Origin of the sequence: Streptomyces sp. NPDC101181 (genome assembly GCF_044767975.1) — a bacterium.
GTDB lineage: Bacteria > Actinomycetota > Actinomycetes > Streptomycetales > Streptomycetaceae > Streptomyces.
The window spans coordinates 1-113,470 of record NZ_JBIWOX010000013.1; the positions used below are offsets into that span (position 1 = coordinate 1).

Below are 113,470 nucleotides of genomic sequence, written 5' to 3' on the forward strand. Positions count from 1 at the left end.
CGCCCACGGGCCCGGGGGCGCGCGCGCCGGGGCCCCCCCCCCCCCCCCCCCCCCGGGGGGCGCCCCCCCGGGCCGGGGGGGGGCCCCGCGCCCGGGGGCCCCCCCCCCGGGGCCCGGCGCGCTCAGCGCGTTCCGACCAGCCGGGCGAAGACGACGACGTTCCCGTCGTAGCCGCCCGCCTTCGAGTAGGACCCGCCGCAGGTGATGACCCGCAGCTCCGCGTGGCCGGTGTCGCCGTAGACCCGGGGGCCGGGGAAGTCGTTCTTGGAGAAAACCTCCACCCCGTACACCTCGAAGATCCCGACCCGGCCGTCGTAACGCGTCACCTCGACGCGGTGCCCCTTCTGGACCGACCCCAGGCCGTAGAAGACCGCGGGGCCCGAGTTGTTGTCGACGTGGCCGGTGATCACGGAGGTGCCCCGCTGGCCGGGGGCGATGCCGTTCTGGTACCACCCGGCGAGGTTGGGGTCCTCGGCGGGCGGGGCGTCGATCCAGCCGCCCGCGTCCAGGTGCACGTCCACGATCGGGGCGTCCACGTCGATCGACGAGATCTTCACGCGCGAGGCCGGGGCGTACGGCAGGGGCCGCACCGGTTCGCCCTGCGCCCGCGGTCCGGCGGCGTCCTCGCCCAGGCCCAGCGAGGCCGCCGCGGCGGGCTGCGGCGGACCCGACTCCCCGAACTCCGCGCCGTTGCGCATGAGGGCGAGGCCGGTGAGCATCACCAGGGCGACCGCACCCCAGGGCACACGTCTGGTCCGCTCGCCACCGGCGTAGTCCCGGCCCATGGTTCTCCCTTCGTCGCGACGCTGTGAACGTTAGGGGCGCGGCGGCGGGGCGGCGATCAGAGAGGGGCGAACGGGTGGCCCCCCGGCCGGCCCCGCCCCCGATGCCTGCCCATCGGAGTAATCAGCAGATAAAAGTTCTGACGGTCTGTGACCTGCGGCTCCGTCAGTTCCACGGGCTCGCGCACGGCGTGTCGCGTCACCGGGGTGGAGCAGTGCCGAAGTGCGAGCCACCGGTCCGCTGGTGAGTGTTCGTCATGGGAGGCGTTCTCGTCTATCCAGCCCGGAGGAAAAGCCTCCGGGGGCGTTTCCCGCAGGAGGTTCACACGATGCGTGCTTCACGCGTTCTCGCGGTCACCGCGACGGCCTTCGCGGCCGTCGGCCTCGCGGCCCCCATGGCCGCGGCGACCAACGGTCCGAGCAACATCACCGTCAACCCGTACTCGGTCCACCAGGGCGCCACCATGAAGGTCACGGCGCAGGGCTGCGGCCACGGCGGCAAGGTCTGGTCGAACGCGTTCCCGACGACCGAACTCTCCGCGGGCGGCACCGGGTACGCCACGGCCCACATCCGGCACAACACCACGCCGGGGCACTACAACCTCTCGGTGAAGTGCAACGACAACAGCCGGGTCGAGACGCACAAGTTCACCGTGCTCGCCGGTCAGGGCGCGCAGGGCGGCCTCGGCGGCTCGATGGGCCCCAGCTCCGTCGAGATGCAGGTCGGCGGCGGCCTCGTGGCCGCGGCGGCCGTCGGCGGCGCGGTCTTCCTGGTCCGTCGTCGGCGGACGAGCCATGCGGCGTTCTGAGGTCCTGGACCTCCCGCCCGGCCCGATACGCCCGTCGCCCCGCGTCCTGGAACAGGACCCGGGGCGACTGTCGTGCGACGCACGGTGGGGCTTCAGTGACGGCGGGCGGTGGTGCGGCGGCGGGCGAAGTACACGGCGCCCGAGGCCGCGGCGAGGACCAGGCCCGCCCCGGCGGCGATCTCCACCGTGCCGGTGGTGCCGGAGCTGCCGCCGAGACCGCCGCGCACCCCGCCCGGCACGAGGGCCGTGGAGCTGGCCGTCGGGACGGAGGTCGGGGCGGTGGGGGTCGGGGTGGGGGAGCTGGTGGCCCCGCCGGTGATCGTCAGGTTCACGTTGCGGGAGGTGCCCGTGGAGCCGCAGGAGAAGGTCACCGCGTAGACGGCGCCCCGGCGGGCTTCCGTGTCGACGGTGGCGGTGGCCGTCGTGCTGCCGCTCGGGATCGCGGTCGTGTCGAAGATGCCCGAGCTGACGGTCGTCTCGCCCGTGCATCCGCCGGAGCCGAGGGTGACCCGGCCGCCCGGCGCGATGACCGAGGGGGTGATCGTCGGGTTGAACGTGCTGGCGGCCCCGTCCGGTGCGGCGAGGGCGGTGGACGGGGCGATCAGCGTCAGAGCACTGGCGCCGAGCAGGGCGAGCGGTGCGACACGTATCGCGCGCATGGTCGATCCTCCGGGTTCCCCGAGGGGCAGCTGCGGAACGAATTTCCACATAGCAGGAAAAATGCACCTCGATGCCCGACACGCTAGGAGGGGTCACCGCCGCGCGCGATCGGGGTCCGGCGAATGGGTCAGTCGCCTCCCCCGGCCGGCGCACCGACCCGGGGAGCCGCCTCAGCGGCGAACCTCCGGGAAGAGGTCGAAGAAGGGGGCGGCGGTGGCCGAGATACCCCGGCCGAAGGGCGCGTCGAAGTCCCAGATGAGGAAGAGCAGGAAGGCGATCAGTGCGCTGAAGAGGCCCGCGAGCAGCAGCTCACGGGAGGTTCTGCGGATCTGGAGGGTGAAGATCAGCCCGACGGTCACCAGCGCTCCGATGATCAGGCCGAACCAGACCACCCCCGGCATCGTCGCGCCCGCGTTCTGTCCGCGTGAGCTGCGGGCGTCGTCGGCCGCCGCCACCTGGTCGACCAGCGGCTGGTAGGCCTGCCCCTCGTGGTCGGTCCGCGGTTCGTAGTCGGTGACCCCGGCCCGGACCCGCCCCAGCAACCGCGCCCCGCGTTCGGTCAGTTCGCCGCGCTCGGCCATCACCTTCCACTCGTCGTCGACGACATGGGCGACGTAGGCCTCCACGTCCGCCCGGACCCGGTCGCGGACCGCGGGCGGGTAGACGGAGACGCGCGTGCGCACCTCGTGCAGCGCCTGCGCCTCCAGACGTACGGACTCCTGCGCGGCGCCGCGGCCCTCCCACACCCCGGCGATGGCCAGGCCGAGGACGATCGCGTAGACCACGCCGATCATCATCGTCATGTACTCGATGACGTCGGGCGTCTGGGACGGGTCGTCGTCATCGGCGATCCGCCGGTTGTTCAGTACGGCGATGGTGAGGACGACCGCGCAGGCCGACGCCATGGCCATGCTCAGGACCAGCCAGTTGGACATACGTATCTCCCGGTCAGCGCGACGACCGCGGCCGCAGCACGGCGACGGCGAACACCGCGGGGGCGGTGATCAGCAGGGTCAGGGACACCAGCGACGGCCCGCCGCGGGGCGTCTCGCGGGTCGGTCTGCGGTACGAGGGCAGCGCGACGGGCCGCGGCTCCGGCGGCTCGACGCGGACGGGGGGCTCCGGCGAAGAACGCGCGGGCGACGGCGACGCCCGGGGCGGAGGCGGAGGCGTGGGTGGGGGCTTCGGTGAAAGCCGGGGCGGGGGCTCGGGAACGGGCGGTGGCGGAGGGGGCGGCGCCGGAGCGGGGGCAGGCGGCGGTGGCACCTCGGCAGGCGGAGGCGGCGGGGGAGGGGGTGCGGGCGGAGGTGGCGGCGGGGGCGCGGGAGGCGGTTTCGGAGGGGGCGGTGGAGGCGGCGGGTCCGGCGTGGTGACCGCCGCGCAGGCCCCGTCGCCCGCCACGGCGACCGAGGAACCGCCGCCACCCTGCCCGATCGAGGCCACCGCGCAGTCGGCGGCGCTCGCGGGCGGCGGCAGCGCTGTCAGCCAGAGGAGTGCGGCGGCTGCCGAGAGCCGCCCGATGCGTGATCCGTACACGACGGGGAGCATGATCCGCGCCGCCGCCGGACACGCGGTACCCCCGGGTGATTCGCCTGATCGGGCGGTTGGGCCGCCCCGCGTGTTTCAGCCGCTCCGGCGCCCCGCCACCCGCCCCGCCGGATTTTCCGTGCGGAAGGCCCCGGAACTCGGGGGCATCGTGGTGGACCGGCGCGGGAGGACGGTTTACCGGTTCACCGGGGACTCCGCATGGCCGATGAAGACGGCGTACACCGGCGACTGCCTCGAAAAGTGGCCGGTAGTCGTTCTTGTGGCCAAAAACAATGTAAAGGGCGGGACGGCGAAGGGATTCGTGACCTTCGAACGCACCGACGGGATCAAACGCGGACCGTCAACTGCCGGTCTCTCCCGGCCTCGCCGGTGACTCCGAACCCGCGGACACCGGCGGCCATGGTGGCGGCGGCACCCGGTATGCCGTTTCCCCCGATTCCCGGCTTGTCGGTGCTCCCTGGTGGTCGCGGCACCGGCGAACAATCGCCCAGGAACCCCAAGTGGCCCCGAAACACCGGGAAACGGCACGTGGAGTGCCGGTCCGTCGCGGCCCGTATACGCGCAGCGACGGACCGGCCGTGCGGGTCACCGGAGTGTGACCAATAACGGACCGCGAATTTCCGTTTCCACTCGCTCTCCTGGCGGTCGATCAGTAGCCTCTGGTCAACACTGACCATGAACATGGCCGGATCGCCGTGGCGAACTTGTTGGAGACATCGATGGAGCGTCCCGCCTGGGCACCGCAGGGCATAGATATATCGGTGCCGAGCGTGTCCCGCATGTACGACTTCTATCTGGGCGGATCGCACAATTTCGAGGTGGACCGGGAAGCCGCGCGGAAGGCCATGGAGTTCCTGCCGGGTCTCCCCAAGATCATGCAGGCGAATCGCGCCTTTATGCGCCGGGCGGTCCGCCACGCCGTCGCCGCGGGCATCGACCAGTTCCTGGACATCGGCTCCGGCATTCCGACCTTCGGCAACGTCCACGAGGTCGCCCAGGCCGCCGACCCGGCCGCCAAGGTCGCCTACGTCGACCACGACCCGGTCGCCGTCGCCCACAGCCAGGCCGTACTGGAGGGCAACGACCGCGCGGTCGCCGTCGCCGCCGACCTGCGCGGCCCCAAGGACATCCTGACGAACCCGGAGATCACCGGGCTGCTGGACCTGGAGCGCCCGGTGGCCCTCCTGCTGGTCGCGGTGCTCCACTTCCTGGAGGACGCCGACGAGCCGTACGCGGCGGTCGCCGAGCTGCGCGACGCGCTGGCCCCCGGAAGCCTCCTCGTCCTGACCCACGCCTCGTACGAGGGCATCCCGCTGCCCCGGGAGCAGGCCGCCGGGACCATCGGCGTCTACCGCACCATCCGCAATCCGCTGATCATGCGCTCGCACGAGGAGATCGGCCGGTTCTTCGACGGGTACGAACTCCTCGAGCCGGGGCTCGTGCCGATGCCGGAGTGGCGGCCGGAGGATCCGCAGGCCCCGGGCCAGGAAGACCCGTACGCCTTCTCGGGCTTCGCAGGGGTTGGGCGCACGGCGTGAGCATCCCCGCCCAGGCGTCCGGAGAGCCGGACGCGGAACCGGACGGTCCGGAAGGCCGCCTCCGCAGATTCGCCAGGATCTGGAGCCGGGCCATCTTCCCGCTGACGGCCACCTCCCTGACCCGGCCCGAGTTCGAAGAGCATCTGCTGCCCCTGGCCCGCCGGCTCAACGGCATCCTGCACGCCCGCCCCTTCGACGCCTCGCCCGCCCACCGGATCGGCGCGGCCCTGGTCGACGCGCACTGCACCGACCCGGACGCGCTCAGCTCCACGCTCGGCGTCGTCGACTCCTACCTCGTCCTCTACTGCGGCGACAACGGCCTGAGCCCCCTGTCCACCGAGGACGGCCGGGCCCGCTGCGCCCGTATCCAGCACACGATGGCCGCCGGGTTCTCCCAGGCGCTGCGGGAGCGCACGCTCGCCGAGCAGGAGTCCATCGCCCGCTCCGCGCTGACGGCCCGTTCGCACGCCGAGGAGGCCCTGCACGCCACGGAGGCCCGCTTCCGGGCGGTCTTCAAGGACGCGGCGATCGGCATCGGCATCGCCGACCTGGACGGCAACATCCTGGAGATCAACGACACCCTCACCAAGATGTTCGGCGGCCTGGAGCACCACGTCCGCAGCCACAAGGTGAACGAGTGGGTCCACCCCGAGGACTCGCCCCAGGTGTGGAAGTTCTACAACGAGCTGGTACGCGGCGAACGCGACCACTACCGGGTCGAGAAGGCCTACTACCGCAACGACGGCACCGTCCTGTGGACCAACCTCACCGTCTCGCTGCTGCGCGACCCCGAGGGTCGCCCCCAGTACCAGCTCGCGCTGATGGAGGACACCACCGAGCGCAGGCTGCTCAACCTCCGGCTGCGCTACGAGGCCACTCACGACGCCCTCACCGGACTGCCCAACCGGACGCTGTTCTTCGAGCGGCTGGAGAAGGCCCTCACCGCCCAGGACGGCACCCGCTTCGGCCTCTGCTACCTCGATCTCGACGGTTTCAAGGCGATCAACGACAGCCTCGGCCACGCGGCGGGCGACCGGCTCCTGGTCGAGGTCGCCGACCGGCTCCAGAGCTGCGCCACCGCCCCCGGCGAGATGGTCGCCCGGCTCGGCGGCGACGAGTTCGTCGCCCTCACCACGGGCCCCGACACCGCCCAGGAGGTAGACGAACTCGCGGGCCGCATCCTGAACGTTCTCGCCGCGCCCATCCGCATCGACGGCCGTGAGCTGACCGTCCGCGGCTCCATCGGGGTCGTCGAGGGCCCCTCCGGGGAGCGCGGCGCCGCCGAGGTGCTGCGCAGCGCCGACATCACCATGTACCGGGCGAAGGCGGCGGGCGGCAACCGCTTCCAGCTGGCGGACGCCGAGGCCGACGCCCGCGCGATCACCCGGCACGGGCTGACCACGGCGCTCCCGGCCGCGCTGGACCGGGGCGAGTTCTTCATCGAGTACCAGCCGCTCGTCCACCTCGGCGACGGCTCGGTGCACGGCGCGGAGGCGCTCGTACGGTGGTGCCACCCGCAGCACGGGGTGCTCGGCCCCGACCGGTTCATCCCGCTCGCCGAGCACACCGGGCTCATCGTGCCGCTGGGGCGGTGGGTGCTGGAGGAGTCGGTCCGGCAGGCGAACGTCTGGCAGGAGCGCCACAGCGACGGTGGCCCCCTGCGGATCAACGTCAACCTCTCGCCGACCCAGCTGCACCACCCCCGCCTGGTCGCCGAGACGGTCGACGTGCTGGAGCGCTCCGGTCTGGAGCCGGGCGCGTTGTGTCTGGAGGTCACCGAGTCCGCCCTGATCGGCGCCGACGACGACCTGCTCAAGCCGCTGCGGCAGCTCGCCGAGATGGGCGTCGACATCGCGCTCGACGACTTCGGCACCGGCTACTCGAACCTGGCCAACCTGCGCCGTCTGCCGGTGAGCATCCTCAAGCTGGATCGTTCCTTCACCCGGGGGATGCAGCAGCACCCGGCCGATCCGGTCGACCTGAAGATCGTGGAGGGCATCGTCTCGCTGGCCCACAGCCTGGAGCTGGCCGTGACGGTGGAGGGTGTGGAGACCGGCGCCCAGGCGGAGCAGCTGCGCCGGCTCGGCTGCGACACCGCCCAGGGCTGGTACTACGCCCGCCCGGGGGCCCCGGACCGCATCCACTCGCTGCTGCTGGCCGACGCGGTCTGAGCGGGGAGCGCGGCCCGTCCGCCGCGCCCCCGCCCGGCCCGCCTTTCCCCGCGCCCCGTCCGGCCCGGACTTCCCACGCCCCGCTCGGCCCGTACTTCCCGCGCCCCCGCTCGGACCGCCTTTCCCCGCGCCCCGTCCGGCCCGGACTTCTCACGCCCCGCTCGGCCCGTCCCTCCCCGCGCCCCCCGCCCGGACCGCCTTTCCCCGCGCCCCGCCCGGCCCGGACTTCCCGCGCCCCCGCTCGGCCCGCCCTTTGGCGCGTCCGCTCAGCCCGCCGCCGGTCCGAGCTCCAGCAGCATCCGCTGGAGTTCGCGCGCCGCCCGGGGCGGGGCCACGTCGCTGCGGTGCGCCAGGGCGATCACCCGCCGCATGCCGTGGCCCGCCAGCGGGGTCCGCCGCAGATCGTGACCCGCCCGGTGCGCGGCCATGCTCGGCACCACCGCGATGCCGAGCCCCGCCCGGACGAATCCGAGCACCGCGTCCATCTCGCCGCCCTCCACCGTGAACGAGGGCTCGAACCCCTCCGCGCGGCAGGCGGCGAGCGTCAGCTCCCGCAGGTTGTAGCCGTGCCGGAACATCACCAGCGGGGCGTCCCGCAGATCGGCGATCCGCACCCGGCCTCCCCGCCCCGGAGCGGGCTCCGCCGCCGAGGACACCACCACCAGGTCCTCGCGCAGCAGCTCCACCGTGCTGAGGGCGGGGGAGCCGGGCGGCAGCGGCAGCACCACCAGCGCGAGGTCGAGCGCACCGCGCGCCAGCTGCCGTACGAGATCGTGGGAGCCGCCCTCCTCCAGCAGCAGCCGCACCCCCGGATGCCGGTCGTGGAAGGCGCGCAGCACGTCCGGCAGCAGGCCCGTGCACAGACTCGGCGTCGCCCCGAGCCGCACCCGTCCGCTGCGCAGCTGCACCAGCTCCTGCACCTCCAGCCGGGCGGTCTCCGCGTCGGCGAGGATGCGGCGGGCCAGGGGCAGCAGCGCCTCACCCGCGTCGGTGAGGGTGATGTTGCCCCGGGCCCGGCTGAACAGCTCGGCGCCCAGCTCCGTCTCCAGCGCCCGGATCTGCTGGGACAGCGAGGGCTGCGACACGTGCACCGCCTCGGCGGCCCGGGTGAAGTGCCGGGTCTCGGCCACGGCCACGAAATAGGTGAGCTGCTGGAAGTGCACAGGGCGACCCTAACGTCCGCCGATAGGGGGTGCCTATCGAGATCAGCCGGGTCATGACTTGGACCGATCGGGCCTTTCGGCCCTACCGTCAGGTGTATGGCACTGGCATCGCGGACGGACCGACGGCCGTCGATGACGCGAACGCTCTGGGACTCGACCGTCGGCAAGAAGACCATCATGGCCGTGACCGGTCTGATCATGCTCGGGTATCTCGTCGCCCATATGGCGGGGAACCTGAAGATCTTCTTCGGGCCCGGTGAGTTCGACGGTTACGCCCACTGGCTGCGCACCATGGGCGAGCCGGTCCTGCACTACGAGTGGGCGCTGTGGATCGTCCGCGTGGGGCTGGTCGCCGCCGTCGTGCTGCACGGCGTGTCCGCGTACCAGCTGAGCCGCCGGGACATCCGGGCGCGCCCCGCCAAGTACGTCCACAAGCGGCCCCGCGCGAGCTACGCCACCCGGACCATGCGGTGGGGCGGGGTCATCCTCGCCCTCTTCATCGTGTGGCACATCCTCGACCTGACGACCGGCACCGTCCACCCCGGCTTCGAGGCCGGACACCCGTACCAGAACGTCATCGACACCTTCTCCACCTGGTACGGCAACGTCATCTACATCGTCGCGGTGCTCGCCCTCGGCCTCCACGTCCAGCACGGCTTCTGGAGCGCCGCGCAGACCCTCGGCGTCGGCAACGCGACCCGCGACCGCGTCCTGAAGACCCTCGCCAACCTCCTCGCGGCGGTGCTGACGCTGGGCTTCGTCTCCGTACCCGTCGCCGTCATGACCGGAGTGGTGAGCTGACATGCCCGACTACACGCAGTACCGCACGGGCGAGCCCGTCACCGACACCAAGGCCCCCGAGGGGCCCGTCGCCGAACGCTGGGACACCCGCCGCTTCCAGGCCAAGCTCGTGAACCCCGCCAACCGGCGCAAACACACCGTCATCGTCGTCGGCACCGGGCTGGCCGGCGGTTCGGCCGGGGCCACCCTCGCCGAACAGGGCTACCACGTCGTCCAGTTCTGCTTCCAGGACTCGCCCCGCCGGGCCCACTCGGTCGCCGCCCAGGGCGGTATCAACGCGGCGAAGAACTACCGCAACGACGGCGACTCCATCCACCGGCTCTTCTACGACACCGTCAAGGGCGGCGACTTCCGCGCCCGGGAGTCCAACGTCCACCGGCTCGCCCAGATCTCGGTGGAGATCATCGACCAGTGCGTGGCCCAGGGCGTGCCCTTCGCCCGCGAGTACGGCGGCCTCCTCGACAACCGCTCCTTCGGCGGCGTCCAGGTCTCCCGTACGTTCTACGCGCGCGGCCAGACCGGACAGCAGCTCCTCCTCGGCGCCTACCAGGCGCTCTCCCGGCAGATCGCCACCGGCGGCGTCGAACTCCACGCCCGTACCGAGATGCTGGACCTCATCGTGGTGGACGGCAAGGCGCGCGGCATCGTCGCCCGCGACCTCGTCACCGGGAAGATCGACACCTATTTCGCCGACGCGGTCGTCCTGGCCACCGGCGGCTACGGCAACGTCTTCTACCTGTCGACCAACGCCATGAACTCCAACGCCACCGCCATCTGGCGGGCCCACCGGCGCGGCGCGTACATGGCCAACCCCTGCTTCACCCAGATCCACCCGACCTGCATCCCGCGCACCGGCGACCACCAGTCGAAGCTGACCCTGATGAGCGAGTCGCTGCGCAACGACGGCCGGATCTGGGTCCCCAAGGCCAAGGGCGACGACCGGCCGGCCGGTCAGATCCCCGAGGACGAGCGCGACTACTACCTGGAGCGGATCTACCCGTCCTTCGGCAACCTGGTGCCCCGCGACATCGCCTCCCGCGCCGCCAAGAACGTCTGCGACGAGGGGCGCGGCGTCGGCCCCGGCGGGCAGGGCGTCTACCTGGACTTCGCCGAGGCCGTCGAACGCATGGGCCGCAAGGCGGTGGAGGCGAAGTACGGCAACCTCTTCGACATGTACCAGCGGATCACCGACGAGGACCCGTACACGGTCCCGATGCGGATCTACCCCGCCGTGCACTACACGATGGGCGGCCTGTGGGTCGACTACGACCTGTCGACCACCATTCCCGGCCTCTTCGCGATCGGGGAGGCGAACTTCTCCGACCACGGGGCCAACCGGCTCGGCGCCTCCGCCCTGATGCAGGGCCTCGCCGACGGCTACTTCGTCCTGCCGTCCACCATCAACGACTACCTCGCCCGCAACCCGCACTCCGAGAGCGTCGACGCCGAACACCCCGCCGTCGCCGAGGCGCTGGCGGAGACCGAGGACCGGATCAACCTGCTGCTGTCCGTCGACGGCGACCGCACCCCCGACTCCTTCCACCGCGAGATCGGTGAACTCATGTGGGAGTACTGCGGGATGGCCCGTACCGAGGACGGACTGCGTAAGGCACTCGCCAAGATCCCCGAGATCCGCGAGGAGTTCTGGCGGCGCATCAAGGTCCCCGGCACCGGCGAGCAGTTCAACCAGTCGCTGGAGAAGGCGAACCGCGTCGTCGACTACCTGGAGCTGGCCGAGCTGATGTGCCTCGACGCGCTGCACCGCGCCGAGTCCTGCGGCGGTCACTTCCGCGCGGAGTCCCAGACCCCGGACGGGGAGGCGGAGCGGCGCGACGAGGAGTTCTCCTACGCCGCCGCCTGGGAGTTCACCGTCACCGGCGGCGCCCCCGTCCTGCACAAGGAAGACCTCGTCTTCGAGTACGTCCACCCCACCCAGCGGAGCTACGCATGAAGCTCACCCTGCGCGTCTGGCGCCAGCAGAACGCCGAGACGCCCGGCGCCATGGCCACCTACGAAGTCGACGGCATCTCCGAGGACATGTCGTTCCTGGAGATGCTCGACACCCTCAACGAGGAACTCATCCTCGCCGGGGACGAGCCGGTCGCCTTCGACCACGACTGCCGCGAGGGCATCTGCGGCGCGTGCAGCCTCGTCATCAACGGCGACGCCCACGGCCCGGAGCGCACCACCACCTGCCAGCTCCACATGCGGTCCTTCGCCGACGGAGACACGATCGACATCGAGCCGTGGCGCGCCTCCGCGTTCCCGGTCATCAAGGACCTGGTCGTGGACCGCTCCTCCTTCGACCGGATCATCCAGTCCGGCGGCTACATCTCCGCCCCGACCGGCACCGCCCCGGACGCCCACGCCACCCCGGTCCCCAAGCCGGACGCCGACTTCGCCTTCGAGCACGCCGAGTGCATCGGCTGCGGGGCGTGCGTCGCGGCCTGCCCCAACGGCTCGGCGATGCTGTTCACCTCGGCGAAGGTCAACCACCTGGGCGTCCTGCCGCAGGGCGCCCCGGAGCGCGAGACCCGGGTCCTGGACATGGTCGCGCAGATGGACGACGAGGGGTTCGGCGGCTGCACCCTGACCGGCGAGTGCGCCACCGCCTGCCCGAAGGGCATCCCGCTGCCCTCGATCGCCGCGATGAACAAGGAGTGGCTGCGCGCGACGCGCAAGGTCCGCCGCTGAGCGGGGCGGTGGTCCCGTACGGCTGCGAGCGGGCGGCAGCCGTACGGGATCACCGCCGCAGCGCCTTCGCGAGATACGGCGCCGTCCGGCTGTCCGCCGCGCGCGCCACCTGATCGGGCGTGCCCGTCGCCACGATCCGCCCGCCCCGGTCCCCGCCCCCGGGCCCCAGATCGATCACCTGGTCCGCGCCCGCCACGACGGCCATGTCGTGCTCCACGACCACGACCGTGCCGCCCGCGTCGACCAGCCCGTGCAACTGCCGCATCAGCACCTCCACGTCGGCCGGATGCAGCCCCGTCGTCGGCTCGTCCAGCAGATACAGCGTGTGACCGCGCCGGGTCCGCTGGAGCTCCGCCGCCAGCTTGATCCGCTGGGCCTCGCCGCCGGACAGCTCCGTGGCGGGCTGCCCCAGCCGCAGATAGCCGAGCCCGACGTCCAGAAGGGTGCTCAGGGCGCGTTCGGCGGCCGGGGTACCGGCGAAGAAGGAGGCCGCCGACTCCACGGTCAGATCCAGGACCTGAGCGATCGTCAGGCCCCGAAGCGTCACCTCCAGGGTCTCGGGGTTGTAGCGCGCGCCGTGGCAGTCCGGGCAGGGCGCGTACGTGCTCGGCAGGAAGAGCAGCTCAACCGAGACGAACCCCTCGCCCTGGCAGGTCTCGCACCGCCCGCCGCGCACGTTGAACGAGAACCGGCCCGCCGTGTAGCCCCGCTCCCGCGCCGCCTCGGTCCGCGCGAAGAGCGTGCGTACGGTGTCGAAGAGCCCGGTGTACGTCGCCAGGTTGGACCGGGGCGTCCGGCCGATGGGCTTCTGGTCGACCTGGACGAGACGGTCCACGGCTTCCAGACCGGTCGCCGCCGCGCAGTACCGCTCGCCCGCCCCGGGCGCCTCCTCCCCGGCCTGCCGGTCCGCCAGCACCCCGGCGAGCACCTGGCCGACCAGGGTCGACTTGCCCGAGCCCGACACCCCGGTGACCGCCGTGAACACCCCGAGCGGGAACGCCGCGTCGACGCCGCGCACGTTGTGCCGCTCGACGCCGGTGAGCCGCAGCCACCCGGAGGGGGTGCGCGGCGCGCGTACCGGCGCGGGGTCCTCGTCGAACAGGAACCGGCGCGTCGCGGATTCCGGCACCTCCGCGAGGCCTGCGGGCGGCCCGCTGTGCAGCACCCGCCCGCCGTGCTCCCCGGCCAGCGGCCCCACGTCCACCAGCCAGTCCGCGCGGCGCACCACGTCCATCTGGTGCTCCACCACGAACACGGAGTTCCCGGCCTCCTTGAGCCGCCCCAGCACCCCCAGCAGGGCCTCGGTGTCGGCGGGGTGCAGCCCGGCCGACGGCTCGTCCAGGACGTAGACGACCCCGAACAGCCCCGACCGCAACTGGGTGGCCAGCCGCAGCCGTTGCAGCTCGCCGGAGGAGAGCGTCGGGGCCGTCCGGTCCAGGCTCAGATAGCCGAGCCCCAGTTCGGTCACGGTCCTGATCCGGGCCAGCAGATCGCCGGTCAGCACCCGGGCGGTCTCCTCGCCGCCCGCGGCCGAGCCACCCCCCACGGCGCCCGACAGCACCTCGGCGAGATGGGACAGCGGCAGCGCGGCCAGCTCCGCGATGGTCCGCCCGGCGAACGTCACCGCCATCGCCTCCGGCCGCAGCCTGCTGCCCCCGCAGACCGGGCAGGGGGCGCTGGTCAGGAAGCGTTCCGCCTTGGCCCGCAGGGTGCGGCTCCTGGTGTCGGCGAAGGTGTGCAGCACATAGCGCCGGGCGCTCATGTACGTGCCCTGGTAGGGGCGTTGGATGCGCCCGGCGTCCCGCACCGGATGCACCGTCACCACCGGCTGCTCGTCGGTGAAGAGAATCCACTCCCGGTCCTTCGCGTCCAGCTCGCGCCACGGCCGGTCGACGTCGTACCCGAGGGCGTCCAGCACGTCCCGCAGATTCTTGCCTTGCCAGGCTCCCGGCCACGCGGCGATCGCCCCGTCCCGGATCGACAACGAGGGGTCCGGGACGAGCAGATGCTCGTCGGTCCCGTGGACACGGCCCAGCCCGTGGCACGTGGGACAGGCCCCGGCGGCGGTGTTGGGGGAGAAGGAGTCGGAGTCGAGCCGCTCGGCACCCGGCGGATAGTCCCCCGCCCGGGAGAACAGCATCCGCAACGAGTTGGAGAGCGTCGTCACCGTCCCCACGGACGAGCGGGCCCCGGGTACCGAGCGCCGCTGCTCCAGCGAGACGGCGGGCGGCAGCCCGGTGATCTCCTCGACGGCGGGCGCGCCCACCTGGTGGATCAGCCGGCGCGCGTACGGTGCGACGGACTCGAAGTAGCGGCGCTGCGCCTCGGCGTAGAGGGTGCCGAACGCCAGCGAGGACTTGCCGGACCCCGAGACCCCGGTGAAGACGGTGAGCGTGTCGCGGGGAATGTCGACCCGCACGTCCTTCAGGTTGTGCTCGCGGGCGCCGCGCACCCGGACGTAGGGATCGTGGGGGGAGTGCATGGGGCCTTCGCTCCGAACCGGTGGGGTGGCGGCTGAGGGGACAAACAGTTCGATTCTAGGCGCGGCGACCGGTCCGGGCCTGCGCGATCCGGGCCAGTCGCCGCAGTGAGTCCACCAGGGCCGCCCGGTCGTACGTACTCGTCGTCACGAGCACCTCGTCGGCCCCGGTCTCCTCGATCGCCGTCTCCAGCTGTCCGGTGACCTGGTCCGGTGTGCCGTGGATGTGCCCGTCGAGGCCGCGCTCATACAGATCCCGCTCCCGGTCCGTCATCGTGCGGCCCTCGATCTCCTCGGCGGGCGCCAGCGGGGGGAAGCTGCCGTGTGTACGGGCGTACGCCATGGCCCAGGCTTCCGGGACCAGCAGCCGCCGGGCGGCCTCCTCGGTGGCGGCGACGGCCACCGTGCCGGAGACGATGACCTCGGGGCGCGCGGCACGGGACGAGGGGCGGAAGCCGCCGCGGTAGACGTCGATCGCCCGCAGCACCTTCTCCCGGCCGCGCAGGTCGCCGATGACGAGGGGGAGCCCGGCGGCGGCCGCGACCGCCGCGCCTCCGCCGACCGCCAGGACGTACGCCGGGATGCGCAGGCCCTCCGCCGGGCGGGCGCGCACCTGCGGATAGGTCTGCTGGGTGCCGTCGATCCAGCCGAGCAGCTCGGCGAGGCGGCCGGGGAAGTCCTCCGCGTCCTCCTTGCCGTGGCCGAGCGCCCGCCGTACCCCGTCGGTGAAGCCCACGGAGCGGCCGAGCCCCATGTCGATCCGGCCGGGGAAGAGGGAGGCAAGCACCCCGAACTGTTCGGCCACGACCAGCGGTCGGTGGTTGGGGAGCATCACCCCGCCGGTCCCGACCCGGATGGTGGAGGTCGCGGCGGCGACGGCGGCGGCCAGGACCGTCGGCGCCGACCCGGCGACTCCCGGCACGCTGTGGTGCTCGGAGACCCAGAAGCGGTGGTACCCCAGCTCCTCCACCTCCCGCGCCAGCGCCACGGTGTCGCGCAGCGCCTGCGGGCCGTCGTGCCCCGCGCGGGTGCGGGAGCGGTCCAGGAAGGAGAACCGGGTGGAGGAGATCAGCGCGCTCACGTCTCCTTCAACGCTCCGGGCCGGTCAGGATTCCCTCCCGAAGCACGGCACGGAGTGTGCGGGTGTCCGTGGACGACGACGCGTTGGTGTGCGACGCCGCGGAGATGGCTGGATCCACCGTGGCGCGGGCTCGGTGGGCCCGTCCGTCGAAGGCGCTCAAGTCCGCCCAGGAGTGCGACGGGCGTACCCGGTCAGGGGTTCTCGTCGAGCCGGAAACCCACCTTCAGGCCGACTTGGTAGTGTGCGACCCGGCCATCCTCGATATGGCCGCGCACCTGGTTGATCTCGAACCAGTCGAGGTTGTGCAACGTTTCCGCGGCTCTTGCGATGCCGTTCCGGATCGCCGCGTCGATCCCCTCCTCGGAGGTTCCTACGATCTCGGTGACCCGATACGTATGATTCGCCATTTTTGTCTCCTCTCCTGTGACCACGTTGCCTTAATCCGGTATGCCCCGCGAGGGGAGGGCGGAGGAGAAGCCAGGTCCGGCACGCGCCTTGACCTACTCCTTGGTCCATACCAGGATTCGGCCAAAAGCCCGTGCGAGCGCCGCCCGCAATCCCCCCACACCGGGTCCTGATTTCGTCGTGCCGTTTCGCAGAAGGTGACCACGTGAAGAACCGCATACTCGCCGGAGCCGTCGCGCTCGTCTCGTCCGTCACGCTCGGTGGATGCGGCTACCTGCCGGGCTCCGGTGAAAGCGACCGCACGGTCACGGTCTGGCTGATGAAGGACAGCGTCTCGCCCGGCTTCCTGGACAAGTTCACGCGCGCGTACGAGGAGGAGAACTCCTCGGTCCAGCTGGAGTTCAAGATCCAGGAGTGGAGCGGCATCGGGCCCAAGGTCCTGGCGGCCCTGGACGGCGACGAGGCGCCCGACGTCATCGAGGTCGGCAACACCCAGGTCGCGCAGTACGCGGGCAGCGGCGGCCTGCGCGACCTCACCCTGGAGTCGATGCGGGACCTCGGCAGCGAGGAGTGGCTGCCCGGTCTCGCCCAGCCCGGCAGCATCGACGGAGTGCAGTACGGCATCCCCTGGTACGCGGCCAACCGCGTGGTGATCTACAACAAGGACATCTTCGAGCAGGCGGGGATCGACACGCCCCCCAAGACCCGCGCCGAGTGGATCACCGCCACCGAGAAGCTCAACTCCGAGGGCAACCAGGGCATTTACCTGGCCGGTCAGAACTGGTACGCACTGGCCGGGTTCATCTGGGACGAGGGCGGCGAACTCGCCGACGAGGACGGCGGCGACTGGACGGGGGCCCTGCACAGCAAGGAGGCGCTCGCGGGCATGGCGTTCTACAAGGAGCTCCAGGGGCTCGGCGACGGCCCGTCCGACTCCGACGAGGAGAAGCCGCCGCAGAACGACGTGTTCGCCGAGGGGGACGTCGCCCAGATCATCTCGATGCCCGGCAGCGCCGCCCTCATCGAGCAGAAGAACCCCGAACTCAAGGGGAAGCTGGGCTACTTCCCCATTCCGGGGAAGACCGCGAAGTCCCCCGGCTCCGTGTTCACCGGCGGCTCGGACCTGATCGTCCCGATGAACGCCGACGAGCGCGGCGCGGGCATCGCCGTCGTCAAGGCGCTGGCGAGCGAGAGATGGCAGACGGAGCTGGCCCGGAGCATGAGTTACGTCCCCAACAAGCCGAGCCTCGCCCACGTCATCGAGGGCGACGAGGGCACCGCGGCGATGGCCGAGGGGGCCACCGAGGGGCGCGCCACCCCCAACTCGCCGCAGTGGGCCCGGGTCGAGGCGGAGAACCCGATCAAGCCCTACATGACGGCGGTCCTCCAGGGCGGCGACCCCGAGCGGGAGGCGCGGGCGGCCTCCGAGCGGATCACCGCCATGCTGGCCGGCAGCTGACCCACGCCCCGCCCCTCCGAGAGGAGCGGGGCGGGGCGGATGGCGTGGGCCCGGTCCGGCACTCCGGGGATTCAGCCGTCGCACATGTCCGCTCCCAGCGGCGGTCATGTCGAATCCAGCCGACGGCGGGAGAAGTAAGGGGCCGGGCCGCCGCACGCATGGCGACCCGGCGGGCATCCCTCGCCGATCCGTCCCCGGAGACCGCCATGACCGTACTGCCCGCCGCTCCGCACGCCCCGCTCCCCACCGCCCCGGCCCCCGCCCCCGCCCTCGGCGGCCCGGCGGAACCCGCCTACCGGGTCTCTCTCGCCACCAGCCAGGACGACGTGCGCGCCGCCCAGCGCCTGCGCCACCTGGTGTTCGCCGGGGAGCTGGGCGCCCGCCTGGACGGACCCGAACCCGGCCTGGACATCGACGCCTTCGACGCCTACTGCGACCACCTGCTGGTCCGCGAGACAGCCACCGGAGACGTCGTCGCCACCTACCGGCTGCTGCCGCCGGACCGCGCGCGGATCGCCGGACGCCTGTACGCGGAGGGCGAGTTCGACCTCAGCAGGCTCGCCCCCATCCGCGACGACCTCGTCGAGGTCGGCCGCTCCTGCGTCCACCCGGCCCACCGCGACGGCGCGGTCATCGCCCTCATCTGGGCCGGACTCGCCCGCTACATGGAACGCACCGGCCACAACTGGATCGCGGGCTGCTGCTCGCTGCCCCTGGCCGACGGCGGGGCGCTCGCCGCCCGCAGCTGGAACACCGTACGCGCCGCGCACCTCGCCCCCGAGGACCACTGGGTCACCCCGCACCGCCTCTGGGACGCCTCGGCCCACGGCGAGGCCACCGGCTCCCGGGCCGATCTGCCGCCCCTGCTGCGCGGCTACCTCCGGCTCGGCGCCTGGGTCTGCGGCGCCCCCGCCCACGACCCCGACTTCAACGTCGCCGACCTGTACGTCCTGCTCTCGCTGCGCCGCACCGACCCCCGCTACCTCCGCCACTTCCGCTCACTGGCCCCGCTGCGATGAGCACCCACCCCGGACCGCCCAGCCCCTGGCTGCCGGCCGCCCCCTGCACCCCGGGCGGCTGCGCCCGGCACACCGGAGCCGTACGCGCGGCGCTGCCCGCGGTCCTGCGGCTGCTGACCGGCTGCGCACTGGTCCTGCTGGGCGTGGCGTGCACCCCGTCGGCCGCCCTGCTCCCGGCCGCGGCGCGGGAACGGCTGATCCGGTCCTGGGCGGCCGCCGTACCGCGTGCCTTCGGCGTACGGGTCACGGTGCGCGGCCGCCCGGGGAGCCGCCGGGCGGCGGGCGGCTCCGCGGCCCCCGGCGAGCTGGTGGTGGCCAACCACATCTCCTGGCTCGACATCCCGCTCGTCGCGTCCGTCCTGCCCGGCCGGATGCTCGCCAAGAGCGAGATCGGGCGCTGGCCCGTGCTCGGACCGCTCGCCGCGCGCGGCGGCACCCTGTTCATCGAGCGCGACCGGCTGCGCGCCCTGCCCACCGCCGTGCGGACCGTCGCCGGGGCGCTGCGCTCCGGCTCGCGGGTCGTCGTCTTCCCCGAGGGCAGCACCTGGTGCGGGCGGGGCGGCGGGGTGTTCCGGCCTGCCGTGTTCCAGGCGGCGATCGAGGCGGGAGCGGCGGTGCGGCCGGTCCGCATCGTCTACCGGTCCGCCGCCCCGCACCGCCCCGGACCGGCCGCGGGTGCCGCCGCCTTCGTGGGGGACGACCCGCTCGCCGCCTCCCTGTGGCGGGTGGTGCGGGCCGCCGGGCTCACCGCCGAGGTCGACGTCCTCGCACCGATCCCCGCGGAGCGCGAGAACGGCCGCCGCGCCCTGGCCCGCAGAGCGCAAGCGGCCGTCCTCGGCCCCGGGGAGGGGCCTCGCCGGTCCGGTCAGACGGCCGTGGCCAGGGACAGGGCGAACCGCCCCGCCGCGTCCGTCCACCACTGAGACAACTGGAGACCGGCCGAGGCCAGTTCCTCGCGCACGTCCTCCTGCCGGAACTTCGCCGACACCTCCGTACGCAGCTCCTCACCGGCCTCGAAGGGCACCACCAGGTCCAGCTCCCGGATCTTCACGCTCAGCGCCCGCCGGGCCCGCAGCCGCATCTCGATCCAGCGTTCCTCGGCGTTCCACACCGCGACGTGCTCGAACTCCTCCAGCGGGAAATCGGCCCCCAGCTCACGGTTGACGACGCTCAGCACGTTCTTGTTGAAGGCCGCCGTCACCCCCGCCGCGTCGTCGTAGGCGGCGACGAGCGTCTCCGGCTCCTTCACCAGGTCGGTGCCCAGCAGCAGCGCGTCACCGGGGGAGAGCAGCGTACGCACCGAGTGCAGGAACGTGGCCCGCTCCTCGGGGAGGAGGTTGCCGATCGTCCCGCCGAGGAACGCCACCAGCCGGGGGCCCGGTGTCCCCGGCAGGGCGAGGCCGCCGGTGAAGTCGGCGATGAGCGCGTGCACGGACAGGTCGGGACGCTCGGCCAGCAGCGACTCGGCCGCGCCGGTCAGCGCGCTCTCGCTCACATCCACCGGAACGTAGCTGTGCAACTCGGGCAGGGCGTCCAGGAGATGGCGGGTCTTCTCGGACGACCCCGAACCCAGCTCGATCACCGTCCGGGCCCCGGAGGCCGCCGCGATCTCCCCGGCGCGTTCCTCCAGGATCTCCCGCTCCGCACGGGTCGGGTAGTACTCGGGCAGCCGGGTGATCTCCTCGAACAGCTCGCTGCCGCGCGCGTCGTAGAACCACTTCGGCGGCAGTGTCCTCGGGCGCCGGGTCAGACCGCTGAGGACGTCGGCGCGCAGCGCCGCGTCCGTCGCGTCCTCCGGCAGGGTGCGGGTCAGCAGGAAAGGACTCACGCGGGGGGCTCCTTGAGCGGGGTGAGCAGGACGTCTGCGGAGGTCGCGACCAGCAGGGTGCGGTCGGGGACCTCGCGCCAGAGCGGATCGTCGTCGTAGGGCTCCGAGGCGACCACGGTGCGGCGGCCCGGATCCGACCGGTACCACAGGGTGTCGCCCCAGGCGGTCGCGGTGATGGTGACACCGTCGGTGAGCAGCAGGTTCAGCCGGGATCCGGGGGCGGCGGCGGCGATGTCCCGCACGGTCTCGACGACCGCGTGCGGCAGTTCGTCCCCGGCGTCGGTCCGGTGCCCGATGATCGCCCAGACCAGCGCCGAGTCGTTGCGGGCCGCGAGCGACAGCAGCCGCTCGGCGGGCAGCATGGCGGCCAGCGGGGCGAGCGAACCGGGCCAGCCCCGCACCGCCCCGTTGTGGCTGAACAGCAGCCGCCCGGCGGCGTAGGGCGCGGCCGCGGCCTCGCCGTCCGCACCGGCCTCGGTGGCGTCGCGCACAGCGGCGAGCAGCCCGGTGCTGCGCACCACCCGGGCCAGGTCGGTGAAGGTCTCGTCGCCCCAGACCGGCCCCTGGCGGCGGTAGCGTCCGGGCAGCGGGTCGCCGTCCGCGTACCAGCCGACGCCGAACCCGTCCGCGTTGACCGTGCCATGTCGCTGACGGCGCGGCTCCCAGGACTGGCGCACCAGGGAGTGCTCGGGTTTCAGCAGGACGTCTCCGAGCGCCACCGGCTCGCCAACATAGGCGATATGACGGCACATCAGGCGTCCCTCGCGGTGCGGAAACCGGAGAAGATCTGCCGCCGCACCGGAAGGTCCCAGTTGCGGAAGGTGCCCCGGCAGGCGACCTCGCCCACGGCGAAGGAGCCGCCGCGCAGCACCTTGTGCCCCGGGCCGAAGAACACGTCCGAGTACTCGCGGTAGGGGAACGCCACGAACCCCGGGTAGGGCAGGAAGTCGCTCGACGTCCACTCCCACACATCGCCGATCAACTGGCCCACGCCCAAGGGTGAGCGCCCTTGCGGATACGCGCCCGCGCGCGCCGGACGCAGATGGCGCTGCCCCAGGTTGGCCCGCTCCGGCGTCGGGTCCTCGTCGCCCCACGGGTAGCGCAGGGAGCGGCCGGAGACAGGGTCGTGCCGGGCGGCCTTCTCCCACTCGCTCTCCGTCGGCAGCCGCCGCCCCGCCCAGCGGGCGTACGCGTCCGCCTCGTACCAGCTGACGTGCAGCACCGGCTCGTCGTCCGGGACCTGCTCGGTCACCCCGAACCTGCGGCGCAGCCACTGGCCCGCGTCCCGGTGCCAGAACAGCGGGGCGGCCAGGTCGTGTTCGCGGACCATGGCCCAGCCCTCGGGGGCCCACCACCGCCCGTCGCGGTAGCCGCCGTCCTCGACGAAACGGCGGTACGCGCCACAGGTCACCGGCGCGGTGTCCAGGTGGAAGGCGGCCACATCGCGGCGGTGGGCGGGCCGCTCGTTGTCCAGGGCCCACGGCTCGGCCGAAGTGCCCATGGTGAACGGGCCCCCGGGGATCAGCACGTCGGCGGGGAGCGCCCCGGCACCGGACGGCTCGGGCGGTGGGGGAGCGGTCAAGGCGACCGGCCCCGAACGGAGCTGATGGGTGATCAGCATGGTTTCGTCGTGCTGCTGTTCGTGCTGGGCGATCATCCCGAAGGCGAACCCGGCCCGCTCCAGCGGACGGCCTCCCTCGTGCAGCGGGGTGCTCTCCAGCAGATCCAGTGCCCGGCCCCGGACGTCGGAGGCGTACGTCCGGGCTTCGGTGGGAGCCAGCAGCGGCAACGAGGGGCGCGAGGCGCGGGAGTGCTCGAAGGCGTTGTACAGCCCGTCGATCTCCGGGCGCAGCGCCTCCCGGCCGCCGACGGCCCGCAGCAGCCACTGCTCCTCCTGGTTGCCGATGTGCGCCAGGTCCCAGACCAGGGGCGACATCAACGGGGAGTGCTGAGCGGTCAGTTCCTTCTCGTCCACACTGTCGGTGAGCAGCGCGGTACGTTCTCGCGCGGTCAGCAGGGCGTCGAGAGCGCGTGCCCGCAGCGCCTCGGGGTCGGTGCCCGGCGCCACCGGGAAGCCGGTGGCGCCGGGCCCGGCGGACCGGGCCGGATCGAAGCCGTCGGAGGGGGCACGGCCCGTGCCGGGTGTGCCGGGGGTGTCCTGTGCACGGTGCTCGGTCATGCGGAGGCCGCCTTTCCGGGGCGCGGCGGAAGATCCGGGTGCGGGTCCGTCGCCGGAGTACCGGGGACGGAGCCGGACGCGGAACGGAGGGGGTGCGAGGTGCCCGGCGCGTCCGCACCGGCCAGCAGGGCCCACGCGGCGACGTCGCCCGGTTCGGGCAGGTCGTCGGCCGGACATCGGCCCCGGGCCACATAGCGGTCGGTGAAGGCCGCCACGGTGTCCCGGACCGCCTGACTCGCCCCCATCCGCTCCAGCGCCGGCAGCGCGGCGGCGAAGCAGCCGGTGGCCGCGGTCCGCAGTTCGGGGTCGGACAGGCCGTCGCGGGCGGCCCTCTCCCAGAGGGGATTGCGCGGGGCCGCGGCGGACCCCGCCGTCTCGGCCAGCGGCTTCACGAGCCGGTACACGGTCTCGGCGGCCTCCGGGTCGTCGAACAGGGCCGTGGCGACGGCGAGCGGCACCAGCCACCCGTCGGGCCCGCTCTGCGCGTCGATCATGCGCAGTTCCAGATGGCCCCGCGGCCGCACGGGCGGAAACAGGGTCGTGAGGTGGTAGTCGAGGTCGGCCCGGACCGGCGGACGCGGCGACCCGGTCCGGATCCACTCCCGGAAGGTGAGCCCCTCCGGCACCTCCCACGGGCCCGTGTCGCGCCGGATGCACATCACGGTGGAGTCCAGCACATGCGCGGCCCATGCCTCGCGTGGGAGACGCCCGCCCACCGGCGCCAGCGTCCGCCCCGGGTCCAGCTCGGCCCAGAGCGCCTGGCGGGTGGAGCGCCACCCGGTCCTGCGACCCTGCTGGAACGGGGAGTTGGCGAACGCCGCCACCAGCACCGCCCCGAGCAGGTGCGCGAGCTGCCAGCGCCGCCCGTACCCCAGCGGCCCCGGTTCCTCCTCGCCCGCGTCCAGACACACCTGGACCGACGCGGAGGTGCACATCATGGCCCGGCCCCCGGGGCCCGTACGGTCCAGAGCGGCCTCCATCGCCTCGTAACGCGGCTCCCGCAGCCTGCGGCGCGGCGCCTGCCACGGGTCGACGCCGAGCCCCACCGGAGCGAGTCCCGCCGCACCGAGACCGGCGCGGAGTGCCGCCACATCGGCGGCGGTGGTCTCGACGCACTCCATCAGCGACCCGGCGGGCTGCGAGCTGAGTTCCAGCTGCCCGCCCGGCTCGAACGTCAGAGCCGCGCTGAGGTCGAGCGCCCGGACCGCGCCGAAGGCGCTGTCCAGCCGCTCCTGGCCGACCGGGAGATCGGGACGTTCCCGGTCGTGAATGAGCCATTCGAGTTCCACGCCCACGGTGCGGGGCGGGCCCGTCTTGAAACATATGCCGCGCAGCAAATCCTCCGTCCCCGTCACATCGAGGGGATCCGCGGCCGGGCGCGAGCCGGTCGCACCGGGAATGTCCGGGGCCATGAGGGGCCTCCTTCTGAGCTGCCTGACTACCACCCAAACCCGTACCCCGAGATCGCACAAGGGTGCCCCCGAGCCACGGAAATCCGGTTGCCCCAGGTTCGGGGCCCCCACCAGGATGCCCCGCCCGCGCCGGCCAGGGGGGGATCGCCGGTGGGCACGGGGCCGCGCACGGGACGGAACACGGTCCCGCCGTCGCGATCGCAACGCACCAGGTCAAGGCATGCCGGACAGGCCGGACGGACCAGCCCGGAGGCCCTGCCCGCCGTACTCCCCGGACCCCCGGGCGCGATGGGCCCCCGCGGGCGTCGTGCGACGGCTCTCGCACCGCCGGTCAGCTCCAGCCGTAGCGCTCCCGCAGCCGCTCGACGACCCGGTCGAAGCGCGCCCGGTCCAGCGCGGCCGCCTCGCGGCGCATCCCGCCCTCGTGGACCCGCAGCACCCGGTCCAGATCCACCCAGGACGGCCGCCCCGAGCTGTCCCACGGCCCCGCGCCCAGCGCCACCCACTCGTGGTCCCGGTCGTGCTGCTTGCTGGAGAGCTGCACGGCGAGCACCGTGCCCGACGCCTCGCGGGCGACGACGAGCACCGGACGGTCCTTGCCGCGCCCGTCGTTCTCCTCGTACGGCACCCAGGTCCAGACGATCTCGCCCGGGTCCGGATCGCCGTCACGGTCGGGGGCGTACGAGGTGCGCACGGGACCGACGTCCTCGGGGTCGGCCTGCACCGTGGCGGTCGGCCCGCTGCTGCCGGGGACGTCGAGGGGGTTGTCGGGACGGTGGGCGCTGTCGTGGAACGTCATCACCACACCGTAGGACGTTCGGCGCCCGACACCGGGAACGGGGCCCCGAACCGCGACCGCGGGGCGTCGTTCCGGCCACCGGGACCGGCTGTGCGGCACCCGGACCGGGGCCCGGCCCCACGGGTCTGGAAGACTGCCGGACGCCATGAGCCAGTTACCCAAGCAGCCCACCGAAGTCTCCGTCCCGACCAGCGCCGATGTCGCGCGTCTCGCCGGAGTGTCCCGGGCCACCGTGTCGTACGTCCTGAACAACAACGCCACCGTCCGGATCAGCGAACCCACCCGACGCCGGGTCAGGGAGGCCGCCCTGCAGCTCGGTTACGTCCCGCACGCCGCCGCCCGCAGCCTGCGCGCCGGACACAGCCGTATGGTCCTGTTGCCTTCCGGCCATATACCGGCGGGACCGCTGCACCACTACCTCTTCGAGGAACTCCAGGCGGGACTGCGCCGCCTGGACTACACCGTCGTCCAGTACGGCAGTGTCGGCCTCACCGCCGACGAGGCCGCCACGGCCTGGGCCGAACTGCGGCCCGTCGCCGTCGTCGTCCCCCCGGGCATCACCCTCACCCCGCACGGTACGGCCATCCTCACCCGCTCCGGCGCCAAGGCCGTGATCACCCTCGGCCCCGAGCCGGTGCCCGGAGCGCACGGCCTGGTCATGGACCAACGGCGGGTCGGCTCCAGCGCGGTGGAGCACCTGCTGGCCCGCGGCCGCCGCCACATCGGCGTGGTCATGCCCCAGGAGCCGGGCCGCTCACCCTTCTCCGAACCCCGCCTCGCCGGGGCCCGGCGCGCCGCCGAACAGGCCGGGGCCCGGATCCGGCCGGTGCCGCTGCGCTTCGAGGAGGAGTCCGCGGCCCAGGTCGCCGCCGACTGGGAGCGGCTCGGCCTGGACGCCGTGTTCGCCTACAACGACGAGTACGCCATGCTGCTGATGCGGGCCCTCCAGGACGCGGGGATCGCCGTACCCGCCCACACGGCGGTCGTCGGGGCCGACGACTCCCTCATCGGGCGGCTGCTGCGGCCCCGGCTGAGCACGGTCCGGATGGACCTCGCCATGACCCGTCCGCTGGCCGAGACCATCGACCGGATGGTCCAGCACCCGGGCGCGCCGCCCGTCCGCCACGACCTGCTCCGCACTGTCGCCGTCCACCGCGAATCCAGCTGACCGGCGCCGGTACGACGACATGCGGGCCGCACGGCGGCTGTCTAGCGTCGGGGACATGAGCCATCCGCAGAGGTACGAGCTGCTCCTGATCCCCGACCACGGCACGACCCGGAGCGGGGCCCCGGGGCGGCCGGTCCGTTCCGCGGTGGTGTCCGCCACCGGCGAGACCGGGGCGTCGGGCTACCCGCGGTACGCGGGCGAGGGCATGGAGGCGGACATCGATCCGGCGACCCGGACGGTGGAGGCGGTCCTGATCGACGGCGAGGAGCTGGACTACGGCATGTCCGTACGCGTCTCCGGCGGCGAGGCCGACCGCCCGCGGCGCTGAACCCGGGAAACGCCCTCCCCGGAAGCCGGAACCCGCACCGGGACCCGCGCGGCCGGGGCCGCACGCCGCTGGAGCCCGGGTCCGGATACGCCTGGGGCCCCGCCCGCGCTCCGTCCGGTGTCGACGGGTGCGGGTCGGGGCCCCAGCGGCGGTCCGGCGCCGTACGCGGACCGGTGCGTTACGACGACTCCGGCTGTCCTTGCCCGGCCTCGGCGGCGCGCTTCTGCTCCTCGACGGACTTGTGGACCTCGGCCATGTCCAGATTCCGGGCCTGGCCGATGACGTCCTCCAGGGCCGCCTCCGGCAGCGCACCCGGCTGGGCGAACACCGCCACGTTGTCCCGGACGATCATCAGCGTCGGGATGGACTGGATGTCGAACGCCGCGGCCAGCTCCTGCTGCGCCTCCGTGTCGACCTTGGCGAAGACCAGATCCTGGTGGCGCTCGGAGGCCGCGTCGTAGACCGGGGCGAACTGGCGGCAGGGGCCGCACCAGGAAGCCCAGAAGTCGATCAGGACGAAGTCGTTGTCGCTCACGACCTGATCGAAGTTTTCCTTGGTGAGCTCGACGGTGCTCATACGGGGGATACCTCTTCCTGTGGCCGTGGGGGGCCTGTCGGGTCGTGTCAGGTGCTGTCCCGCACAACGGTGACTGCGTTTGCCCTATTCCGCCTGCCCATGTGGCCAGGGCGCACACCCGCGACGACACTGTTCCCATGACTGACGCGGGCAAGACCTCCGAACACTCCTCCACCACGTACGACCTCGTGGTCATCGGCGCGGGCCCGGTCGGCGAGAACGTCGCCGACCGGGCCCGCGCCGCCGGGCTCACCGTGGCGGTGGTGGAGTCCGAGCTGATCGGCGGCGAGTGCTCGTACTGGGCCTGCATGCCGAGCAAGGCCCTGCTGCGCCCCGTCCTGGCCCGCGCCGACGCCCGGCGCGTCCCCGGGCTGAGCGCCGCCGTGCGGGGACCGCTCGACGTGCCGGCGGTCCTCGCCACCCGGGACGGGATGACAAGCCACTGGAAGGACGACGGCCAGCTCGCCTGGCTGGAGGGCGTCGGAGCGGACGTCCACCGCGGTACGGGACGGCTCACCGGCCCCCGCGAGGTCACCGTCACCGCCCCCGACGGCACCGAGCACCGGCTCACCGCACGGCACGCCGTCGCCGTGTGCACCGGCACCCGGGCCGTCGTCCCCGCCCTCCCCGGGGTCGACGAGGCCCGTCCGTGGACGAGCCGCGAGGCCACCAGCGCCGCCGCGGCACCCGGCCGACTCGCGATCGTCGGCGGGGGAGTCGTGGGCGTGGAGATGGCGACCGCCTGGCAGGCGCTGGGCTCCGAGGTGACGCTGCTGATCCGTGGCGAGGGCCTGCTGCCGAAGATGGAGCCCTTCGCGGGCGAACTCGTCGCCGAGGCGCTGACCGAGGCCGGGGCGGTCATCCGCACGGGTGTCTCCGTCACCGCCGTCCACCGGCCCGCCCCCGACGGGCCGGTCACCGTGGAGCTGGACGACGGCGGCCGGATCGAGGCCGACGAGATCCTCTTCGCGACCGGACGCAAGCCCCGCACCGACGACCTGGGCCTGGAGACCGTCGGCCTGCAACCCGGCTCCTGGCTCCCCGTGGACGACAGCTGCCGCGTCGAGGGCACGGACTGGCTGTACGCGGTCGGGGACGTCAACCACCGGGCCCTGCTCACCCACCAGGGCAAGTACCAGGCCCGCGTCGCGGGGGCCGCCATCGCCGCCCGCGTCCAGGGGACGCCCCTGGACACCGCCGCCTGGGGCGCCCACGCGGCCACCGCCGACCACGCCGCCGTCCCCCAGGTCGTCTTCACCGACCCCGAGGCCGCGTCCGTCGGCCTCACCCTCGCCGAGGCCGAACGCGCGGGCCACCGCGTCCGCGCCGTCGACCACGACCTCGCCGCCGTCGCCGGCTCCTCCCTCTACGCCGAGGGCTACCGGGGCCGCGCCCGGATGGTGGTCGACCTGGACCGCGAGATCCTGCTCGGCGTCACCTTCGTCGGCCCCGGCACCGGCGAACTCCTGCACTCGGCGACGATCGCGGTCGCGGGCGAGGTCCCCATCGCCCGTCTGTGGCACGCGGTCCCGGCGTACCCGACGATCAGCGAGGTGTGGCTGCGGCTGCTGGAGACGTACCGGGGGTGAGGAGCCGCGCCGCGCCCGGAGCCTCGTGCCCGGTGCCGCGAGATAGCCCGGACCGGGCGCCCACCCGTGTGCGCCCGGTCCGTCGGCCTGTGCCTGTTCCCGCGTGAAGCGTGACCTCTGCCCGGTCCCGCGGGAAGGGTGATGCACTGTTCCCGCGGGAAGTGACTGGTCCCTCGCCTACGCCTTCAGCTCGGCCGTGAAGCTGATCTCCACGAGCTGCCCGGGCTGGGCGAGCCGGGGCGTCACCAGGATGGTGGACGCCACCTGCGGTGTCTCGGTGCCGAAGGCGGCCTTGCGCACGGAGCCCGCGACCGCGAACGCGCTGTCCATGTCGAGCACGTAGACGACCTCCTTGACCACGTCGTCGAGGGTCGCCCCGAACCGGGCCAGCAGCCTGGTGGTGTTCGCGTAGGTGGTGCGCAGCTGCTCTTCCATGGCGCCGAAGTCGGTGACCCGGCCCTGCTCGTCCACCGGGGCCGGCGCGACGAGCCCTTCGCTGTCGTGGGAGAACTGACCGGCCACATGGATGGTGTTCCCACGCCGCAGTGCCTGGACGTAACCGAACGCCTGCTCCCACGGGACGCCCCAGCTCTCGACCTGTTCCGCTGCCATGACCTGCTCCTTTGCGTGAGGAATGGGATGTATGTCCACGCTAGGAGCCGGTGCGTTCGGGCGGCCAGATCGGGCGGTGCCGTTCTCGGCAAGGATCGTGCCAGGAGGGGATCGTGTCAGGAAGAGGAGGCCGCGCCCCGGACGGACCGTGGCCCGACCGGACCCCGGCACCGGCGCGGCGGCGGGGCGCCGGGGCGCGGCGCTCAGTTCTTCGCGTCGGCCGGGACGCCGTGCTTGCGGCGGTAGTCGCTGGGGAGCGAGCCGGTCTCCCGGCGGAAGCTGATCCGGAAGTTGGCGGCGGTGCCCATGCCGGAAGCCGCCGCGATCCGTTCGACGGACCAGTCGGAGGTCTCCAGGAGCCGCCGGGCGACCAGCACCCGTTGCAGCGTCAGCCACCGCGCGGGCGGCATACCGGTCTCCTCGCCGAACCGGCGGATGAAGGTGCGCCGCGACATCGCCGCGTGCCGGGCCAACCGGTCGACGGACAGCGGCTCTTGCAGGCGCTGCATGGCCCAGGTCCGGGTCTCGGCCAGATCCGCGCGGGGCGGGCTGAGCACGTCCACGTACTGCGGCTGCTGTCCGGGGCGCGTCGGCTGTGAGATGAGCTCCCGGCCCACCTCCAGCTCGGCTCCGGCCCCGAACGTCGTACGGATCAGGTGCAGGCACACATCGATCCCGGCACCGGCTCCGGCGGACGTCAGCAGGTTGCCGTCCTCGACGTACAACACGTCCTCGACCACCGTGGTGCGCGGGTACAACTCCCTGAGCTGTTCGGTGTAACGCCAGTGCGCCGTCACCTTGCGGCCGTCCGCGGCGCCACTGGCGGCCACGGCGAACGTGCCGGTGCAGATGCCGACCACGGTGGCGCCGCGCCGCGCGGCCCGGCCGATCGCCTCCAGATAGGCGTCCGGCGGCGGCACGTGCGGGTCACCGAATCCCGGCACCACCACCACATCGGCGGCATCCACCGCGTCGAGCCCGTGGGTGGGCACGATGCTCACGCCGTCCTCCGGACCCGCGTCCCCCGCCCTGCCCGCCACGTGCAGGGCGAAGCCTGGGTGCCCTCCCAGCACGTGCGCGGCGATGCTGAAGTCCATCGCGATCACCCGCGGAAGCGCCAGCAGCGCCACCTTCTTCATGACTCGGGCCACCCCGATCACCTCCTGGCACGATCCTTGCCGAGAACGGCACCACCCGATCTGGTGACCGGGCCGCAGCCGCTCCTAACGTCTTAACACATCTGGTCGCCCCGCAAAGGCGCAGCTCATCGCGGTGCGACGGATCACCGGCCGGGTGTCCCGGCGGGGAGCGCCGGCCGGGCGCACGCCATGCGGCGCCGGCGGGATCAGCTCCGCGGGCCCGGCCCTCGCGGGCCGCTCCAGAACATCCTGAGGAGAGACACAGATGGCCACGATGCCCGTCGGCGGGATCACGCCGCGCGACTCCGTCGAGACGCCGGCGGACGTCGTCGTCCGCAACGCGAAGGTGTACACCGGCGATCCGGCGCGCCCGGCGGCCTCGGCGGTCGCGGTCACCGACGGCGTCATCACCGCCGTCGGCCACGACGCCGACATCCTGGAGCACGTCGGCCCCCGCACCCAGGTCGTCGACGCCCGGGGCCGCCGCGTCGTCCCGGGCCTCAACGACTCGCACCTGCACGTGATCCGCGGCGGCCTGAACTACGTGCTCGAACTGCGCTGGGACGGCGTTCCCTCCCTGAGGACCGGCCTGTCCATGCTGCGCGAGCAGGCCGCCCGTACGCCCAAGGACCAGTGGGTCCGGGTGGTCGGCGGCTTCACCAGGGAACAGTTCGCCGAGAAGCGCCTGCCCACCGTGCGCGAGCTGAACGCCGCCGCGCCCGACACCCCGGTCTTCGTCCTGAACCTGTACCAGTCGGCGATCCTGAACCGCGCGGCCGTCCGGGCGGCCGGCTTCACCAGGGACACGCCGAACCCGCCGGGCGGCCAGATCGTACGCGGCCGTGACGGCGAGCCGACCGGGATGCTGCTCGCCGCCCCCAGCGCCCTGATCCTGTACTCCACTCTGGCGAAGGCGCCGGTGCTCCCCCCGGACGAGCGCGCCGCCTCCACCCGGCACTACCTGCGCGAGCTGAACCGTTTCGGCCTCACCTCCGCGATCGACGCGGCCGGAGGCTTCCAGAACTTTCCCGACAACTACGGGACGGTCATGCGGCTGGCCGAACGCGGGGAGCTCACGGTCCGTATCGCCTACCACCTGTTTCCGCAGGTGGCGGGCCAGGAGATCGACGACCTCAAGCGGTGGACCGGCATGATCGGCCAGGGTGACGGGGACGCGTTCCTGCGCCTCAACGGCGCGGGGGAGAACCTCACCTGGGCGGCGGCGGACTTCGAGAACTTCTCGCAGCCGCGCCCCGAACTGGCCGCGGGCTACGAGGCCGAGTTCGAGAAGGCCGTACGTCTGCTCCTGGAGAACGGCTGGGGCTTCCGCCTGCACGCGACCTACGACGAGACGATCCGGCGCGACCTCGCCGTCTTCGAGAAGCTCGCCGCCGATGGCCTGTTCCCGGGGGAGAGCCGCTGGCTGTTCGACCACGCCGAGACGATGAGTCCCGAGAGCATCGAGCGGGTCGCGGCACTGGGCGGATCGGTCTCCGTGCAGAACCGGATGTCCTTCCAGGGCGAGGACTTCGTGTCCCGCTACGGCACCCACGCAGCGGAGGCCGCCCCGCCGGTGCGCGGCCTGCTCGACCGGGGCGTCACGGTGGCGGCCGGGACCGACGCCACCCGCGTCTCGTCCTACAACCCGTGGGTCGCGCTGCACTGGCTGGTCACCCGCACCACGCTCGGCGGCACCAGGCTCTCGTCGGCGGCGAACACCGTCGACCGGGAGACCGCTCTCGACATGTACACGATGGCGGGGGCCAGGCTGACGGGCGAGCAGGACGTCAAGGGGATGCTGCGCGAGGGCCGCTACGGCGACCTGTCCGTCCTCTCCGCCGACTACTTCACCGTCGACGCGGGGGACATCCCGCACATCGAGTCGCTGCTGACCCTCGTCGACGGACGCGTCGTCTACGCCGCCGGGGAGTACGAGGGCCTCGACGAGCCGCTGCCCGCGCTCTCGCCCGGCTGGAGCCCCGTCGCCCACTACGGCGGCTACCACGCCACGCCGGCCCCGTCGCGGGGCGGCGCGGCCCAGGCACGGCTCATCGGCGAGGCGGCGGCCGACTCCGACCTGCAACGCCGGTGGCGCGAGGCTCGCGACGGCACACCGGTGCCCGTGATCGGCGCCGACGCGTTCGAGACCCACACCCACTGAGCCGGGCTCTCCCTCCGAGCCGCATCCCCGGCTTTCCCGGACCCGGCTTCCCCGGCCTCCGGGCCTCCCGGGAGGGCGCCGTGCGTCCGCCCGGTCCGCCGATCGTCCGCCGTCGGGCGGCACCACCAGAAAGGTATGCAATGACCGAGTTCAACCTCGACAACGTCACCGCTGCTGCCAGCGAGGACCTGATCACCCCGGACAACAGCGTCTTCCTCTTCGTCGACCACCAGCCCCAGATGTTCTTTGGCGTCGGCAGCGACGACCGCGGTTCGATCATGAACGCGACCGTCGGACTGGCCAAGGCGGCCAAGGCGTTCGGCGTGCCGACCGTGCTGACCACGGTCGCCGCCCTGAGCTTCGCGGGCAACCTGCTGCCGTCGTTGCAGGCGGTCCACCCCGACCAGGCTCCGATCGACCGCACCACGATGAACGCGTGGGAGGACCAGAAGGTGGTCGACGCCGTCAAGGCGACGGGCCGCAAGAAGATCGTTCTCTCCGGGCTGTGGACCGAGGTCTGTCTCGTCCTCCCCGCGCTCTCCGCTCTCTCGCAGGGCTACGAGGTCTACGTGGTGACCGACGCGTCGGGCGGAGCCACCACCGCCGCCCACGAGCACGCCGTGACCCGCATGGGCCGGGCCGGCGCGGTGCCCGTGACCTGGATCCAGGTCCTCCTCGAACTCCAGCGTGACTGGGCCCGGGGCGAGACCTACGTCCCCGTCACGGACATCGTGAAGGAGCACGGCGGCAGCTACGGTCTCGGTCTGCACTACGCGGGCGACTTCATCGGCGGACACGCCGGCTGAGCCGCCCGGACGACGCGGGAGAGACAGTCATGGGAATCGACGTCGGTCTGCTGGTGCTGCGGCTCGCGCTCGGCTTCTTCCTGTTCGGCCATGGGACGCAGAAGGTGTCCCACTGGTTCGGGGGGCGAGGGGCTGCGGGGCGGGATCGAGGAGTTCCGGCGCGACGGCTTCCGCGGCGGCGCGCTCACGGCGCTGGCCGGCGGCGGCGGGCAGATTCTCGCGGGTGTCCTCTTCGTGTCCGGCGCCGCCACCCCGGTCGCGGCGATGACCGCGACCGGGGTGATGGTCGTCGCCCTCACCGTCAAGGCACGAAACGGCCTGTGGGTCCAGCACGACGGGATCGAGTACCCCCTGATGCTGGTCGTCACGGCGATCGCCCTGGGCTGCACCGGCCCCGGCGCCTATTCGCTCGACGCTCTCGCCGGAATCGACGCTCTCCCCGTCTGGACCGGCCTCGCCGCCGCGACAGCGGGAGTGCTCGCGGCGCTGACCGTACGCCTCGTGCTGCGCACCCCCACGACATCGGACCAGAGACCATGACCTTCTCCACGAGCGACGGCCGGCTCGGCCACCGCGCCTCCTTCCTCGCGATGGCGCTCAGCTTCGGGCTGCTCACCACCGGCGGCACCCTTCCCATCCCGCTCTACCGGCTGTGGGGCGACGAGATCGGTTTCGGTGTGGACACGACCACGTGGCTCTTCGCGGTCTACGTGGTCGGCACACTGCTGGCACTCGTCCTCGCCGGGGGCCTCTCCGACCAGATCGGGCGCAGACCGCTCGTCGTCTCGGCGCTGCTGATCACGGTCGTCTCCGCCGTCCTCTTCCTGACCGGCGGATCGGTCGCCGTCCTGCTGGCCGCCCGCTTCACCAGCGGCATCGGCGTCGGCCTCATCACCTCGGCCGTCACGGCGGGACTCAGCGAGGTCTACCAGGGACCCAGCCCCGCCACACCCCAGGTCGTCTCGACCATCGTGAACATGGGCGGTCTGGGCCTCGGTCCGCTGATGGCCGGGCTGTTCGCGGAGTATCTGGCCCGGCCCACCGAACTGGTCTTCCTGGTCTTCCTCGTACTGACCCTGGCGGCCACCGCCGTGGCGCTCCTGCTGCCCGAGACCAACGCCGACGCCGATCCGCGCCACTGGCGTCCACGCCTCACCATCGGGGTACCGCGCAGCGCGCTCGGCGTCTACGTGCGCGCCGCGTTCGCCGTGGTCCCGACGTTCACGCTGCTCGGGCTGTTCTCCAGCCTGACCCCACGGTTCATCGCGGACTCACTCCACATCCACAACCCCGCGATCGCGGGTCTGGCGACGTTCGTGCTGTTCGAGATCGGCGTGGTGGCACAGCTGCTGGGGCGCCGCCGCCGACCGGTCACGCTCGTCCGCGCGGGCCTGCCCGTGCTCATCGCCTCGCTGGTGCTGGTCCTGGTCGGATTCGAGAGCGAGAGCGTTCCGCTCTTCGCGGCGGGCACCGTGCTCGGCGGGTTCGGCGCCGGGTTCACCTTCTCGGGCGGGCTGCGCTGTGTGGGCACGGCCGTCACCCACGAACACCACGCGAAGGCGGTCGCGACCTACTTCGTCGCGGCGCAGGCCGCTCTCGCCGTCCCCGTCCTCACCATCGGCGCGCTCACCCACGTGACGTCGCTCCAGTCGGCGACGCGGCTGGTGGTCCTCGTGGCCGTCGTCCTCGCGGCGATCGCCCTGGCCGTCAATCTCCGGCCGCTCGACAAGGAGGCGCGCTCATGAGCGAACAGGACCAGAAGGCCGGGGCCGGGACCGCCGCCGGGGCCTGGGCGCCGTTCGCGCACCGCGTCTTCACCCTGCTCTTCATCGCGCAGTTCGTGTCGAACGTCGGCACCTGGATGCAGACGGTGGGCGCGCAGTGGTTCCTCGTCGAGGAGACCGACAGCCCGGCGCTCGTCGCGTGGATCAACACCGCCACCACGCTCCCCGTCCTGCTCCTCTCGCTCTTCGCCGGTGTCGCCGCCGACCTCTTCAACCGCAAGAGGCTGATCTTCTGGGTGAGCATCGCGTCCGCCGCGGTGGGAGCCACGCTGACCTGGCTCACCCTGACGGGCCTGCTGACCCCCGCACTCCTGCTGGCAGCCACGTTTCTGCTCGGCTGCGCGGCGGCGGTCATCGGTCCGGCCTGGCAGGCCATCCAGCCGGAGCTGGTGGCCCGCTCCGAGCTGCCGGCCGCCGCGTCCCTCGCCACCGTCACCGTCAACGGGGCACGCGCCGTCGGCCCGGCGATCGCCGGGATCATCGTCGCGGCGGGAGGGCCGGGGTTCGTCTTCGCGCTGAACGCCGTGTCGTTCCTCGCCGTCGCGATCGCCCTGCTGGCGTGGAAACGCCCACCGCAGCGACGCGGCTCCCAGGAACGCGTACTCGCCGGACTCGCCGCGGGTCTGCGGTACGTGCGGTCGGCCCCGAGCGTCCGCCGCATCCTCTGGCGCAGCTTGATCTTCACCTTCCCCGCGAGCGCTCTGTGGGCCCTCCTGCCGTCCGCGGCCAGCTCACTCATGAACGCGGGGGCCGGTGGCTACAGCCTGCTGCTCGCCCTGCTGGGGGTGGGCGCGGTGGCAGGCGTGGTGGTCATGCCGAAGGCCCGTGAGCTGCTGTCCGGCTCGGCGCTCCTCGCGGTCGCGTCGATCCTGTTCGCCGCGGGTACGGCGGGTGCCGCGCTGCTGCCGCTGTGGGGGGCCGCGATCGCGTCCCTGGTCGCGGGGCTCGGCTGGATCCTGTCGTTGACGACGGTGAACGCGGGGATGCAGCTCATCCTCCCGGCGTGGGTGAGAGCGCGCGGTCTGTCGGTCTACCTCCTCGTCTTCATGGGCTCGCAGGCCGTGGGGTCGTTCCTCTGGGGCTCGGTCTCCGAGTTCCTCGGTGTACGCGCGACCCTCGTCCTCGCCGCCGTGCTGCTGGTGGGCGCCGCGGCGTCCGTCCTGGTGCTGCCGATGCCGACGACCATCGGCAGGCTCGACCGCGGCGTGGTGCCGATGAGCGCGGACGGCCCGGTCCTGCTCCTGGAGGAGGGCGCGCCCGACGACCAGCCCGTGCTCGTCCACGTGGTCTACACGGTCCCGGAGGAGAACCGCGACGCCTTCCTCCGGGCGATGGACCCCGTCCGCCGGGCGCGCCGTCGCACCGGCGCGGTCAGGTGGAGCCTCGCCGAGGAGCGCGAGGCGGCCGAGCGGTGCCGGTTCGTCGAGGAGTTCCAGGTCGGCTCCTGGGCCGAGCATCAGCGCCAGCACGAGGAGCGCTGGACCGGCAGTGACGCCTCGCTCCTCGAAGAGGCGCGGGGCCTGGCGGAGGGAACGCCCGAGGTGCGTCACTACCTCGTACGCTCCGAAGGCTGATCCCCCCGGGCTCCCAATGCCACAACGGCGGCCGTCCGGCGGCCCGGCCGTGGGGGCGCCGGGCCGGTGGACCCCTCAGGCGAACGCGGCGATGACGACCTCCGCCCGACTGGTCCGGCTGCCCGCGGCCGCGACGGCGCTGCTCATGGGGCCCGGGGCCGCCCGCACGGCCTCGTCGCGCTGGAAGTGTTCGGCCGCACCGCGTTCATCGGCGTCCACCAGGAGGAGACCTTCCGCATGGAGACGCTCAATCCGCACGCGGACAGCCACGGGCGGCTCCGAGGCGATGCCGGACGGGGCGTCACGAAGCCGTGACGCCCCGCGGGCAGCCGGTCGTGCGGTCAGTGAGCACCGGCGCGTTCCTCGGGCCCGGCCTCCGGCGCCGCCGCGCCGCGCGCGGCCACCGGGCGCGGGGTGTTGCCCGGACCGCGCAGGACCACGTACACGAGCAGAACGGCCATGACGGCGGCACCGGCCCACATGGCCTGCTGCCAGCCCTCGACGAAGGACCGCTGCGCGGCGTGGACCAACGCCTGGGCCCGGCCGCCGGTCGAGGGGGCGACCTCGATCGCGTTGGCTACGCCCTCACGGGCCGTCGCCGCGGCCTCGCCGGGGACGCCGTCGAGCCTGCCGTCCATCGCACCGCGGTAGCCGCTCGCCAGGAGCGCGCCGAGCAGGGCGACACCGAGGGCGGTGCCGAACTCGCGGGTGACGTCGTTCAGCGCGGAGGCGACACCCTGCTCGGCGCGGGGGAGCGAACCGGTGATGGCCTCGGTGGAGGGGGTCATCGACAGGCCCATCCCGGCGCCCATGGCGAGCAGCCCGGCCAGGATCGAGAGGTAGCCCCCGTCGACCGAGACGAACAGGGCCATCAGGATCAGACCGAGAGCGGCGAGAGCGATCCCCGCGGTCATGGTGGAGCGGGCGCCGATCCTCGCGGCCGTCCCGGAGGCCAGAGTGGAGGCCGCCATCATCATGACGGCCATCGGCATCATCGCCAGGGTCGACAGCAGCCCGGACCAGCCGAGCACGGCCTGGAAGAACGGGAAGAGCACCACGGCGATCCCGGCCTGCACACCGAAGACGACCAGCAGCGTGACCGAACCACCGGCCAGGCCGCGCTCACGGAACAGGCGCACGTCCAGCAGCGAGGCGTCCCTGCGGCGCACCTCCCAGACGACGAAGGCGACGGCCGCGGTCGCCCCGACGGCCAGACCGGTCAGGGTGACGGGGTCGGCCCAGCCGCGTTCGGGGCCCTCCTGGAGCACGAAGATGAGACCGATGACGGCGATGGCGGAGAGCAGCGCGCCGACGGTGTCGAAGGAATGGGCGGAGCGTTCACGGGAGTCGGGCACCGATGCCAGCGTCATCGCCAGCGCGACCACGGCCAGGGCCACGGGCAGCACGAACAGATAGCGCCAGTCGGCGACGTCCACCAGGAGGGCGGAGAGGAACATCCCCAGGATGCCGCCGCCACCGGCGACCCCGGTCCACACCCCGATCGCCTTGCTCCGCTGCTCCTCGGGGAAGGTGGACGTGATGACGGCCAGCGTGACCGGCATGATCATCGCGGCGCTGATCCCGGCGGCGACCCGGGCGCCGATCATCACGCCCGCCGTCGGGGCCAGCGCGGCGGCGACACTCGCGGCGGCGAAGACGGTCAGCCCGGCGACCAGCATGGGCCTGCGGCCCAGCCGGTCGCCGATCGCGCCGAGCGGCAGCAGTAGCGCGGCCAGCGCGAGCGTGTAGATGTTGATGATCCACAGGACGGTGCTCTGCGAGGCGCCCCACTCGACGGCCATGTGCGTCTGGGCGACGTTGAGTCCGGACACCGAGGCGATGACCGCCATCAGGGCGATCGATACGGTGATCAGGATCGCGCGCAGCTGACGGGGATCCGGTGCGTCCGGGCCGGGGACCGGCGCGGACGCCGACGGGGGAGACGGGTCGGTGGTCATGTCGTCCTTATCTTCCTTCCGGGAAGGGCATGCGGAAGCAGCGCCGGGACAGGCCGGTCGCCACATCGGTGGGTGTTGGCGTTCGTCGCCGGGATGGGGGTGACCCGCCCACCGCGCGGGCAGCCGGGGCCCGCTTCGCCGGAGGACGGACCGCCGGGAGCTCGGACCGCCGCGGGCGTGCGGTTACGCCATCGCGTGCTGCGTCAGGGCAGGGGTGTCAGCGGTGGTCCCGCCGACTCAGCGGGTGGTACCGCGCGCCGCGGCGAGAGCGGCGTCGGTGTCCGCCGTGGCCAGCTGGGCGTTGATGTGGGCACCGGCCAGGGCTCCGGCCGCCGCCGCGGCGCCGACCTGCGCGGTGGGGTCGGTGGCGTTACCCGCCACCCACACGCCCGGGACCTCGGTGGCGCCCGCCATGGCGGACGCGAAGCGGCGGCCCAGGGCGTCGGGCAGCTCCTCGACCGGCAGGTTCAGTCCGTCGAGGCCCTCGGTGCGGACCTCCATCCGGGTGGCCACGGCCAGAACGCGCCGCTCCACGACGGTGCCGTCGTCCAGGCGTACGCCGGTCAGCGCGCCGCTCTCGTCGTCGACGACCGCGCTGACCGCGGCCTCCACGACACGGATGCCGCGGGCGGCGAAGCGGGCGCGGGTCTCTCGGTCCAGCTCGGACCCCCGGGTGAAGTACACCAGATCGTCGGTCAGTTGGCGGAAGAGCCAGGCGTGGTGGACCGAGGCTGGCCCGGTGGCGAGGACGCCGATCGGCTCGTCGCGCACCTCCCAGCCGTGGCAGTACGGGCAGTGCACCACACTGCCGCCCCAGTGCCGGGCCAGGCCGGGCACCTCGGGCAGTTCGTCGCGCAGGCCGGTGGCCACCAGCACCCGGCGCGCCGTCACCGTACGACCGTCGGCCAGGGCGACCGTGAACCGCGGGTCACCCCCGGCCTGAACCGCGTCCGGGGCGGCGGAGACCACCTCGCCGAAGACGATGCGGCCACCGTACGCGCGTACCTGCTCCCGGCCGCGCCGGAGGATCTCCCGGGGCGGGGTGCCGTCCAGGACGATGAAGCCGTGCATGGCCGCGGCGGGCGCGTTGCGCGGCGCGCCGCTGTCGATCACGACGACCGAGCGGCGCGAGCGCGCCAGCATCAGCGCGCCGTTCAGCCCGGCGGCGCCACCGCCGATCACCACCACGTCCACGGTGGTGCCGGTCAGTGCGTCGCTCTCGTCGGGAGAAGTCTGCGCAGCCATCTCGCGCCCTTTCGTCGTGCGTGGCCCGCTGGGCCGGGCCATCTGGCTGCGACGTTAGCCCCGACTTGCACCAAGGGCATACTCTGTTGCGTATGACGCAAGAAGATGAGCAGCTGGACAGCCTCGTACGCAAACGCATCCGCGCCCTGCGGGTCGCGCAGGGCTGGTCCCTGGAGGAGCTGGCGGGCCGGGCCAACCTCAGTCAGTCGTCGCTGAGCCGCATCGAGAACGGTCAGCGGCGCCTCGCCCTGGACCAGCTCGTGACCCTCGCCCGCGCCCTGGACACCACCTTGGACCAGCTCGTGGAGACCGCCGCGGACGACGTCGTCGTCAGCCCGATGATCGACGGTGCCCTCGGCCGGATGCGGTGGCCCGTGAAGGGCGACCCCGGCATGACCGTGATGCGTCAGCGGATGACCGATCCGCCACCCGACAATCCGGCGCGTATGCGCGCGCACCCCGGCCGCGAATGGCTGGTCGTGCTCTCCGGCACCGCCGTCCTGATGCTCGGCCACCGGCGCTTGCGTATCGAGACCAACCAGGCGGCGGAGTTCCCCACGATGATGCCGCACGCCATCGGCGCCGAGGGGGGACCGTGCGAGATCCTCGGCATCTTCGACCGGGACGCCCGCCGGGGCCATCAGAGGGACGCCGAAGGAGCCGTGCCGGACGGGGAGGACGCCGACCGGCCCCGGTGAAACCCGCCCGTCGCCGCGTAGTCCGGGACGTGGGAGAACGCGCCGCTCCGGCCGACGACCGCCCCGGTCCCCCCGCCGGGACGTCGTCCCGCCCAATCCCCGTGCCGCACCGCTCCGAATCACTGGTGGCGGTCCGTCCGGACCTCCCTCGTCAGCAGGTGGGACCCATGGCTCAGCGACCACTCCTCACTCCCGACCTTCCGCCTCGTTTCGCGACTCCCGATCTCCCGGGGGCGCGGACCGCGGGCGACGCCCCCGCACGTCCGACGGAGGGAGACCGCCATGCTCACACTGGCCCTGATCGGGTTGCTGGGAGGGCTGATCACCGCGGTGTCGCCCTGCATCCTGCCCGTCCTGCCCGTGGTGTTCCTGGCGGGCGGCACCGGCGGCAAGGGGGCTGAGCGCACGGACCCCGGTCCCGGGACCGGGGTTCCGGACGGGCCCCGGCCGACGGGCGGCGCGACCGCCTCCCCCGCGGTGCTCACCGCCCCCGAACCGGAGGCGGCCCGACGCCCGCCGCGCAACCGTCGCCCCTACGCCGTCGTCGCGGGGCTCGTCGTCAGCTTCGCCTTCTTCACCCTGCTCGGCGTGACGGTCATCTCCGCGCTCGGACTGCCGCAGGACATCCTGCGCTACATAGGGCTCGGCCTGCTCGTCCTCATCGGTCTCGGGCTGATCTTCCCGCCGGTCGAACGGATCCTGGAGAAGCCCTTCGCCCGTATCCCGCAACGGCAGGTGAACAAGGAGGGCAGCGCCTTCGCCCTCGGTCTCGGACTGGGCCTGCTGTACGTGCCGTGCGCCGGGCCGGTCCTCGCCGCGATCACCGTCGCCGGAGCGCGAGGCGAGATCAGCGCCGACATCGTCGTACTGACCCTGTCCTTCGCCCTCGGCACCGCCGTGCCCCTGCTGGTGTTCGCCCTGGCCGGGCGCCGGGTCGCCGAACGGGTCGCCGCGTTCCGCAGGCGTGCCCGCGGCCTTCGCGTCGTCGCCGGTTCCGTGATGATCGTCCTCGCCCTGGGGCTCGCCTTCGACGTCACCGCGGCGATCCAGCGCTCGCTGCCGGACTACACCTCCGGCGTACAGAAGAGGATCGAGGACAGCGGCGCCGCCCGGCAGCAGCTCTCCGGCCTCTACGACGACTCCAACAAGGAGCTGTCCCGCTGCGAGGACGGCGCCGACGCGCTCCGCTCATGCGGGCAGGCCCCGCCGCTGGAAGGGATCGACGGCTGGCTCAACACCCCCGGCGACAAGCCCGTGGACCTCAGGAGCCTGCGCGGCAAGGTCACCCTGATCGACTTCTGGACCTACTCCTGCATCAACTGCCAGCGCGCGATCCCGCACCTCCAGGACTGGGAGCGCGCCTACAAGGACGCCGGGCTGCGCATCATCGGCGTCCACTCACCCGAGTTCGCCTTCGAGAAGAAGCGTTCCAACGTCGTCTCCGGGGCGAAGAAGCTCGGCGTCACCTGGCCCGTCGCCCTCGACAACGACCTCACCACCTGGGACAACTACCGCAACCGCTTCTGGCCCGCCAAATACCTCATCGACGCCCGGGGCACCGTCCGCTACTTCAAGTTCGGCGAAGGCCAGTACGACCAGACCGAGAAGATGATCCGCGAACTGCTCCGGCAGGCGGACCCCACCGTGGCCCTCCCCGAGCCCACCGGCCGCGCCATGGACGACCTGACGGCCGGCCGCACGCCCGAGACCTACCTCAGCAACCTGCGTATCCGCGGCTACGTCGGCACTCCTCTGGTGGACGACAAGCCGTCCCTCTACCGCTTCCCCAAGGGCCCGCTGCCGGTGAACAAGCTCTCCCTGGACGGCACCTGGACGGCCGGGTACGAACACTTCACCGCGGGATCCGACGCCCGCCTCGCCATCACCTACCGCGCCAGGAACGCCAACCTCGTCCTCGCCGGTACCGGAAAGGTCACCGTGATCGTGGACGGCAAGGTCACCAGAACGGTCGACGTGTCCGGACCGCCCACCCTCCACCGCCTGACGGACGACCGGGACCCGCGCACCGCCCGCCTCGAACTCCGCCTCGACAAGGGCCTTGAGGCCTACGCCTTCACCTTCGGCTAGGAACCCGAGCAGTCGGGGGAGGGGGAGAGGGCGGCGCCGGGCGGCCGGTTGCGGATCCGGTACGGCGCCGGGCGTGCGGGGTCAGATCCAGTACGGGGCCGGGGGTACCGGGCCGCCCGCGGAGAACGTCAGCCGCGCCCCGGACGCCCGGCCGGTGAGCCAGCCGAGCAGTTCGGCCTGGGTGCCGGACACGGTCGGGCCTCCGGCGGCCAGGTCGAGGACCAGACCGGTGTCCGTCGCCTCGATCCGCAGGGCAGGAGTGTCGGGCCGCCCTCGCTGGGCTTCGACGAGATCCTCGATGATCCAGCGTGCCGCCTCCCCGGGGACGTCGGCGCAGGTGTAACCGCGCGCCAGGTCCACGTGGTGGACCTCCAGTTCACGCAGGCGGATCGAGACCAGTGAGGCCGGTGTGCGCAGTTCGCCGGTGCGCGTCCGGACCTCCTGGTGCCACGCCGGGGCGGCCAGGCCGCGTACGGCGGTGTCGAAGCGTTCGGCGCTCTGCACGACATCGTCGGCCAGTTCGTCCACCGGACGGATCGCCCCCGCCTCGATCTCCGCCGCGCGGGCGTCCATGCTGGCGTACTGGGGCGTCTCGAAGCCGCTGCCCGCCCAGAAGAGCAGGCGGCAGAGGCTGTCGGCGGCGCGGGCCACGTGTGTGATCACGTGGCCGCGCGTCCACGGCGGCACGAGGCTCTCCCCGGTCACGTCCGTTCGGGACAGTCCTCTGACGGTGTCCACGAACCGCTGTGTGGAAGCCGTGACCGGATCGAGCAGCGTCTGTTCCCGCGGATAGGTCATCACCTGTTGTTCCACTCCCCCCGTTGTCCGGCATGTGAGATCGCGTATCCGTATGCCGGTATCCGGGGGGACTCTAGGAGCAGGCGCCGCGGGACGTCAACAGCGTCCGCCCGGGAAGGGGTCCGCCGCGGTGGATCAGGGCGCGTGGCGCAGCTCCAGGGTGCAGCACTTGACGCTGCCGCCCGCCTTGAGGAGCTCCGAGAGGTCCACGCCGATCGGCTCGAACCCGCGGGCGCGCAACTGTCCCGCCAGACCGGTCGCGTTCTGCGGGAGCACCACGTGGTGACCGTCCGACGTCGCGTTCAGCCCGAACACGGCGGCGTCGGCGGGGGAGGCGATGACGGCGTCCGGGAACAGCCGCTCCAGGACGGCACGGCTGCCGGGGGAGAAGGCCGGGGGGTAGTACGCGATGGTCGTCCCGTCGAGGACGGTGAGCGCGGTGTCCAGGTGGTAGTAGTCGGGATCGACGAGGGTCAGCCCGATCACCGGATGCCCGAAGAACTCCTGCGCCTCGTCGTGCGAGCGGGGGTCGCTGCGGAAGCCGGTGCCCGCCAACAGCCAGTCCCCGGCCAGGAGATAGTCGCCCTCTCCCTCGTTGACGAAAGCGGCCGTCCGCGGCTCGGGGAAGCCGTTGTCGCGCAGCCAGTCACGGTAGGCCGGGCCCTCCGCGATGCGTTCGGCGTCGCGGAACCGGGCCACGAGGGCCCGCCCCCCGATGACGGTCGCGCCGTTGGCCGCGAAGACCATGTCGGGGAGACCGGGGACGGGGTCGATCGTGTCGACGGTGTGCCCGAGGCTCAGGTAGACCTCACGCAGTCGCTCCCACTGGGCTATGGCCAGCGGGGTGTCGACGGGCTTCGCCGGGTCCATCCAGGGGTTGATGGAGTAGACCACGTCGAAATGGGTGGGCCGGCACATGAGGTAGTGCCGGGGACGGGCGGTACGCATGGGTGTGGATCCCGATCGTCAGGGGCGGCCGGTGAGATGGTCGCCGGTCGAGGTGAGGTGCCCGCTCGCGGGCGGATCGCAGCCGATTCCGGTCCGTACGAGGGTGACCGCCGCCGGACCGCGATCGCGGGGCGAGAGGCCCGCGCCCGGTCCCGCGGAGCGATCCGGGTCTGCCCGGAGATGATCGGCGCCGGCGGCCCGGTCGTGCCCGGGACCCTGGAGGTCGCGGCCCGGTGGGGCGAGTCGGCGGGGGCCTCTCGGGCCCGTGTGTGTCGCCCGGGGGCCCTCGGACCGCCCGCGTCCTCCTCGCGTCCGGAGTCCAGGAGGGCCGGTGAAACGCGGGGCCTCCGGGTCCGGAGCCCGAACGTGACGACCCGCATGGAGGCGCCTTCCTGGATGGGGGATCGGCTGGCGGTTCAGTTAAGCAAGGCATACCTAACAAATCAACGGCCACTGGTGGCCACGACGGTCGGCACCGCTGGTCCGGGGGCTGCCGCCCCGGCCGGCCGACGGGTCGGCCGCGCGGCTGCGGCGCTGGTCGGTGGGGCCGGGTCTGACGGTCCGTCCGGGCGGGCGCTGGGACCTCGGGCCGTCAGGCGGTCGGGCGGCGACGACCGCCAACCCCCGTTTCTGTCCCGGCGCTTGGGGTCGAAGGAGAGCTCACCCCCAGTCCGAGGCCGCCCGCGCGAGGCCACCGGGCGCCAGAACAATGGTCATCCCTTTTCGTGTTATTTGGGATGTATGCGGACATTGGCCCGTAAGTTGGGGAGAAACGCCACCCGAGTGGCGTCCTGTGTCCCCGACGAGGAAAGGCAGGGCAGGTGAACGTGCTGGGGATCATCGCCTCCGGTGTGGCCGCGCTGTTCGTCACGGTCGTACTCGCCAGGGCCGCCCGCCGCGCGGCGCTCCGGCCCTCCGTCCCGCACGACCCCGCCGGGCGGGCGCCACGGACCCGCGGCCGGGCCCGGCTGCTGCGCGGGGCGGGCGGTGCGACGGTCGTCCTCGGCGTGGGGGCCGCCGTCGGCGGGGGCCTGGTGCTCGGCGTCGCGGACGACGCGGCGGGGCCGGTCGCGGGAACGCTCGCCGGGGCCGCCATCGTGGCCGCCCTCGGGCTGCTCCACGATCTCCGTCCGCTGTGGCCCGTCCTGCGGCTCGCCGTCCAGTCGGGTGCCGCGGTCCTCGTCGTCTGCCTGGCCGGGCTGTCACCGGCGGCGGGCGTCCTCGCCGCGCTCTGGATCGTCCTCGTCGCAGGCGCCTTCGCCCTGCTGGACCAGTCCGACGGTGCCCTCGTCGCCGTCGGACTGGTCACCTCCGCCGGGCTGCTCGCCTGCGCGGTCCTCGACGGCGGCTCCGGCGCGGCCCTCCTCCCGGCCGCCCTGATCGCGGGGCTCCTCGGTTTCCTGCCGCACAACTGGCGCCCCGCCCGCCTCCATCTCGGCGGATGCGGCGCCCAGTTCACCGGCTTCGTCCTGGCGTCCTGCGGCGCGCTGACGCAGAGCGCCGCCCCGTCCGGGCGCACCGCGTGGGCCGCGTTGCCGGTCCTGGCCACGGTGGCCCTCGCCGACCTCGCACTCGTCGTCATCTCGCGCCGCCGCGCCCGGCGTTCCCCGCTGCGGGACACGGGCGACCACATCACGCACCGGCTGCGCCGTCTGCGCGTGACCGTGCCGGGCGCGGCGATCCTGCTGGCCCTGTGGGCGGGGGTGCCGGTGGTCACCGGAACGCTGGTGTACGCGCGGGTGCTGCACCCCGCCCTCCTGCTCGTACCGCTGGCCGGGACCGTGGCCGCCGTGCTCGCCCTGCTGCGGATTCCGGTGTACGCCGCCCCCTCGCGCCCCAAGGCCCGGCGCGCCCCGGTCGGCCGGACGCAGGCAGCCCCGGCTCCGGTGCCCCTACCCGGCGGCACCAGGCGTGCGCCCGCGGCCCCGGCCCCCGTCCCCTCGGCGGGAACCGTGCCCGTCGTGGCGGGCCCCGTCCGGCCCGCGGCCCCCGCGCTGGTCCCGGGCGCCACCGCTCCCGCCGACGCCGCGCCTCCCGCGTCCGGCGGGACCGGCACCGCCAGGACCGCCGAGGGCCGCCCCACCGTCCCGCCGCCCCCGACCGACCGCTCCGGCGCCCCGGTCGCCGCCGACCGGAGCTGAGCCGTCCCGGCCCGCGCTCACCCGCGCCACCGGCCCAGGGCGGCGCGGACCGCCGTACGCGCGTAGGGGGAGACCATCAGCAAGGGCGCCCACGGCCAGGTGTGCCGCAGGCAGTACACCCACCACTGACGGGGCGGCAGCTCCCGGGCGGACACCAGCCGGCGCAGCGCCTCCCGGGCGCCGATGCCGGGCTCCCGCGAGCCGGGCCGGTCCGGCCCCTCGGCGCACACACCGAGATGGCCGGGCGCGACGAACGCGGGCACTCCGGTCCGCCGGACGCGGCGCCCGTGGTCGTAGTCGGCCATCCGGTGGCGGAAGATTTTGTCGGGATCCCCGACCAGGTCGTAGACCCCCCGGGACAGCAGCACCAGCCGCCCGTCGTACGTGTCGCAGGGCTCGGGCCGGTGCTCGCCGGGCTCGACGAGCGTCAGGGACCTGCCTCGCCGGCCGGAGTGCACCGTGTTCCCGTCCGGGTCGCGGACCGCGCCGACGACGACCGCGTCCGGACCGACCGCGTCGGCCGTCTCCAGCAGCGTCGCGAGGGCGTCCGGGGCCAGTTCGACACCGTCGTCCAGCCACAGCTGGTGCGTCCAGGCGTGGCTCGGCCCGTCCGGCGGGCCGATCGGGCCCCCGCCGCCGCCCCCGCTGCGACTGTTGCGGCTCGCGATGCGCAGCGCCTGGTTGCGCGGGACCTCCGGGCCCACCGCCATGACCTCCACGGCCGGGAAACGCCGCCGCACCGCCTGCGGCGTACCGTCGGTGCTTCCGGTGTCGACCAGGTGCACGCCGAGCGTCGTCCCGGCCGGAAGCCCGCGCTGCTCCGCCAGCGCCCGGAGCGCGGACAGCGTCCTGGCGCGGCGGTCATGACTCGTCATCAGCACGGCCAGGTGAGCGGAGTACGCGGTGGGCTCCTCCATGGAAGCGATCTCATCACCCAGGCATGGAATCTGATATTCCGCATAGGCTCAGTGGGTGAGTGCCGAACCGATCGCGAACCCGCTCCGGCCGGAGCCACGGAATGCCCACCTCCGCTCCGGCCGTCTCGTCCCGGTGCTCGCCTTCCTGCTCGCCGCGGTGTGCGTGACGACCATCGCGCTGACCGCGACCGTCCGCGGCACCGTCGCCTCCCCGGGCTTCTACGGGTCCGTGCTGGACGAGGAGTCGGCGTACGACCGGCTCTACAGCGAGGTGCTCGTCGACCCGGAACTGTCGCCCGTCACCCGCGACCTGCTGGCCCGCCTGCCCGTGCCCGAGGCGCTGGTGACGTCCAACATCAAGGTCGTGCTGCCGCCCGAGACCGTTCGCTCCCTCACCGACCAGCAGATCCGTGCCGTCACCGGCCATCTGCGCGGCGAGAGCGACGAACTGCGGCTGCGGGTGGACATCACCCCGGTGCTGGAGAACCTCGGCGACCTCGCCCGGATCTACTTCGGCGACCTGGTGGCCAACCTCCAGGGCCGCGACCAGCCGGACTTCGCACGCTTCACCGCCGACCTCGACTCCGCGCTCGGCGAGCTCAAGCAGGGCCGGGCCCCCGCCCTGCCCGACCTGCCGCTCACCGCCGGCCAGGCGGAGCGGGCCGCCACCGCTCTGCTCGCGGCCGCGCCCCGGGCGGAACGGGCCGCCCTGCGACCGGAGGTGGAGGTGGCCCTGGCGCAGGGCGATGTGGGGACCGCCCTGGCGGCCACCGTCGCCGCCGTCCTCTCCGACAGCTCCCGCGACGCCGTGGCCGGACTCCGTACGACGCTCCGGAACGGTACGTGGGACCTCACCGGTACCCTGACCGCCGCCGGGAACGACCTCACCGCCCTGGAGGAGGCGCGCGACGCGATCCGGCTGCTGACCCTGATCCAGACCCTCGCCGTCGTCCTCGCCCTGGCCGCGCTCACGACGCTCTGGTTCACCTCTCCTGCGGCCCCGCCCCGACGGCTGATGCGGCTGGGGCAGGCCCTGGCCTGCGGCGGCGTCCTGACCGCCGGGCTCGTCGCCCTGGCCCGCCTGCTCACCGGGGGCCGCTTCCTCACCATCCCCTCCTCCTGGGCCCCGAGCGTCGCCGCGCTCGTCGACGACCTCCAGCGCACCGCCGCCGACCAGGTGGTGAGCACCGGGCTCGGCGCCGCCCTCACCGCCCTCGTCGGCGGTGCGCTCCTCACCGGCACGGGCTGGGCGCTGCTGGTCCGCCCGAACCGGATGCCGACCCCCACCCCGGCCGCGCTGCGCGGTACGGCGGCGGGCGTCGCCTGCGCGGCACTGGCCGGAGTCCTGGCGGGACCGCCGGTGTTCGGGCCGTCCGCGCCCCGGCACTGCCAGGGCAGCAGCCGCCTCTGCGAGCTGCGCTACGACGAGATCGCCCACCTCACCGCCCACAACGCCATGTCCACCACCGCCGACCGGTTCATCGGGCCCCTCCAGGACCCCGACATCACCACCCAGCTCAACACCGGCGTCCGGGCCCTCCAGCTGGACACCTACCGCTGGGAGCGGCCGCAGGACATCGCCGCCCGGCTCGACGACGCGGAGTTCACCCCGGAACAGCGGCGGCTCGTCGCCGGCGCGATCGACCGGGCCAACCCGCCGCGCGAGGGGCTCTGGCTCTGCCACAGCGTGTGCCGGGCCGGTGCGATCGAACTGGTCCCGACGCTGAAGGAGATCGGGGACTGGCTCCGCGCCCACCCCACCGAGATCGTCACCCTGATCGTCCAGGACGACATCAGCGCGCAGGACACCGAGGGGGCGTTCCACCAGGCGGGACTCGACAGCCTCCTGCACACCCCGTCGAAGGACCCGGACGAGGAGTGGCCCACGCTGGAGGAGATGATCGACGCCGGGCGGCGCCTGGTGGTCTTCGCCGAGAAGGCCGACGGACCCGCGCCCTGGTACCGCAACTTCTACCGGTACGGCATGGAGACCCCGTTCGCCTTCCGCAGCCCCTCCGAGATGACCTGCGAGCCCCACCGCGGCGGCACCGGCAAGCGCCTCTTCCTGCTCAACCACTTCATCACCGACGGGGGCGGCAGCCGCCTGGACGCCGGACAGGTCAACACCCGCGACTGGATCCTGGAACGCGCCCGCGCCTGCGAGGCGCGACGCGGCAGCCCGGTGAACTTCGTCGCCGTCGACTACACGACGATCGGCGACGCCCTGGGGGCGGTGGACGAACTCAACGCCCGCCGTGCGGACCGGTGACGGACCGCAGCCCCCGGGAGGATGGTCATACCGGCGTGAGAGGCTACGTTCCAGGCGGCCCGCACCGCGCGGGCGGGGCCTGACGAGTTGCCGACAAACGGGGGGAAGCAGCGCCCATGACCGCTCCGAGCGACCCGGCACCGCACGGTGCCCCCACCGCCGTCCCCGCCACCGCGGAGGGACCCCCGGGGCAGGCCGCGGGACGCCTGCTGGCCGTGAGCGACCTGCACGCGGCGGTCGCCGACAACCGGCCCATCGTGGAGTCCCTGCACCCCACGACCGACGCGGACTGGCTGATCGTCGCGGGCGACGTCGCCGAGACCCCGCAGGACATCCGCTGGGCGCTCGAACTCCTCGCGGAACGTTTCGCCCACGTCATCTGGACCCCCGGCAACCACGAGCTGTGGACCCTGGGGAAGGACCCGGTCCAACTGCGCGGCCAGGACCGCTACACGCACCTGGTCGAGCTGTGCCGGAGCCTCGGGGTGACCACCCCCGAGGACCCCTTCCCGCTCTGGCCGGGACCGGACGGACCGGTGGCGGTGGCCCCGCTCTTCCTGCTGTACGACTACACCTTCCGCGCCCCGGGCACGCACACCAAGGAGGAGTCGCTGGCCGTCGCCCACGAGGCCGGGATCGTGTGCAACGACGAGTACCTCCTGCACCCGGACCCCTACGCCACCCGGGACGACTGGTGCCGCGACCGCGTCGCCCGCACCGAGCGCCGCCTCGCGGAGCACGACCCCGCGATCCCCCTGGTCCTCGCCGGGCACTGGCCCCTCGTTCGGGAGCCCACCTCGGTGATGTGGTACCCGGAGTTCGCCCAGTGGTGCGGCACCGAACTCACCGCCGACTGGCACCGCCGCTTCAACGTCGCGGCCGTCGTCTACGGCCATCTCCACATCCCGCGCACCACCTGGTACGACGGAGTCCGCTTCGAGGAGGTCTCCATCGGCTACCCCCGGGAGTGGCGGGAGCGGGGGCACCCGCGCGGACTGCTGCGCCAGATCCTCCCGTACGAGGGCGACGGCGCCCCGGCCGACGCCGGGCCCGCCGCTTCCCAGCACCGCACGCCCGGAGGTCCCGCGTGATCGAGCGCCTGTTCCCCGCCGAGGTCTCCTGCGCCGCCACCCGCGCGGAGACCGTCCCGGACGGGAGCCTCTTCCCCGAGGAGGAGGCCCTGGTGGTCAAGGCCGTCCCCAAGCGCCGCAACGACTTCGCGACGGCACGCGCCTGCGCCCGGCGGGCCATGGCGCAGCTCGGTCTGCCTCCGGCCCCCGTGCTCCACGGACACCGGGGGAGACCGCTGTGGCCCGAGGGCGTCGTCGGCAGCCTCACCCACTGCGGCGGTTACCGGGCGGCCGCGCTGGCCCGGTCCACGGACGTGCTGTCCCTGGGGATCGACGCCGAGCCGCACGCCCCGCTTCCCGTCGACGTCCGGGCGCTGGTGGCCCTGCCCGAGGAGCGTGAGCGGATCGGCCCTCCCGAGGCGGAGGGGACGGACGCCGTCCACTGGGACCGCGTCCTGTTCAGCGCCAAGGAGAGCGTCTTCAAGGTCTGGTATCCGGTCACCCGCGTCGAACTCGACTTCAAAGAAGCGGACCTGACGTTCTCTCAGGAGCACGGCGAGGAGAGCGGACGTACCAAGGACGGGGTGGCCGGGGGTTCCTTCGCCGCCCGGCTGCTGCGGACCGATCCGGCCCTGCCGACGACCCTGGAGGGGCGCTGGCGGATCGAGGACGGCGTCGTCGCCACGGCGGTGCTGGTACGCCCCGACTGGCGGACGGGCCGGACCGGCTGACGGGACATCAGCGGCCGGGGTCTCCCAACGGCCGCCCCAGCCGTACGTTCCACCGGCCCGACCGCCCGCTGAGTTCGGTGAGGGAGAGCGGGGCGACGTCCAGCCGCCAGAACGCTGCCAGTGGCAGACGCAGACCGTGGACGACCGCCCCCCGGAGCAGCGAGGGTTCGACGACCGCGCAGACGCCGTCCGGAGCGTCGAGGCTCTCCAGCCACGCTCCGGCCCGGTCCACCAGATCCCGCAGGGACTCCCCGCCGTGCGGGGCCGCCGAGGGGTCGCCGAGCCAGGACGCCACCTGCGCCGGCTCGGCCGCGCCCACCTCGTCGAGCCTGCGGCCGGTCCAGCGGCCCAGGTCCCAGCCGGTCAGGGCCGGTTCGGTCCGGGCGGCCGTCAGTCCCAGCGCGGCCGCCGTCCCGAGGCACCGCTCGGAGGGGCCGCTCAGGTGCGTCCCGGCCCCTGGCACCGCGCCGGCCGCCGCCTCCGCCCGCTCCCGGCCGGACCGGTCCAGGGGGGCGTCGCCGTCGAAGCGGGCCTCCCGCAGCGCCGCGTTCGCCGCCGGTGAGACCAACATCACCCGAACTGTCATGTTCCTGTCTCCACTCCTTCGGCGGGGGCCTCACAGCCCTTTGCTCCATAGGGAACCGCGGTCCACGGCCCCGCAGATTGGACCATGGCGGCGGCCGGGCGCAGGCGGTATGGTCGCGTCGACCATGACGAGGGTGTGACGGAAGTCCGGTGAGAATCCGGCGCGGTCGCGCCACTGTGTACCCGCTTTCCCGCGGGAAGTCAGACCCGGCACTCTCGTCCCGGCCACCACGACAGGGACGCGTGTTCCCCCAGGAGGTTCTGTCATGGCACAGTCATCCGCTCCCGCCGCGGGAGCGTCCGCGATCACCCCGGTACCGGGCAGGACCCTGGCCCCGTGGGCGGTCTTCTTCGGTGTCCTCATGCTCGTCCTGCTCTACTTCGTCGGTGCCGAACAGGGCGCCACCGCGCTCGTCTCGGGCGAGGGCGTCCACGAATGGGTCCACGACGGCCGTCACCTGCTCGGTTTCCCCTGCCACTGACCCGTCTGGGCCACCAGGCATCAGCGGACACGGGAATCAGGAGACCAGGGAAGCCAGGGACCATCGTGAACTCCATATCTGTCAGGGCGCTGTTGGTGCGCGGCATGATCGCGGGCCTGATCGCGGGAGCGCTCGCGTTCGCCGTCGCCCACTTCCTCGGCGAGTCCCAGGTGGACGCCGCCATCGCGCTCGAAGAGGCCCACAGCCACGCCGCCCACGGCGGCGCGGCGGAAGAGGAGCTGGTCAGCCGCACCATGCAGGCCACCGGCGGACTCGCCACGGCCCTGCTGGTCTTCGGCGTCGCCGCGGGCGGGATCGCCGCCCTCGTGGTCGCGTACGCGCTGGGCCGCATCGGCCGCTTCGGGCCGCGGGCCACGGCCGCGCTGGTCGCGGGCGCCGCCCTGCTGACCGTCTACGTCGTGCCGTTCCTGAAGTACCCGGCGAATCCGCCGGCCGTCGGCAACCCCGACACCATCGGGAAGCGCACCACTCTGTTCTTCCTGATGGTCGCCCTCAGCGTGCTGCTGGCCGTCGCCGCCGTCATCCTCGGCAGGCGGCTGGCCCCCGGCCTCGGCAACTGGAACGCGACCGTCGTGGCGGCCGTCGGCTTCGTCCTGGTGATCGGCCTCGCGTACGCCTTCCTGCCCTCGTTCGACGAGGTCGGCAAGGACTTCCCGGCCACCTTGCTGTGGAAGTTCCGGCTCTCGACACTCGCCGTCCAGGCCACGTTCTGGACGGGCTTCGGACTGATCCTCGGCCACCTCACCGAGCGGCTGCTGACGCCCGTGGCAGCGGTCCGTCGGGAGAACGAGGGAGCGGCGGCCTGACCTCGCGGCCCGTCTGTCCGACCCCTGCCCCGGCGCCCCGGCCGGTGACGGACAGAGGAGGCCGGGCCCGCACCTTCGTGGTGCGGGCCCGGCCTTCCGTACGGGGACGGGGTGCTCAGGACCGGTCGGCCCCGGGGCCGAAGTCACCGGCGAAGGCCGCCGCCATCCGCAGGTGCGGGGTCGCCTCGTCGGACCGCCCCTGGCGCTCCAGCGTCCGTCCCAGCATCAGCCGCGCGTAGCTCTCCACCGGGTCGCGGTCGAGGACGGCCCGCAGCTCCCCCTCCGCCTTGCCGAGGCGGGCGGAGTGGTAGTAGGAGCGGGCGAGCAGCAGCCGGGGCGCGACCTGCTCGGGAGCCTCCTCGACCAGTCCGCTCAGGATCCGGGCGGCCGTCAGATACTCCTTGGCCTCGAAGAACAGCTGTGCCCGGTCCCACCGCTCGGCGGCCGTGCCGAATTCGTAGTAGGTGTCGTTCATCTGTCCTCCTTCGTGTGGAGCGGAACCCCCGGAGGGTGCCCCGGGGAGCCGCCCCGCCGTACGTTCAGCGATGACAACAGCGCAGAATCGTTGAACATTCCACTAAAGATCGGCGCGAGACCCCGGTACTCCGCGCCCCCACGGGAACAGGTTGAGCGCCATGAGCAATCTCGATCGTCAGGCCACTCCCTCCGTCTGCGGCGGGCGTGGCTTCGTCGTCGCCGAGCCGGTCCGGGAGCTCCTTCAGCCCCGCCGCGTCCAGCTCGGCGAGTCCACCGAGGTCCGCCGCCTGCTCCCCAACCTCGGCCGCCGCATGGTGGGAGCCTGGGCCTTCGTCGACCACTACGGGCCCGACGACATCGCCGACGAGCCCGGGATGCAGGTCCCGCCCCACCCCCACATGGGCCTCCAGACCGTCAGCTGGCTGCACGACGGTGAGGTCCTGCACCGGGACAGCCTGGGCAGCCTCCAGACGGTACGCCCCCGCGAGCTGGGCCTGATGACCTCCGGGCGGGCCATCAGCCACTCCGAGGAGAGCCCCAAACGGCACGCCCGGCTGCTGCACGGTGCCCAGCTCTGGGTCGCCCTCCCCGCGGCCCACCGCGACACCGAGCCCCACTTCCAGCACCACACGGAGCTGCCCGCCGTCACCGCCCCCGGCCTGAGCGCCACCGTCATCCTCGGCGAACTCGACGGCGCGGCCTCGCCCGGCACCGCGTACACCCCCATCGTGGGCGCCGACCTGACGCTGACGGCGGGGGCCGAGGCCCGGCTGCCGCTGGACCCGGACTTCGAGTACGCGGTCCTGTCGATGTCGGGCGAGGCCGAGGTCGACGGGGTTCCCGTGCTGCCCGGCTCGATGCTCTACCTCGGCTGCGGCCGCACGGAACTCCCGCTCCGCGCCGCCTCCGACGCCGGTCTGATGCTGCTCGGCGGAGAGCCGTTCGAGGAGGAGATCGTGATGTTCTGGAACTTCATCGGCCGCTCCCACGAGGAGATCGTCCAGGCCCGCGAGGACTGGACGAGCGGTTCGCGGTTCGGCGAGGTCAGGGGTTACGACGGGGCCCCGCTGCCCGCCCCCGAGCTGCCTGCGACGCCGCTGAAGGCACGGGGAAGGCTGCGCTGAGCTGGGGAAACCTTGAGACGGGCCGGCTGCGCCTGGGCCGCGCGTCGCTCTCGCGCCACACCGTCCCTCGCCGGCGGGACGAAGTGGTCGCGCTCCCCGTCGGCGGGGAGGGCCGGTTGAGGGAGGGGGGCTGACCCGGGCACCGGTGGCTGTGCCGACGGCCCCGGTGATCCTCGCCTTTTCGCCCGCGGGACGTGGTCCGCTCACCACGGGGCGGACCGATTCCTCGTCGGCGATACTGGGCCCATGGAGTACATCGGCAGGGTTCCCGCCCCGCCGCTCGACCGGTTCATCGACGACATCTACTGCCTGAGCGGGGCGCCGGGCCATCGTCAGGTAAGCGTCCCGCCGATGCCGTCGGCGCACTTCTACCTCAACCTGGGTGAGCCCGCGGTCCTGTGGGATTCCGACCCCTCGGTGCCACCGTCCGTGCTGGCGGGCGAGTGGTTCATGGGCCTGTGGACCAGGCGTTTCCTCCTCGAATACCCGACACGGGTGCACCTCGTCGGGGTCCACTTCAAACCTTGGGGCATGTCACCCTTCGCCGGTGTCCCGGCGAGTGAGCTGCGCAACCGGTGGGTGCCGGTCGACGCCGTCTGGCATCGGTCCGCGGAGCGCATCCGCAACCAGGTCGGCGGCGCTGCTTCGGCCGCCGAGACGCTGCGGGCCCTGGAGAGTGAACTGCGGTCGCGACTCGTCGAAGCGCCGGGACGCGGCCTCGACCTGGTCCAGCGAACGGGGGGTTGGCTCGAAGCCTCGCACGGCGCGATCCCGATCGGTGCGCTGAGCGATGCCGCCGGGGTGAGCAACAACCACTTGGCCGCGCAGTTCAAGGCTCACGCCGGGGTCACCCCGAAACGGATGGCCCGGATCTACCGTTTCGCGCGGCTGATCGAGTCGGTCGACCCGCGGCGTCCGGTCGACTGGTCGCAACTGGCGCTCACCGCGGGCTATTTCGACCAGGCCCACTTCAGTAGAGAGTTCAAGGACTTCACCGGCCGCACGCCCACGGGATACCTGGACGCTCAGCGCCGATTCGCCGCTGAGCCCGGGTTCTCGCCGGCCGGTGGACCGATGCCCGCTGAGTGATTTTTTACAAGCTTCGTGGTCCAGGGGGTGGAAATATCGGAGACGACCGAACGGCATATTCCGGGAGCATCCCATGGGCGCAGTGATCATGCACAACGTGGTGTCGGTGGACGGCTTCATCGCCGACCACGACGACGGAGTCGGGCCGCTCCACGACTGGTACTTCAGCGGGGACATCAGACTCACGGAGACCGGCGCCGACGGCGGGCATGACGGTCACTCCGGGGGCGGCGGCTTCAGGCTCTCGCGGGTTTCGGCGGCGTACGTCCAGCCGATGTGGGAATCGATCGGCGTGATCGTGATGGGTCGCACCCAGTTCGATCTGGTGAACGGCTGGGAGGGGCGGCAGCCCACAGGCGACCATGTGGTCGTGGTCTCCCACCGGCCCAAGCCCGAGGGCTGGCACCCCGAGGCTTCGTACCACTTCGTCGACGGCGTGGAAGCCGCGATCGCGAAGGCCCAGGAGCTCGCCGGCGACCGGGTCGTCGCCGTGAGCGCGGGTGAAGCAGGCGGCCAGATCCTTGCCGCCGGCCTCGTGGACGAGGTCGCGATGGACGTGGTGCCGGTGGTGTTCGGCTCTGGCAAGCGCTTCTTCGGCAGCTTCGACGGGCAGCAGCTGCTGGAGGATCCACATGTGGTCGTCCAGGGCAACCGGGTGTTGCACCTGAGGTTCAAGGTGCGCCGCTCGTGAGCGTTTCGCGACCGGCCTCTTCACCGTGAGGGCGATCGACCGGGTCACCACGCTCATCGTCACCCGTGATGATCATGCCAAGGGATTGACGGGATGCGGACGCGGAGAGCGACCGCCACCGGCAACATCGTCCGTCGGGCGCGCATGCGGGTCGGCAGGCAGGGCCTGTACCGGGATGGGGGGAGGGGCGTGGAGGCCGTGCGGTACTCGGGTGAGCCAGGTGGCCCCTGTCGCATGTCGCGCGGGGTTTTGGAAACGACGCTGTTCTTGTTCCTTTCGTGACTCACTTCCTCCGGGCCCGCCGTGCTCGTCTGCTCGCCGCGTCCGCGGCCGTCATCCTGCCGCTGATTCCGGCGGCCGCCGTCTCCGCCACGCCTCTCCTCCCGCGCGGCTCCTCCCTGTCATCGGCCGCCGAAGCCGACGAGGTGCTGCGCGAGCGCACCATCCCGCTGCGGACCGCGGACTTCGTCCCGCTCTGCGAGAAGACCCCGTTCGGCGCGCCGGGCGAGCACACCGTGACGTTCTTCGACGACGTGCGCCTGACCGCCGTCGAAGACGGCATCGACGCCGAGGAGGGAACCCTCACCTGGAGCGGTCACGTCAAGGGACGCCCCGAGACCAGCGTCATCATCTCCCTCCGGGGGGTGTGCGGCACCGACCCGGCCGCCCCGGGAACGGCGACCGTCCAGGCCGTCGCCGACCTCGGCCCACGGGTGTACCGCATGGAGTCCCTGCCCGGCCGGAGAAACCAACTGCGCGTGACGGAGGAGGACCCGGCCCTGCGTCCCTCGAACCCACCGGACGCACTGCCCACCGACACCGACACCGACACCGACACCGACACCGACACCGCCACGACCGGCACCGGGCGGGGGGCGCTCCTGAACCGTTCCCGGGCCACCGCGGAGGATCCGGCGGTGATCGACGTCATCGCCGGTTACACGCGCAGGGCCGTCTCCGCGGCCGGCGGTGAACAGCAGGTCGTCAACACCCTCAACTGGGCCGAGAGGAAGATGAACGAGGCGTTCGCCGACAGCGGCGTTCCCGCCCGGATCGAGATCCTCGGCACCTACGACACCGGATACCAGGGGGACAACACCTCGGCCCTGGTCCACCGCAAGCTGACCGACCGTCGAGACCCCCTCGGCGCCAGGGCCGCGGTGCTCCGGGACCGCTACGGGGCGGACCTGGTCACCGTCGTCAACAGCGTCGACCCCGGGCAGTCCTCGGGGCAGGGAAACCTGCCCCTGCGCGGTCGGTTCGACGCCCGGGAGGCCTTCTCCGTCGTCGACTTCACCTCCCTCACGGGCTGGTACAACCTCGGCCATGAGATCGGCCACAACCTGGGGATGTTCCACGACCGGGCCACGCTCGACTCCCAGGTGCCCGACGGGAGCTGGACCAGGCTGCTCAACAGCCCCAGCGGGACGGGGTGGATCACGCCGAGGGGAGACTTCCACACCCTCATGGCCTACGCGGACGCGTGCCCGAGGCAGTGCGGCGCGGTCAACCAGTTCTCGAACACCGAGAACACCGTCAACGGCCAGCCCCTCGGGGACCGGAACAACAACGGTGCCGCCCTCGTCAGCCTGACCGCCCCTGTGGTGGCCGACTACCGCGCCCCGGTCTTGCCCAGAACCCGCTACGCCCTCACCCTGTCCGCCACCGACGGCGGCACCGTGCGCCCCGGCATGTACGGGCCCTACCGGCCGGGAGCAGTCGTCAGCGTCACCGCCCGACCCGCACCCGGGTACCGTCTGGCCGCCTGGCAGTTCGACGGTGTCCAGTACGCGCCGGACAGCCAGGTCAACCTCACCATGGACCGCCCCCACACCCTGCGAGCCGTGTTCCTGCCGGAGTGATGCCACGGGCGACCGGTGGGGGAGTGCTGGGCCCCGGTGCTCAAAGACCTCAAAGCCGGAGCTCACCGTCGTACGCGTTTCGCCGCTGATGGATGCCGCGGCCCGTCCTGGGCAGGCGGGCTGTCGGGGATACCGCGGGCCAGGTCCAGGAACGGGAGGGGCAGCGAGTGTTCGAGGGGTTCGCCACAACGACAGTGCGTACGGGTGAGGCGTCGATCTTCGTCCGGTACGGGGGCGAGGGCCCGCCTCTGCTGTTGTTGCACGGCCACCCGCGCACGTCGGCGACCTGGCACCGGGTCGCGCCCGCGCTGGCGGTGAGTGGGTTCACCGTTGTCTGCCCTGACCTGCGCGGTTACGGGCGCTCCCGCGGCCCGGCCCCCGCTTCTGATCATGTTCCGCACTCCAAGCGCGTCGTGGCCGGGGACCTGGTCGAGGTCATGCGGACGCTCGGGCACCACCGCTTCGGTCTCGTCGGCCACGACCGCGGGTCCGCCGTGGCGCTCCGGCTGGTGCTCGACCACCCCTCGGCCGTGACCCGGGTGGCGTTCTTGGACGGTCTGCCTCTCAGCGAGCACCTGGCCCGTGCGGACGCGCGGTTCGCCGCTGCGTGGTGGCACTGGTTCTTCTTCGCCCAGCCGGAGATCCCCGAACGCGTGATCAACGCCGATCCCGACTCCTGGTACCGAGGCGATCCCAAGACGATGGGACAGGAGAATCACGACGAGTGGCGGGCTGCCATGAGGAATCCGGATGTCGTGCGCGCCATGCTGGAGGACTACCGTGCCGGGCTCACCGTGGACCGTCGGGACGAGGAGGAGAGCCGGGCCCGTGATGCCCGGATCGGCTGCCCCGTCCTGGTCCTGTGGTCGCTCCAGGACGACCTGGAAGACCTCTACGGTGATCCGCGCGTCATCTGGCGGAACTGGGCCGACGACGTCCAGGGTCATGGCATCGATTCCGGACACCACATGGCCGAGGAGGCCCCCGGTCAGCTCTCCACCGCCCTGAGCGACTTCTTCACCGACTGACCTGCACGGATGCCCCCCGGCCCTGGGCTTGCCTACGAGGACCGAAACTGTTTCGTTTCCCTTCCCGCCACCGAAAGCACTGCCGCGCGCGGGTGCGCGGCAGTGCTTTCGAAGGCGAGGGACCCGCCGGACTCACACCGCCGTGGCGCGGTCCGGGTCGTCCAGCGGGGTGTTGATCCTCAGCCAGCGGTAGCCGTACGGCTCCAGCGCGACATCGACGAGCCCGGCGGCCGCCGACTTCACGGTGTCGCGGGTGAAGACATCGGTGAGCAGTCGCCCGCCCTTCAGACCCGGAACTTCGACGGATGCGGTGAGGGACCGGTCGGAGAAGTTGTGCAGGACGAGCACCGCCCCGTCCGTCAGCGAGCTGAGGTGGGCCAGTACACCGGGGTCGTCCGTGTCGATGACCTGGTAGTCGCCCCAGGCCAGCTCGGGACTCTCCCGGTAGTGCTCGATCAGGGTCCGCATCCGGCTCATCAACGAGTCCGGGTCGTGCGTCTGGTCGTGTGCGTTGACCTTCTTCGGGCCGAACGCCCCGGTCACGACGGGGTTGGGCAGCTCCGGGTCCTTCACCGCGGTGAAGCCGCCGTTCTTGTCGGGCGTCCACTGCATGGGTGTGCGAACGGCCTGCCGGCCCTCGGCGGCGAGGTTCTCGCCCATGCCGATCTCCTCGCCGTAGAACAGCACCGGAGTGCCGGGCAGGGAGAAGAGCAGGCTGTACGCCAGTTCCACGCGGCGCCGGTCGCCGTCGACCATGGGCGGCAGACGGCGGCGCAGCCCCCGGTCGTAGAGCTGCATGTCCTTTTCGGGGCCGAACGCGGCGAACACCTCGGCGCGCTCGTCGTCGGCGAGCTTGTCGAGTGTCAGCTCGTCGTGGTTGCGGACGAACGTCGCCCAGTGCGCGTCCCGGGGTGCCGCCGGGCGCTCCCGCAGCGCGGCCGCCAGCGGGGCCGCCTCGCCCCGTGCCATCGACAGGTACATCTGCTGCATGCCGATGAAGTCGAAGCACATGGTCAGCTCGTCGCCGCGGGAGGACTCCGCGTCGCCGAAGAACTTCGCGGTGTCCGGGTAGGGCAGGTTCACCTCGCCCAGCAGCACCGCGTCACCACAGCGACGCCCGAGGAAGGCACGCAGGTCCGCGAGGTACTCGTGCGGGTCGGGCAGCTGGTCCGCGTCCCGCTGACCGTCGGTCTCCAGCAGGAACGGCACCGCGTCGACCCGGAAACCCGACAGTCCCAGCTGCGTCCAGAAGCCCATGATGCGCGCTATCTCGTCACGGACCGCCGGGTTGGCGACGTTGAGATCGGGCTGCTGCTTGTAGAACCGGTGCAGGTAGTACTGCTCGGTGGTCCTGTCGTACTCCCACAGACTCTTCTCGGCGTCGGGGAACACCACACCCTCGGGGCCGTCCTCGGGCGGGGTGTCGCACCAGACGTACCAGTCGCGGAACTTCGACGTGCGGCTGGAGCGGGCGTCCTGGAACCACGGGTGGTGGTCGGAGGTGTGGTTGACGACCAGGTCGGCGATGACCCGGATGCCCCGGTCGCGGGCGGTCCGCACGAACTCGGTGAAGTCGCCCAGCGTGCCCAGCCGGGGATCGACGGCGTAGTAGTCGGTGATGTCGTAGCCGTCGTCGCGCTCGCGCGTCGGATAGAAGGGCATCAGCCACACGCAGGTGACACCGAGGCGCACCAGGTGGTCGATCCGCTGCGTCAGGCCCGCGAAGTCGCCGGTGCCGTCGCCGTCGGAGTCCTGGTACGTCTCCACGTCCAGGCAGTAGACGACGGCGTTCTTCCACCACAGGTCGGAGGTACGGGTCAGCCTCATCGGACCCCCTCCGCGACGGCGGCCGGGGCGGCGGTGACGTCCAGGCGCGGCAGGACCTCCGCACCGAACGCGTCGATGAAGGCGCTCTGCTCCTTGCCGACGTGGTGCAGCATGATGTCGTCGAACCCCAGGTCGGCGTACTCCTGGAGCCAGGCGGCGTGTTGGCCGAGGTCGTCGGAGATGTTGACGGACTCCGCGACCTGCTCCGGCGTGACGTGCTCGCTGACGTTGTCGAACAGCTCGGCCGAGTCGAGGTCCCAACTGGCCGGCGGCCCGTGCACGTTGGTACGCCACTGGTCGTGGGCGAGTCCCCGGGCGGTGTCCAGGTCGGGGGCCCAGCTGAGGTGCACCTGGAGGCGCAGCCGGCCGACGCCGCCCGCCGAGCGGTAGGCGTCCACGATCCGGCGCAGTGTCTCGTGCGGCGCGTTCACCGTGATCAGGCCGTCCGCCCACTCCGCGCACCACCGCGCGGTCGCCTCGCTGCACGCGGCCCCGACCAGGGGCGGCACCGTCTCCGGGCGGGTCCACAGCCGGGCCCGGTCCACGCTCACCAGCCCGTCGTGGCTCACCTCCTCGCCGTGCAGGAGTGCCCGGATGATGTCGACGCACTCGCGCAGCCGCGCGTTGCGCACGTCCTTACGGGGCCAACGGGCGCCGGTGATGTGCTCGTTGGAGGCCTCGCCGCTTCCCAGGGCCGCCCAGAAGCGGCCCGGGTACATGGCGGCGAGGCTGCCGATGGCCTGCGCGATGATGGCCGGGTGGTAGCGCTGGCCAGGGGCGTTGACCACTCCGAAGGGCACCTGTCCGGTGGCCTGGAGTGCCGCACCGAGCCAGGACCAGGCGAAGCCGGACTCGCCCTGGCGGACGCTCCAGGGCGAGAAGTGGTCCGAGCACATCGCGGCGGTGAAGCCCGCGCCCTCCGCGCGCACGACGGCTGCCAGCAGGTCGGCGGGAGGCACCTGTTCGTGGGAGGCATGGAATCCGTAAACGGTCATGGGGTCCGTGTACCCGGTGCCGGGGGGACCACCGGCCGCCATCGCCATCGCCTTCGCCGTCGGCCCGGCTCAGAACCGGCGCCGGTGCACCCGCGCCTCCCACGGAGCGAGCACGAGGCGTCCGGGCGCCGCCGGGGCCGAGGGCCCGTTGCCCAGCACGAGTTCGGCGTCACCCCACCCGGCGGGAAGGTCCGCGGTGGCCGTCTCGCCGCTGAAGTTGCCGGCCACCAGAAGTTCCGTACCGCCAAACCGGCGGGTGAACGCGTAGATCCGCTCGTCGTCCGGCAGCAGCATCGTGAAGTCACCGTGCACGACCGCCGGTTCCTGGTGCCGCAGGGCGATCAGCCGGCGGTAGTGGTGGTAGACGGAGTCGGGATCCTTCACGGCGGCTGCCGCGTTGACCTCGGTGTGGTCCGGATTGACGGGTATCCAGGGCGTGCCCGTGGTGAACCCCGCCTGCGGGGACGAGTCCCACTGCATGGGCGTACGGGCGTTGTCGCGGCCCATCGCCCGGAGCCCCCGGAGGACCTCCTCGGGTTCCTCACCCGCACGCAGTGCCTGCGCGTAGTGGTTGAGGGACTCGATGTCCCGGAAGTCCTTGATGGAGCGCAGGGGCGCGTTGGCCATCCCGAGCTCCTCGCCCTGGTAGATGTACGGCGTGCCCCGGTGCAGGTGGAGCACGGTCGCGAGCATCTTCGCGGACCGGACCCGGTGGCGCGCCCCGTCGTCGCCGAAGCGTGAGACCACCCGGGGCTGGTCGTGGTTGTTCCAGTAGAGGCTGTTCCACCCGGTGTCCGCGAGGCCCGACTGCCACCGGCCGAGCGATGCCTTGAGGTCCGTCAGCCGCATCGGCCGCGGATCGAACTTGCCCCGCCCGTGGTCGAGCCCGACGTGCTCGAACTGGAAGACCATGTCGAGCTCGGCGCGGGCCGGATCGGTGAACAGCCGTGCCTGCTCCACCGTCACCCCCGGCATCTCGCCGACGGTCATCAGCCGCCCCGGGTACCGGGCGGTCACCTCGCGGTGCATCTCCTGGAGGTAGTCGTGGATGCGCGGCCCGCAGACGAAGTACGGCGAACCGTCACCGTACGGGCCCTGGCCGCGCACCTCGCCGTCGGGCAGCGCGGGGTCCTTGGAGACGAGGTTGACCACATCCATCCGGAAGCCGTCCACGCCCCGGTCCAGCCACCAGCGCATCATGGCGTACACGGCCCGCCGCATCCGCGGGTTCTCCCAGTTGAGGTCGGGCTGCTTCGGGGAGAAGAGGTGAAGGTAGTACGCGGCGCTCGCCGCGTCCCGCTCCCAGGCCGGACCGGAGAAGAAGGAACCCCAGTTGTTGGGTTCGCGCCCGTCCCGCGGCGGACGCCACCAGTACCAGTCGCGCTTCGGGCTCGCCGGGTCGCGTGACTCCCGGAACCACGGATGCTCGTCGGACGTGTGGTTGACCACCAGATCCATGACGAGCTTCATCCCGCGCTCGTGCACCGCGGCCAGCAGCCGGTCGAAGGCCGCCAGATCACCGAAGACGGGATCGATGTCCTGGTAGTCGCTGATGTCGTACCCGTTGTCGGCCTGCGGCGACGGATAGACGGGCGACAGCCACAACACGTCGACACCGAGCCCGGACAGGTGGTCCAGACGCCCCGTGAGACCGTCCAGGTCACCGACGCCGTCGCCGTCGGAGTCGGCGAAACTGCGCGGATAGACCTGATAGACGACCGCGTCCCGCCACCAGGGCTCCTCGGTGTGTCCCCTGTCGTCGGCTGCCATCGGCGGACTCCTCTCGTTCGGTGGAAACGTGAGTCTTCTTCCCCGGAGACGAAGGTCTACTGGACCGTCGGCGGGGTCGCCGAGGAGGACCTCGCCCGACACACGTTCAGGCGGCGGGGCCGAGGTTCAGGACCTGTACGGCGCGGCCGGTCGAGCCGGGCATGAGCGGTTCGCGGTCGGGGGAGGTCAGGGGTTACGCCGGGGCCCTCTGCCCGCCCCTGAGCTGCCCGCGACGCCGCTGAAGGTGCGCCGAAGGGTGCGCTGAGCGGGTGCGTGAGCGTGAGCGGGGGCGGCCGTCCGGTCCGCGTCGAGACGGGCGACGGAACGGGAATTGTTTCCGGGATGAATTCTCCCCCCCCCGGGGCCGCACCGGTCGCGCGAATTTTTCAGCGCCGCTTTTCCTCTCGGTGATTCCCCTCTGCCACTGCTTTTCCACCGGATGTGCAGTCCGGGGATATCTCGCTGTCGCGCCGGGCGGTGACGTAAGCGATTTCACCGCCGCGTCCCGCCATCACGCTCTCAGGCGGACTACTACCTCCGGATTCGACGGTGAAACTGATGACGTTACGGCACACTTTCCGCGCGGGGTGACGTCCGGCCGGGAAGCCCGTCGGTATTCGCTCCCGTCACCTCCCGTCCCCGGGTGCGGACAGCAGCTTGTGAAGCCGTCGCATCACATCCACCTGGGCCGGGTTGTACAGGTCCCCGATGGCCGCGTCGAGCGTGCGGGTGGCGTGGTTCTGGCCACGCGGGGTGCCCGCCCCCAGGGCGCTGAGGGCCGGGTTGCGGTTCCACAGACCCTGTACGTAGGGCACGAGTCTCTCGGCGAGCCGCCTCCGTGTCGTCTCGTCCGCGTCCCCGGGCAGATGCGTGAACTCGTCCGCCACGGGAGGCGCCTGCTCCCGCAGCAGCTCGGTGTAGGCGTCCATGGCGCCGGGGCCCGCGACCGTACTGAGGACCGAGAGGAACGAGCGGTCGGGGGCGGGCAGCCCGGTCGCGCCCGCCAGCTCGGCGAACCGCTGCGGCAGGTCGCGGGCCTCCTCGGCGCGCAGGAGCACGCCGATCTCCGCGCGGGTGCGCCGCATGCGCTCGATGGTGACGGCCAGCTCCTCGTCCAGGGCCCGCAGGTCACGCAGATCCGCGTCGGAGTCCGGCGCCTCGGACAGACCGGCGACCTGTGCCAGCGAGAGGCCGAGGTCGGTGAGACGTTTGATCCGCAGGAGCCGCAGCAGGTGGCTCACCCCGTACTGCTTGTACCCGTTGGAACGGCGCTCGGGCTCGTCGAGCAGCCCGACCTCGTGGTAGTGCCGTACGGCCCTGAGGCTGGTTCCAGCCAGTTCCGCGATCTCCCGGGTGCTCCACGCCATGATCTCTTCCTCTCCCGCGGGCCCGTGCCTGGGCGCGGCGGCGTCATGGGCCTATTGAAGACCATGCCGTAACGGCCGGGTTCGGGCGACCGCTGCCGATACGTTCTCAGGACCCGGCACCCCGGCCCGCATACCGTGGAAAGCGGGACCTCGGCGGCGGCCCCCGGGCAGGCTTCCGCGTTCCGCCGAGAGGATGTCAAAAAGATTTCCGGTCGCCGAGGAATGCCCTGGTGTCGCCGGGGAAAGCGCCCCGGTGTGCGGGGCATCCCCGAAGGGTTTCCGTGCATTGTCCCCGAATCTGATTCATTACCTCCGGAGTACAGGTGAATTTCCCGCAACAGGAAATGGGCGACGGCACCGCGGCGCGGGCGGAACCCGCCGCGCCACGCGACCTCGCGGGTCTGCGGACCCTCGTCACGGGCGGGACGCGCGGGATCGGCGCGGCCACCGTCCGCCGCTTCCTCGACGGTGGCGCACACGTCGTCACGGTCGCCCGGTCGGTGGCGGAGGTGCCCCCGGGCGCCCGGCTGATCACCGCGGACCTCTCCACCCCGGACGGGGTGGAGAGCGCGGCCGGGGAAGCTGTCGAACTCCTCGGCGGCATCGACGTGCTGGTCAACAACGCCGGGGAGAACCGGCCGACCCGGGGTGGTGTGCTGCGGGCGGACGAGGACCTGTGGCGCGAGAACCTCGACCTGAACCTGATGTCCGCGGTCCGGCTGGACCAGCGGCTGGTGCCCCTGATGAGCGCCCAGGGCCGTGGCGTCGTCATCCACGTCTCCTCCAGCGGCGCCCGTCTGCCGAGCGACCCCGACGCCATCCCCTACGCCGCGGCCAAGGCGGCCCTCACCGTGTACAGCAAGGGCCTGGCCAACGCGGTCGGCCCCGACGGGGTGCGGGTCGTGACGGTCCTGCCCGGTTTCGTGGAGAGCGAGAGTTCCGAGGTCACCATGCGGGAGGCGGCCGCGCAGCGCGGTATGTCCTACGAGGAGCTGCGCGAACACCTCCTGGAGCACTGGGTCGGCCCGCTCGGCCGCCCCGGCCGGGGCGAGGAGGCGGCCGAACTGATCGCCTTCCTCGCCTCGCCCGGCGCCTCCTACCTGACGGGCACCCAGATCGCGGTGGACGGGGGTATCCACCCCGCGGTCTGACCACCGGCCCCCGCCTCCACCGCCCCGGCCCCGGCCGGTACCACTCTGCGAAGGAAGTACCACACCATGGATGTCACGCAATCGTCCGGGACGGCACCGGCCGGTCCGCCGGGGACCGCGCGGAAGGCGGGTGACGCTCTGGCCGCCGCGCTGGGTGCCCGCCTGGGAGAGGGACGGGTCTTCCGCCCGGGGGAGCGCCCTCATACGGAGGCCTCCACCCTGTGGAACGGGTCGGTGACCGCCCGCCCGGACCTGGTGGTCCGGCCGCGCACCGAGGCCGAGGTGGCCTCGGCCGTGCTGGCCGCCCGTGAGCACGGCGTCCCGCTGTCCGTGCGTGGCGGCGGCCACGACTGGGCGGGCCGGGCGCTGCGGGACGGCGGGCTGACGATCGACCTCGGTGGCCTGCGCGCGGTCCGGGTCGAGGGGGAGGAGATCACGGCCGACGGGGGAAGCCTGGCCGGGGACGTCGTGGCGGCCGCCGCACCGCACCGCAGGAACGTCGCCACGGGCACCGCCGGGGTCGTCGGGATGGCCGGACTCACGCTCGGCGGCGGCTACGGGCCGCTCCTGGGCACCGCCGGGCTGGCCGCGGACAATCTGCTCGGCGCCCGGGTGGTCCTGGCCGACGGCCGTACGGTCTCCACCGACGACGATCCGGAGCTGCTGTGGGCGTTGCGCGGCGGAGGAGGCAACTTCGGCGTCGTCACCTCCCTGCGTATCCGCTCGCACCCCGACCGCGGCCTGACCGGAGGCATGGTGCTGTTCCCCTGGGAGCAGGCCCGGCAGGTGCTCGACGGCTGGGCGGAGCGGGCCGCCGGCGCCCCCGACGGCCTCGGGCTGCTCTTCGAACTGACCGTGGTCCCCGGCGTCGGCCCGTGCCTCATGGCCGTCGCCGTCTGGTCGGGCGACCCCCGCTCGTCCGACCGGGCGCTGGAGGAGGTCACCGGGCTGGGGACTCCGCTGAACAGCACCCTGGCCCCCACCACGCTCAAGGATCTGCTCGGCCAGTTCGACCAGGCGGTGCCCAGCGGCATGCACTGGACCCTGCGCACCCGCTCCGTCGCCTCGCTGACCCCGGAGATCACGGACATCCTGACGCGGGCGGCGGGGGACCGCCCGGGGCCGGGGGCCGGACTCGGGCTGCGCCGCTTCCACGGCGCGGCGACCCGGGTCGGCGCCGACGACACGGCCTTCGGCCGACGCACCCCGCACATCCTCGTCGAGATCTCCGCGGGACGGTCGCCCGAGGAGGACCCCGGCCCCTACCGGGCGTGGGCCGAGCAGGTCAGGGAGGCGCTCGCGCCGCACGCGCTGCCCGGCGGTTACCCCAACTTCCTCGCCCCCGGCCAGGACCAGCAGATCGACCACGCCTACGGCTCCCACGCCGGACGCCTCCTGGCGGCGAAGCAGGCCTACGACCCGGACGGCGTCTTCACCGCCACCCCCCTCCCGGACGCCGGAACCGTGCGCCCCTGAGCCGACGGGCCCACCTACCCCCGCCCATCAACCTCACCGGAGACGTCATGAACCTCACCCTGCCCGAGCAGGTCTACCTCTGCACCTACGCGTTCCAGAAGAAGAAGTTCCCCTCCGCCCTGCTCCAGCACCGCGGTCAGCGGATGCGCGCCGCCGCCTTGGCGCAGCTGGTCATCGAGGGACAGGCCGCCACCGACGGCTCCCGCGTCCGCCAGGCCGGCGGGACCGGTCCCAGCGACCCGTTCCTCGCCTCCGTCTGGGGCGAACTGGCCGAGGGACCGAAGAAGTGGATGCCGATGGTGCACAACACCGGCCACACGGCCGAGGGTCCGGTGTCCGACCAGCTCCTCGCGGCGGGCATCATCGAGAAGAAGGGGTCCCGCTCGCTCAATCCGCTGGCGGGGAGCAAGTTCGCCCTCAGCCGCACGGAGGAGGCCACCGCGGTCCAGGAAGCCCTGCACGCCAACGTCACCCGCCACGCCGATCCGGCGGCCCTCGCCCTGGCGGAGGTCGCCCTGCCGGTGATCGTCCTGGAGAGTGACGCCACCATGGGCATCGTCCTGGACCGCACCGAACGGCGGGCGAGCCGGGACACGTTGGAGGCCTTCAGCGACCGCTTCGACCGCGAGATTCCCGGCCTGCGGTCCGCCCTGACCAACTCGGTGCTGGCCAACCGGGCCGTGGGCGGCGGCTGGGGTTAAGGGGGCGTTCCCCCGGCCCGGCCGGCACCGGCCGCCGGGGGAGTGGCGCCCAGCGCCCGGCGCAGTACCGCGACCTGTTCGCGGGCCGCCCGGCGCGGCAGCGCGAGGTGGGGGAGGACCCCGTCGAACCCGTGGAACGCGCCCGGCCACAGATGGAACTCGGTCGACACCCCCGCCTCGATCAGACGCAGCGCGTACCGTACGCACTCGTCCCGGAAGACCTCCAGCTCCCCGACGTCGACATACGCCGGAGGGAGCCCCGACAGATCTTCCGCCCGGGCGGGGGCGGCGTACGGCGATACCTCCTCGCTCCCCGCGAGCGGGCCGAGCAGGGCCGCCCAGCCGTAGAGGTTGTTGGCGCGCGGCCAGGTGACGGCTTCGGTGAACTCCCGGCTGGACGCGGTGGTGTTGCGGTCGTCCAGCATCGGGCAGAGCAGGAACTGGAAGATTGGGGAGGGCCCGCCGCTGTCCCGGGCCAACAGGGCGGTGGCGGCCGCGAGTCCGCCGCCCGCGCTGATCCCGCCGACCGCCAGGCGCCCGGGATCCAGCCCCAGGGTCCCCGCCTCGTCGGCCACCCACCGCAGCGCGCGGTAGCAGTCCTCCACGGGGGCGGGCCAGGGGTGTTCGGGGGCCGGCCGGTAGTCCACCGAGACCACGGCGCAGTCGGCCCCCAGGGCGTACGCCGAGACCCGCGCGTCGTCCATCTCGGGTGAGCCCAGCACCATGCCTCCGCCGTGCATCCACACCAGGCAGGGCAGCGCGCGGGAGCCCGCCGCACGGGGGCGGTAGGTGCGGACCCGCAGTGGCGCGGGGCCCGGCAGGTGGTGGTCGGTCACCTCGACGCCCTCGGCGGGCGGTGCGGTGGCCGCCGCGGCCCGCTCGGCGCGCAGTGCGGCCAGGTCCTCGTACGGCAGCCCGTCGAGCAGGGTCGGCGGCGGCGGGTCGGCCGCGAGCGCCGCGGCCATCTCGGGGTCCAGGTTGGGGTGGTGGGGCATGGGTGGGGAGACCCTTCCTCGGTGCGCCGGGATGCGGCGTCCCGGCCGGTGGCGTACCGGGCGGGGGCGCGCCGCGGACATGTCCGGCGCGCCCCCGCCCACCCGGGTCAGCCGCGGGCCACGCAGATCGAGCCCTTGAGGCGTTCGCCCGCCTCGTAGACCATGTACGGCACGCCCCGGTCGGTGCCGAAACTGGGTGCGGCGGCGCGGCCGTTCTCCGGTGCGGTGTTGCTCGACTCGTAGAAGACACCGAGGTGGTCACGGCGGGAGAAGTCGTTGCCGACCTCGGTGATGAGGATGTTCCCGCCGCTCTCCTTGTCGGTGTGGTAGACGACGTACGTCCGGTTGCCGCGGGTCAGCAGGTGCGCGCCGCTGATGTTGCGGGCGCCGACGTCGGAGTGCCTGATCAGCGGCTGCTGGGCGAACGTCCAGGTGCGGCCGTCCTTCGACCAGCCCCAGCCGATGTTCCGGCGGTCGGTCTGGTCGTTGACCATGAAGAGCATCACGTAGCGGGCGCCGCGCGCCGTGAGGTCGTGGCGGAAGACCCGCGCGTAGGACGTCTCCGTGGTGCCGGAGGGGAGCATGTCCCGGGTCAGCACCGTCCGGTCGTACGTGAAGTTGACGCCGTCCTTCGAGCGGGCGAGGCGGGTGGTGTGGTTCTCGCCGTGGAAGTAGAGCCACAGCTCCTTGACGTCCTCGTTCCACAGGACGTGCGGCGAGGAGACATGGCTGACCCGGTAGTGCGGCTGCCAGTTGTTGGAGACGATCGGGTTCGCCGGGTACTCCGTGAACGGCCCCTCCAGGGAGTCGCCGTAGGCCAGGCAGATGCCGCCGGGGGCGTCGTGCGGGGCGTAGTACAGGTAGTAGCGGCCCAGCGGGTCGGCCAGCCGGTCGTAGACGCCCCGGATGCAGGGGAAGATGATCTCCCCCGTGGGCCGGTACTTCAGCTCGCCGGGCTTCAGCAGCGTCCTGACGTGCCGGTAGTCGGGGAAGCCGCCCGGTGCCGCGACGGCGGGGCCCGCCGTCGCCCCGGTGGCCGCCAGCCCGGCGGTGGCCGCGATCCCGGCCGCCGACCCGCGCAGGAAGACGCGGCGGCTCGGCTGCCCGGCGCCGGATGTGCCGGGTGAGTCCTGATGCTGTGTCATGTCGTTCTCCGTCCCGAGAAGTGATGGATCACAGGTAGGTGGCGGCGGTGACGCAGAAGCCGCCGAGCGCGACGGCCCAGACGTACGGCAGGGTCCGCAGCATCACCTGCTGCGGGGTCACCCCCGCGTACTGCGCGCTCCACACGGTCTGGGTGCTGGTGGGGTCCGACACCCCGAAGACCTGGTTGTAGGAGGTGGCGAGCCCCAGCACCGCGACGGCCGGGTAGATGCCCGCCGCGATGAGGACACCGGCGATGCCCGCGCCGAGCCCGAAGACGTTCAGCGGACCGCGGTACAGGCACAGCGGTACGAGCAGCGTGAAGACCAGCACGAACAGCACCGGGTTCTGCGGGCTGACCGCCTTGACCAGCGGCTCCAACGACTCCACCGCGCCCGGCAGTTTGACCGCCGCGAGCAGGATGCCGATGGCGATGAACAGGACCATCGGGGCCGCCGCGACCTCGAACGCCCCGTACAGCGTGCGCAGCAGCCGCTTGTTCATCTCGCGCGGCCGGGTGGTGGTGACCAGCGCGTACAGCACACCGGCCAGCATCGACGGCAGGATCGCGACCTCGAGGCCGAGAGCCAGCACCAGCGGCACCACCGGGGTGAGCAGCGCGTACCACGGGGCGTCGCCCAGCCTCTCGCGACGCGAAACGGGCTTCGCCGAGGCCGACTTGAGCGACCAGGCGTGCTCCACGCCCCGGCGCCGGGTCTCGACGAGGACGAACAGCACGGCGGCCGCCAGCGCGAACGGGAACAGCTTCAGCATGAAGCCGCGCACCGTCGGGATCGGCAGGTCCAGCGCCGTGGAGAAGAACTGCCAGATCGGCAGCTCGAAGGGCATGCCCGCGGCGATGCCCATGAGGATCGTCCCGGCGGCGGTGACCTTGGGGATGCCGACGGCGATCATCGCGGGGATGCCGATGATCCCGGCGAGCATCGCCGCGGGGGCCGAGCCGGTGACCGTACCGACCAGCGTGGAGACCGCGAGGACACCGAGGGCGACCACCACCGGCCGGTCCCCGCCGAACTCGACGATCTTGCGGACCAGGGTGCCCGCGATACCGGTCTCGTCCAGCAGCTTGCCCAGCCAGGAGCCGAGCAGGATGGCGACCATCGTCGCGGCGAGCGCCGGGGCGCCCTCCTGGAGGACCGTGTCCAGCACGCTGTTCTCACCGGTGAGCGGTGCGCCCGCGATGAAGGCGATGGCGACGGCCAGCAGGACGAGCGCGAAGCCGGTGGGGAGCCTGCGGGTGAGCATCGCGGCGACACCGGCCGCCATGACAAGAAGGATGACGACGCCCATGGCGTTACTTCTCTCTTCCGTGCGGGGATCCGTGCGGGGACCCGTGCCGCGGCTCGGCCGCGACGGCCAGCGCCGCCGTCAGCAGGAGGGGGCTGCGGCCGAGACCGCAGACCGTGCGGGCGTGGGCATGGGCGGCGATCTCGTCGGCGCCCGCGACGTGGCCGTACAGGGTGTGCCGCCCGGCGCGCAGCACGACGTGGTCCAGGGCTCGCTTCAGGTCCTTCTTCCGCGGCCCGTGGTGCAGTTGGCCGTGCACCGACTCGTGCGCGATGGCCGCCGCCCGTACCGAACCGGCCGGGTACCAGTGCCGCCAGCCGAGCAGGCCGACCAGCTCGTCGGCGAGCGCGAGGGTGTCGGTGAACAGTTCGACGGTCGGCACCGGCCGCGAGGTGTAGCGGGCCAGCAGCCCCTTCGCCAGGCCCCCGTCGCTCTCCACGATCCGGGCCGTGGCGGCGGCGGGCTCCAGCCCCGCCCCGAACGCGTCGGCCGTCGCGGCCCAGTGGCGCAGCAGCGCCGGATCGCGCCGCTCGTGCGTGGGCGTGTTCCGCAGCAGCCGTACGCCGAACTCCACGTCGTCCTCGGCCTCCAACTCCGTGATCGCCGCGCGCGCCGCCCGGTCCAGCAGGGCGGCCGTCACGACCGGACCTCCACCACGGCCACCACCGGCTCGTCGGCCGCCCGGGACCGCAACTCGCTGCGGGCCAGCGCCAGCAGCGGATCCGGATCGAGGACCCCCGACAGATCGGCGATCCGGGAGCCGAGCAGCAGCCGCAGCGCCGGGGCCCGGACCCCGCCGTCCCCGTAGGACGTGGCCTCCTTCACCAGACCCGCCAGCACCTCCGGGGCCCGGCCCACCGTGGTCGTCTCCACCCGGGCGTCCGGTGCGTGCAGGCGTACGACGCCGTCCGCGTCCACCACCCGCACCGGGTGCCGGTCCGCACGGAAACGGCGGCGCACCTCGGTGCCGTACACCGTGTGGGCGGGGGTGCCCGCGAGGATTCGCACGGACGCCGGGTCGGTACGCAGACTCGTCGCGGCGGCCCGCAGCCTCTCCGCCTCGTCCGCCCGGTGGGCGCGGTCCTGGGTGCGCAGCTCGGTGGCGCCGGTCGCGACCGCCCGTACCGTGCTGGTCTGCGGGTCGACGGTGACCTCCACCTCGACCCCGTCGGCGGCGGCCCCCTGCGCGATGACGGCGGCCTCCGCCTCCGCCCGTACGGCGAGGATCTGCTCCTGACCGGCGCCCGGGACGATCCGCTCGACCTGCTCCCGGATGAGGGCGAGGGCCACCCCGATGGGGCTGATCACCTCGTTGTGCCGGGCGATGCGGCCCTCCTGGCCGGTGACGGCGGCCAGGTGCGGGGTGACCGAGGCGGCCCCTCCGCCGCCCCCGACGAGCACCGCGGTGTCCTTCTCCAGGCGGTAGTCGCGCATCATGGTCTCCACCACCGACCTCACCTGGTCGGTGCCCGCGTCCAGCAGCTTCGTCGCCGCCGTGGCGACATCCGTGCCGAGCGCGGCGGCCAGCGGGGCGAGCGCGGCCTTCGCCACCTCCTGGTCGCAGCGGGCGAAGTCGCCCTCCGGCACCCGTCCGAGCGCGTTCGCCGCGCAGGTCATGGTGATCGCGAACCGGCCGCCCGCCGCGTCCAGCACCGCGTAGTCGGCCGGGTCGTCGGCCATCGGCCGGACCGTGGTCACCTTCGCGTCCCGCAGATCCTCCGCGCTCGCGAAACAGGCGTACGGCAGACCGGCGATGTGTGCGCTGCGCGGCCCGACGCCGACGACCTTGCCGCCGTCGATCCGGACCATCGACCCGCCGCCGACCCCGACCGTGCGCACGTCCAGCGCCGACAGGTACGACGTCTTGCCCAGCATCGTGGCGTGCCGCACCGCGACCTTCCCGCGCCGCACCACGCTGATGTCCGTGGAGGTGCCGCCGGTCTCCAGGAACAGCCCCTCGCTGACGCGTTCCTGCATCAGCGCCCCGGCGACGCCCGCCGCCGGACCCGACAGCACCGTCAGCAGCGGTCTGCGCCGCATCTCGTCCAGCGACATCACCCCGCCGTCGCAGCGCATCACCATCAGCGGCGCGCTCACGCCCGCCTTGGTGATGGAGGCGTCCACCAGGTCGGCGGTGGCGAGCATCCGCGGCAGGATCGCCGCGTTCACCACCGCCGTCCGGGTCCGCTTGTGGAGCCCGTACAGCGAGGTGATGTCATGGGCGGCCGTCGTCGGCAGCCCCCGCTGCCGGGCGGCGGCCGCCACCGCCTCCTCGCCCTCGGGGCGGTCGACGCTGAACGGCTCGCTGGCGACGACGACTTCGGCCCCCTCGCGGACGACCTCGTCGAGCGCGGCGCGTACGGCCGGGGCGTCCTCGGGGTCGGCGACATGGGCGTAGGCGAGCGGCAGCCGCTTGCCCGGGGTCAGCTCCAGCTTGCGGAAGGCGGCGAGACGACGGGTCAGGGCCGCTCCCGGCCCGGTGCCGATGCCGATCAGTCCGACGGTGGCCACATCGCCCTCCAGCAGGGCGTTGGTAGCCTGGGTGGTCCCGTGGGCGAGGAACGTCACGTCCTCGGGTGTGTGGCCGGTCTGCTCCAGCAGCCGGTCGAGCGCTTCGACGATGCCGTGGGCGACACCGTCCTCGTGGTGGTGGCTGGTGGGTACCTTCACCTGCCCCAGCAAGTGCAGGGTCGTGGCGTCTACGGCCACGGCGTCGGTGAAGGTCCCGCCCACGTCGATGCCGACGCGGACGCGGTGGGTGTTCATGGCTGGGCACCTCCTTGTGCGGGTGGGCGAGGCGGGGGCGGCAGGACCGGGCGTCGGCAGACGCCGGGGGTCCTGGGCCGGGCGGGTACAGGTGGAGCTGCGCCCGCCCGGCGCTCCGCGACCGCCTCGGGGGCCGTGCGGTGGAACAGGTCCTTCAGGTGAAGCGGGCCGGGGTGTTCCCGGTCAGTAACCGCGTACGTCCGGCCAGTGGCGCTGGATCCCGTCGCGTTCCAGCAGCCGGGCGAACACCTCGAACCGCTTGTCCTCGGCCTGCACCCGGTGCGGCTCGACGCCCTCGGCGACACAGTGGGCGGCCAGGGCACCGGCGACCTCGCCGATGTTCCACTCCACCGGGTGGAGCCGGTAGCAGCCGTTGGTGATGTGTGTGGTGCCGATGTTCTTGCCCGCGGGCAGCAGGTTGCGGACCCGGCGGGGGATGAGCGCGCCGAGCGGGATCTCGAACGGCACCGAGCCGATGTCGATGTAGTTGTCGCCGCCGGTCGAGGGGTGCAGATCGATGCGGTAGTTGCCGACGCCGACCGAGTCCCGGTGGCGGGTGCCGCCGTACGGGCCCACGATGTCGATCGACACGTCGTGCTCGGTGACCGTGGTGACCGCCTTGATCCGCCGTGACTCCCGGACGTACGGGGCCTTCGCCAGGCCGTCCGCCGTACCGGTGACGTCCGGGCGCAGCCGCAGCCCCGGGAATCCCCGCCCGCCGTCGGCCCGGGGGGCCTCGGTCTGGAGCCAGTACAGGACCGACAGCGACAGCTGCCGCGCCCCGTGCACCGCGGCGGCCGCCGTCTCCTCGCCGTCACCGATCAGCGGCTTCAGCCAGTAGTCGTTCAAGGGCCAGTTGACCAGCGTGATGTCCGAGTCGAACGCGCCGGGACGGTGCAGCCGCCGGGCCAGGATCCGGCGGAAGCCGAACAGCTCCTTGTCGCCCGCGTCGGCGGACTGGTCGGCGCTGACGTCCAGCGGGTCTAGCTCCGGGTTGGGCACGAAGGTGCGCGGGACGGCCTCCAGACTGCGCGGGTCCGGGGCGAGGAAGCCGAGCAGCGGACCGGGCCAGAACTCCGGCTGGTAGGTGCGCCAGAAGTCGTAGTCGTCCGGGCGCTCGATGGTGTGGTCCTCGCCCTCGTGGTGCGAGAGCGCGAAACACACCGTGATCCCCTGCTGGTTGAGGGGCTGCGCCTCCTCGGGTGCGTGTGGCTCGTCGTGCTCGCTCCGCGCCTCGGCGCCGATCACGTGCTCCACCCCGGCGAGTTCGAGCAGTTCGCCGGTCTCGGTGGCGTCGATCACGTAACGGGCGCTGATCGTCCGGCGGTTGCCGCCGCGCGTGTCGGCGAGCGTGACCGACCGTACGGTGTCGTCGTCGCCCGTCGCCGCGGCCACCGGGCGGTGTTCGGTGAGCAGCGTGAGCAGTCCGGCCGAGCGGTACGGGGCGATCATCGCCTCCATCACCGCGAGCGCGACGCGCGGCTCGTGGCACAGCTTGCTGACGCGGCCCGCCCCCGGGTTGAGGGTGCGCAGGGCCAGTGCCTCGGAGCGCAGCGGATACCACTGGCGGTAGTAGTCGCGGATGGACTCGCGCAGGGTGCGGTACGAGGCGGTGGTGCCGAACTCCTCGACCCACGGGTGCTCGTCGGGCGGGACCGCCTGCGAGGTCAGCTGGCCGCCGATCCAGTCCGTCTCCTCGGTGAGGACGACGCGGCGCCCCGCCCGGCAGGCGGCGATCGCGGCGGCGACCCCGCCGAGTCCGCCGCCCACGATGAGGATGTCGGGTTCGGGTATCACGGTTCTCCTGAAGTGCTGGACGTACGTGGTGCGGTGATGGGCCCTCAGGTCCCCAGGTCAGTACCGGGCCGGGGCCGGGCCCGCCGTGGAGCCGGGCCGGAAGGTGCAGGCGACCAGCGGTTCGGCCGCCTCCTCCCCGGAGACCAGCGCGGCGAGCATCCGGACGGCCGCCGCGCCCAACTGCGTCCGGGGAATGTCGAATCCGGTGGGAACGGGCTCCTCGGCCAGATCCGGCGGCGGGCTGCCGAGCAGGGCCAGGGAGGCATCGCGCGGGCAGTCGATCCCGACGAAGTGCGCGGCCCCGTGCAGAGCCCGCCAGGCGTCGCCGGTGTCGGTCTCCTCGGCGACGAACGCGGTGACACCCTCGTCGAGCCAGCCGCGCAGCCGCTCCGCCGTCAGCTCCCGCTCGGGGTCGGCCGAGCGGAAGACGGCGGCCGGGCCGCCGGGCAGTCCCGCCTCCTCCAGCCCCTTGAGGAAGCCGTGTTCACGGTCGGTGGAGGCGGGGGCCTCGTCGTCCTCCCGGACCAGCACGACGCGCCGGTGTCCGAGCGCCGCGAGATGCGCGACGACCTCCCGGCTGGCGCTGATGTAGTCCGCACCGACCCAGGCCAGCCTCTCCAACTCGTCCCGGCGGCCCAGGTGGACCACCGGGAACCCGTCGGCGACCAGCCGCAGCAGCTCCTCGGCCGGCGCGTGCCGCCCGAGGAACAGGCAGCCGTCGGCGAGCCGGACCCGGGCCAGGGCGTTCGGCCCGGCCGCCCCCGCGCCGCCCGTGCTGGACCCGGTGAAGAGCACCAGGTCGTAGCCGCGGGCCGCGGCCTCCTGCTCGACGCCGACCAGGAACGGGTAGTACGAGTGCTGCACGTCGGTCGGGAACGTGGACGTGAAGCTGAAGACCCCCAGCAGGTTGTTGCGCGCCGCGGCCAGTCGGCTCGCCGCCGGATCGGGGACGTAACCGAGCGCGCGCACCGCGTCGAGCACCTTGCGCCGGGTCTCCTCGGAGATCGTCGCGCCCTGCTTCCGGGCCCCGAGCACCAGCGAGACAGTGGCCTGCGAGACCCCGGCGAGCCGGGCGACCTCGGCCTGCCGCGGCCGGGACGTACGGCCCGCCGGGGCGGGCGCGCGGCCCGGTCTGGCCCGCTTCCTGGGTTCTTCCACGGTGTTCCTCCGGATCACTAATGCGTATTACTAATGCGCATTAGTGAGTCACTCTGAACCCCCGTTCCCTGACGGTCAAGGGATCGCGCAGGACTTTTCCCGGGGCCCGGTGCGACGCGCCCCGCCCGGCGGCCGGTAACGCGCGCCGGTCCCCGGCCGCCCCCGGCCGCCGCGAAAACCGCTCCCGTCCGCCACGGTCGCGGTGCGAGACTGGGCCGGTGGACACAGCGACGCGCTTCAGGCAGACGGTCATCGCCTGGGCGGCGAACGGCGAGGGAGCGGCGGCCGGACCCTTCGCCACGACGGTGCGGGAGCTGGCGGCCGACCTGGACCTGCGCACGGTGGTGCTCGTCGAGGGCGTGAGCGACCGGGCGGCCGTCGAGGCGCTCGCCGCCCGCCGGGGCCGCGCCCTGGCCGCCGAAGGCGTCGTCGTCGTGCCGATCGGGGGCGCCACCAGCATCACCCGCTTCCTGCGCCCCCTCGGCCCCCAGGGGCTCGGCCTGCGGCTCGTCGGTCTCTGCGACGCGGCCGAACAGCGCTTCTTCCTGGAGGGCCTGGAGCGGACCGGTTTCGGCACCGGCCTCACCCCCGGCGACCTGGCCGCGCTGGGCTTCTTCACCTGCCACGCCGACCTGGAGGACGAACTGATCCGGGCGCTGGGCACCGAAGGCGTCCAGCGGGTCATCGACGACCAGGGCGACCTGCGCACCCTGAGGACCTTCCAACGGCAGCCCGCCCAGCGGGACCGGCCCGTCGAGGCGCAGCTGCGACGCTTCATGGGGACCATCAGCGGCCGCAAGGAGCACTACGCGCGGGCGCTCACCGAGGCCCTGGACCCGGCGCGGCTGCCGGAGCCACTGGCCGGACTCCTCGTCCGCCTCTGAGCCGGGCTCAGCGGGCCGCGAGGCTGGAGCGGCGGACCACCAGCTCCGGCTGGAGCACCAGCCGCCGGTGCTGATGCGCCGCCGCCCCGGCCCCGGCCCCGGTCTCCTCCAGCAACAGCCCCGCCGCCAGCGCCCCCATCGTCGCCGCGGGCTGCCGCACCGACGTCAGGGGGACGGCGGCGGCCGCCGCGAACTCGATGTCGTCGTACCCCACCAGGGCCAGATCGTCCGGGACGCGGACCCCCGCGGCGAACAGCGACTGGAGCACCCCGAGGGCCAGCAGGTCGTTCGCGCAGAACACCGCCGTCGGCCGGTCCGACAGCCCCAGCAGCCGCGCCCCCGCGTCCCGGCCCGCCGCCACGTCCAGCCGCTCCGTCGGCAGCTCCCGCAGGGCCCTCGCATCCAGCCCCGCCTCGGCGAGCGCGGTCAGCGCCCCCGTACGCCGGTCCCGGACCTGGTTGAAACCCGGCGGCCCGCTCACGTACGCGATCGAACGGTGCCCGGCGTCCAGCAGATGCCGTACGGCCAGCGCCCCGCCCACCACGTCGTCGACCGACACCGAGCACTCGGTGGCGCCCTCGGCGACCCGGTCGACCAGGACGAACGGGATGCCGTGCCGCCGGAACGCCTCGATGTTCCGCCCGGTCGCGTCGGCGGGTGTGAGCAGCACGCCCCGTACCCGCTGCTCGGCGAAGAGCGACAGGTACTCCGCCTCTTCGCCGGGGCTCTGCGCGCTGTTGCAGACCATCACGCCGAGCCCCGCCTCGCGCGCCGCCCGCTCGGCGCCGCGCGCCACGTCCACGAAGAACGGGTTGCCCATGTCCAGGACGAGCAGCCCCATGATGCGGCTGCGCCCGGCCCGCAGCTGACGCGCCGACTCGCTGCGGACGTAGCCGAGCCGGTCGATCGCCGACAGGACGCGGGCCCGGGTGCCGGGGCCGACCGTGTCCGGACGGTTGATGACGTTGGAGACCGTGCCGACCGACACTCCGGCGACCCGGGCCACGTCCTTGATACCCACCGACTGGGCCATCAGACGGAGTCCTCCACGAGAGCAGGAGCCAGGCGAGTGCTCAGCGTACCCGCGCCCATCAGAAGTCGAAGTCGTCGATGTTGTCCCGGTCGAACACCGTTGGCTTGCCCAGGTCGACCACCCCGTCCTCGCCGATCGTGTACGTGCCCAGAGCGCCCGCCTCGAAGGTCTGCCCCTCCTTGCCGCTGATCCGGCCCGAGGCCAGGGCGATCGAGGCATGACCGGCCAGCTCGCCGAGTTTGGCCGGATCCCACAGCTCGAACGCCTCGACCGTGCCGTTCTTCACGTACGAACGCAGGTCGTTGGGGGTGCCCAGGCCGGACAGCTTCACCTTGCCCCGGTACTGCGAACCAGACAGGTACTGCGCCGCCGCCTTGATGCCGACGGTGGTCGGCGACACGATCCCGGCCAGCTTCGGGTACTCCTGGAGCAGCCCCTGCGTCTGCTGGAAGGACTGCTGGGCGTCGTCGTTCCCGTACGCCACCTTCACCAGCTTCACGTCCCTGTACTTCGGGTCCTTCAGCTCGTCCTTCATGTAGTCGATCCACAGGTTCTGGTTGGTCGCGGTCTGGGCGGCGGAGAGGATCGCGATCTCGCCCCGGTAGTCGATCTGCCGCGCCAGCAGCTGGATCTGGGTCCGGCCGAGGTCCTCCGCCCCCGCCTGTGAGATGAACACGTTGCGGCAGTCGGCCGTGGTGTCGGAGTCGTACGTGACGACCTTGACGCCGTTCTTCATGGCCTGCTTCAGCGCGGTGCAGAGCGCCCCCGGGTCCTGCGCGGACACCGCGATCGCGTCGACCTGCTGCTGGGTGAGGGTGTTGACGTAGGAGACCTGCCCCGCGGTGTCGGTGGCGCTGGTCGGCCCGACCTCCTTGAAGGTGGACCCCAGCCCCTCGACGGCCTTCTGCCCGCCCTTGTCGGCGGTCGTGAAGTAGGGGTTGTTGACCTGCTTGGGCAGGAAGCCCACGGTCAGCCCCTTCTTGATGGGCGCCTTCGGATCGGCCTCACCGGCCGACGCGGCGGCGCCCTCCTTCTTCACGTCCTCCTTGGTGGTGCCCCCGCAGGCGGTGGCGGCGAGCGCGAGGGAGGTGACGGCCGCGAGGGAGATGACGGCGCGGCGGATCGAAGACGTACGCATGGCAGGGTCCTTTGCGACGAGGGGCGGGAAGCGGCGGAGTCACGGGGCCGGTACGGAGGAAGTGGGCGGAGTCCGGGCGGCGCGCCGCCCCGCTCTCGCCACAACGAGCTGCCGGCCGACCCGCGGGCCGAGCACGGAGACGACGAGCAGGACGCCGGTGACGACGATCTGCGACTGGGCGGAGACGTTCATCAGGCTCATCACGTTCTGGAGCGCCCCGAGCAGGAAGACGCCCGCGATCGCGCCGCCGAGGGTGCCCCTGCCGCCGTCGAAGTCGATACCGCCGAGCAACACGGCCGCCACGACCGACAGTTCGAGTCCGGTGGCGTTGTCGAAGCGGGCACTGGCGTAGTGCAGCGCCCAGAACACCCCGGTGAGCGAGGCCATGAAGCCGGTCACGGTGAACAGCAGCAGCTTCTGCCGCCTGACCCGGACCCCGGCGAACCGGGCGGCCTCCTCGTTCGCCCCGGTCGCGAAGAGCGAACGCCCGAACGGCGTGGCGTGCAGGGCGATCACGGCGACGGCGAGCAGCAGCAGGAACGGCGGGAGGGCGTACGGGACGAAGGTGTCGCCGATCCGCCCGGCGGCGAAGTCCAGGTACGGGGCGGGGAAGTCGGTGACCGCGTCCGAGCCCAGCACGATCTGCGCGATGCCCCGGTAGGCGGCCAGCGTCCCGATGGTCACGGCGAGCGAGGGCAGCCCGAGCCGGGTCACCAGCACCCCGTTGACCAGCCCACACACCGTGCCGAGCAGCAGACAGAGCGGGATGATCGCCTCGATCGGCAGACCCTGGTTCCACAGCGCGCCCATCACCGCGCCGGAGAGCCCGGCGGTGGAGGCCACCGACAGATCGATCTCCCCGGAGACCACCAGCAGTGTCATCGGCAGCGCGATCAGCGCGATGGGCAGTGTGTTGCCGATCAGGAAGGACAGGTTGAGGGCATTGCCGAAGCCGTCCACGAAACCGAACGACAGCAGCAGCACCACGATCAGGAGAGCGCCGACGACCGTGTCCCAGCGGACGGCGCGCGCGAGTGCCGAGTCAGCCATGGCGGGCGCTCCTCTTCTTCAGTGCGGACGCCACCCGCAGGGCGACGACCCGGTCGGCCGCGATGGCGAGGACGAGCAGGAAGCCGTTGATCGCGAGCACCCACACCGAGCTGACGCCGAGCGCGGGCAGCACGCTGTTGACCGAGGTCAGCAGCAGCGCCCCGAGCGCCGCCCCGTACACCGTGCCGGAGCCCCCGGTGAAGACCACCCCGCCGACCACGACCGCGCTGACGACGGTGAGTTCGTAGCCGCTGCCGGTGCCCGAGTCGACGTTCCCGAAGCGGGCCAGGTACAGGGCGCCCGCGAGACCGGCCAGACCACCGCAGAAGGTGTAGGCGAGCAGGATCCGGCGGCGGACCGGGATCCCGGCCAGCCGCGCGGCCTCGGGGCTGGAGCCCAGCGCGTACAGTTCGCGCCCGCTGCGGAAGTGCGCCAGGTAGTACGCGGTCGAGCCGAGCAGGGCCAGCGCGATCAGGGCCGGCCAGGGCACGGCCGAGATGCCGCCGGAGCCGAAGTCCACGAAACCGTCCGGGAGATCGGCGGCGGTGATCTGCCGGGAGCCGACCCAGACCGAGTCGACGCCGCGGATGATGTAGAGCGTCCCGAGGGTCACCACCAGCGCGGGCACCTGCCCCAGGCTGACCAGGACCCCGTTCACCAGCCCGAAGCCGACCCCGAGCAGCACCGCCAGGACCACGGCCACCACGGGGTGTCCGCCGCCCTGGAGATGGCTGCCTGCGGCGAAGGCACTGATGCCGAGCGTCGAGCCGACCGACAGGTCGACGTTGCGGGTGATGACGACGAGGGCCTGGCCGGTGGCGACCACCACCAGGATCGTCGCGTTGAGCAGCAGGTCTTTCACACCTTGCTCCGACAGGAACGCGCTGTTCCCCAGCTGGGTGATGACCAGCATCGCCAGCAGCACCACCACGATCGCCAGTTCGCGCATCCTGAAGACACGGTCGACCAGCCGGGTGCTGCCGGACTCGGGGATCGCCGGGGCGGCCGCCGGGTCGTTCGTGGTCAGCGTCATCCGGCGGCCCTCCCCGTGGCCGCGGCCATCACCGACTCCTCGGTGGCTCCCGAGCGCGGGATCTCGGCGGTCAGCCGGCCCTCGTGCATCACCAGCACCCGGTCGGCCATGCCGAGGATCTCCGGCAGATCGGAGGAGATCATCAGCACCGCCACCCCGTCGGCGGCCAGCGCGCTCAGCAGCCGGTGCACCTCGGCCTTGGTGCCCACGTCGATGCCGCGCGTCGGCTCGTCGACGATGAGGACGGCGGGTTCGGTGGCGAGCCACTTGGCCAGGACGACCTTCTGCTGGTTGCCGCCGGACAGAGTGGAGACGGCATCCGCGATCCGGGCGTACTTCACCTGGAGCCGCACGGCCCAGTCGAGCGACCGGCTGCGCTCGGCTCCCCGGTCCATCAGCCAGGCCCGCCGGGTGGCCCGCAGCCCGGTCAGCCCGATGTTCCGCTCGATCGACATGCCCATCACCAGGCCCTGGGCCCGCCGGTCCTCGGGGACCAGGGCGAGCCCGGCGGCCATGGCGGTGGACGGGGCGCCGTTGGCCAGCGGCTTTCCGTCGACCTCCACCTCGCCCGCGTCCCACCGGTCGATCCCGAAGACCGCCCGCGCCACCTCCGTACGCCTGGCTCCCACCAGCCCCGCCAACCCGACGATCTCGCCCCGGCGCACCGTGAAGGAGACATCGGTGAACACGCCCTCGCGGGTGAGGCGGCGGACGTCCAGGGCGACCGCGCCCGCCGCCACCTCCTGCTTCGGATACAGCTCGGCCAGGTCCCGGCCGACCATCCGGCGGACCAGGTCCTCCTCGGCCATGCCCGCCAGCGGTTCACTGGCGATCAGCGCCCCGTCCCGCAGGGTGGTGACCCGCTCGCAGACGCGGAAGATCTCCTCCAGGCGGTGCGAGATGAACAGCACGGCGGCCCCCTGCTCGCGCAGCGTGCGGACCACGCCGAAGAGCCGGGCCACCTCGCCGCCGGTGAGCGCCGCCGTCGGTTCGTCCATGATCAGGACCCGGGCGTCGAAGGAGAGGGCCTTGGCGATCTCGACGATCTGCTGGTCCGCGATGGACAGGCCGCGCGCCGGGCGGTCCGGGTCGAGCCGGACACCGAGCCGGTGCATCAGGGCGGCCGTCGCGGCGCGGGTGGCGCGGTGGTCGATCCGGCCCAGCGCCCGCCGGGGCTGACGGCTCATGAAGATGTTCTCGGCGACCGACAGGTCGGGGAAGAGCGTGGGTTCCTGGTAGATGACGGCGATTCCGGCGTCCCGGGCGTCGGCGGGGCCGTGGAAGGAGACCGGCTCACCGTCCAGCAGGACCTGCCCGGCGTCGGGCCGGTGCACCCCGGCGAGCGTCTTGATCAGGGTCGACTTGCCCGCGCCGTTCTCCCCGGCGAGGGCGTGGACCTCGCCGGGGAACAGGTCGAGGGACACGTCCCGCAGGGCGCGCACGGCGCCGAAGGACTTGGAGACGTCCCTCAGCGCCAGCACGGGGGCCGGATCCTGGGCGGACCGGTGGGTCATTGGGGGCTCCTCGACGAGGCGGAGGGTGTCCTCACGACGTTGTGAAAGGTTTCAAATGAGTTGCCGGGACGGTAGGCAGGCGGCGAAGGTCGCGTCAATGGCCGTGACGGGAAAATCTCCGAGCGGCCTTGTCTCCCCGAGATCCCAACAGGCGTATGTGTCCTGAGGGTTGACAGTCCCCGGTCGGCGCTCCTAGCTTCAGCGCCGTGAATCGATTCAGATTCAACCGCGTTCACACCGATGTCACAGGAGCGACGACGTGACCGAGCCCGCCGCGGTGAAGGCCGCCCTCAAATCCCAGGCCGTGGAGACTCCGTCCTGGGCGTACGGGAACTCGGGGACCCGATTCAAGGTCTTCGCCCAGCCCGGAATCCCCCGTACGCCCCGCGAGAAGCTGGACGACGCGGCACAGGTCCACGCGTTCACCGGAGCCGCGCCCACGGTCGCCCTGCACATCCCCTGGGACACGGTCGAGGACTACCCGGCCCTCGCGCGGTACGCCCAGGAGCGCGGCCTCGCTCTCGGCGCCGTCAACTCCAACACCTTCCAGGACGACGCCTACCGGCTCGGCAGCGTCTGCCATCCCGACCCCGCCGTCCGCCGCAAGGCCCTGGACCACCTGCTGGCCTGCGTCGACATCATGGACGCGACCGGGTCTCGGGACCTCAAGCTGTGGTTCGCCGACGGCACCAACTACCCCGGCCAGGACGACGTCCACGAGCGGCAGGACCGGCTCGCCGAGGCGCTCGCCGCCGTGTACGAACGGCTCGGTGAGAACCAGCGGATGCTGCTGGAGTACAAGTTCTTCGAGCCCGCCTTCTACATGACCGACGTGCCCGACTGGGGCACCGCCTACGCCCACTGCCTCAAGCTCGGCCCCAGGGCCCGAGTCGTCGTGGACACCGGGCACCACGCGCCGGGCACCAACATCGAGTTCATCGTCGCGACCCTGCTGCGCGAAGGACGGCTCGGGGCCTTCGACTTCAACTCCCGCTTCTACGCGGACGACGACCTGATGGCCGGCGCGGCCGACCCCTTCCAGCTCTTCCGGATCATGTACGAGGTCGTCCGCGGCGGCGGCCTCACCGCGGACGTCGCCTTCATGCTCGACCAGTGCCACAACATCGAGGCGAAGATCCCCGCCGTCATCCGCTCGGTGATGAACGTCCAGGAAGCCACGGCCAAGGCGCTGCTCGTCGACGGCCACGCCCTCGCCGCCGCCCAGCGCTCCGGCGACGTGCTGGAGGCCAACGCCGTGCTGATGGACGCCTTCAACACCGATGTGCGGCCGCTGCTGGCGGAGGTCCGCGAGGAACAGGGCCTGGACGGCGACCCGATGGCCGCCTACCGCCGTTCCGGCTGGGCGCGCCGGATCGCCGAGGAGCGGGTGGGGGGACAGCAGGCGGGGTGGGGGGCGTGAGTCCGCGACGCCCCCGCCGCCGACGCCCTCGCTACCGGTGCGCCCGCCCGTGACGTGCCGCATGGCTCGGCGCGCACCGCCCGGCTCGGCGCGCGTACCGCCCGGAGCACCCCCGTACGGCCCGGATCACCGCACCACAACGCCTGCCTGCCCGGTCCGGCGCACACCGCCCGCCTGCTTGCCCGCCCCGCCGGACGCCTCCCCGCCTGCCCGCACCCGCCTGTGAAGGACACCGAGGAACCCATGGCACTCCACCCCGAAGCCGAAGCGCTGCTGGCGCGCTCCCACCGTCTCGGCGCCGACCCGCGCACCACCAACTACGCGGGCGGCAACACCTCCGCCAAGGGCGCCGCACCCGACCCGGTCACCGGGCGCGACACCGAACTGATGTGGGTCAAGGGCTCCGGCGGCGACCTCGGCACCCTCACCCCCGAGGGCCTCGCCGTGCTCCGACTCGACCGGCTGCGGGCCCTGCGCGAGGTCTACCCCGGTGTGGAGCGCGAGGACGAGATGGTCGCCGCGTTCGACTACTGCCTGCACGGCAGGGGCGGGGCGGTCCCGTCCATCGACACCGCCATGCACGGCCTGGTCGACGCCCGGCACGTCGACCACCTGCACCCCGACTCCGGGATCGCGCTCGCCTGCGCCGCCGACGGGGAGAAGCTGACCGCCGACTGCTTCGGCGACACCGTCGCCTGGGTGCCCTGGCGGCGGCCGGGATTCCAGCTCGGCCTGGACATCGCCGCGGTGAAGGACGCCAACCCGCGGGCCGTCGGCTGCGTCCTCGGCGGCCACGGCATCACCGCCTGGGGAGAGACTTCCGAGGAGTGCGAGGCCAACGCGCTGCACATCATCCGCACCGCCGAGCGGTTCCTGACCGAGCGCGGCAGGCCCGAGCCCTTCGGGCCGCTCGTCGAGGGGTACGGGGCACTGTCCGCGGCCGACCGCCGCGCGCGGGCCGCCGCCCTCGCCCCGTACGTCCGCGCCCTCGCCTCCACGGACCGCGCCCAGGTCGGGCACTTCGACGACTCCGAGGCCGTGCTGGATTTCCTCGCCCGCGGGGAGCACCCCCGGCTCGCGGCGCTCGGCACCTCCTGCCCGGACCACTTCCTGCGGACCAAGGTCAGGCCCCTGGTCCTCGATCTGCCGCCCGCCGCCGACCTGCCCCGCGCCGTGGAGCGCCTGGGCGAGCTGCACTCCGCCTACCGGGAGGAGTACGCCGCGTACTACACCCGGCACGCGGAGCCCGGCTCCCCGCCGATGCGGGGCGCGGACCCGGCGATCGTGCTGATCCCCGGTGTGGGGATGTTCAGCTTCGGCCAGGACAAGCAGACGGCCCGGGTGGCGGGGGAGTTCTACCGCAACGCGATCACCGTGATGCGCGGGGCCGAGGCGGTCTCCTCGTACGCGCCGATCGAGGAGGCGGAGAAGTTCCGCATCGAGTACTGGGCGCTGGAGGAGGCCAAGCTGCGGCGCATGCCGTCCCCCAAGCCGCTGGCCGCCCGGGTCGCCCTCGTCACCGGGGCGGGCAGCGGCATCGGCCGGGCGATCGCCCACCGCCTCGCCGCCGAGGGCGCCTGCGTGGTCGTCGCGGACCTGGACGCGGAGCGCGCGGACGCCGTGGCCGGGGAGCTGGGCGGCTCCGACCGGGCGCTGGCCGTCGCGGTCGACGTCACGGACGAGAAGCGGATCGGCGAGATGTTCGCGGCCGCGGCCCTCGCCTTCGGAGGCGTCGACCTCGTCGTCAACAACGCGGGCATCTCCATCTCCAAGCCCCTGCTGGAGACCACCGCGGCGGACTGGGACCTCCAGCACGCCGTCATGGCGCGCGGCTCCTTCCTCGTCTCTCGGGAGGCGGCCCGGGTGATGCGCGCCCAGAAACTCGGCGGCGACATCGTCTACATCGCCTCCAAGAACGCCGTTCTCGCCGGTCCCGACAACGTGGCCTACTCCGCCACCAAAGCCGACCAGGCCCACCAAGTACGGCTCCTCGCGGCAGAGTTGGGCGAGCACGGCATCCGGGTCAACGGCGTCAACCCCGACGGGGTGGTCCGCGGCTCCGGGATCTTCGCCGGAGGCTGGGGCGCACAGCGGGCCGCGACGTACGGTATCGAGGAGGAGAAGCTCGGCGAGTTCTACGCCCAGCGGACCCTGCTCAAGCGGGAGGTGCTCCCCGAGCACGTCGCCAACGCCGTCTTCGCCCTCACCGGAGGCGAGCTGACGCACACCACCGGCCTGCACATCCCGGTCGACGCCGGGGTCGCCGGGGCCTTCCTGCGATGAGCGTCCCCGGTACGAAGACCTTCGCGGCCGTGGACCTCGGCGCGTCCAGCGGCCGGGTCATCACCGGCCGGGTCGGCCCGGACACCCTGCGCCTCACCGAGGCCCACCGCTTCCCCAACCGGCCCGTCCGGCTGCCGGAGGGCCTGCGCTGGAACATCCTCGGGGTGTACGGCGGGGTCCTCGACGGGCTGCGCGCCGCGGGCCCGGTCGACTCCGTCGGCATCGACGGCTGGGCCGTGGACTACGGGCTGCTGGACGCCGACGGAGCCCTGCTCGGCAACCCCGTCCACTACCGGGACGCCCGTACGGAGGGGGTCGCCGAGCGGGTGTGGGCCACGGTCCCGCCCGACGCCCTCTACCGCGCCACCGGCATCCAGTACGCCCCGTTCAACACGCTCTACCAACTCATCGCAGCGCGCGGCACACCACAACTCGCCTCAGCCAAGCGTCTGTTGTTGATACCGGACCTGATCGCGTACTGGCTGACGGGGGAGCAGGGCACCGAGCTGACCAACGCCTCCACCACCCAGCTGCTCGACCCCCGCACCGGTGACTGGAACCAGCCCCTGGCCGACCGTCTCGGCGTCGACCTCACCCTCTTCGCCCCGCTGCGCCGCCCCGGCGAACCGGCGGGTGCGCTGCTCCCGGCGGTCCAGCGGGAGGCCGGCCTGCCCGGCCCCGTACCGGTGACGGCCGTCGGGTCCCACGACACCGCCTCCGCCGTCGCCGCCGTCCCGGCTCTCCCCGGGGAGCGGTTCGCCTACCTCTGCACCGGAACCTGGTCCCTCGCCGGACTCGAACTGGACGCACCCGTCATTACTGAGGCCGGCCGCGCCGCGAACTTCACCAACGAGCTGGGGCTCGACTCCACCGTCCGTTTCCTGCGCAACATCATGGGCCTGTGGCTGCTCCAGGAGTGCATGCGCGCCTGGGGCCTGACCGAGGTCGCCCCGCTGCTCGCCGAGGCCGCGCACGCCCCGGGGCTCCGGTCCGTCGTGGACGCGGCCGCACCGGAGTTCCTCGCCCCCGGGGACATGCCCGGACGCATCGCGGCCGCCTGCCGGGCCACCGGCCAGCCGGTACCGCGGACCCCGGGCGCCTTCACCCGCTGCGTCCTCGACTCACTGGCCCTGGCCCACCGCACCGCGATCCATGAGGCCCAGCAGCTGGCGGGCCGCGCGGTGGACGTCGTGCACATCGTGGGCGGCGGGGCACGCAACGCCCTGCTCTGCCGGCTCACCGCGGACGCGACCGGTCTGCCGGTGGTCGCGGGCCCGGCCGAGGCCGCCGCACTCGGCAACGTCCTCGCCCAGGCGCGCGCCCACGGCCTGCCGGGGGACCTCGCCGCCTCCCGTCGGCTCATCGCCCGCCACCAGCCCCTGACCCGCTATGAGCCGTCGGGCGACCCGGCGGCCTGGCGGGCGGCGGCGCGCCGCATCCAGGGCGCCCAGCCCGTGCGCACCTGAGCGACCCGACCCGAACCCGCCCACCGCCTTCCCCGTCCCGTCCATCCCCCCCTTCCCCTCGCCGAATCGGAGCCGAGTGTGATCAGCCGACGACGACTGCTCAGCACGACCGCCACCGCCCTGGGAACCACCCTCATCGCCGGAGCCATTCCCCCCGCACAGGCCGCGGCCCGCGGCACGACCGGGGCCAAGGGCCTCCGGGTGGGCGGTTCCACCGCCGAGTACGTGAAGAACCCGCTCGGCCTCGGCGCCGCCCGTCCGCGCCTCGGCTGGCCGCTCACCGCGACCGCGCCGGGCCGCACGCAGAGCGCCTACCAGATCCGGGTCGCGCTGAGCGAACGCGCCCTGGAGCGGCCCGACGTGTGGGACAGCGGCAAGGTCGAGTCCGCCGACTCCACGCACGTCACCTACGGGGGACCGGAGTTGCGCTCCCGTACCCGCTACTACTGGACCGTGCGGGTGTGGGACGACCGGGGACAGGTGTCCGCCTGGTCCGAACCCGCCTGGTGGGAGACCGGCCTCACCGAGGCCTCCGACTGGTCCGCCGCATGGATCGGGGCGCCCGCCTCCCTCGTCACCGCTCCCGCCCTCACCGAGGCCTCCTGGATCTGGTTCCCGGAGGGCGACCCGGCGAGCAGCGCCCCCGCCGCGACCCGGTGGTTCCGGGGCGCGTTCGACGTACCAAAGGGCGTGACCAGGGCCCGGCTCGTGCTCACCGCCGACGACGGGTACGTCGCCCACCTGGACGGTACGGAGGTGGCGCGGGCCGAGCCGGACGAGGTCGCCCGAGCCTGGAGCCGCCCCTCGGTCACCGACGTCACCGAACGGCTCACGCCCGGCCGCCACGTCCTCGCCGTGGCGGCGACCAACGAGGTCACCGGCCCCGCCGGACTGCTCGGCGTCCTGGAGCTGACGACCCCCGACGGGGTGCGGACCGTCGCCACCGGCGACGGCTGGAAGTCCACCGACGCCGAACCCGCGGGCGACTGGCAGACGCCGGACTACGACGACGGAGCCTGGCCCGCCGCCAAGATCCTCGCCCCGTGGGGCTCCGGCCCCTGGGGGAGGGTGGCCCCCGCCTACGCCCCCGTCGCCCAGCTGCGCCACGAGTTCCGGCTGCGCCGCAAGCCCGTCGCGCGGGCCCGGCTGTACGCCACGGCGCTCGGCCTGTACGAGGCCCGCGTCAACGGCGAGCGGGTCGGCACCGACCGGCTCGCCCCCGGCTGGACCGACTACGCCCGACGCGTCCAGTACCAGACGTACGACGTCACGCAGTCGCTGACCTCCGGGACCAACACCCTGGGCGTGGAGCTGGCCACCGGGTGGTACGCGGGCAACGTCGGCATGTTCGGCCCGCATCAGTACGGCGAACACCCGGCTTTCCTAGGACAGTTGGAGGTCACCTACCGGGACGGGACCACCGAGCGGGTGCTGTCCGGAACCCACTGGCGGGCCGCCACCGGGCCCATCACCCTGGCCGACCTGCTCACCGGGGAGAACTACGACGCCCGCCTGGAGACCGACGGCTGGCTGCGCTCCGGCTTCGACGACGCCGCCTGGGCGAAGGCCGTCCCCGCCGAGGACGGGATCACCGGCCGGCTGGTCGCCGAACCCGACGGCCCCAGCCGGGTGATCGAGGAGCTGAAGGCCCGCGAGGTCACCGAACCCGAGCCCGGCGTCTTCGTCTTCGACCTCGGCCAGAACATGGTCGGCACCGCCCGCCTCCGCGTCACCGGACGCGCGGGCACCACCGTACGGCTGCGCCACGCCGAGGTGCTGAACCCGGACGGCACGGTGTACACCACCAACCTGCGTACCGCCGCCGCCACCGACCACTACACCCTCAAGGGCGGCGGCCCGGAGACGTACGAACCGCGCTTCACCTTCCACGGCTTCCGCTACGTCGAGGTGACCGGCTACCCCGGCAAGCCGCCGCGCGACGCCGTCGTCGGACGGGTGATCCACACCGACGCGCCGCTCACCATGGAGTTCGAGACGAACGTCCCGATGCTCAACCAGCTGCACAGCAACATCACCTGGGGCCTGCGCGGCAACTTCCTCTCCGTCCCCACCGACACCCCCGCCCGTGACGAACGCCTGGGCTGGACCGGTGACATCAACGTGTTCGCCCCGACCGCCGCGTACGCCATGGAGTCGGCGCGCTTCCTCGGCAAGTGGCTGAGCGACCTCCAGGACGACCAGAGGGCCGACGGCGCGTTCACCGACGTCGCGCCGCACGTGGACGGGCTGGGCGCGGGCTCGGCGGGCTGGGGCGACGCGGGCGTCACGGTGCCCTGGGCTCTCCACCAGGCCTACGGCGACACGGAGGTCCTGGAGCGGGCCTGGCCCTCGATGCTGAGGTGGCTGACCTACCTGGAGGAGAACAGCACCGGACGGCTGCGGCCCGCCACCGGCTACGGCGACTGGCTCAACATCGACGACGACACCCCCAAGGACGTCATCGCCACCGCCTACTACGCCCACAGCGCCGACCTCGTGGCCCGCACGGCCCGCGTCCTCGGCAAGGACCCGGCCCCGTACACGGCCCTGTTCGCAGAGGTCCGCGACGCGTTCCGCGCCGCCTACGTCACCGACGGCGGCCGGGTGAAGGGCGACACCCAGACCGCCTACGTCCTGGCGCTCTCCATGGACCTGCTGACCGGGCCGGAACGCACCACGGCGGCCGACCGGCTCGTCGCCCTCGTCGAGGCGAAGGACTGGCACCTGTCGACCGGCTTCCTCGGCACCCCGCTGCTGCTGCCCGTCCTCACCGACACCGGGCACACGGATGTCGCCTACCGCCTGCTGCTCCAGCGGACGTTCCCCAGCTGGGGCTACCAGATCGACCGCGGCGCGACGACCATGTGGGAGCGCTGGGACTCCATCAGGCCCGACGGCAGCTTCCAGGACGCCGGGATGAACTCCTTCAACCACTACGCCTACGGCTCCGTCGGCGAATGGATGTACGCCCACATCGCGGGCATCGCCCCCGCCGCCCCCGGATTCCGCGAGGTCAGGGTGCGCCCCCGGCCCGGCGGCGGCATCACCAGGGCCCGGGGCCGCTTCGGCACGCGATACGGCCCGGTCACCACCAACTGGCGCAAGGACAGGGGCCGTTTCCACCTGACGGTGACCCTGCCCGTGAACACCACCGGTGAGGTGTGGATCCCGGCCGCCCGCCCGCAGGACGTCACCCACCCGGGGGCGCGCTTCCTGCGGATGGAGGACGGCAGCGCGGTCTTCGCGGTGGGTTCGGGGACCCACGGCTTCACCGCCTGACCTCCGTGCTCCGCCGGTGAGCCCCGGGGCGCTCCCCGCCCGTGCTCACCGGCGGTGCTTTCCGGCCGAAGCGACGATGCCGGAGAACCGTGCCACAGAGGCAAGAGCACAGGTCACGCCGTTGTTTTTGGTTGAACCAATCGAGATCGTCCATATGCTGGACATGCTCACGCGGCCCCGGTGAGCTGCCCGAACGACCATCCGGTCGGCTCGGCCGGGCGTCCAAGGCCGGAAGCTGGCCGTCGATGTGCGCCTACGGTCCGCATGCGTAAGACTCCTGACCGCAATCAGGCACCCGACTCAGGAGTCTTCACCAATGCACCCCAAGCCTCACGCCATCTTCGCAACCGTCACCGCGAGCACCCTGCTGCTCGGCGGCGTCGCGACCGCCACCGCCCACGCCGCGCCGACGCAGGCCCAGAGCTTGTACGCGCCCTCCGCCCTCGTCCTCTCCCTCGCCCGGGGCGAGGACCCGGCTACCGCCAGCGTCGAGCGGGCGGTGACCCTCACCTGTGCCCCGCGCCCCGGCGGCACCCACCCCACGGCCGCCACGGCCTGCAAGGAACTGGCCGCCGTCCAGGGGAAGTTCGCCGACCTGACCGCAGGCCCGTCGAACCGCACCTGTACCCGGCAGTGGGACCCGGTCGTGGTCACCGCGCAGGGTGTCTGGGAGGGCAAGCGCGTCGCGTTCCACACCACGTACGGCAACGCCTGCGAGATGGCGGGCAGCGTGAACGGCACCTCCGTATTCGCGTTCTGACCCCGGCGCGCCACCGTCGAGGATCGCCGCGACGGCAGGTCGGCGCGGAAGACCGTTCCCTGCCGCCCCCCTGGGGCGGTGCGGAGCCCCCACCGCCCGACTGCCGCAGCACCCGCCGCAGCCGCCCGCCTCATCCCTTCGAGGCGGGCGCGTCCGTGTGCGGCGGGGACTCCTGCGTCACCCGCGCCGGGAGTCCGCGTGCCCGGTCACCGACTGGGCGACGGACTCGGCGGCGTCGCGGGCCGGTCCCTGAGGAGCGCCTCCGCTCCGCAGGGTCTCCTCGGTCCTCGCCTCCCGGCCGTGCCGCATCCCGAACGCGAACGCGCCCTCACCGGCGGGGGAGAGGGCGCGTTCGCGGTCAGGGGGCCGTGGCTCAGGACCCGGTGTAGGGGAGCAGCGCCATCTCGCGGGCGTTCTTGATGGCCGCGGCCACCTGCCGCTGCTGCTGGGCGCTGATCCGGGTGATCCGGCGGCTGCGGATCTTTCCCCGGTCGGAGATGAACTTCCGCAGCAGATCGGTGTCCTTGTAGTCGATGTAGGTGATCCCGGCCACGTCCAGGGGGTTGGGCCTGGCCTTGAGCGGTTTGCGGGGGTCCTGCTTGCGGGGCATGGGCTTCCTTGTGCTGGGTGATGTCCGGTGAACGGCGGATGGCGGACCCGGGGCCGACGGCCCGGGATGCGGGGGTACGGGGCGGGGTCAGCGGACCGGGTCGAGAAGGGCGTCGAACGCGGCGGGCAGCAGCTTCCAGGTCTCCCGGCCCGCCCCGTACTCCTCGTCGGTGAGCAGGCAGGAGTCCAGCAGTTCGGTCAGCCCGTCCCGGTCGAGGCCGGGGGAGACGAAGACCAGGTGCTGACAGCGGTCGCCGTGCTCGGGGTGCCAGTCCAGGGCTGCGGCGGCCTGCCGGTAGGGCGGCACCAGGGACCACGCGGCGTCCGGCAGGGAGGCGAGCCAGGGGCCCACGTCCTCCACGCACAGCGCACCGCCCGCGGCGTCCCAGGAGAGCAGCGTGTCGGGCCGGTCCGCGAGCCAGAACCGCCCCCTGCTGCGGGCCGCCGCACAGCTCAGGTCCTCCAGCGCGTGGTAGAGCCGCTCGGGGTGGAAGGGCCGGTGCCGCTGCCAGACGAGAGTCCCGACCCCGGCCTCCTCCGCCTCCTGCGGCAGCAGCGCGCAGGCCGGATGCTGGCCCGCGGCCGCGGCCTCCACATCGAACCCGGCGAACACCAGCCGCGCCAGCTCCGCCGACCCCGCCGGTGCCTGCCGGGCCATCGGATTGAGCTGCCGCAGCAGCGCGCGGTCCTCGTCGTCCGCCGCCGGGTTGTCGGCCACGGCGAGGACAGGCGCGTACTCCACCTGCCGGGCCCAGGTGTCGCCGATGGTCCGCTGGTCGGAGGGCGCCGCCGCGAGACCGGCGTCGGCGAGGTCGTCGCCGTTGGCGAGGCAGGGCAGCACGAGCGACGGGTCGATCGCGGTGACCACGCCGGTCACCTCGGCGAGCGTGGTGTGCGCGGCGATCACCTCGGCCATGGACTTCGGCTCGACCGAGTCCCAGAGCTCCAGGACGGCCAGCCGGGTCACCCCGTCCCCCGCCAGTCGTTCGAGCTCGGGAACCAGGTCCTCGCGGAGCGCGCAGCAGGCGCAGTCGTTCACCAACGGGGTGTCACCGGCGGCCTGTTCGCCGTCGGCGTCCCGCAGCGACCGGCGGACCGTCCCGCCGGTGGCCGTCGAGAGGTCGTGGTGCAGGGCGACGCTGCGGGGCACGTCCCGCAGCAGCCCCTCGACGACCTCGTGCCGGGCCTCGGCGTGCAGACCGCACACGATCACGACGGGCAGTCGCGCCCGGTCCGTGCTCACCGGGCCTCACCCCGTCCGTACCGCCGCTCGAAGCGCTCGACGCGCCCCGCCGTGTCCATGACGCGGGCGGTTCCGGTGTAGAAGGGGTGGCTCGCGGAGGAGATCTCCACGTCGACCACCGGGTAGGTGCGGCCGTCCTCCCACTCGATGGAACGGTCGCTGGTCAGGGTGGAGCGGGTGAGAAAGGCGAAGTCGGCGGCCTTGTCGCGGAAGACGACGGGACCGTAGGCGGGGTGGATTCCGGGCTTCATGGCTGTCCTTCGAGGGGTGGGCTTCGTTGCGGCGGCCGGGGAGGGCGGGGCGGACCGGAGCCGGCCTCAGCGCTCCTCGCGGAAGTCGACGTGGCGGCGGAGGACCGGGTCGTACTTGCGCAGCACCATCCGGTCGGGGTCGTTCCGCCGGTTCTTGCGGGTGACGTAGGTGTAGCCGGTCCCCGCGGTGGAGCGGAGCTTGATGACCGGGCGTACTTCGTTGCGTGCCATGGCGCTAGTATATGGCAATGGTTTCCATTTTCAATAATGGATGTCCCGAACGAGAGGCAGGTAACGTCCATGTCCGCCCACTGTCAGCTCACCGGAGCGAAGCCGGGCTTCGGCAACAACATCTCCCATTCGCACCGCCGGACCTCCCGCCGGTTCGATCCGAACGTCCAGCGCAAGCGCTACTGGCTGCCGAGTGAGGGGCGTCATGTGCGGCTGACGCTCAGCGCCCGCGCGATCAAGACCATCGATGTGATCGGCGTCGAGGCGGCGGTCGCCCGCATCCGCGCCCGGGGAGGGAAGGTCTGATGGCGAAGAAGAGCAAGATCGCGCAGAACGACAAGCGCAAGGCGACGGTCGAGCGGTACGCGGCCCGCCGGGCCGAGCTCAAGGAGATCATCCGTCGCTCCGGCACTCCGGCGGGCGAACGGGCCGCGGCCGTCGCGGAGTTGAGGAAGCAGCCGCGTGACGCCAGTGCGACCCGGGTGCGCAACCGGGACAGCGTCGACGGCAGGCCCCGGGGGTATCTGCGGACGTTCGGTCTCTCCCGGGTCCGGATGCGGGAACAGGCGCACGCCGGGTTCCTGCCCGGAGTGACCAAGTCCTCGTGGTGACGGCGGTCTGAGCGCTGAAGGGGCGGGTGGCGGTACGGCTCGACGCCGTACCGCCACCCGCCCCTCGTACTTGCCGTGCCGGCTCAGTCCTGCGGGCGCAGCAGTCCGCGCTCGTAGGCCCTGACCAGGCGTTGCGGGACCTGGTGGACGGTGCCGTCGATCGTCACCGCGACCAGCTGGGGCGTGGTCGCCTTCCACTGGGCGCGGCGGTGGCGGGTGTTGCTGCGGGACATCTTCCGCTTCGGAACTGCCATGGGGGTCTCCCGGGGGTGGTGAACGGTCGCGTCGACGGTATAGCGAAATGGAAGTCGTTTTCAAATAGTGGCCCGCGGGACCGGTGGGCCGGTCAGCGGCCGACCGGGTCGGCGTGCGCCCCGTCGCCCGGGGTGACCAGGGCGAGGTGGCCACCGTCGTCGAGGGGGGTCGGCACGGTGAGCGTGGCCACCTGTGCGGCCCGGTCGGCGTCGAAGACGTGGACCTCGCCGTGCCCGCCCCGGCTGACCGCGATCAGTCCGCCGCCGGGGGAGGCGGCGACCGCCCGCCGCTGAACACCGTCCCAGGGGGTCCCGCCGCGGCGGGGTGCGCCGGACATGGCGGGCAGGGGGAGCCGGGCGGCCACCCGCGGGCGGGCCCCGGCCCCCGTGGGCGCCGTGAGCACGATCAGCTCGTCGCCGTCCGGATGGACGCGGCTGTAGGCGATGTGGCGGGCGGTCACCGCGAGCCGGAACACCAGCCCGGGGCCCAGCTCCAGGCGGCCGGTGACCCCCGAGTCCAGGTGGTGCCACCAGGCGTCGTTGGTCCAGTCCGGCCACTGCCCGGGGTCACCGGGGCCGCCGCGCACGCAGGACCAGAGGAGGCGTCGGACCGGATCGAGCCGCAGGTAGTACCCGCGCCCGCCGGAGCGTCCGTCGGCCGGCCAGGGCAGCGGCGGCTCGGCGGTGAGGCCGTCCCCCGTCCGCCGCGTGCGGTGCACCCCCGAGCCCGCTGCGGCGAACACCCGCCCGGTGACCGGGTCATGGGCGTCCCCGTGCCCGTCGTCGTCCGGCAGGGCGATCCGCCCGGCCGGCTCCGCCGGAGGGCAGGCCGGGGCCGCCGCCATGAGGTCGCGGTGCCGGTGGGCCAGTAGTTCCCCCGGCTCCCGGTGGCGCAGCACCACGAGCGGTGAGGGCCCTCCGAGAACCGTCACCCCCGGCTCGCCGCTCCGCCCCCGGACGCGTACGGCGACGGCGCCGTCCGGTGCGTCGAGGTCGACGGCGGTCAGCAGCCCGGTCCACGCCTCCTCGTTGCGGCCCAGTCCGGTGGTCACCGCCAGGCGTCGCCCGTCGGGGGCGGCCGCCAGGTGCTCGGCGGGAATCGCCACCGGTATCCGCCGCCGGACCAACGGCCCTGCCGTGTCGGGGCCGTACGGATCGAGGACCAGCAGCTCGCCCGCCCGGTCGTCCACGCAGGCGACCAGGCCGCCGGGGAGCGCCAGGAACCCCGCGTGCTCGGAGAGGTGCCGGTGCTCCAGCGCCGCCCGCTCCGTGCCGTCCGGGAGGTCCAACAGGCTGACACGTCCCGCGACATGGTCGGAGACCAGCAGACGTGGCGGGGGTGGCGCGGGGGAGGGGTGGTGGACGTGGGGCACGGGGTGTCCTGCTCTTTCCGTCGATGGGCGGGCGGGGGTGGCGTCCGCCGACTGTATTGGAAATGATAATCATGTGTAAGGTTTCGCCTGCGGCGGGGGATCGCTCCCGGGGCTTCGCCGTCGCCCTGCCCCGTCCCCGGGAGCGCACAGGAACGTGAGGGACCGTCCGATGCCACGAACCGCTCTGAGAGTCCGCCGCTGGGCGGCGATCGCCGTGCTGGGAGGACTGCTCGCAGGCTGCGGGACCGACGACGGCTCCGCCGGGGCTCCGGCCGCCGCATCCGGGGCCGGGGCCGGATCCCGTACGAGCACCGAGGTGCGGCCCATCGAGGCGGCCACCCGGATCACCGACGCCAAGGGCGTCACCGTCTCCCTGCCGAAGCCCCCGGAGAAGATCGTCTGCCTGGTGGCCCTCTGCGACGACATGCTGGTCGAGCTGGGCCTGACCCCCACCGCCACCAACTCCCAGGTGCTCGCGCACCCCAAGTTCCTGGGCAAGGAGAAGGCGGCGAAGATACCCGTCGTCCCCGGCGGCTTCCTGAGCCCCGAGGTCGAGGCGATCCTGTCCCACCAGCCCGACCTGGTGATCGGCCTGGAGGACACCCACGGCAAACTCGCCCCCGCGCTGAAGGGCGCCACCACCTTCTGGCCCGTCCAGCCGGGTTCCTGGCAGGACAGCGTTGGCTACCTGCGGGACCTCGCCGCCCTCACCGGCCGCACCGAGGAGGGTGAGAAGGCCGAGAAGACCTTCCGCACCGCCCTGGCGGGCGCCGAGCGGGAGAAGAGCGGCAAGACCTCACTCATCGTCTTCGGCAGCGACGAGAACTTCGGCGTCGCCACACCCGAGACCGACGTGGCCGCCGGGCTGTTCCCGAAGATCTCCCACTACCCCTGGAAGAGCCGGGGCGTGGACGGCGCCTACAGCCTGGAGGAGATCCTCGCCCGGGACGTCGACGTCCTGTTCGTGGAGACCCTGTCCTTCGGCGCCCCGGACGGCAAGCTCTCCGACAAGCTGTCCGGGAACCCCCTCTGGTCGCGCATCCCCGCCGTGAAGAACGGCAAGGTCCACGAGGTCGACTCCGAGGTCTGGGCCAAGGGGCGCGGCACCCGGTCCCTGGGCGTCGTCCTCGACGAGGCGACGGCCGCGCTGCGGTGAGGCGGCCGCCCGTCGCACTGCTCGGCCTGGGGGCGGCGGCGGCGGTGAGCGCGGTGTGCGCCCTCAGCCTCGGCACCCCCTACGTTCCGCCCGCCCGTCTTCCGGCCACCCTGGGGACGGACGGACTCGCGGGCGTCGTCGTCACCGAACTCCGGCTGCCCCGCATGGTGCTGGCGCTGATCGCCGGAGCCTGCCTGGGCGCCGCCGGGCTGGTCCTCCAGGAGGCGCTGCGCAATCCGCTGGCCGTGCCGGAGATGCTCGGAGTCTCCTCCGGGGCCGCCCTCGGCGTCGCCGCCCCGCTCGTCCTGGCCGTCTCCGTGCCCCTCGCCCTGCAACCGTTCCTCGGCCTGGCCGGGGCGGCCGTCGGCGGGCTGCTCACGCTGGTGGCCGCCGGATTCGGGCGCAGCCCCTCGGCCGTCCTGCTCACCGGTGCCGCCGTCGCGGCGGCCCTCCAGGCGGCCCTGCTGGTGCTCATGGTCATGGCCGACCAGCTCGACCTCCAGCTCATCTACCGCTATCTGCTCGGCAGCCTCTCGGCCCGCACCTGGGACGACGTCACCGGGCTGCTGCCCTGGCTCGCCGTGGCCGTCCCGGCCCTCGTCCTGTGCGTGCCGGTGCTCGGAGTGCTGCGGCTCGGCGACGACGACGCCCGCGCCCTCGGCGTACGGGTCGAACGCGCACGGCTGGCCGCGCTGGGCATCGCCGTCGTGCTGATCGCCCCCGTCGTCGCGGTCTGCGGTCCGGTGGCGTGGGTCGGTTTCCTGGCCCCGCACCTCGCCCGACGCCTGCGGCCGGACGGCGCCGCCGCCGGCTGGCTCGTACGGTCCGCCGGATGCGGTGCGGTGGTCGTCCTGTGCGCCGACCAGCCGGCGCGGCTCGCACTCGCCCCGGTCGAGACGCCGGTCGGGGCGTGGACGGCCCTGATCGGGGTGCCGGTCGGGGTGGCGCTGATCAAGCGGGGGAGACGGCGTGCCTCCCCGGACCGGAGTCCGGCCGCCGCGGCGACCGCTCCGGGACCCGGTCCCGCGCCGGGCGTCCCCGTACAGGGAGGCGGGCCGGACGGTCCCGCCTCCGTCCTGCGGAAGGCGGAACGATGACCGCGACCCTCGACGAACGCGTCCTCGACCCCGCGCCCGGCAGGGTCCGGCGGGCCCTGCGCGCGCCAGGGGTCCGGATGGGCGCACTGGCGGTGCTCGTCGCCCTCGTCGCCTGCGCGGATCTCTTCGCCGGGCGGGGTGTCACCCCCGAAGACGTACGGGCCGTGCTGCTCGGAGCCGGCGGCGACCCCACCGCCGAGCACATCGTCCTGCGGCTCCGGCTGCCCCGGATGCTGGTGGCGCTGGTCGCCGGGGCGAGCCTCGGAGTGGCCGGACTCGTCCTCCAGTCGGCCTTGCGCAACCCGCTGGCCGGGCCCGAGGTCACCGGCGTCACCCCGGGCGCGGTGCTCGGTGCCGTCGGCGCCACGGGGCTGGGCCTGGCGGGCTGGGACTCCCCGACGGCCGTGGTCGTGGCGGCCTGCCTCGGCGGCTTCGCGGGGGCGGGACTGCTGTGGCTGCTCGCCGGGCGGGACCAGGGCGACCCCGAACAGACCGCCGTCTACGGAGTCCTGGTCTCGGCCGTCCTCGCCGGATTCACCGCGGTCGTCCTGCTGGTGGCCCCCGGCGAACTGGGCAGCGTCGTCCAGTGGCTGATCGGCTCCACGGAGGGCCGGGTCTGGCAGCACTGGCACCTGCTCTGGCCCTGGGCGGCGCTCTGGGGTGCGGCGGCCTGGCTGCTCGCCGGGCCGCTGACGCTGCTGCGGTGCGGCGACGAGCAGGCCGCGGCCGCCGGACTGGACACCGGCCGGGGCCGCGCGGCGGCACTGGTCTGCGCGGTGGCGTTGACGGCGGGAGCCGTCTCGGCCGTGGGCGCGCTCGGCTTCGTGGGACTGCTGGTGCCGCATCTGGCCCTGGCGGTCTTCGGCGCCGACCTGCGGATCACGCTCCCGGGCGCGGCGCTGTTCGGCGCGGCCGTGGTGTGCGGGGCGGACGCGGCCGCGCAGGTGCTGTCCCGGCTGCTGGCCACGGCGCTCGACGCGGACCGGCTGACCCTCCCGGTCGGCGCGCTCACCACGTTCGTGGGGGCCGGGCTGCTGCTGGCCGTGGCCCGACGCCGCGCGGACGCGCGATGAGGGGGCGGGACGGCCGGGGTGCGAAGGCCGCCGCGGTGGCCGGGGGAGCGGGAGGCGGACAACGGGAGGCAAGCGATGAGGAGCGCGGCATGACGGAACAGACCACCGAGGGGACGACCGGAGGGCGGACAGCGGACCGGGCGACGGGGCCCGGCGCGGCCGCGGACCGGGCGGAGACCCCCGCGCCCGACGCCGTCCGGGCGGAACGGCTCACCTTCGGATATCCCGGGCGGCCGGTCCTGCGCGGGGCCGATCTGAGCGTCCGGGCCGGTGAACTCGTCGCCCTCATCGGGCTGAACGGCTGCGGCAAGAGCACCTTCCTCAAGCTCGCCGCCGGGCTGCTCACCCCGAGCGCCGGGCGCGTCCTGCTCGAAGGCGACGATGTGGCGCGGCTGTCCCGGCGGACCGCCGCCCGACGGGTGGCCATCCTGCACCAAGCCGCCCCGGCCGTACCAGGGCTGACCGTACGTCAGCTGGTGCGGCAGGGGCGTTACGCCACCCGGGGGCCGCTCGGGATGCTGCGGGAGGGCGATGACGAGGTGACGTCACGGGCGCTCGCCGACGTCGGTGTCACGGCCTGGGCGGACCGGCCGGTGGACGCGCTGTCCGGCGGTGAACGCCAGCGGGTGCGGCTGGCCATGGCGCTGGCCCAGGACGCCCGGGTGCTCTTCCTGGACGAACCGACCACCTATCTCGACCTGCGGCACCAGCTGGAGGTTCTCCAGACGGTCGTACGGCTGCGCGCCGAACGGCGGCTGACCGTGGTGATGGTGCTGCACGACCTCAACCACGCGGCGCGGTTCGCCGACCGGATCGTCGCGCTGCGCGAGGGGCGCGTGGCCGCCGACGGGCCTCCCGCCGAGGTCGTCACCCGGCGGCTGCTGGCCGAAGTCCTGGGCGTGGCAGGCCGGGTGGGGACCGACGACACGGGCGGCTGGCCCGTCTGTTACCCAGATCACCCCATCGACCCGCTCCAGCTATTGCGGAATGAAAATCGTATTCATTAGTGTCTGTGCTGCGGCACGCACGACGCCGCGCATCATGTCCATCCGAACCGAATGGAGGCTTCAACTCATGGAGCACAACAAGGTGTTCAGCCCGATCGCCGACCAGGGCCAGCTGGCCCACCTGTCCGCCACCCACTCGAACGCCCTCGTCGAGAACCCCTTCGACGACGCCGTCGAGGCCGACACCGCCGCGGACGAGAAGTAAGCGGCGCCTGCCGCTGACGGCAGGACCGCATCCCGCGTGGAGGGCCCGCCCGGTCGACTTCCGGGCGGGCCCGCCCCGTTCACCGCACCACTCGCCCCACCCCCACCAACCCGCCTCGGAGGCCCCCGTGACCCGCAGTCGACTCGCTCCCGGTGCCGGGATCGTCACCGTCCCCGGTGACGGGCCCGTACTCCGGACCGCCGACGGGGAGTTCCTGCGCGTCGACACCGGCGACACCGCCCCCGAGGCCCTGGTGCGCCTGCTGACGGCGGAGGAGGAGACGGGCGGCGACGCGCACCGCGACGCCGGACTCGACCGGCTGGCAGCCGCGTTCGAAGCCGCCGGGCACGCCGTGCCGGCCCCGCCCCCGGCCTCGCTCACGGGCTGTGCGGTCCATGTGCTCGGCGCCCCCGTACTGACCGACCCCCTGGCGCGGTTCCTCGCGGGCGAAGGTGCCGAGGTCCACCCCGCCACCGCCGACCGGGTCGCGGAGATCAGCGCCTCCGCCGCCGAAGCGGACCGCGTCGCCGTGGTCTGGTGCCTCGACTCGCCGGTGCCCGACGGGCTGTGGGACGCGGCGGACCGGCTGCCCGCCCGCGGAACGGCCTGGCTCCGCTGCCACCGCGAGGGCGCCACCGTCTGGACCGAACCGCTCGCCGCGGCCCCGGGCGACGTCACCTCCCGTCAGGTCCGGCTGCGCAGGCTCGCGGCCACCCCCGCCCACCGCGAACTCCACGCGTACTGGGCGGGCCACCGCACCCCCGACACCGGACCGCACCCCACGGAGGCCTCGGCCGCGCTGATCGCCGCGCTGCTCACCGCCGACCTGATCGCCTGGGCGGGCGGCGCGCGAGGGCCCGCCCGGCTTCCCGCCCGCCGTCGGCTGCGCCGGATCGACCTGCGCGACCTGACCGTCACCGAGCACCCCGTGCTCCCCGTCCCGGCCGTCTCCCCCCTGCCCGCCCCCGGCGCGCGCACCGGGATGGCCGAGGCACCCGCGTGAACACCCCGGCCACCCGCGGCGCACCGACGGCCCGCGGCGGGCCCGGGACCTCGGGCGCACCGGTGATCCGCACCGTCGCCGTCCACGCGCCCGACGGAACCGCGCTCGCCACCGACGTATGCCTGCCGGACGGGCCCGGACCGCACCCCGCCGTCGTCATCCGCACCCCGTACGGGCGGACCGCCCACCGGGCCGAGCTGTCCGGCTGGGCCGCGCACGGATTCGCCGCCCTTGCCCAGGACGTACGCGGCCGCCACGCGTCGCCGGGGGAGTGGCACCCCTACCGCGACCACGAGGAGAGGGACGGCACGGCCACCGTGGCCTGGGTACGCGGCCAGGGGTGGAGCAGCGGCGCGGTCGTGGCCGCGGGCGCGTCCTACGCCGCGCACTGCGCCCTCGTCACCGCCCTCTCCGACGACGACCCGGGCCGCCCCGACGCCGTCATCGCCTCCGTCCCGGCCCTCGGCCTGGCCGAGACGGCGCGTGAGCCCGGCGGCCCGGAACGGCTCCGGGCCCGAGCCGGCTGGTGGGCCGCCCACGGCGACCGCCCCGACTCCGACCCGGACGCCCTGGAACGGGCCCTGGCAGCGGACCCGCGGCTGCTGGAACACCTGCCGGTGACCCGCCTCGCGGGACGCCTCGGCGCGGTGCTCGGGCGCCAACTCCCCTCCTGGACACGGCTGTGGGCCGACGCCACGCGAGGCGGTCTCGTCCGGCGGGCCACCGCCGCACGGCTGCCGTTGCTCGCCGTCGGCGGCACCCGCGACCCGTTCGCCGAGGACACCGTGGCCCTGTGGCAGGGCTGGGGCGGCCCCGCCCGGCTGCTGCTCGGCCCCTGGGGCCACCGCCTCACCGCCGAACCCTCCGCCGCGCCCGGGGCGCGTCTCAACCTCGGCGCGCTGTACGTACGCTGGGCGCGCGCCGCCCTCGCGGACCGGCTGGAGCCGGGACGGCGCGGGGTGATCGCCCTGGGAGACAGCGGCCGCTGGCGGCCGCTGCCCGGGGCCGGACCGCAACCGGCGACCGCCTGGCCCTTCGGCGCCGCCACCGGTCTGCGGCTGCTGCACGGCGCGGAGTTCACCGCGGATCCGGCCCGCCCCGTGCGCTCCGACGATCTCGCCGTCCCGCCGGACGGGACCCCCGCGGACCGCTGCCTGCTCCTGTCGCCGCCCCTGACCCGCCCCCTCGACCTGGCGGGAGCGGCCACCGCCCGGATCACCGTCACCGCCGACGCGCCGTCCGCCGACTGGGCCGTCCGCCTCACCGCGCTCGACCCCTCCGGACGCGCCGACCCGCTCGCGTTCGGCATCGTCCGCCGCACCGGCCCGCCCGGGGAGGCCGGAGACCTCGCCGTACCGCTCGGCACGCTGGGGCGGCGGCTGCCCGCCGGGACCCGGCTGCGCGCCGAGATCGCCGGGCACCACTTCCCCGCCCACGCCCGCAACCCCCACACCGGCGAGGACCCGGTGACGGCCACCCGGCTCGTCCCCTCCCGCCGCACCGTGACCACCCAGGGCAGTGCCCTGTTCCTGCCCGTCGTCGCCCGACGCAGCCATGTCGAGCCCGTACCGGAGATCTGCCGATGACCACCCACAGCGCCCTGCCCGTCGAAGCCCTCGTCGACCCCGTCAGCGGCATCATCCGCGACGTCGCGCCCGTCGAGCACCCCAGCGGCGCCCCGCCCCGCTACACCGCGATGACCGCCGACGTGGCCGACGCCCGCCGCCTCGGCGCCTGGCCCGCCGACCGCGTCTCCCTCGGCACCACCTTCGGCGACGCCGAAGGGGCGTGGATCGCCGCCGTCGCCGAAGCCGTCGAACGCTACTGCGGCAACCGGGTCCCGCCCCCCGGCCACCCCGACGCCCCCCGGCGGGCCACCGCCGCCGAACTGGCCGCCGAGGGGCACCGCGTGTACGGACCCGGAGCCCTGCCCGCGTACGCCCCCTGGCAGTACGGCCGCCCGGCGTTCCCGTACGCCGAACTCACCCCCGGCACCGAGGCGCTGTGGACGCGGGCCACCGAGGACGGCCGGCCCTGCTGGGCGCCCGTCGCGCTGACCCACCTCAACTGGCGTCAGGGCGACCTGCGTTCGCTGCCCCGCACCCACCACCTCAACTACGCGGGGATCGCCACCGGCCAGGGCTTCGACGACGCCGTCGAACGCGGCCTCCTGGAAGTCGTCGAACGGGACGCCCTGGAACTGTGGTGGCACCTGGACGGGCCGACCCGGGGCATCGACCCGGCGAGCGTCCCGGGCCTCACCGAGGACCTCGCGGGCTGCGCCCTGGAGGTCCACATCGTGGAGATGCCCTCCGAGTTCGCGCCCTGCGTCGCCGCCCTGGTGCACGACCCCGGACGCGGCATCCACGCGGCAGGGTTCGCCTGCCGGTACGACCCGGCCGAGGCCGCCCGCAAGGCGGTCCTGGAGGCCGTGCACACCTGGGTCTTCACCCAGGGCGCGGTGGACGCGGACGGCTGGGTCCACCGGGCCGTCGAGGCCGGCATGCTCGCCCGCGGCCTGTACCTCGACCATCGCGCCGACGGCCGCTATCTCGACGACTGCGGACCGGAGTTCGCCGCCGTCCGGGACCTCGGCGCCCATGTCCAGGTCTGGCTGGACGACCGGCTCGCCCCCTTGGCCCGCCGCTTCACCGAACCGGCCCTGGGCGCCGTCCCGGTCACCGCGATCGCCCCCGGCAGCCGGGGCGCGCTCGACGCCGCCCTCGCGGCGGGCGGACACCGGGTGATCACCGCGGACCTGACCACGGAGGACGTCGCCGAGACCACGCTGCGGGTCGCCCGGGTGCTCGTCTCCGGCCTCATCCCCAACGCGCCCGCCGCCTTCGGGTACTTCGGCTGCCCCCGCTTCGCCGAGGCCGCCCTCGCCCGTGGCTGGCGGACCCGGCCGCCCACCGCCCCGGGGGACTTCACCCTCGCCCCGCCACCGCACATGTGAGGGAGCCCCCCATGCCCCACTCGCGCCCCCGTCCGCCCGCCCCGGGCGCGACGGCTGCCCCGCGCCCCGGCCTCCCCGGAGCCGGGCGTTCGACGTCCGTCCTGCTGCGGCGGGCCCTCGCCGACGCCCGGTCCCCGCGCACGCCGCGCGTCCGCCCGTACGTCCCCGAGCGGCCGTTCCCCTGGACGGGCGCCGGGCTGCCCCTGGGCACCGGTGACGCGCCGGTCGACCTGGACCGGGTGCTGCGGCTCTCCCTCGGGGCGCCGCCCGGCACGCCGGGGCGGCTGCGCCCCGTGCCCTCGGCGGGCGCGCTGCACCCGGTGCGGGTCCACCTGCTGGTCGGGACGGGCTGCTCGCTGCCGCCCGGACGGTACGCCTACGACCCGCGCGCCCACCGGGCCCACCCGCGCGGACCGGCCCCCGCCGACGTGCCGCCGGGGGCCCTGGCCGTGCTCACCGTGGCCGTCGCCCGCACCGTCGCCCACTACGGGCACCGGGCCTGGCCGCTCCTGCTCCTGGACGCGGGCCACGCCGCGGCCGCCCTGGCGCTGGCCGCGCCCCCCGGCGGCGTACGGGTCTGCCTCGACGCGGACGGGGCCCTGCTGTCGGCCGCCGCCGGGCTGCCCGCACCGGCCGACCGGCGCGCCTGGCCCGGCTTCGAGCTGGAGACCCCGCTGGCCGCGGTCCGCTGGACACCGCAGGGCACCCCGGCCGGTGACGCCGCTGAAGTGCTGCGAGCCTGGGCCACCCTGCCCCTCGGCGCGGCGCCGACGCCGCGGTCCGGGGCCGAGATCGCCTCGCCGCGCGAGATCGCCGCGACCCGGCACCTGCTGGGCCTGCTCGCCGCCTCCCCGCGGCGGCCCGGCGGCACCTGGCACCCGGCCCCGCGCCCCGGACCGGTGACCGACGGCACGCTCCGGGCCCGCCGCAGCGCCGCCCCCGAGGACCTGACCCGCCCGCCCGGCACCGACCCGCTCCGCCAGGTCCTCGGCACCGCCCGCGCGGCCCGGCCCGACGGACCCGCCTGGACCGTCGCCACCGGCGGAGCCGCCCCGGCCCTCTACACGGCGGCCCCGGACGGCACCGGCCTCGGCCTCCTTGCCACCGGCGACGCACGGCCCACCCTCGCCCGCTGGGCGGCGCACCAGCGGTGGCTGTGCGCCGTGGGCGCGGTGCTCCTCGCCCACGGCTGCCCCACGGACGCACCGCCCGCCCTGATCCGCGGCAGCCACCTCACCGCCGGGTACGCCGCCGGTACGGCCCAGCTCCACGCCACCGCCCTGGGGCTCGGCTCCCGCCCCATCGGCTCCTGGCAACAGGCCGACCTCGGCGCCGCGCTGGGCGACGCGCCCGGCCGCGACTGGATCGTGCACGGACTGGTCGTCGCCGCGCCCACGACCCAGGACCCGGACCCCGCGCGCCCACTGGCGGACCGGATTCCGGCGGCCCCCGCCCCGACGCCACCGCACACCGCACCGACCGGCCCGCCCGGTGAGGAAGAACGCCCATGATGCTCCACCCCGAACTCCTGCGGGCCGCCCGCACCGCCCGCCGCCCCCTCCAAGCGGCGACCCTCCTGCTCGCGGCGGTCACCGCGACCCACCTCGCCCAGGCGGTCCTGCTCGCCCTGGCACTCTCCCGGATCGCCCAGGGCGAGACGTCCGCCCTGGCCCCGCTGCTCGGCTCCGTGTGCGCCGTCGTCCTCGTACGGGCCGCCCTCGCACGCGCCCAGCGCCTGGTCGCCGTCGACGCCGGGGCCACCGCGCGCATCCGGCTCCGCGACACCCTGCTGGAACGCCTCGGCGCCCTCGGCCCGCCCGCGACCACCGGCGCGCGGGCCGGAGCCGTACGCGCCACGCTGGTGGACGGCGTCGAGGGCGTCGACGCGTACCTCTCCCGCTACCTGCCCCAACTCCTCATCACCTGTGCGGTGCCACCGCTGCTGCTCGCCGCCGTCGCCCTCGTCGAGCCGTACGCGGCCCTCGCCCTCGGCCCCGCCCTGCTGCTCGCCCTCTTCGGACCGCGGTGGTGGGACCGGCTGCTGGAGCGGCGCGGCAAGGAGCACTGGGACACCTACGAAGCCCTCGCCGCGGACTACCTGGAGGCCCTCCAGGGCATGGCGACCCTGCGCGCCACCGGCGCCGTCGGGCGGGTACGGGAGCGCCTCGAACGGCGCTCGGACGCCCTGCACCGCGCCACCGTCGCCAAACTCCGCGTCTCGCTCGTCGACACCGGCCTGACCGATCTGGCCGTCCAGGGCGGCACCGCCGCCGCTGTCCTCGTCGCCTGCGCGTCGGCGGCCTCCGGCGAGACCACCGCCACCGGCACCTACCTCCTGCTCCTCATGGCCTCCGAATGCTTCCGCCCTGTCCGCGACCTCTCCCGCGAATGGCACGCGGGCTACCTCGGGGTCTCCGCCGCCGACGGCATCGCCGCCCTGCGCACCGCCGAGGCCGCCGTACCCGACCGGGGCACGGTCCACGCCGCCTGGCACACCGCCCCCGAGATCCGCTTCCAGGACGTGCGCTTCACCCACCCCGGAAGCGGACGGCCCGCACTCGACGGCGTGTCCCTCACCGTGGCCGCCGGGCGCACCACGGCCGTCGTCGGCCCGTCCGGCGCGGGGAAGTCCACCCTGCTCGGCCTGCTGCTGAGACAGCGCGACCCGGACAGCGGCCGGATCACCGTCGGCGGGACGGACACCGCGTCCTGCACCCTCGCCTCCCTGCGCCGGGGCATCGCCGTCGTCTCGCAGGAGACCTACCTCTTCCACGCCACGATCGCGGAGAACCTGCGTATCGCCCGCCCCGCCGCCACCGACGACGAGCTGCGCGCTGCGGCCCGCACCGCCGGGATCGACCGGGAGATCGCCCGGCTGCCCCAGGGGTACGCCACCCTCGTCGGCGAACGTGGCGCCACCCTCTCCGGCGGCCAGCGCCAACGGCTGGCCCTCGCACGGGCGTTGCTCGCCGACGCACCGGTCCTGGTGCTGGACGAGGCGACCAGCGCGGTGGACGAACGCGGCGAGGCGCGCATCGTGCGGGAGCTGCTCGCGGCCGGGCGCGGGCGGACCTGCCTCGTCGTCGCCCACCGGCTCGACGCCGTCCGCCACGCCGACCACATCGTCGTCCTCGACGCGGGCCGGGTGGCCGCCGAGGGCGACCACCCGGCCCTGCTCGCGGGCGGCGGCGTCTACGCCTCGCTCGTCGCGGCCGGGCGCACCGCACAGGAGGAAGCCGCCGCATGACCCGCACCCCGCCCGCCCCCGACACCGGAGCCCTGCGCTCGCTGCTGCCCGTCCTCGGCGCGCACCGCATCACCGTGCTGCGCACCTGCCTCGCCGCCGTCACCGACCAGGCCGCCCTCGTCGCCCTGGTCACCCTCGCCGCGCACACGGTCGGCACGGCCGTCGTGGACCACCGCCCGCCCGCGCCCGGGACCGTCGCCGTGCTGGTCGCCCTCGTAGCGCTGCGGGCCCTGGCGACCTGGCGCGAGATGGACCTCTCGCACGACCTCGCCTACCGGGTGCTGGCCGTGCTGCGCGTCCGGGTCTTCGACGGTCTGGCCCGCAGCGCCCCCGCCCGGATCGCCGGTCGCCGCAGCGGCGACCTCGCGGCGACCGCGCTCGGGGACGTCGAGGCGCTGGAGTTCTTCTACGCCCACGCCATCGCCCAGCTCCTGGCCTCCGGCATGGTGTTCGCGGTGTCGGCCGCCGTGCTCGCGGCGCTCGGACCGTGGCTGCTCCTCGCCGTCGTGCCCGCCGCCCTGCTGCTGGTCTTCTCGCCCCTGCTCGAAGCGCGCGGGCGGGCCGAGCGCGGGGCCCGCACCCGCGCCGCGCTCGCCGAGGTCTCCGCCGAGACCGTGGAGAGCGTCGACGGGCTGCGCGAACTGCTCATGGCGGGTGCCCTGGACCGGCGGCGGGCCCGGCTCCGGTCCGCCGGCCGTCGCCTCGCGCGGGCCCAGCGGGCGGAACAGTCCTGGGAGACCGGTGCGGGCGCGGCCCGCGACCTGCTGGTTATCGCCGCCGTCATCGGCGTCGTGGCGGCCGCCGCGCACGCCGCGACCGCCGGGCAGCTGGCCGGGGCCTGGGCCCCCGCCTCGATGGCGCTCGCCCTGGGCGCGCTGGCCCCGGTCGCCGAGTCGGCGGCCGCCCTGGGACGGGCGGGCAGCCTGCGCGCCGCCGCCGCCCGGGTCCGGGCCGCCGTCGAGGCACCGGCGGGCGCCCCGCGGACGGACACCCCGCTGCCGCTGCCGGCCGGTCCCCTGGGGCTGCGGCTGCGCGGCGTACGGTTCGGCTACGGCGCAGAGCCGGTGCTCGACGGCCTCGATCTGACCGTCCGGCCCGGCGAGACCGTGGCCCTGGTCGGAGCCTCCGGCGCGGGCAAGACCACCTGCGCCCACCTCCTGGCCCGCTACTGGGACCCCGCGGAGGGGGCCGTGGAGCTGGTGCCCCCGGCCCCGGGGCGCCCCGTCGACCTGCGGGACCTCAGCCAGGCGGAGCTCCGGGCGGCCGTCTCCGTGGTCGGGCAGGAGGCCCCGCTGTTCCACGGCACCCTGGCCGAGAACCTCCGGCTCGGCGCTCCGGACGCGACGGAGGACGAGGTGGCGGCCGTGATGGACATCTGCGGCATCACGCCCGTCGCCGACGCCCTGCCCCAGGGGCTGGACACCCCCGTCGGCGAACGCGGCGCGACCCTCTCCGGCGGACAGCGCGCCCGGGTGGCCCTGGCCCGGGGGCTGCTGAGCGGTCCCCGGGTCCTGGTCCTGGACGAGACGACGGCCCACCTGGACCACCGGGGTGACGCGGAACTGGCCGAGGCGCTCGCGGCCGCCTCCGCCACCCGTACCACCCTGGTGATCGCCCACCGCCCCGCCACCGTCCGCAGGGCCGACCGCATCGCCGTGCTGGACGCGGGACGCGTTGTCGAGCAGGGCACCTGGGAGGAGCTGACCGGGGCGGACGGGGCGCTGACCCGGCTGTTCTCCCGGGACGGGAGGGACGAGCGGGACGAACAGGAGCACGGCGACGACCAGGGGAAGAGGAACCCGGCACGGGCGGACGCGGGCGGCGACCGCCCGGCGGGCGTCACGGAAGCGGCTGCTCCGCCCAGATGATCTTTCCCCGGGTGGTGTAGCGCGTCCCCCACCGACGGGCGAGCTGGGCGACCAGGAACAGGCCCCGTCCTCCCTCGTCCGTCGTCCGGGCGTGCCGCAGCCGCGGCGAGGTGTTGCTGGCGTCGGACACCTCGCAGATCAGCGCCGACTGGAACAGCAGCCGCAGCCGCACCGGCCCTGACGCGTACCGGATCGCGTTGGTGACCAGTTCGCTGACGATCAGCTCCGTCGTCATGGAGAGGTCCGCGAGCTCCCATGCCTCCAGCTGCCGGGCCACCTTCCCCCGGATCTCCCCGACCGCCGCGGGCTCCAGCGGCACGTCCCACGAGGCCAGCCGGTCCGGGCTCAGCCCGTGGGTGCGGGCCAGGAGCAGCGCGATGTCGTCCGGCTGCGGCACCGGCAGCAGCTCCTTCACCACCGCCGGGCACAGCTCGTCCAGCGGGAGGTCGTGCCGGGACACGGCCTGGGCCAGCCGGGCCATCCCGCCCGCCATGTCACTCTTGTCGGGCCCCTCGATGAGACCGTCGGTGTAGAGCCCGAGCAGGCTCCCCTCGGGCAGCTCGATCTCCAGGGACTCGAACGGCAGTCCGCCGAGCCCCAGCGGCGGCCCGGAAGGCAGCTCGGGGAAGCTCACCGCGCCGTCCGGCGTGACGACCACCGGCGGCGGATGACCGGCCCGCGCCAGTGTGCAGCACCGGCTCACCGGGTCGTAGACGGCGTACAGGCAGGTCGCCCCCACCACCGTCGTACGGTCCGGCTCCGCCGCGCCCCGCACCGGCTCCTCCTCGCTCAGCCGCAGCACCAGATCGTCCAGCCGGGCCAGCAGCTCGTCCGGGGCGAGGTCCATGTCGGCCAGTGTCTGCACGGCGGTACGCAACCGGCCCATGGTCGCCGCCGCGCTGATGCCGTGGCCGACGACGTCGCCGATGACCAGACCGACCCGGGCGCCGGAGAGCGGGATCACGTCGAACCAGTCGCCGCCGACCCCGTCCTTCGCGTCCGCCGGAAGATAGGACGACGCCACGTCCAGCGCCGTCCCGCCCCGCAGCGTGTGCGGCAGCAGACTCTGCTGGAGCACGAGGGCCGCCGTGTGCTCCCGGGTGTAGCGCCGGGCGTTGTCGACGCACACCGCGGCACGGGCGACCAGCTCCCGGGCGGGCGCCACATCGTCCTCGTCGAAGGGCACCGGATTCCGCGACCGCATGAAGGTGGTCAGTCCCAGCACGGTGTCGCGCGCCCGCATCGGCACCGAGATCAGCGAGTGCAGCCCGAACTCCCGGATGCGGGCGGCGCGCGCGGGCTGCTCCACCGTCCACGCGTGGCTGTCGGGGTCGAGCACCGGCAACAGCACCGGATCACCGGAGACGAGGAACCGCGCG

General features: G+C 73.4%; 99 protein-coding genes (1 of these 99 cut by a window edge). 53 read left to right on the forward strand and 46 right to left on the reverse strand.

The window, feature by feature from the left end:
• Positions 1-122 precede the first annotated feature (122 nt).
• Complete coding sequence (locus ACIRRU_RS19765) at positions 123-785, reverse strand: class F sortase (RefSeq protein ID WP_403682140.1); 663 nt, start codon at positions 783-785, stop codon at positions 123-125.
• 326 nt (positions 786-1,111) lie between these two features.
• On the opposite strand from ACIRRU_RS19765, the gene ACIRRU_RS19770 reads away from it, so the two are divergent.
• The gene (locus tag ACIRRU_RS19770; RefSeq protein ID WP_363199915.1) at positions 1,112-1,591 is read left to right on the forward strand and encodes a hypothetical protein; all 480 of its coding nucleotides are present in this window, start codon (positions 1,112-1,114) and stop codon (positions 1,589-1,591) included.
• Positions 1,592-1,683: 92 nt separating this feature from the next.
• Here ACIRRU_RS19770 and ACIRRU_RS19775 read toward each other — a convergent pair whose 3' ends face one another.
• Positions 1,684-2,250, reverse strand: coding sequence for a hypothetical protein (locus ACIRRU_RS19775; protein ID WP_403682142.1), 567 nt, complete (start codon positions 2,248-2,250; stop codon positions 1,684-1,686).
• Positions 2,251-2,421: 171 nt separating this feature from the next.
• A complete protein-coding gene (locus ACIRRU_RS19780) occupies positions 2,422-3,186 on the reverse strand; it encodes a hypothetical protein (RefSeq protein WP_403682143.1) in 765 nt (254 codons plus the stop codon).
• A 611-nt stretch (positions 3,187-3,797) separates the two neighbouring features.
• On the opposite strand from ACIRRU_RS19780, the gene ACIRRU_RS19785 reads away from it, so the two are divergent.
• The 3 genes from ACIRRU_RS19785 to ACIRRU_RS19795 all read left to right on the forward strand — a co-directional run bounded on the left by ACIRRU_RS19785 (position 3,798) and on the right by ACIRRU_RS19795 (position 7,508).
• Positions 3,798-4,172, forward strand: a complete 375-nt coding sequence (locus tag ACIRRU_RS19785; RefSeq protein ID WP_403682502.1) for a hypothetical protein — start codon at positions 3,798-3,800, stop codon at positions 4,170-4,172.
• 346 nt (positions 4,173-4,518) lie between these two features.
• Positions 4,519-5,337, forward strand: a complete 819-nt coding sequence (locus tag ACIRRU_RS19790; RefSeq protein ID WP_403682145.1) for an SAM-dependent methyltransferase — start codon at positions 4,519-4,521, stop codon at positions 5,335-5,337.
• A complete protein-coding gene (locus tag ACIRRU_RS19795; protein WP_403682148.1) occupies positions 5,334-7,508 on the forward strand; it encodes a putative bifunctional diguanylate cyclase/phosphodiesterase in 2,175 nt (724 codons plus the stop codon). The genes ACIRRU_RS19790 and ACIRRU_RS19795 overlap by 4 nt, the downstream gene beginning before the upstream one ends.
• 266 nt (positions 7,509-7,774) lie before the next feature.
• On the opposite strand, the gene ACIRRU_RS19800 is transcribed toward ACIRRU_RS19795, so the two are convergent.
• A complete protein-coding gene (locus ACIRRU_RS19800; RefSeq protein WP_363199908.1) occupies positions 7,775-8,671 on the reverse strand; it encodes a LysR substrate-binding domain-containing protein in 897 nt (298 codons plus the stop codon).
• Positions 8,672-8,803: 132 nt separating this feature from the next.
• On the opposite strand from ACIRRU_RS19800, the gene ACIRRU_RS19805 reads away from it, so the two are divergent.
• The 3 genes from ACIRRU_RS19805 to ACIRRU_RS19815 are packed head-to-tail and all read left to right on the forward strand — an operon-like array spanning position 8,804 to position 12,166.
• Positions 8,804-9,472, forward strand: a complete 669-nt coding sequence (locus ACIRRU_RS19805; RefSeq protein ID WP_363200259.1) for a succinate dehydrogenase cytochrome b subunit — start codon at positions 8,804-8,806, stop codon at positions 9,470-9,472.
• Between the two features lies 1 nt (position 9,473).
• Complete coding sequence (locus tag ACIRRU_RS19810) at positions 9,474-11,423, forward strand: fumarate reductase/succinate dehydrogenase flavoprotein subunit (protein ID WP_403682150.1); 1,950 nt, start codon at positions 9,474-9,476, stop codon at positions 11,421-11,423.
• Positions 11,420-12,166 carry a succinate dehydrogenase/fumarate reductase iron-sulfur subunit gene (locus tag ACIRRU_RS19815; RefSeq protein WP_363199906.1) on the forward strand — a complete coding sequence of 249 codons (747 nt, stop codon included), beginning with the start codon at positions 11,420-11,422 and terminating at the stop codon, positions 12,164-12,166. The genes ACIRRU_RS19810 and ACIRRU_RS19815 overlap by 4 nt, the downstream gene beginning before the upstream one ends.
• Positions 12,167-12,215: 49 nt before the next feature.
• Here the strand turns inward: ACIRRU_RS19815 and uvrA are convergent, their stop codons facing one another.
• The 3 genes from uvrA to ACIRRU_RS19830 form a co-directional block, all read right to left on the reverse strand.
• A complete protein-coding gene (gene uvrA / locus ACIRRU_RS19820; RefSeq protein ID WP_403682152.1) occupies positions 12,216-14,648 on the reverse strand; it encodes an excinuclease ABC subunit UvrA in 2,433 nt (810 codons plus the stop codon).
• 55 nt (positions 14,649-14,703) lie between these two features.
• Positions 14,704-15,717, reverse strand: a complete 1,014-nt coding sequence (locus ACIRRU_RS19825; protein WP_403682505.1) for an MsnO8 family LLM class oxidoreductase — start codon at positions 15,715-15,717, stop codon at positions 14,704-14,706.
• 200 nt (positions 15,718-15,917) lie between these two features.
• Positions 15,918-16,133, reverse strand: a complete 216-nt coding sequence (locus ACIRRU_RS19830; RefSeq protein ID WP_403682155.1) for a dodecin — start codon at positions 16,131-16,133, stop codon at positions 15,918-15,920.
• Positions 16,134-16,336: 203 nt separating this feature from the next.
• Between ACIRRU_RS19830 and ACIRRU_RS19835 the strand changes: the two genes are divergently transcribed.
• From ACIRRU_RS19835 to ACIRRU_RS19845, 3 genes are all read left to right on the forward strand, one after another.
• Positions 16,337-17,590, forward strand: a complete 1,254-nt coding sequence (locus tag ACIRRU_RS19835; RefSeq protein ID WP_403682158.1) for an extracellular solute-binding protein — start codon at positions 16,337-16,339, stop codon at positions 17,588-17,590.
• A 206-nt stretch (positions 17,591-17,796) separates the two neighbouring features.
• On the forward strand, positions 17,797-18,609 hold the full coding sequence (locus ACIRRU_RS19840; RefSeq protein ID WP_403682160.1) for a GNAT family N-acetyltransferase: 813 nt from the start codon (positions 17,797-17,799) through the stop codon (positions 18,607-18,609).
• The gene (locus ACIRRU_RS19845; protein ID WP_403682163.1) at positions 18,606-19,532 is read left to right on the forward strand and encodes a lysophospholipid acyltransferase family protein; all 927 of its coding nucleotides are present in this window, start codon (positions 18,606-18,608) and stop codon (positions 19,530-19,532) included. The genes ACIRRU_RS19840 and ACIRRU_RS19845 overlap by 4 nt, the downstream gene beginning before the upstream one ends.
• Here ACIRRU_RS19845 and egtD read toward each other — a convergent pair.
• The 5 genes from egtD to ACIRRU_RS19870 all read right to left on the reverse strand — a co-directional run bounded on the left by egtD (position 19,475) and on the right by ACIRRU_RS19870 (position 24,827).
• The gene (gene egtD / locus ACIRRU_RS19850) at positions 19,475-20,437 is read right to left on the reverse strand and encodes an L-histidine N(alpha)-methyltransferase (RefSeq protein WP_403682166.1); all 963 of its coding nucleotides are present in this window, start codon (positions 20,435-20,437) and stop codon (positions 19,475-19,477) included. The two genes, ACIRRU_RS19845 and egtD, sit on opposite strands and share 58 nt — an antisense overlap.
• Positions 20,434-21,189, reverse strand: coding sequence for an ergothioneine biosynthesis protein EgtC (egtC, locus tag ACIRRU_RS19855; RefSeq protein WP_403682169.1), 756 nt, complete (start codon positions 21,187-21,189; stop codon positions 20,434-20,436). Before egtC ends, egtD begins: the two co-directional genes overlap by 4 nt.
• Positions 21,189-22,616, reverse strand: coding sequence for an ergothioneine biosynthesis protein EgtB (gene egtB, locus ACIRRU_RS19860; RefSeq protein WP_403682171.1), 1,428 nt, complete (start codon positions 22,614-22,616; stop codon positions 21,189-21,191). Before egtB ends, egtC begins: the two co-directional genes overlap by 1 nt.
• A complete protein-coding gene (egtA, locus tag ACIRRU_RS19865; RefSeq protein WP_403682173.1) occupies positions 22,613-24,028 on the reverse strand; it encodes an ergothioneine biosynthesis glutamate--cysteine ligase EgtA in 1,416 nt (471 codons plus the stop codon). The genes egtB and egtA overlap by 4 nt, the downstream gene beginning before the upstream one ends.
• A gap of 331 nt (positions 24,029-24,359) precedes the next feature.
• Complete coding sequence (locus ACIRRU_RS19870) at positions 24,360-24,827, reverse strand: type II toxin-antitoxin system PemK/MazF family toxin (RefSeq protein ID WP_403682175.1); 468 nt, start codon at positions 24,825-24,827, stop codon at positions 24,360-24,362.
• 145 nt (positions 24,828-24,972) lie between these two features.
• On the opposite strand from ACIRRU_RS19870, the gene ACIRRU_RS19875 reads away from it, so the two are divergent.
• Positions 24,973-25,995, forward strand: a complete 1,023-nt coding sequence (locus ACIRRU_RS19875; RefSeq protein ID WP_403682178.1) for a LacI family DNA-binding transcriptional regulator — start codon at positions 24,973-24,975, stop codon at positions 25,993-25,995.
• Positions 25,996-26,050: 55 nt separating this feature from the next.
• The gene (locus tag ACIRRU_RS19880) at positions 26,051-26,323 is read left to right on the forward strand and encodes a hypothetical protein (protein WP_363199893.1); all 273 of its coding nucleotides are present in this window, start codon (positions 26,051-26,053) and stop codon (positions 26,321-26,323) included.
• A 178-nt stretch (positions 26,324-26,501) separates the two neighbouring features.
• On the opposite strand, the gene trxA is transcribed toward ACIRRU_RS19880, so the two are convergent.
• Positions 26,502-26,900, reverse strand: coding sequence for a thioredoxin (trxA, locus tag ACIRRU_RS19885; protein ID WP_363199892.1), 399 nt, complete (start codon positions 26,898-26,900; stop codon positions 26,502-26,504).
• Positions 26,901-27,037: 137 nt separating this feature from the next.
• Between trxA and ACIRRU_RS19890 the strand changes: the two genes are divergently transcribed.
• Positions 27,038-28,489, forward strand: a complete 1,452-nt coding sequence (locus tag ACIRRU_RS19890; RefSeq protein WP_403682182.1) for a dihydrolipoyl dehydrogenase family protein — start codon at positions 27,038-27,040, stop codon at positions 28,487-28,489.
• Positions 28,490-28,666: 177 nt separating this feature from the next.
• On the opposite strand, the gene ACIRRU_RS19895 is transcribed toward ACIRRU_RS19890, so the two are convergent.
• On the reverse strand, positions 28,667-29,101 hold the full coding sequence (locus ACIRRU_RS19895) for a RidA family protein (protein WP_363199890.1): 435 nt from the start codon (positions 29,099-29,101) through the stop codon (positions 28,667-28,669).
• A gap of 203 nt (positions 29,102-29,304) precedes the next feature.
• Positions 29,305-30,252, reverse strand: coding sequence for a GlxA family transcriptional regulator (locus ACIRRU_RS19900; RefSeq protein WP_403682186.1), 948 nt, complete (start codon positions 30,250-30,252; stop codon positions 29,305-29,307).
• 253 nt (positions 30,253-30,505) lie between these two features.
• On the opposite strand from ACIRRU_RS19900, the gene ACIRRU_RS19905 reads away from it, so the two are divergent.
• The 5 genes from ACIRRU_RS19905 (at position 30,506) to ACIRRU_RS19925 (ending at position 36,565) form a co-directional block, all read left to right on the forward strand.
• Positions 30,506-32,401, forward strand: a complete 1,896-nt coding sequence (locus ACIRRU_RS19905) for an amidohydrolase (RefSeq protein ID WP_403682187.1) — start codon at positions 30,506-30,508, stop codon at positions 32,399-32,401.
• 140 nt (positions 32,402-32,541) lie between these two features.
• Positions 32,542-33,207 (forward strand): hydrolase, encoded by a 666-nt coding sequence (locus ACIRRU_RS19910; RefSeq protein WP_403682189.1) that lies wholly within the window; start codon positions 32,542-32,544, stop codon positions 33,205-33,207.
• A 90-nt stretch (positions 33,208-33,297) separates the two neighbouring features.
• The gene (locus ACIRRU_RS19915) at positions 33,298-33,747 is read left to right on the forward strand and encodes a DoxX family protein (protein WP_403682191.1); all 450 of its coding nucleotides are present in this window, start codon (positions 33,298-33,300) and stop codon (positions 33,745-33,747) included.
• Complete coding sequence (locus ACIRRU_RS19920) at positions 33,744-34,952, forward strand: MFS transporter (protein ID WP_403682193.1); 1,209 nt, start codon at positions 33,744-33,746, stop codon at positions 34,950-34,952. The genes ACIRRU_RS19915 and ACIRRU_RS19920 overlap by 4 nt, the downstream gene beginning before the upstream one ends.
• Complete coding sequence (locus ACIRRU_RS19925) at positions 34,949-36,565, forward strand: MFS transporter (RefSeq protein ID WP_403682196.1); 1,617 nt, start codon at positions 34,949-34,951, stop codon at positions 36,563-36,565. Before ACIRRU_RS19920 ends, ACIRRU_RS19925 begins: the two co-directional genes overlap by 4 nt.
• Positions 36,566-36,640: 75 nt before the next feature.
• On the opposite strand, the gene ACIRRU_RS19930 is transcribed toward ACIRRU_RS19925, so the two are convergent.
• From ACIRRU_RS19930 to ACIRRU_RS19940, 3 genes are all read right to left on the reverse strand, one after another.
• Positions 36,641-36,784: a hypothetical protein gene (locus ACIRRU_RS19930; protein WP_403682198.1), complete on the reverse strand. Its 144-nt coding sequence runs from the start codon at positions 36,782-36,784 to the stop codon at positions 36,641-36,643.
• Between the two features lie 122 nt (positions 36,785-36,906).
• The gene (locus tag ACIRRU_RS19935; protein WP_403682201.1) at positions 36,907-38,523 is read right to left on the reverse strand and encodes an MFS transporter; all 1,617 of its coding nucleotides are present in this window, start codon (positions 38,521-38,523) and stop codon (positions 36,907-36,909) included.
• Between the two features lie 237 nt (positions 38,524-38,760).
• Complete coding sequence (locus ACIRRU_RS19940) at positions 38,761-39,768, reverse strand: NAD(P)/FAD-dependent oxidoreductase (protein ID WP_403682203.1); 1,008 nt, start codon at positions 39,766-39,768, stop codon at positions 38,761-38,763.
• A 92-nt stretch (positions 39,769-39,860) separates the two neighbouring features.
• Here ACIRRU_RS19940 and ACIRRU_RS19945 point away from each other — a divergent pair, with 92 nt between their 5' ends.
• On the forward strand, positions 39,861-40,466 hold the full coding sequence (locus ACIRRU_RS19945) for a helix-turn-helix domain-containing protein (protein ID WP_403682206.1): 606 nt from the start codon (positions 39,861-39,863) through the stop codon (positions 40,464-40,466).
• A 282-nt stretch (positions 40,467-40,748) separates the two neighbouring features.
• Entirely contained in the window at positions 40,749-42,554 is a 1,806-nt protein-coding gene (locus ACIRRU_RS19950; RefSeq protein WP_403682208.1) for a cytochrome c biogenesis protein DipZ, read from the forward strand.
• An 81-nt stretch (positions 42,555-42,635) separates the two neighbouring features.
• Here the strand turns inward: ACIRRU_RS19950 and ACIRRU_RS19955 are convergent, their stop codons facing one another.
• Together ACIRRU_RS19955 and ddaH are read right to left on the reverse strand one after the other, a co-directional pair.
• Complete coding sequence (locus ACIRRU_RS19955) at positions 42,636-43,367, reverse strand: maleylpyruvate isomerase family mycothiol-dependent enzyme (RefSeq protein ID WP_403682211.1); 732 nt, start codon at positions 43,365-43,367, stop codon at positions 42,636-42,638.
• Between the two features lie 120 nt (positions 43,368-43,487).
• Positions 43,488-44,300 carry a dimethylargininase gene (ddaH, locus tag ACIRRU_RS19960; RefSeq protein WP_403682214.1) on the reverse strand — a complete coding sequence of 271 codons (813 nt, stop codon included), beginning with the start codon at positions 44,298-44,300 and terminating at the stop codon, positions 43,488-43,490.
• Positions 44,301-45,121: 821 nt separating this feature from the next.
• On the opposite strand from ddaH, the gene ACIRRU_RS19965 reads away from it, so the two are divergent.
• Positions 45,122-46,441: an MraY family glycosyltransferase gene (locus ACIRRU_RS19965; protein ID WP_403682217.1), complete on the forward strand. Its 1,320-nt coding sequence runs from the start codon at positions 45,122-45,124 to the stop codon at positions 46,439-46,441.
• A 17-nt stretch (positions 46,442-46,458) separates the two neighbouring features.
• Here the strand turns inward: ACIRRU_RS19965 and ACIRRU_RS19970 are convergent, their stop codons facing one another.
• Entirely contained in the window at positions 46,459-47,358 is a 900-nt protein-coding gene (locus tag ACIRRU_RS19970) for a glycosyltransferase family 2 protein (protein ID WP_403682219.1), read from the reverse strand.
• 55 nt (positions 47,359-47,413) lie between these two features.
• On the opposite strand from ACIRRU_RS19970, the gene ACIRRU_RS19975 reads away from it, so the two are divergent.
• From ACIRRU_RS19975 to ACIRRU_RS19985, 3 genes are all read left to right on the forward strand, one after another.
• Positions 47,414-49,627 carry a hypothetical protein gene (locus ACIRRU_RS19975; RefSeq protein WP_403682221.1) on the forward strand — a complete coding sequence of 738 codons (2,214 nt, stop codon included), beginning with the start codon at positions 47,414-47,416 and terminating at the stop codon, positions 49,625-49,627.
• A 116-nt stretch (positions 49,628-49,743) separates the two neighbouring features.
• Positions 49,744-50,718, forward strand: coding sequence for a metallophosphoesterase (locus ACIRRU_RS19980; protein ID WP_363199880.1), 975 nt, complete (start codon positions 49,744-49,746; stop codon positions 50,716-50,718).
• On the forward strand, positions 50,715-51,428 hold the full coding sequence (locus ACIRRU_RS19985) for a 4'-phosphopantetheinyl transferase (protein WP_403682226.1): 714 nt from the start codon (positions 50,715-50,717) through the stop codon (positions 51,426-51,428). The genes ACIRRU_RS19980 and ACIRRU_RS19985 overlap by 4 nt, the downstream gene beginning before the upstream one ends.
• A 7-nt stretch (positions 51,429-51,435) precedes the next feature.
• Here ACIRRU_RS19985 and ACIRRU_RS19990 read toward each other — a convergent pair whose 3' ends face one another.
• Entirely contained in the window at positions 51,436-52,014 is a 579-nt protein-coding gene (locus tag ACIRRU_RS19990; protein WP_403682228.1) for a histidine phosphatase family protein, read from the reverse strand.
• 265 nt (positions 52,015-52,279) lie between these two features.
• Here ACIRRU_RS19990 and ACIRRU_RS19995 point away from each other — a divergent pair, with 265 nt between their 5' ends.
• Together ACIRRU_RS19995 and ACIRRU_RS20000 are read left to right on the forward strand one after the other, a co-directional pair.
• Positions 52,280-52,495 (forward strand): CbtB domain-containing protein, encoded by a 216-nt coding sequence (locus ACIRRU_RS19995; protein WP_403682231.1) that lies wholly within the window; start codon positions 52,280-52,282, stop codon positions 52,493-52,495.
• Between the two features lie 65 nt (positions 52,496-52,560).
• Positions 52,561-53,322, forward strand: coding sequence for a CbtA family protein (locus ACIRRU_RS20000; protein ID WP_403682234.1), 762 nt, complete (start codon positions 52,561-52,563; stop codon positions 53,320-53,322).
• A gap of 115 nt (positions 53,323-53,437) precedes the next feature.
• On the opposite strand, the gene ACIRRU_RS20005 is transcribed toward ACIRRU_RS20000, so the two are convergent.
• Positions 53,438-53,797 (reverse strand): tetratricopeptide repeat protein, encoded by a 360-nt coding sequence (locus tag ACIRRU_RS20005; protein WP_363199875.1) that lies wholly within the window; start codon positions 53,795-53,797, stop codon positions 53,438-53,440.
• Positions 53,798-53,957: 160 nt separating this feature from the next.
• On the opposite strand from ACIRRU_RS20005, the gene ACIRRU_RS20010 reads away from it, so the two are divergent.
• The 5 genes from ACIRRU_RS20010 (at position 53,958) to ACIRRU_RS20030 (ending at position 59,593) form a co-directional block, all read left to right on the forward strand.
• Positions 53,958-54,923: a pirin family protein gene (locus tag ACIRRU_RS20010; protein WP_403682237.1), complete on the forward strand. Its 966-nt coding sequence runs from the start codon at positions 53,958-53,960 to the stop codon at positions 54,921-54,923.
• 246 nt (positions 54,924-55,169) lie between these two features.
• Positions 55,170-56,012 (forward strand): helix-turn-helix domain-containing protein, encoded by an 843-nt coding sequence (locus ACIRRU_RS20015; protein WP_403682239.1) that lies wholly within the window; start codon positions 55,170-55,172, stop codon positions 56,010-56,012.
• 73 nt (positions 56,013-56,085) lie between these two features.
• Positions 56,086-56,703 (forward strand): dihydrofolate reductase family protein, encoded by a 618-nt coding sequence (locus ACIRRU_RS20020; RefSeq protein ID WP_403682241.1) that lies wholly within the window; start codon positions 56,086-56,088, stop codon positions 56,701-56,703.
• Positions 56,704-56,981: 278 nt separating this feature from the next.
• Positions 56,982-58,565, forward strand: a complete 1,584-nt coding sequence (locus ACIRRU_RS20025) for a reprolysin-like metallopeptidase (RefSeq protein WP_403682244.1) — start codon at positions 56,982-56,984, stop codon at positions 58,563-58,565.
• 167 nt (positions 58,566-58,732) lie between these two features.
• Positions 58,733-59,593 carry an alpha/beta fold hydrolase gene (locus ACIRRU_RS20030; protein WP_403682245.1) on the forward strand — a complete coding sequence of 287 codons (861 nt, stop codon included), beginning with the start codon at positions 58,733-58,735 and terminating at the stop codon, positions 59,591-59,593.
• A 132-nt stretch (positions 59,594-59,725) separates the two neighbouring features.
• Here the strand turns inward: ACIRRU_RS20030 and ACIRRU_RS20035 are convergent, their stop codons facing one another.
• The 4 genes from ACIRRU_RS20035 to ACIRRU_RS20050 form a co-directional block, all read right to left on the reverse strand.
• Positions 59,726-61,420: an alpha-amylase family protein gene (locus ACIRRU_RS20035; RefSeq protein ID WP_403682248.1), complete on the reverse strand. Its 1,695-nt coding sequence runs from the start codon at positions 61,418-61,420 to the stop codon at positions 59,726-59,728.
• The gene (locus tag ACIRRU_RS20040; RefSeq protein ID WP_403682251.1) at positions 61,417-62,415 is read right to left on the reverse strand and encodes a TIGR03885 family FMN-dependent LLM class oxidoreductase; all 999 of its coding nucleotides are present in this window, start codon (positions 62,413-62,415) and stop codon (positions 61,417-61,419) included. The genes ACIRRU_RS20035 and ACIRRU_RS20040 overlap by 4 nt, the downstream gene beginning before the upstream one ends.
• A gap of 69 nt (positions 62,416-62,484) precedes the next feature.
• On the reverse strand, positions 62,485-64,185 hold the full coding sequence (locus ACIRRU_RS20045; RefSeq protein ID WP_403682252.1) for an alpha-glucosidase: 1,701 nt from the start codon (positions 64,183-64,185) through the stop codon (positions 62,485-62,487).
• Positions 64,186-64,811: 626 nt separating this feature from the next.
• Positions 64,812-65,552 (reverse strand): MerR family transcriptional regulator, encoded by a 741-nt coding sequence (locus ACIRRU_RS20050; protein WP_403682254.1) that lies wholly within the window; start codon positions 65,550-65,552, stop codon positions 64,812-64,814.
• A 344-nt stretch (positions 65,553-65,896) separates the two neighbouring features.
• Between ACIRRU_RS20050 and ACIRRU_RS20055 the strand changes: the two genes are divergently transcribed.
• The 3 genes from ACIRRU_RS20055 (at position 65,897) to ACIRRU_RS20065 (ending at position 68,880) form a co-directional block, all read left to right on the forward strand.
• A complete protein-coding gene (locus ACIRRU_RS20055; RefSeq protein WP_403682257.1) occupies positions 65,897-66,703 on the forward strand; it encodes an oxidoreductase in 807 nt (268 codons plus the stop codon).
• 66 nt (positions 66,704-66,769) lie between these two features.
• A complete protein-coding gene (locus tag ACIRRU_RS20060; RefSeq protein WP_403682259.1) occupies positions 66,770-68,179 on the forward strand; it encodes an FAD-binding oxidoreductase in 1,410 nt (469 codons plus the stop codon).
• 47 nt (positions 68,180-68,226) lie between these two features.
• On the forward strand, positions 68,227-68,880 hold the full coding sequence (locus ACIRRU_RS20065; protein WP_403682262.1) for a GPP34 family phosphoprotein: 654 nt from the start codon (positions 68,227-68,229) through the stop codon (positions 68,878-68,880).
• On the opposite strand, the gene ACIRRU_RS20070 is transcribed toward ACIRRU_RS20065, so the two are convergent.
• The 7 genes from ACIRRU_RS20070 to ACIRRU_RS20100 form a co-directional block, all read right to left on the reverse strand.
• Positions 68,877-69,875 (reverse strand): alpha/beta hydrolase, encoded by a 999-nt coding sequence (locus ACIRRU_RS20070; protein ID WP_403682264.1) that lies wholly within the window; start codon positions 69,873-69,875, stop codon positions 68,877-68,879. The two genes, ACIRRU_RS20065 and ACIRRU_RS20070, sit on opposite strands and share 4 nt — an antisense overlap.
• A 107-nt stretch (positions 69,876-69,982) precedes the next feature.
• Positions 69,983-71,020, reverse strand: coding sequence for a hypothetical protein (locus tag ACIRRU_RS20075; protein WP_403682266.1), 1,038 nt, complete (start codon positions 71,018-71,020; stop codon positions 69,983-69,985).
• A gap of 28 nt (positions 71,021-71,048) precedes the next feature.
• Positions 71,049-72,329: a transporter gene (locus ACIRRU_RS20080; protein WP_363203930.1), complete on the reverse strand. Its 1,281-nt coding sequence runs from the start codon at positions 72,327-72,329 to the stop codon at positions 71,049-71,051.
• A gap of 4 nt (positions 72,330-72,333) precedes the next feature.
• Entirely contained in the window at positions 72,334-72,966 is a 633-nt protein-coding gene (locus ACIRRU_RS20085; protein WP_403682269.1) for a hypothetical protein, read from the reverse strand.
• Complete coding sequence (locus ACIRRU_RS20090; protein WP_403682272.1) at positions 72,963-75,092, reverse strand: hydantoinase/oxoprolinase family protein; 2,130 nt, start codon at positions 75,090-75,092, stop codon at positions 72,963-72,965. Before ACIRRU_RS20090 ends, ACIRRU_RS20085 begins: the two co-directional genes overlap by 4 nt.
• 183 nt (positions 75,093-75,275) lie before the next feature.
• Entirely contained in the window at positions 75,276-76,889 is a 1,614-nt protein-coding gene (locus ACIRRU_RS20095) for an FAD-dependent oxidoreductase (protein WP_403682275.1), read from the reverse strand.
• 57 nt (positions 76,890-76,946) lie between these two features.
• On the reverse strand, positions 76,947-78,047 hold the full coding sequence (locus ACIRRU_RS20100; RefSeq protein ID WP_403682277.1) for a LacI family DNA-binding transcriptional regulator: 1,101 nt from the start codon (positions 78,045-78,047) through the stop codon (positions 76,947-76,949).
• A 218-nt stretch (positions 78,048-78,265) separates the two neighbouring features.
• On the opposite strand from ACIRRU_RS20100, the gene ACIRRU_RS20105 reads away from it, so the two are divergent.
• A complete protein-coding gene (locus tag ACIRRU_RS20105; protein ID WP_403682280.1) occupies positions 78,266-78,931 on the forward strand; it encodes a TOPRIM nucleotidyl transferase/hydrolase domain-containing protein in 666 nt (221 codons plus the stop codon).
• 7 nt (positions 78,932-78,938) lie between these two features.
• Here the strand turns inward: ACIRRU_RS20105 and ACIRRU_RS20110 are convergent, their stop codons facing one another.
• The 5 genes from ACIRRU_RS20110 to ACIRRU_RS20130 are packed head-to-tail and all read right to left on the reverse strand — an operon-like array spanning position 78,939 to position 84,699.
• Positions 78,939-79,964 (reverse strand): LacI family DNA-binding transcriptional regulator, encoded by a 1,026-nt coding sequence (locus ACIRRU_RS20110; RefSeq protein ID WP_363203936.1) that lies wholly within the window; start codon positions 79,962-79,964, stop codon positions 78,939-78,941.
• Positions 79,965-80,022: 58 nt separating this feature from the next.
• Positions 80,023-81,102 (reverse strand): rhamnose ABC transporter substrate-binding protein, encoded by a 1,080-nt coding sequence (gene rhaS, locus ACIRRU_RS20115; RefSeq protein ID WP_403682283.1) that lies wholly within the window; start codon positions 81,100-81,102, stop codon positions 80,023-80,025.
• A 39-nt stretch (positions 81,103-81,141) separates the two neighbouring features.
• Positions 81,142-82,152: an ABC transporter permease gene (locus ACIRRU_RS20120; protein ID WP_403682285.1), complete on the reverse strand. Its 1,011-nt coding sequence runs from the start codon at positions 82,150-82,152 to the stop codon at positions 81,142-81,144.
• Positions 82,145-83,185, reverse strand: coding sequence for an ABC transporter permease (locus tag ACIRRU_RS20125; protein ID WP_403682288.1), 1,041 nt, complete (start codon positions 83,183-83,185; stop codon positions 82,145-82,147). Before ACIRRU_RS20125 ends, ACIRRU_RS20120 begins: the two co-directional genes overlap by 8 nt.
• Complete coding sequence (locus tag ACIRRU_RS20130; RefSeq protein ID WP_403682290.1) at positions 83,182-84,699, reverse strand: sugar ABC transporter ATP-binding protein; 1,518 nt, start codon at positions 84,697-84,699, stop codon at positions 83,182-83,184. Before ACIRRU_RS20130 ends, ACIRRU_RS20125 begins: the two co-directional genes overlap by 4 nt.
• 259 nt (positions 84,700-84,958) lie before the next feature.
• Here ACIRRU_RS20130 and rhaI point away from each other — a divergent pair, with 259 nt between their 5' ends.
• The 5 genes from rhaI (at position 84,959) to ACIRRU_RS20155 (ending at position 93,907) form a co-directional block, all read left to right on the forward strand.
• Complete coding sequence (rhaI, locus tag ACIRRU_RS20135; protein WP_403682292.1) at positions 84,959-86,119, forward strand: L-rhamnose isomerase; 1,161 nt, start codon at positions 84,959-84,961, stop codon at positions 86,117-86,119.
• A gap of 243 nt (positions 86,120-86,362) precedes the next feature.
• Entirely contained in the window at positions 86,363-88,402 is a 2,040-nt protein-coding gene (locus tag ACIRRU_RS20140) for a bifunctional aldolase/short-chain dehydrogenase (protein WP_403682293.1), read from the forward strand.
• A complete protein-coding gene (locus ACIRRU_RS20145; protein WP_403682295.1) occupies positions 88,399-89,868 on the forward strand; it encodes a rhamnulokinase family protein in 1,470 nt (489 codons plus the stop codon). Before ACIRRU_RS20140 ends, ACIRRU_RS20145 begins: the two co-directional genes overlap by 4 nt.
• 78 nt (positions 89,869-89,946) lie before the next feature.
• A complete protein-coding gene (locus tag ACIRRU_RS20150; RefSeq protein WP_403682298.1) occupies positions 89,947-93,147 on the forward strand; it encodes an alpha-L-rhamnosidase in 3,201 nt (1,066 codons plus the stop codon).
• A 316-nt stretch (positions 93,148-93,463) separates the two neighbouring features.
• Positions 93,464-93,907 carry a subtilase-type protease inhibitor gene (locus tag ACIRRU_RS20155; protein ID WP_403682300.1) on the forward strand — a complete coding sequence of 148 codons (444 nt, stop codon included), beginning with the start codon at positions 93,464-93,466 and terminating at the stop codon, positions 93,905-93,907.
• 373 nt (positions 93,908-94,280) lie between these two features.
• Here ACIRRU_RS20155 and rpsR read toward each other — a convergent pair whose 3' ends face one another.
• The 4 genes from rpsR to rpmG form a co-directional block, all read right to left on the reverse strand.
• Positions 94,281-94,517 carry a 30S ribosomal protein S18 gene (gene rpsR / locus ACIRRU_RS20160; RefSeq protein ID WP_403682301.1) on the reverse strand — a complete coding sequence of 79 codons (237 nt, stop codon included), beginning with the start codon at positions 94,515-94,517 and terminating at the stop codon, positions 94,281-94,283.
• Between the two features lie 87 nt (positions 94,518-94,604).
• Complete coding sequence (locus tag ACIRRU_RS20165; protein ID WP_403682302.1) at positions 94,605-95,759, reverse strand: CobW family GTP-binding protein; 1,155 nt, start codon at positions 95,757-95,759, stop codon at positions 94,605-94,607.
• A complete protein-coding gene (locus tag ACIRRU_RS20170) occupies positions 95,756-96,010 on the reverse strand; it encodes a type B 50S ribosomal protein L31 (protein WP_403682305.1) in 255 nt (84 codons plus the stop codon). The genes ACIRRU_RS20165 and ACIRRU_RS20170 overlap by 4 nt, the downstream gene beginning before the upstream one ends.
• A gap of 66 nt (positions 96,011-96,076) precedes the next feature.
• Entirely contained in the window at positions 96,077-96,241 is a 165-nt protein-coding gene (rpmG, locus tag ACIRRU_RS20175; RefSeq protein ID WP_363203948.1) for a 50S ribosomal protein L33, read from the reverse strand.
• 69 nt (positions 96,242-96,310) lie between these two features.
• Between rpmG and rpmB the strand changes: the two genes are divergently transcribed.
• Together rpmB and rpsN are read left to right on the forward strand one after the other, a co-directional pair.
• Positions 96,311-96,547, forward strand: a complete 237-nt coding sequence (rpmB, locus tag ACIRRU_RS20180) for a 50S ribosomal protein L28 (RefSeq protein ID WP_403682308.1) — start codon at positions 96,311-96,313, stop codon at positions 96,545-96,547.
• Complete coding sequence (rpsN, locus tag ACIRRU_RS20185; protein ID WP_403682309.1) at positions 96,547-96,852, forward strand: 30S ribosomal protein S14; 306 nt, start codon at positions 96,547-96,549, stop codon at positions 96,850-96,852. The genes rpmB and rpsN overlap by 1 nt, the downstream gene beginning before the upstream one ends.
• 83 nt (positions 96,853-96,935) lie before the next feature.
• Here rpsN and rpmF read toward each other — a convergent pair whose 3' ends face one another.
• Together rpmF and ACIRRU_RS20195 are read right to left on the reverse strand one after the other, a co-directional pair.
• On the reverse strand, positions 96,936-97,106 hold the full coding sequence (rpmF, locus tag ACIRRU_RS20190; RefSeq protein WP_363203951.1) for a 50S ribosomal protein L32: 171 nt from the start codon (positions 97,104-97,106) through the stop codon (positions 96,936-96,938).
• 92 nt (positions 97,107-97,198) lie between these two features.
• The gene (locus ACIRRU_RS20195; protein ID WP_403682312.1) at positions 97,199-98,479 is read right to left on the reverse strand and encodes a hypothetical protein; all 1,281 of its coding nucleotides are present in this window, start codon (positions 98,477-98,479) and stop codon (positions 97,199-97,201) included.
• A 169-nt stretch (positions 98,480-98,648) separates the two neighbouring features.
• On the opposite strand from ACIRRU_RS20195, the gene ACIRRU_RS20200 reads away from it, so the two are divergent.
• The 11 genes from ACIRRU_RS20200 (at position 98,649) to ACIRRU_RS20250 (ending at position 112,091) form a co-directional block, all read left to right on the forward strand.
• The gene (locus tag ACIRRU_RS20200; RefSeq protein WP_403682315.1) at positions 98,649-99,635 is read left to right on the forward strand and encodes an ABC transporter substrate-binding protein; all 987 of its coding nucleotides are present in this window, start codon (positions 98,649-98,651) and stop codon (positions 99,633-99,635) included.
• Positions 99,632-100,732 (forward strand): FecCD family ABC transporter permease, encoded by a 1,101-nt coding sequence (locus ACIRRU_RS20205; RefSeq protein WP_403682317.1) that lies wholly within the window; start codon positions 99,632-99,634, stop codon positions 100,730-100,732. The genes ACIRRU_RS20200 and ACIRRU_RS20205 overlap by 4 nt, the downstream gene beginning before the upstream one ends.
• A 77-nt stretch (positions 100,733-100,809) precedes the next feature.
• Positions 100,810-101,805 (forward strand): FecCD family ABC transporter permease, encoded by a 996-nt coding sequence (locus ACIRRU_RS20210; RefSeq protein WP_403682508.1) that lies wholly within the window; start codon positions 100,810-100,812, stop codon positions 101,803-101,805.
• A gap of 89 nt (positions 101,806-101,894) precedes the next feature.
• On the forward strand, positions 101,895-102,812 hold the full coding sequence (locus ACIRRU_RS20215; protein WP_403682319.1) for an ABC transporter ATP-binding protein: 918 nt from the start codon (positions 101,895-101,897) through the stop codon (positions 102,810-102,812).
• 67 nt (positions 102,813-102,879) lie between these two features.
• Complete coding sequence (amiA, locus tag ACIRRU_RS20220) at positions 102,880-103,017, forward strand: streptamidine family RiPP (protein ID WP_363203956.1); 138 nt, start codon at positions 102,880-102,882, stop codon at positions 103,015-103,017.
• Between the two features lie 127 nt (positions 103,018-103,144).
• A complete protein-coding gene (locus tag ACIRRU_RS20225; RefSeq protein ID WP_403682323.1) occupies positions 103,145-104,020 on the forward strand; it encodes a hypothetical protein in 876 nt (291 codons plus the stop codon).
• Positions 104,021-104,082: 62 nt separating this feature from the next.
• Positions 104,083-105,606 (forward strand): CocE/NonD family hydrolase, encoded by a 1,524-nt coding sequence (locus tag ACIRRU_RS20230; RefSeq protein ID WP_403682511.1) that lies wholly within the window; start codon positions 104,083-104,085, stop codon positions 105,604-105,606.
• Positions 105,603-106,976, forward strand: coding sequence for a YcaO-like family protein (locus tag ACIRRU_RS20235; RefSeq protein WP_403682325.1), 1,374 nt, complete (start codon positions 105,603-105,605; stop codon positions 106,974-106,976). The genes ACIRRU_RS20230 and ACIRRU_RS20235 overlap by 4 nt, the downstream gene beginning before the upstream one ends.
• 11 nt (positions 106,977-106,987) lie before the next feature.
• Entirely contained in the window at positions 106,988-108,487 is a 1,500-nt protein-coding gene (locus ACIRRU_RS20240) for a nitroreductase (protein ID WP_403682327.1), read from the forward strand.
• The gene (locus ACIRRU_RS20245; protein WP_403682329.1) at positions 108,484-110,223 is read left to right on the forward strand and encodes an ABC transporter ATP-binding protein/permease; all 1,740 of its coding nucleotides are present in this window, start codon (positions 108,484-108,486) and stop codon (positions 110,221-110,223) included. The genes ACIRRU_RS20240 and ACIRRU_RS20245 overlap by 4 nt, the downstream gene beginning before the upstream one ends.
• A complete protein-coding gene (locus ACIRRU_RS20250; protein WP_403682331.1) occupies positions 110,220-112,091 on the forward strand; it encodes an ABC transporter ATP-binding protein in 1,872 nt (623 codons plus the stop codon). Before ACIRRU_RS20245 ends, ACIRRU_RS20250 begins: the two co-directional genes overlap by 4 nt.
• Here ACIRRU_RS20250 and ACIRRU_RS20255 read toward each other — a convergent pair.
• Positions 112,063-113,470, reverse strand: the 3' portion of a protein-coding gene (locus ACIRRU_RS20255; protein ID WP_403682334.1) for a SpoIIE family protein phosphatase. It continues 1,061 nt past the right edge of the window; 1,408 of the gene's 2,469 nt are visible here — the last part of the coding sequence; the start codon falls outside the window, past its right edge; it ends in the stop codon at positions 112,063-112,065. The two genes, ACIRRU_RS20250 and ACIRRU_RS20255, sit on opposite strands and share 29 nt — an antisense overlap.

Bases quoted from the DNA above. Each gene is read 5' to 3' on its own strand.
- ACIRRU_RS19765 (WP_403682140.1), bottom strand. From the start codon at position 785: ATGGGCCGGGACTACGCCGGTGGCGAGCGGACCAGACGTGTGCCCTGG.
- ACIRRU_RS19770 (WP_363199915.1), top strand. From the start codon at position 1,112: ATGCGTGCTTCACGCGTTCTCGCGGTCACCGCGACGGCCTTCGCGGCC.
- ACIRRU_RS19775 (WP_403682142.1), bottom strand. From the start codon at position 2,250: ATGCGCGCGATACGTGTCGCACCGCTCGCCCTGCTCGGCGCCAGTGCT.
- ACIRRU_RS19780 (WP_403682143.1), bottom strand. From the start codon at position 3,186: ATGTCCAACTGGCTGGTCCTGAGCATGGCCATGGCGTCGGCCTGCGCG.
- ACIRRU_RS19785 (WP_403682502.1), top strand. From the start codon at position 3,798: ATGATCCGCGCCGCCGCCGGACACGCGGTACCCCCGGGTGATTCGCCT.
- ACIRRU_RS19790 (WP_403682145.1), top strand. From the start codon at position 4,519: ATGGAGCGTCCCGCCTGGGCACCGCAGGGCATAGATATATCGGTGCCG.
- ACIRRU_RS19805 (WP_363200259.1), top strand. From the start codon at position 8,804: ATGACGCGAACGCTCTGGGACTCGACCGTCGGCAAGAAGACCATCATG.
- ACIRRU_RS19810 (WP_403682150.1), top strand. From the start codon at position 9,474: ATGCCCGACTACACGCAGTACCGCACGGGCGAGCCCGTCACCGACACC.
- ACIRRU_RS19815 (WP_363199906.1), top strand. From the start codon at position 11,420: ATGAAGCTCACCCTGCGCGTCTGGCGCCAGCAGAACGCCGAGACGCCC.
- uvrA (WP_403682152.1), bottom strand. From the start codon at position 14,648: ATGCACTCCCCCCACGATCCCTACGTCCGGGTGCGCGGCGCCCGCGAG.
- ACIRRU_RS19830 (WP_403682155.1), bottom strand. From the start codon at position 16,133: ATGGCGAATCATACGTATCGGGTCACCGAGATCGTAGGAACCTCCGAG.
- ACIRRU_RS19840 (WP_403682160.1), top strand. From the start codon at position 17,797: ATGACCGTACTGCCCGCCGCTCCGCACGCCCCGCTCCCCACCGCCCCG.
- ACIRRU_RS19845 (WP_403682163.1), top strand. From the start codon at position 18,606: ATGAGCACCCACCCCGGACCGCCCAGCCCCTGGCTGCCGGCCGCCCCC.
- egtC (WP_403682169.1), bottom strand. From the start codon at position 21,189: ATGTGCCGTCATATCGCCTATGTTGGCGAGCCGGTGGCGCTCGGAGAC.
- egtB (WP_403682171.1), bottom strand. From the start codon at position 22,616: ATGACCGAGCACCGTGCACAGGACACCCCCGGCACACCCGGCACGGGC.
- egtA (WP_403682173.1), bottom strand. From the start codon at position 24,028: ATGGCCCCGGACATTCCCGGTGCGACCGGCTCGCGCCCGGCCGCGGAT.
- ACIRRU_RS19870 (WP_403682175.1), bottom strand. From the start codon at position 24,827: ATGACGTTCCACGACAGCGCCCACCGTCCCGACAACCCCCTCGACGTC.
- ACIRRU_RS19875 (WP_403682178.1), top strand. From the start codon at position 24,973: ATGAGCCAGTTACCCAAGCAGCCCACCGAAGTCTCCGTCCCGACCAGC.
- ACIRRU_RS19880 (WP_363199893.1), top strand. From the start codon at position 26,051: ATGAGCCATCCGCAGAGGTACGAGCTGCTCCTGATCCCCGACCACGGC.
- trxA (WP_363199892.1), bottom strand. From the start codon at position 26,900: ATGAGCACCGTCGAGCTCACCAAGGAAAACTTCGATCAGGTCGTGAGC.
- ACIRRU_RS19890 (WP_403682182.1), top strand. From the start codon at position 27,038: ATGACTGACGCGGGCAAGACCTCCGAACACTCCTCCACCACGTACGAC.
- ACIRRU_RS19895 (WP_363199890.1), bottom strand. From the start codon at position 29,101: ATGGCAGCGGAACAGGTCGAGAGCTGGGGCGTCCCGTGGGAGCAGGCG.
- ACIRRU_RS19905 (WP_403682187.1), top strand. From the start codon at position 30,506: ATGGCCACGATGCCCGTCGGCGGGATCACGCCGCGCGACTCCGTCGAG.
- ACIRRU_RS19910 (WP_403682189.1), top strand. From the start codon at position 32,542: ATGACCGAGTTCAACCTCGACAACGTCACCGCTGCTGCCAGCGAGGAC.
- ACIRRU_RS19915 (WP_403682191.1), top strand. From the start codon at position 33,298: ATGGGACGCAGAAGGTGTCCCACTGGTTCGGGGGGCGAGGGGCTGCGG.
- ACIRRU_RS19920 (WP_403682193.1), top strand. From the start codon at position 33,744: ATGACCTTCTCCACGAGCGACGGCCGGCTCGGCCACCGCGCCTCCTTC.
- ACIRRU_RS19925 (WP_403682196.1), top strand. From the start codon at position 34,949: ATGAGCGAACAGGACCAGAAGGCCGGGGCCGGGACCGCCGCCGGGGCC.
- ACIRRU_RS19935 (WP_403682201.1), bottom strand. From the start codon at position 38,523: ATGACCACCGACCCGTCTCCCCCGTCGGCGTCCGCGCCGGTCCCCGGC.
- ACIRRU_RS19940 (WP_403682203.1), bottom strand. From the start codon at position 39,768: ATGGCTGCGCAGACTTCTCCCGACGAGAGCGACGCACTGACCGGCACC.
- ACIRRU_RS19945 (WP_403682206.1), top strand. From the start codon at position 39,861: ATGACGCAAGAAGATGAGCAGCTGGACAGCCTCGTACGCAAACGCATC.
- ACIRRU_RS19950 (WP_403682208.1), top strand. From the start codon at position 40,749: ATGCTCACACTGGCCCTGATCGGGTTGCTGGGAGGGCTGATCACCGCG.
- ddaH (WP_403682214.1), bottom strand. From the start codon at position 44,300: ATGCGTACCGCCCGTCCCCGGCACTACCTCATGTGCCGGCCCACCCAT.
- ACIRRU_RS19970 (WP_403682219.1), bottom strand. From the start codon at position 47,358: ATGGAGGAGCCCACCGCGTACTCCGCTCACCTGGCCGTGCTGATGACG.
- ACIRRU_RS19980 (WP_363199880.1), top strand. From the start codon at position 49,744: ATGACCGCTCCGAGCGACCCGGCACCGCACGGTGCCCCCACCGCCGTC.
- ACIRRU_RS19990 (WP_403682228.1), bottom strand. From the start codon at position 52,014: ATGACAGTTCGGGTGATGTTGGTCTCACCGGCGGCGAACGCGGCGCTG.
- ACIRRU_RS19995 (WP_403682231.1), top strand. From the start codon at position 52,280: ATGGCACAGTCATCCGCTCCCGCCGCGGGAGCGTCCGCGATCACCCCG.
- ACIRRU_RS20005 (WP_363199875.1), bottom strand. From the start codon at position 53,797: ATGAACGACACCTACTACGAATTCGGCACGGCCGCCGAGCGGTGGGAC.
- ACIRRU_RS20010 (WP_403682237.1), top strand. From the start codon at position 53,958: ATGAGCAATCTCGATCGTCAGGCCACTCCCTCCGTCTGCGGCGGGCGT.
- ACIRRU_RS20015 (WP_403682239.1), top strand. From the start codon at position 55,170: ATGGAGTACATCGGCAGGGTTCCCGCCCCGCCGCTCGACCGGTTCATC.
- ACIRRU_RS20020 (WP_403682241.1), top strand. From the start codon at position 56,086: ATGGGCGCAGTGATCATGCACAACGTGGTGTCGGTGGACGGCTTCATC.
- ACIRRU_RS20035 (WP_403682248.1), bottom strand. From the start codon at position 61,420: ATGAGGCTGACCCGTACCTCCGACCTGTGGTGGAAGAACGCCGTCGTC.
- ACIRRU_RS20040 (WP_403682251.1), bottom strand. From the start codon at position 62,415: ATGACCGTTTACGGATTCCATGCCTCCCACGAACAGGTGCCTCCCGCC.
- ACIRRU_RS20045 (WP_403682252.1), bottom strand. From the start codon at position 64,185: ATGGCAGCCGACGACAGGGGACACACCGAGGAGCCCTGGTGGCGGGAC.
- ACIRRU_RS20050 (WP_403682254.1), bottom strand. From the start codon at position 65,552: ATGGCGTGGAGCACCCGGGAGATCGCGGAACTGGCTGGAACCAGCCTC.
- ACIRRU_RS20055 (WP_403682257.1), top strand. From the start codon at position 65,897: ATGGGCGACGGCACCGCGGCGCGGGCGGAACCCGCCGCGCCACGCGAC.
- ACIRRU_RS20060 (WP_403682259.1), top strand. From the start codon at position 66,770: ATGGATGTCACGCAATCGTCCGGGACGGCACCGGCCGGTCCGCCGGGG.
- ACIRRU_RS20065 (WP_403682262.1), top strand. From the start codon at position 68,227: ATGAACCTCACCCTGCCCGAGCAGGTCTACCTCTGCACCTACGCGTTC.
- ACIRRU_RS20070 (WP_403682264.1), bottom strand. From the start codon at position 69,875: ATGCCCCACCACCCCAACCTGGACCCCGAGATGGCCGCGGCGCTCGCG.
- ACIRRU_RS20075 (WP_403682266.1), bottom strand. From the start codon at position 71,020: ATGACACAGCATCAGGACTCACCCGGCACATCCGGCGCCGGGCAGCCG.
- ACIRRU_RS20080 (WP_363203930.1), bottom strand. From the start codon at position 72,329: ATGGGCGTCGTCATCCTTCTTGTCATGGCGGCCGGTGTCGCCGCGATG.
- ACIRRU_RS20090 (WP_403682272.1), bottom strand. From the start codon at position 75,092: ATGAACACCCACCGCGTCCGCGTCGGCATCGACGTGGGCGGGACCTTC.
- ACIRRU_RS20110 (WP_363203936.1), bottom strand. From the start codon at position 79,964: ATGGCCCAGTCGGTGGGTATCAAGGACGTGGCCCGGGTCGCCGGAGTG.
- rhaS (WP_403682283.1), bottom strand. From the start codon at position 81,102: ATGCGTACGTCTTCGATCCGCCGCGCCGTCATCTCCCTCGCGGCCGTC.
- ACIRRU_RS20120 (WP_403682285.1), bottom strand. From the start codon at position 82,152: ATGGCTGACTCGGCACTCGCGCGCGCCGTCCGCTGGGACACGGTCGTC.
- ACIRRU_RS20125 (WP_403682288.1), bottom strand. From the start codon at position 83,185: ATGACGCTGACCACGAACGACCCGGCGGCCGCCCCGGCGATCCCCGAG.
- ACIRRU_RS20130 (WP_403682290.1), bottom strand. From the start codon at position 84,699: ATGACCCACCGGTCCGCCCAGGATCCGGCCCCCGTGCTGGCGCTGAGG.
- ACIRRU_RS20140 (WP_403682293.1), top strand. From the start codon at position 86,363: ATGGCACTCCACCCCGAAGCCGAAGCGCTGCTGGCGCGCTCCCACCGT.
- ACIRRU_RS20145 (WP_403682295.1), top strand. From the start codon at position 88,399: ATGAGCGTCCCCGGTACGAAGACCTTCGCGGCCGTGGACCTCGGCGCG.
- ACIRRU_RS20155 (WP_403682300.1), top strand. From the start codon at position 93,464: ATGCACCCCAAGCCTCACGCCATCTTCGCAACCGTCACCGCGAGCACC.
- rpsR (WP_403682301.1), bottom strand. From the start codon at position 94,517: ATGCCCCGCAAGCAGGACCCCCGCAAACCGCTCAAGGCCAGGCCCAAC.
- ACIRRU_RS20170 (WP_403682305.1), bottom strand. From the start codon at position 96,010: ATGAAGCCCGGAATCCACCCCGCCTACGGTCCCGTCGTCTTCCGCGAC.
- rpmG (WP_363203948.1), bottom strand. From the start codon at position 96,241: ATGGCACGCAACGAAGTACGCCCGGTCATCAAGCTCCGCTCCACCGCG.
- rpmB (WP_403682308.1), top strand. From the start codon at position 96,311: ATGTCCGCCCACTGTCAGCTCACCGGAGCGAAGCCGGGCTTCGGCAAC.
- rpsN (WP_403682309.1), top strand. From the start codon at position 96,547: ATGGCGAAGAAGAGCAAGATCGCGCAGAACGACAAGCGCAAGGCGACG.
- rpmF (WP_363203951.1), bottom strand. From the start codon at position 97,106: ATGGCAGTTCCGAAGCGGAAGATGTCCCGCAGCAACACCCGCCACCGC.
- ACIRRU_RS20200 (WP_403682315.1), top strand. From the start codon at position 98,649: ATGCCACGAACCGCTCTGAGAGTCCGCCGCTGGGCGGCGATCGCCGTG.
- ACIRRU_RS20210 (WP_403682508.1), top strand. From the start codon at position 100,810: ATGGGCGCACTGGCGGTGCTCGTCGCCCTCGTCGCCTGCGCGGATCTC.
- ACIRRU_RS20215 (WP_403682319.1), top strand. From the start codon at position 101,895: ATGACGGAACAGACCACCGAGGGGACGACCGGAGGGCGGACAGCGGAC.
- amiA (WP_363203956.1), top strand. From the start codon at position 102,880: ATGGAGCACAACAAGGTGTTCAGCCCGATCGCCGACCAGGGCCAGCTG.
- ACIRRU_RS20235 (WP_403682325.1), top strand. From the start codon at position 105,603: ATGACCACCCACAGCGCCCTGCCCGTCGAAGCCCTCGTCGACCCCGTC.
- ACIRRU_RS20240 (WP_403682327.1), top strand. From the start codon at position 106,988: ATGCCCCACTCGCGCCCCCGTCCGCCCGCCCCGGGCGCGACGGCTGCC.
- ACIRRU_RS20245 (WP_403682329.1), top strand. From the start codon at position 108,484: ATGATGCTCCACCCCGAACTCCTGCGGGCCGCCCGCACCGCCCGCCGC.
- ACIRRU_RS20250 (WP_403682331.1), top strand. From the start codon at position 110,220: ATGACCCGCACCCCGCCCGCCCCCGACACCGGAGCCCTGCGCTCGCTG.